Genomic DNA, 113,831 nt, shown 5'->3' on the forward strand with positions numbered 1-113,831 from the left:
AAACCGACCTTCCTGTGCGCTTGCATGGTTTCTCTGCCGTTGCTTGATCTTGATTGGATCATCGCCGTTCGCCACAATCCGCCGCACATCATGGGCCGCTTTCCGCGCTTCTGCGAGAGTCAGGAGGGGATAGGAGCCGAGCCCCATCTCGCGCTGGCGACCGAACAGCGAGAACCGGAATGTCCATTGTGCCTGCCGTCTTTCCTCTTAAACAACCATAAGCCCTGTCCGTCGCAATGTTTGCCAGGCGACAGGGACTTTAACTGTGCGACTGTAAAGAAATTCGATTTTGCCATAAGGGTACCTCCGAAATATCTACAAACGCAGATGGCACTGCCCGGAAACTTCCGGACCGCGCTGAGACGCTACCGCACTCTTATTAAAGCACGATTTAAATCTCAGAGCGTTCGTGAAAGCGCTTGATACGAAGGATATACCCCTCCGGCGGGAGTATTTAAAGAAAATGGAGCCGAGGCTTCAATGTTCCCCAAATACTCATGCTTTATCCCCTAGCGTGGCGGCGCTGCGCTGAACGTTGTTCGGTAAAGCAAGCGGCGCGCCCCATCGTAATCGTTCGTGGCGTAGTGCAGCGACATCCGGTTGTCCCACACCGCAACATCGCCGGCTTGCCATTTCAGGCGGCAGGAAAAGTCAGGGCGGGTGGCGTGTTTATACAACGCCTCAAGGATTGGTGCGCTTTCAGCCTCGTTCATGCCGCTTAGGCGGGTGGTGTAGATCGGATTCACAAATAACGCTTTGCGTCCGTCTGATCCGGTAATCACCGCTGGATGACTTATCTCGCGATCTGCCGCGGGATCGCCGCGCACCATTTTGATTGAGGCACCCGAGCGGGTTTCTTCCGGCGGAGCATGTTTTACCCCATAAGGTTTACCCACATGGATGGCATCCCGCCCGTGGATGAGCGCCTTTAAATCCGCAGGCAGGCTGTCATATGCCGCCACTTGGGAAGACCAGACCGTATCACCGCCGACGTCCGGAATTTCAACTGCATTCAGGACCGACCCTGCAGGCGGGTTTTTCAGAAAGGAGAAATCGGAATGCCACTCGCCACCGAACACGCCGCCGGTTTTTTCTGAGGCTTCTTTCAGAACTGCTATTACTTCCGGCTCACCTTCCATCGGGGTGACATAGGGCAGCTGCATCGCTGGGCCGAACACTCTATTCAGCCGTTTTTGATCTTCGATGGTCAGGAACTGGCCGCGCAGCACAATCATTTGATGGGCGGCAAGTGCGGCGCGCAAGCCCTCTGTTATGTCAGAAGAAATCGGCTGCTTCAGATCGAGTCCCGAAATTTCAGCGCCCATAAAGCCTGTCAGTTTGCGGATCTGCATTTGTTCTGTCCTCCGCTGTTACCCAAACCAGCTTTTGAACCAGGCCCGCACGCCGCCTCTGGCGCGGCCGACATCCTCGCCCGCTTCGGCTGCACGGGCTTCAACAGCATCCCAGCGTTCTTCGATCTGGGCGAGTGCGGGGTCAATCTTGCGCCGTTTGAAGCGCTGGATCAGCCTGTAAAAGCCAAGCATGAACAGGCCTATCACAGCATAAATCACAAAGTTTGACCACGGGATAATCCGCTCTTCGGGGCCGGACACATCCCAGATTGTCACCGCATTGGGATAAATCGACAGATACTCATTGCGCCATCCGTAGTGTTTTATTGCCACCCATTCCGGTGCCGCGCGGGTCGACACCCTGTCGTCCGCTTCGGCGTGCAGGTTCGAGCTGTCCAGTTTGAAATACCAAGGCCAGCCAAATCCGGTGTCCTCGTTGCGAAACACCATGACCTTGCCGTCGGGATAAACAGTGTTAATCAGCCGCAAATCACGGTTAACGCCTTCGTTATTACCGCTGTCGGTCTGGGCATAAAAGATCCGGTTCCATTTGGAAAAATCCTGCCGGATGATCTCGGTCCCTGTCACACGGACAATGTCGCGCTGCGGCAACGTGTAATGCAGGAATGCAAAGACCAGTGCGATCAAAACAACCCAGAAACCCCATTTGAACCAGCGCATACGGCCATCCTCACATAAAATTCGTCACATAAAGCATCACGATCACCAGAATGACCGGAATAACGTAAACGCCCCAGATCAGCTTGCGCCGGAGCGATCCTTCATAGGCTTTCAACCCGTCCTCTATGAACTGTTCACGGGGGCCGGGATGCTCTGCGCCTTCGTCAAACTGTTTTTCCAGTTTCTCACGCCGCACAGAACGAGAGTACCATGACAGACAGATGTAGACGATTGTCATCAAAAACAAGCCGATAATGCTTAATCTCACCCATCCGAACATTGAACTATCTCCGTTTTACTGCCCCCCAAGGGCCAACCCGTTGCACTATATCGCGGTCATCTTCGTCGAAATCGTCATCATCATCGTCGTCGTCATCCTCGCGGCGACGGCCCCAAGGCTGTTCCACGGGCTTGCGCTTTTGTGCGGCGCGGGCCGGTGCGGGTTCTTCCATTGCGGGTTCATGGCCGAATAGCTCTTCCCGCGCGCCTGCCTTATCCATCATATACTCCGATGCAAGATACTCTGCCACATAGTCTTTCTTGGCATCTGACCATCCGGCATAGGTGCGATAGAACGCTTCCTTATGGCAGATGAACAACTGGCGCACATCCAGCGGCGCGAGTTCCGCCAGAAGCATGTTCACCAGATCCTTATCGGCGTGATCACTGGCCCGCAGCGTGTAGAAATAGGCCGGATGTTCCGACGTAATCCGCGGCCAGTCCCCCTGCCCCCGCGCCCATTGCCACAAGAGATAGAGCCCTTCATATTCGCGCGGCAGATGTTTGAGATTGCGCCGCGCCAGCTGGCGTAGGGCACGCCGGTCGGGATTTTCAACACTCTCGCCCAGTTCAGCGGCGGTATCCACGACGATAAAATCAAGCTTTTGTTGCAGGATCGCCGCCACATCCCGCCCCCGTGCCGAGGTGATCGGTTCTACCAGATTATTCGCTGCAAGGAACGTGGCGATGTCATTGCGCTGGGTGAAATCCATCGCATATTCCACATCCCAATCCGACACATCCTCTATGTCTTGCGTTGAAATCACAGCCGCCTCATCAAGATCGCGGAACACATAAAGCCCGCCGAAGTGAGAGGTGTAGAAGTTGCGCTGTTCAAAGCTATTATGGGTGAACACCACCGGATTGCGGGTGATATCGCCGGTTTTTTTGCCGATCTCGATCATTTCCGCGATCAAAACATCGTCCCACCAAGCGTCATTCTCTTGCAGGAACCGATCAATCTTGCCTTGCAGGATTTTACCATCCTCAACCGTGGAAGCTGTGGTGTCTGCCTCAACCTCTATCCGGCGGATGGCCAGCAGGTCATTGGGGCGCTCCACCGAAAAAACAGAGTTCACCAGCTCTCCCGCAACAGCGTCCTTGGCCGTCAGGGCGAACAGTTGGGCCTCGTTTTCGTCCATCCAGCGGCGCAGGATACTGCGAGAGGTCGAGAACTTCGCATTCAGCAGCGGCGCGGTTTTCTGCTCGGTCGACAGCACGATAAACTGCCGGTTACAGCCGTTGGGGTTCAGGTAGTGATCATCGCCAAATTCATCCCCGATTTCAGGGGAATAGCCGGAAATATCCACATGAAAATCCGTCAGGGCTGTGCGACGCCCCGTCAGATGTTCCAGCGCACGATTGTAGCGCTCCACCAAAGTGGGGGAGCGCACCTCAAACAGGTTCCCGAACATCAACCCCCGACGAACAAGACGCATCATGTCAGAACACCCCGTAGGTCGGGCTTAAGCCCGACACCCTCCGTGACAGAAGACAGCACACAAATCTCAAGAAAAACCCTCACCCCTTCCCCTCCAGATACCGCCGCTTGGCTTCTTCGTTGCGGCCGAACTCCCGCACCATATTTTCGATCGCCACCTCATCGGATTTATCCGCATAGCGGAATTCGGAATCGGCGTAGCGGTTGATTTCCTGAATGACCATTTCAACGGTGACCGGTTGGGCCAGTTCGGCAATCATCGCTTTTTTGGTATCGTAATCTTTTGCCAAAAACAGCCCGGTGTCTTCCATCCATTCGTCCGGCAGTTCAAAGTCCATCGCGCGGACTTTGACGGCGTCCGTGATGTTCTTGATCGCGCGTCCGGTAAAGCGGGGGTCGGCTTCCTGAATGCCTTTCAGGTAGGTGCCGAGCTTGGCAATCGTGTCGAGCGCACCGATTTCGGAAGACACACGGTCAAACACATTCAGCAGCCCTGCCTCATGGGGTTTGGCATGGCTTTCGTAGCTGGCCGCGACTGCTTTTTCGATCTGTTGGGCCGCGAACAGGTCGTGCTCTCCTGTGGGGATCTCATGGTTCTTGCCCATCAACAGATGCAGGATGTCGATGTAATCGTCCCGCGTTTGTGGACCGTCCACCAAAAACCGCGCGCCGGCCCGTTGGCGCAGGGCGTCGTCCACGTTTTCGGGATAGTTCGAAAACATGCCAAAGGTACAATTCCCGCGCACCACAGTGTTTGCGCCTGCGAAACTTTCCATCAGGACTGCCGTAATTTCCAACTGCCCCGCCGAGGATTGCCTGTCCCCCCGCTTACCGGCAAGCTGGTCGATGTCATCAATCGTCCCAAAGCCGATGACCTTGGGATCAATCACATTGTTGATAAATGCCTTGGCGTTCTGGGCCGACTTCCCCTGATAACTGTCAATGGAATCAGTGCTGAGATTCTGATAGCGAAAAGCATAACCCGCATTGGTGCAGTAATCGTTAATCATCCCCGCCATCATCTGGATCAGCGTGGTTTTCCCCGTTCCGGGCGCACCGTCCCCCATGAAGGTAAAGATAAATCCGCCCAGTTCGGCGAAGGGATTAAGCCTGCGATCAAAGTCATAGGCCATCAGCATTTTGGCCAATTTCATTGCCTGATATTTGGCGATATGGTTGCCGACAACCTCGTTCGGTTTCTTGAACGTCATGGTCAGTTTGGTTGATTTCGCCTTATGGCTGGCAGCAAATCCGTTGATCTCAAAATCGTCAGCCTCCACGCGGTAGGACACGTTTTCAAACGCCTCCAACCGTGGCAGGGACCCCGCCCGCAGCGCGACCTTTTCCATCAGCTTTTCGCAGAATGCCTGCACCACATGGACCACGCCCGCTTCATCCTTGGCAAACAGGGCAAGGTCTTGATCCAGCTCCCACAAAGCGCCGTGCAGGGCGAGTTGCGGATTATCGGTCAGGACCTCTTCGACTTCGCCAATATCCACAGAAGTCTCCCCTTCCGCAGAGGCGATCGGGGCGACAAGATAGGCGGCCATATTGGCGAAAACATGTAAGGAAATCGCGGCAGAACCCGCCAGCAACTCGCCAAATTCAGCCTTCTTCGCAGGGGGCAACGCACCGGCCAGATTGTCTTTCAACAGGGCGGACAGACCTGTCTGATCTGCAAACTGGTCGCTGACAACATGGGCCACCGCCAGCGCGCGGCGCAGTGCCTGTAACACCGTTGCCTGCTTGGGAGAGGTCAGCGGATCGCTTTCATCCGCGCCTTCGATCCGTTCAATCAGATGCACACCTTCGGGGCGCGCGGTAGAGCGTGTCACCAGCCCCGGCGTGGTGGAGCGGAACCGCCGCCGTGTGCCGATGCCACTGGATCGCTCTTGCTGGGGCGCGGTTTCGCGCTTTTGGGCCAGCCGCGGTGTGTGGTCAAACCCGTCCAGCATCGCCACAGCTGCATCGTATTTGCCGAGGATCAATTCCTCTTTCAATTCCATTAAATTGCCGGTTTCATTCATTGTCTCAAAATCCTGTCGTCAATTGTAACTGGCCACGCGCCCGCCAGAGCCCACAACATATTTGCGCACATTGCGCATGCCTGCCGGATCGCGGTCTTTCAGCACCTGATAGGCCCGCTGCGGCAGGATGAGCGAGCGGTTCTGCTCGGTCGCGCCGGTCAGTTCGCCGCGATCTTCCAGATTGAAAATCTCCCGCTGGGCCACGGAAAACCACCCCGTCTTTTCCTGCGTCACCGTTTTTGACCAAAGGGTTTCCACTGTCCATGCCAGCGCCCAGTCCATGCCCTCCTGCCCTGCCGTTTCCGCCAGTACATCGCGCAGCGGTCCGGTTTGTTCGGTATAAGCGTGGGAATACATCGGCCCAATATGGATGCGGCGCAGCTTTTTGGGGTGCAGGTCGTCGAAATCCTGATCAAAGCCGGTGGCAATCGTCACCAGTTTCAGACCCGACACCGCCTGTGCCATCAGATGCGCCTGAACCTGCGGCCAGCGTCGATCATCGTGCACCAGTGCTGTGCGCCCCGAATCCTCTAGCTCCATCATATAGACTGCAGGCAAGTTGGTCTGGCTGTCATAGCTCGCCCAGTGCAAAAGATAGCGCCGCCGGTCATCGTCGATACTGCCCCGCCAGATCGCCTGCGGGTCATTGCCCGCAAAAAACAAATCCCGCCCCGCCAGTGCTTCGTAATAGAGCCGTTGTGACAGTGCGTATTGCAGCGCCGTCGGATGGGATTGTTCGTTCAGGATATGGCGCACCATCGCCTTTTTGATCTCGTCGGGCGACTGAGAGGCCTTGAGATGATGTTCCACGTTCAGCGCGTCATTGGCCATTTGCAACAGTTCCTGAAACACCGGAAAGCCGCTTTCCTGCCGGTCTACAGACATGCCGTTGGGCAAGGCGCCCGACACCCGCCACGTCATCAGATATTTGTAGGACAGCGCCGAGAACGTGTGACTTAATCGAGAGAGGTAATCCTTGATGATCTCCGCCTCGCCGTGGGCAACCAGCCCGTCGTTTCGCGACAAGTCGGTGACCCGCTCCAGATGGGCGATGATCTTCTCGAACTTCGCGAAATAGCGCCGCGTGCGGGCCGCGCCTTCCAGATATTCGTGATCAAGCGTCAGATCGGCATTCATGCAAACAGCCCCGCGACGATCCTGTTTTTACGCGCCATAAAGGTTCTTGTCGTGTTTCTCGACAATCTTTTCAAAACGCCGTGCAAACCGCTCGTCAGATTTAGCCTTCTCTTCCAGCACCTTACGGGCGAACACCATGTGGTCTTCGTGCTTTTCCATCATCTCGGCCATGCGCTGGTTCGTAGCCGAGCCAATCGCCGCCATCGCGGTTTGGGCTTCTTGATCGGTCTGCACGCCGATTTCGTTAATCTTATGGGCCACATCCTGCTGCTGCGCAGTTTTCAAGGATTTCGTCAGCGCATCATACAACACCACCCGCTGTTTCGTGTCCGTTTGCAGCTTGTTGATCAACACCATTTGGGTCGCAGCCTGATTTTGCAGACTGTCCACCCAGGATTTGCCCTTTTCGATATAGCGTTCCAGCGTCTGGGAATTCGCCAGTTTCACCTGCTCGGCCTGTGCCAGCTCGTTATACTTGGCATTAAGCGCAGCCAGTTCGCTTTCCAACTTGGTGCGCGCGGCGGCGTCCTGCTCCATCGAGATTTTGTTCTCGAGTTCGATAATGCTCGGGTCCATCGCCAGCAAATCCGCTTTAATCTGCTCCAGCTCGCCAACCACAGCTTCCCGTTCTGTCAGGGTCTCCTGCAAATTGCCTTCCACCCGCGTCTTGTGTTCGTTCAGAACCGCAAGCTGGCTTTGTAACAGGTTCACAATCACATCGGATTTGGAAATCAGGTCCTGCAATTTGTCGTCGATACTGGCCGTGCGCATCCGTTCCTGTCGCAGGCTTTCCGACCGCCCCTTGGAGAATATCCCCACAAAGGTTTCCCAGCCGGTTTTCGTCCGCATCGCGTCGAAATCCTGACTGAAAGCAGCCGTCACATCGTCCAGCCCCATGATCAGTTCGGCAATATTCGCATTCATCGCGTCAGAGTGCGCATGCACATCGTCCAGCGAGGCATTCTCTATATCAATAGAGATATCATCGCCGGTTTTCATCTTATCCTGCGCCTGTTCCAGCTTGGAGGACATTTCCGAGATTTTAGACTGCGCCGCCTCCACTTGTGCCTGAGATTCCCTGATCTGCGCGTCAAAATCTGCCATTGTAAACCCTTTCAAAAACGTCTTGTTTCACTCTACCTAAGGAGCATAGTCTTCAATTATAATAGTTTTGCGGCGATTTATCGGAATTGTCGAGCATTTCGCATCCTACAGGAGGAAATTGCCTCTGTTGCCCCGCTGAAACAGCGTGATATAATCAAGACCAGAGGACGACCTCTCCGGCATATCTCCCTGCCGGTCAGACCTTCCAAAGGGACGACCCTTTTCTAGAAAACAAAGGGATATCCCATGCGCACCACTTTTGATCGAATCCGGCAAGCGATCCTGTTCGAAGGCGTCGCTCTTGTCATTCTTGTGACTGTTGGAATGGTTTTTCTGGACCTTACGCTGGCCGGGATTGGCGTCATCGCAGTGGCAGGGTCGGTGATCGCTACCGTGCTAAATTACGTCTATAACCTTCTGTTCGATCTGGCACTGACACGCCAAACCGGCAGCGCCGAGAAATCGCTCCACGCCCGCGTCATCCACACGCTCGGATTTGAGATCTCTATGTTGTTGTTAATGCTGCCCTTTGTGATGTGGTGGCTGGACCTGACCTTCGTGCACGCCCTTTTGTTCGATATGTCGTTCACGCTGTTTTACCTGTTCTACACCTTCGCTTTCACTTGGGCTTATGACCGGATTTTCCCCGCGCCAGCCCCGATCAGCGGCTATTAACCGGACCGCAATCGCCTTTGGCAGTTCAAAGCCGCTTTGCGGCCTTGCCCTTAGGGCAGAAATCGTGTCACCTCGCCGCGAAAATGAACATGTTACCGGAGGAACCCCGCATGCTTGATAAAACCGATTTGAAGAACCTTTTGAACGATCCATCCCTCCTATGCTCTCAGGCGTATGTGGCGGGTGAATGGGTTGACGCAGACAGCGGCGCCACCTTTGAAGTTAAGAACCCTGCCCGCGGCGATGTACTGACCACGCTGCCGGACCTTGGCATCGACGAAGTGAAACGCGCGATTGATGCAGCGCAAGGCGCACAAAAAGACTGGGCCGCACGCACCGGCAAGGACCGCGCTGCGATCCTGCGCAAATGGTACGATCTGATGGTGGAAAACGCCGACGATCTGGGCCGCATCCTGACCGCAGAAATGGGCAAACCCTTTGCCGAAGGCCGTGGGGAAATCCTGTACGGTGCCTCCTTCATCGAATGGTTCGGCGAAGAAGCCAAACGCAATTACGGCGAAACCATTCCGGGCCACCAACCGGACAAACGGATCACCGTCATCAAACAACCGGTTGGCGTTGTGGCCTCTATCACGCCGTGGAACTTCCCCAACGCGATGATCGCCCGCAAGGTCGCGCCCGCACTGGCCGTTGGGTGTACATTCGTTGCGCGCCCCGCCAAAGAAACCCCGCTCTCCGCACTCGCCATGGCGCTGCTGGCAGAACGGGCTGGCGTGCCGTCTGGCGTGTTCTCGGTCGTGACAAATTCCCGCGCGCCCATCATCGGTAAAGAATTCTGCGACAACCCCATCGTGCGCAAGCTGACCTTCACAGGCTCCACCGAAGTGGGCCGCATTCTGATGGAACAGGCCGCAGGGCAGATCATGAAAACATCGATGGAATTGGGCGGCAACGCTCCGTTTATCGTATTTGACGATGCCGACCTCGACAAAGCGGTCGAGGGCGCGATGATCTCCAAGTACCGCAACAACGGTCAAACCTGCGTTTGCGCCAACCGGATCTACGTCCAAGCTGGCGTCTATGATGCCTTCGCCGAAAAACTCGCCGCGGCTGTGGCTGACATGAACGTAGGCGACGGTCTGGATGATGGAGTATCGGTTGGCCCGCTGATTTCTGAAGATGCAGTGGAAAAAGTGGAAGAGCACATCAAAGACGCCACCGACAAAGGCGCTAAAATCGTGGCTGGCGGCAAACGGCACGCTCTTGGCGGCACCTTTTTTGAGCCAACAATCCTGACCGGCGTCACATCCGACATGATGGTCACAAACGACGAGACCTTCGGCCCCGTTGCCCCCCTGTTCAAATTCGATACAGAAGAAGAAGTGGTTGCCGCCGCAAACGACACGATCTTCGGTCTGGCGTCCTATTTCTACTCCAACGACCTGTCCCGCGTACACCGCGTTCAGGAAGCGCTGGAATATGGTATGGTCGGCGTGAACACTGGCCTGATCTCAACCGAACTCGCCCCGTTTGGCGGCGTCAAACAATCGGGCATCGGGCGCGAAGGCTCCCGCCACGGCACCGAAGATTACCTCGAGATGAAATACATCTGCACCTCGATCTAATCGAACGGCAAATGCAAAACAAAAACCGCGTCTTCATCGGCGCGGTTTTTTTTGTCTGCTTGCTTATTACGTCCCTAAACCGGTTGAGGACATCACACTCTTATGCGTTCTTTGCTTTATACTCGTCGAGCAGCGCGGAGATTTCGGCAGGGCTTTCCCGAACATCATAGGTGATACCGCCGCCCAAAACGATCAGCGCACCAGTGCCGGTTGCGCCTGTAATCGCCGCTTGCAGGCTTGTGACCCCGACCATGATGGTCTTCCCGTTTTCCAACGTCAAATTTATCATTCTGTCTGTCCCGTTCGTTTTAGGTCATAGAGCGTAAAGCTGGTAGGAGGGTCAACCCCGCCAGCGGTTCAAGCATAGACCAAACGGATCATTTGCCAGTGGTATGCAGCCTGCCTGTCACACCTTTGCAGTTCTGACAGGCATGTACGCAGAAAATGTACTACAGGTTTATGGAAGCCCACACTGCTGCAAGTGCACGGTTTTTACACCCGATTTTCAGGAATGAAGAACGAAGGTGTGATTTGACCGTTGCCTCGGCGATCCCGAGATCGAGCGCAATCGCCTTGTTCGAGGCCCCGACAGCGATCAGTTTAAGTACCCGCTTTTCACGTTCAGACAAGGAGGCGACGATATTGCTGTCCTGATGGCCTTCCGCCAAACCCGTCTCTAGCAGTTCGGATGGCTTAACCTTGTGAATAGCATCGCGGCTGATTGAGGCCGAAATGGTGAATCCCTCGCTCACCATAGTAACAGCGCTTAGAAACGCTTCTGACGAGCTCCCTTCAGGAATAATCGCTGCAACGAAATTGTTGAAGTCGGCAAAATACCCTTCCAACTGCTCGCTCTTGGGCACCAGAATTATCTTAAGGTTCGCAGTTGCCTGACGCAGCATATCGATATCTGTTCTCGCCGCGATGACGGAAGCCGGATCATGTAAGATCACAATATCCCCGTCACGCGTAGAGCCGATTGCACTCGCGCTTTCACACACTGTTTTCACTTGTTGGCTGCGCGACTCCAGAATTGTGGCTATCATGTCGCGAAGCAAGTGATTTTTGGAAACAACAAAAATCGACATCCCACACACCGTTCAAAAAAATGAAATTCGTAAGAAATTATTGAATTTTTATTAAAGTTAGCTTGTACCGAATTTATTGAAAAATCAAGGTTCTAACGCCGAAATCGAGAGCCTAACGCTTCGATTTCACGATTGTGATTTTTGGGAGTGTGCCAGAAAAAATGCGGCTTATTAACCGTTTAGTAGCTTTTCTGTGTAGCGAATCGGAGCCCTTCTCACACAACTTTGACGATATTTTTTGGTTAGGCGTCAGAGCTGGCTTAATCCAAATGGATTAGTCCTCTCGGCCAGTTTCGCAACCATAGGTTTTATAAGTTTTAACCCGTCCCGAGCGAATCAAGCGAACCGACTAGGTCGTGTGCGCCGAGGATTCGAACAAGCGCTGTGGTATAGTCGATGAATAGTTAATGTAGATTTTGACATTTATATGACCAGAGGGAGGTTAAAATGAATGTTTATTGTAGCCCCACCCACGCGGGGGGGGTAATTAAACAGTCGGACAAGTTCAGTCGGACAATGTTAGAGTTCTCAGACGCAGCAATTGCTCATGTGCGTCACGGTGAAGATAAGATAGTTCTCTCCACGCATTTTTATGAATCTGATGATCAACCAGACGCCATCATGTCGGCGGGCGCAGTTCTGCGTCCGGGGCGGCAGATCAGATTTGCTTCGAAAGAAGCGGGTGGATCTGACAGCTCGGCCATGAAAGAGCATATCTCCAAATCGTTAACAGGATCTAAAGGCGCGCGCTGGCACGTTTACGAGTCCTGTTTCGCGGACGGTTCAATCGACTATATAGAAGTGCTCCAATCGCGGGGCAGATCGCCCGCGAATTCTGAAAAACACCTTCAGCACATCTGGCCCCTGCTTCGGGAAGACTGCCTGTCCGAAATCTTGACCGACACTGGGAAGTTCGTTGACGATGCGCTGTTGTGGATCATCAACGACAAGATCGCTTCTGCGGTGTTGGTTCTGGATCAGAGTTGCCGGTTGGTTCGCGCAAATACCGCCGGATACGAACTGCTGAAAGTGCAAAACATTCTGCGCTCTCGCGGGGACGGGATTTGTTGCAGCAATAGTACGGACACCGCCCACTTGCGCAAGCTGGTGAAAGAGTGCGCCGTTAGCTCCACATCCAACGGCATGGAAAAGATCCTGATGTTGGAAAATAAATCCGCGCAAAGCCTGTCTCTTTTGTCTCTGCGAAAATTCGAAAGCGGTCCGGGTGCCACGATGGTGATTGCGATGCTCCCCGCACCGCCTGACCCCAAAAGGATCGTGATGCTTGCGCGGGAAATGGGTCTTACCAAAGCCGAAGCGCGTATCGCGTCTTTGATGCAGCTTGGGATGTCCAACCGGGAGATGGCAATTAAAGCCAAATTGACCGAACAAACCTGCAGCACTTACTCAAAGCGAGTTTTGAGCAAGTTGAACGTCAATTGCCGTGCAGAAATGGCGCAGCTTTTGACATGGCAAGCAGGTTGAGGAGAGAGCGATGAACCATATTAACCAAAGAGCTACGAAGAACGCCACAGCAGTTGAACCTGAGATGAAGCCACGGCAAAACCCCGAGGTGAAACCAAGACAGAGCCTCGGCACCAAGCTCAACGGGTACTCCGAAACCGAAGCGAAAATCTTGCAAGGCTTTCTGGTCGCGGGCGAAAAGCCGATTGCCAAGCGCGAGGACGTGATCGAGCTTTACAACCGCATGGTCACATTACTACGCGCCCTGAATGAAAGCCTGACCGAGAAGCAAGACGGCCGTTCCAAACAAGAGCGTATCCATCTGGAGAGCCGCTTCGATCAAATCGACGGAGCCGTGAACAGCATGGAGGGAGCATTGCGCATCGAACTCGCGCCACTTCTGAGCCAGGTTGTAGAGGAGCAGTTTGAACGTCACGCCAAGGTTAAAGCAAAAAAACCAAGGGCAATTCTAAGCAAAATTTCCTTGATAGCAGTCGGTTTGGCAGCAGGAATTTTGTGGTCGGATGTCATCCTGTCCGAAGCTCAAAATGTGTCCGCATTTATCCAGGGATACTTTGTTAATAAATTTTAATTTTGCCCCGAAAAGGGGGCAGTTTGGCTTCGTAATTTCTGCTGAACTGAACTTACAACGCAGATTTTGAGCGTTCTAGTAGCTGGTTATTTTCAGCGCAATCAAACGGTTATTGTGAGACGTCAATTATTTCAATCTTACATTAACCTTATCAATTAGGAGGTTAAATTATGTCAACTGATCCAAGAGTATGGCCCGAATGCGAGCCGGAATGCATTATCAATCTGGACAAACCATTTAACAACCAAGTTACGGGAACAGGGTCCCACGGCGATGAGTTCGTAGACCTGAATCTCACCGGGTCTCCGGACAATTATGATCTGGGCTCCGGCGATGACAGCGCGGTTGGGAACGAAAACAACAACATTATCGACGGCGAAGACGGCTGCGACACAATTCTGGGTAATGGCGGTGACGATAAAATCCTCGGCGGCGGCCATAACGATGTGCTGGTCGGTGGCAATGGCGCCACGGTCTGGGGCGGCCCTTTCGCAGCTGTAGACGGTTCAATTGATAACGACTACATCGACGGCGAAACCGGAGATGACACGATTTACGGCGAAAACGGCGACGACCAGATCAAAGGCGGCGAAGGCGACGACGAGATCTACGGCGGCAATGGCGACGACGTGATGATCGGTGACGACGGCGACGACCTGTCCCTGGATGACGGCAACGATGAAATGTACGGCGGCGCTGGCGATGACTGTATGGCTGGCGAAGGCGGCGATGACTGCATGTTCGGCGGCACTGGCGAAGACGTCATGTACGGCAACGAAGGCGACGACGGCATGTCAGGTGGCGACGATGATGACCGTATGACCGGTGGTCTTGGCGACGACTTCATGACTGGGGACGATGGCAACGACGAAATGTACGGTGACATCCGCCAAGGCAATGCCACTGATCTGGACACCGGCTCTGACACATGGGGCGGCAAGAAAGTCGACTTCCGCGGTGGCAGTGACTGCATGTACGGTGGCAACGGCGAAGACATCATGGATGGCGGCGCTAAGGCTGACATTATGTTCGGCGGCGCTGACGAGGATCTGATGTTTGGTGGCCGTGGCGCTGATCAAATGTCTGGCGGGTCGGCTGACGACTCTATGCAGGGTGACGGCGGACGCGACTGGATGAAAGGCGGCTCGGGCGACGACTACATGCGCGGCGGTTCCAAAGGCGACACCATTTATGGTGACCACGCTGAAGGCAAAGACCCACTCTGTGAAGGCGACGACTGCATCGATACTCCGCGGGAAATTGACGAGGGAGAAGAAGGTTGCGATCTGATCCACGGTGGTGCTGGTCACGACAAAATCTACGGTGAAGGCAATCACGACAGCCTTTATGGTGGAACCGGTCGCGACAAGATGTACGGCGGCGAAGGTGACGACGTCATGCATGGCGATGACGACAATGACATGATGTGCGGTGACGACGGCGACGACGAGATGTACGGCGGTCACGGCGACGATGTCATGAAGGGCAACAAAGGCGACGACTGGATGTCCGGCGGCGACGGCAACGATAAGATGTCAGGCCATCAGGACAACGACACCATGCACGGCGACGACGGCAACGACGATATGTCGGGTGGCGAGGGCAACGACTGGATGTCAGGTGGCAACGACAACGACGCTATGTTCGGCGACGAAGGCGACGACACCATGTTCGGTGACGACGGCAACGACCGTATGTCTGGTGGTTCCGGTGAAGACAAGATGTCCGGTGGCGAAGGCGATGATGCCATGAGCGGCGGCGATGATAACGACGTTATGCATGGTGACAACGGCGACGACTGGATGGGTGGTGACGACGGAAATGACACCATTTACGGCGGCGACGGCAACGATGATCTAGAAGGCAACGAAGGCGACGACCACCTTTATGGTGGTGCAGACGACGACCTGCTTACCGGTGGCGTTGGCGACGATGTCCTCGACGGTGGCTTTGATGAAGACATCATCATCGGCGGTGAGGGCGACGATGTCCTGACCGGTGGTTCTGACAAGGATATCTTTGTTATCGACCTGACTTGGGACGGCGCCAGCTTTGTCTCTGCGGATGGCCATGACACAGTGACCGACTTCACAATGTCCGGCGACAACGATGTTCTGACGTACCGCATTAACGACCTGACCGGTTCTGCATCAGACAGCGATCTGTTCGACGCTCTGGAAGCGGCTACATCGGTCGTGGACAATGGAACCGACACCACTGTTGCAGTGGGTGGATCCACAGTCGATCTGCTGGGCGTATCAACAGGGGTCGTCACTCCGTTCACAGTGTTTGATCACTTGGGCAACGATGCGGATGGCTTTGTTGGGGTCGGCATCAACGGCTACTCGCAGGGGAACTACCTCTATGAAGCTGTCGATATTGTGATCGTCTAATCAACAAGAGATGGGGTGGCATGACAGCAGACGTCTTGCCATCCCCGATTTTGGCCCAAGATTTTCTAAGCGGGCCATCCCTCGGCGGACTTGGAATACTCTTGGGTCAAAATTGTAATTTAGTGTTGTATTTAAAGAAGGCAAAATCATGGGGTCAAAAAAGGTATTTTCAGGGCAGCGTGGCTTAATTACAGCTATCTTTCTGGCCAGCGTGTTTATCAATCTTCTGGTATTAACGGCACCGCTTTACATGCTTCAGCTGTTCTCCCGTGTTATGTCTTCGGGAAACGTCAACACAATGATCATGCTAACGATCGGAGCGGCAATCGCTCTGATCTTTTTTCTTGCGTTTGATACAATCCGCCAGCGGCTTGCGGCCCGTCTGGGCACACGGCTAGAGGGCAACCACGGCCCGAGCGTCCTGCACGGTCTGGTCACGGCGACCAACCCGAATGATACGCAAGGGGCCCGCCCCGTCCGCGACCTTCAGGAGATACGGGCATTTGTTAACAGTGCGGCGTTTATCGCCCTGTTAGATGCGCCTTGGTCCCTGCTGTTTGTCGGAGTAATTTTTCTGTTTCACCCCGTTCTGGGGATAATCGCGACCATTGGGCTTTTGTTTTTGTTCGGTCTCGGGATCATCAGCGAGCTGGTCAGCCGCGAACCGACCGAAGCTGCCAGTGATGCAGAACAAAAGGCGTCAGGCACCATTGAGGAGATGCTGCGCAACGCCGAGGTGGTCCGTTCTATGGGTAAAGCACCGGCGCTAATCCAGCGCTGGAAGAAAGAAACATTCGTCGCGATGGTATTTGGCGCTGTTGCCACGGATCGCATCGCTTTGCTTACTTCATTTGCCAAGATGACCCGCATGGCGCTTCAGATCGCTTTGCTGGGCGGTGGTGTCCTGCTGGTTATTCAGGGGCAATTGTCACCTGGTATGATGATCGCCAGTTCGATCCTTTTGGGGCGCGCTGCGGCACCGGTAGAACAATCCATCGCAGGATGGCGCCAGTTTTCGCAGGCACGCCTTGCGATGCGCCGCTTGAATGCGCTGTTCGCCTCTCAGAAAGAGGCCGCGCAAACGATGGACCTGCCAGAGCCGAACGCCCGCCTGTCCGTTGAAAACGCGACGGTGGTTGTGGCCAACAAACAGGCACCGCTGCTGCTGGATGTTTCTTTTGAACTTCGTCCGGGCGATGCGCTCGGAATCATCGGGCCAAGCGGGGCTGGCAAAACCTCTCTGGCGCGCGCACTGGTAGGGTTGCAACCCTTGTCGCGGGGCTACATTCGGGTTGATGACGCGGCCCTGACGGACTGGCCAGTGGATCAGATCGGGCAATACATAGGGTTCCTGCCCCAGCGTGTAGAACTCTTTCAGGGCACCGTGGCGGAAAACATCGCCATGATGGACGAAGAGGCTTCCCCGTCAGCGGTTGTTGAAGCCGCCAAACGGGCAAGCATACACGAGCTGATCCTGTCGCTTCCTGCCGGTTACAACACACAAGTGGGACTTCGCGGAGAGTTGTTATCCGCAGGTCAGCGGCAGCGTATCGGACTGGCCCGCGCTTTCTTTGGCGACCGGCGGATCATCGTCATGGACGAACCGAATGCCAACCTTGACCCCGACGGAGAGGAAGCCCTGTCCCAAGCGGTGCAAAATGCAACAGATCGCGGCTGCATCGTCATTCTGATCACCCACCGCATGAGCATCCTGCGCGGCGTTAGCCACGCCGGCATCATGCAGGACGGGCGAATGGTTCGCTTCGGCGCATCCAAGTCGGTGCTGGACAGCATGGTCTCACCCCTGTCGAACAAAACCACCGACGACCCGAAAGTCGCGGTTCTGAAACCCCGCAAAATCATTAAACGGACTGTGAAAACCGGAGGCGCCAAATGACCCGTTCTTCAATAATAGCAGCTAAAGAAAATCCGGTTGGGCTGGTTGATCGTATGCCATCCAACAAGGTGAATGTCGTGCCACCCACCCGCGTGCGAGGGCTGGTCCTGACGCTCGGTTTTCTTAGTCTGGGATTGTTTGGCGGCCTTGGATCATGGGCGGCGATTGCTCCGCTGCGCACTGCGATTGTTGCCTCTGGTGAATTCAAGGTACTCGGCGACCGCCAGATCGTGCAACATCTGGAAGGCGGCATCGTTTCAGGCATATTTGTGCAAGAAGGCGGCGTGGTCAAAGAAGGCGATCTGCTTGCCACTCTACAAGACACACGGGTGAAAGCCCAATTGGGGATTCTACGTGGACAACTTGCAAGTGCGCTCGCACAAGAGATCCGCAGCGCTGCTGAATTCTCACAGTTGGACGCACTGGAACTAACCGAAGAGTTTACCCACCTGATAGAAGAAGATCCCTCTATGATAGAGGTCTTCAACACGCAAAAGAACATTTTTGACTCCAACATGCGAAGCGACGCAGGACAAGAGGCGATCCTGCAGGACCGTATCAACCAGCTCGACGAGCAAATAGACGGCACGATGCGCCGCGTGAAATCTCTGGAACAACAGATGGAGCTGGTGGCCAGCGAGACCAAAGACCTGACCGAACTGTTTGAAAAAGGTCTCGTGACCAAAGGGCGTTATGTGAACCGGCTTCAAGCAGAGTCCCAGATCTTTGGCGACCTTGGAACGACAGAGGCGCAGGTGCAAAGCCTGCTTCAACAGAAATCGGAAATTCGCGAACGTGTAATCCATGTACGCCGCGAGCGTATGCGGATTGTAACTGCCGAGCGTCAGGCGATTCAGGATCGGGTTTATGATATCCGCCAACGTATCGCTGCCATGCTTGATGTGCGCGAACGTCTGTCAATCAGGGCACCGATTTCAGGTCGTATCGTGGGTTTGGATATAAACACCATCGGCGAAGTCATCGAAAGCGGGCAGAAGCTGCTCGATATCGTTCCGGCCGACAGCAGTTTTTTCATCGAAGCGCGGGTCCGCCCCAGTGACATCGACGAAGTTGTCACAGGCGGGGAGGCGCGGGTGCGCCTGACGGCCTACAGTTTTCGCACCACGCCAGTGGTCACTGGAACCGTAACGAATGTCTCGGCGGACAGCTTTGTGGATGAAACGGATGGTTCGTCTTATTACAACATCACGGTTCTTGTGCCTGATGAGAAGCTTAAAGATATGGCGAATGTGGATATTGTTCCAGGAATGCCTGCTCAGGTTCTGGTTTCAACCGGAGAGCAGACGCTTCTGACGTATATGCTTGATCCGGTGATCGGTGGTTTGGGGACGGCCTTTACGCCGTAACGGCCCGAACACTGCGGCGCGGGTGATGAGTATTTAAGGAACATTGAATCGGGAACGAGTGCGCCGTTGAACGTCACCGCGCCAGACCAGCGACGAAATCGGCGACTTCATGAGCGTGGACTTCGGCGGCGCGGACGAGGTTATCAAAATGCCCGACCATCGTAGTGATCGAATGGGTCGCGTTAAGCAGCAAGTAGATTTCACCAGCGTAAATCGCCACGCGCTGGTACCCAAAGATGGTATAGGCCATCGAAAATCGCGCGCTCCCGTCAAACAGATAAAGGCGGAAGCCGGGATAGAGTTCTCGTAACAATTGTTCCATATGGGCAAGTTGGTTCTGCCGTTGCACCCGTGACAGACCGGACCAGACGCCGTGACCTGCGGCAAAGCTTTGCAATGTTTGCAGGGGCATCGCCACTTCCATATCGGTTTCTGGCAGACGGGCATAGTCCCGACGGTAGCCATCCTGCAAGCGCTGGCTGTCATCCTCTACCGCTGCGGTGCGATGTTCGTATTGTGCAATCGGAGCATCGCGCAACAGGTCTGGCAGACCCGCTGGAACATAGCGAATTTTGGTGCCCAGTGCTTCTTCGTGCCACTGCACCAGCGGAGATCGGTCAAGACTGTCAGCACCTCCTGCGATCTCTAGCATGTCGCGTGTTGCCGTGGTGACCCCGCGGTCTTCCGACAGGCCGAGCAACCAGTCCACCGACACCTGATGGGTACGGGCCAACGCGACCAGCGTGTCCGCGCGTGGCAACCGTGCCCCCGCCCCGCCCAACAACTGGGACAATGCCGAACGGTCAATCCCGAGTTGGGCCGCAAAAGCGGACTGGCGCAAACCGCTTTGGCGGTGGAGATCGCCAAGGCGCGCGCGAAAGATATCTGATGTTTCCCTACGATCCATGATTACTTTCAACAGATTTGGTGACTAAAAACAACAGAACCTTTGTTTTGTTACAGTTCTCTCGTTGTTCGTGCGTCCGCCGCTGATTTAAATCCTTTAAAAACAGAAGGTTTTAGATGCAAACTACAGTTTCCCAAAGAACCGCCCGCATAGAATGGCCAACCTTGAGCCTTATTTTACTGACCTACGGCTCGTGGTTGTTTATCGGCGCGACAGTTTACCCGTACTTTCCCTCAATCGCGCTGTTCTTGCTGGCGATCCTGAACGCGCTTCATTCGTCACTGGTGCATGAAGCACTCCATGGCCACCCGACCCGAAATCGCATCCTGAACGAGATGCTGGTGACGGCGAACCCCGGTTTGATCTGGCCCTACCGCCGCTATCGCACCATGCACCTGCGTCATCACGCGGACGAACGGTTGACCGATCCTTTTGACGATCCTGAAAGTTATTACCGCGCCCAAAGGTATTATGCGGGATTGCCCCAATGGGTGCAGCGCGTGCTGGGCTGGTCGAACACGCTGCTTGGGCGGTTGATCCTTGGCCCGCCTCTGTCAATGTTTGCCCTGATTACCAGCGATCTTAAGGCCCTGCGAGAGGGGCAACCGGGCGTGGCCAAAGCGTGGTGTCTACACGGGCTTGGACTGGTGCCGGTCCTGTTTTGCCTTATCTATCTGTTTCATATTCCGGTATGGCTGTACCTTATGACAGCATGCTGGGGAGGGGCTGCGCTGATTTCCTTGCGCACGTTTGCAGAGCACCAATGGCACGAAACACCTGAAGGGCGCACCATAATCGTTGAGAAATCGCCGTTCAGTTTTTTGTTTCTCAACAACAACCTGCACCTCGTACATCATAAAATCCCGACAGCGCCGTGGTATCGGTTGCCCGCCCTCTATGCGCAGGACAAGGCCTATTGGAACGGGTTGAACCACGGGTATGTCTTTCCAAATTACTGGAAATTGCTCCGAACCTATGCTCTGATAGCCAAAGAACCCGTTGTTCATCCCGCCTGGCACCAAAGCAAGGACGCAGAGTGACCCGATACCGCGCAGCCCTACCCATGTATGACCTGCCTGAATATAAGGCGGAAACGGACGCGCTTTGGCAAAACATTCTGGCCGGATTGCACAAACGGGGCGCGGATTTGCTGGTGGATTTTTACCGGCCCGAAACCGATCACGATGCGGAAGAACTGCTGGCCCACCCCCGATTATTGCTGTCCCAGACTTGCTGGGGGCCGATTTCCTGCGGGGTAGCGCCGGATTTACATATCCTCGCCCAGCCGGATTATTCGGATTGTACAGGGGGTCAGGGACCGCTCTACCGCTCTGCTGTGATCACAACCGGTAAGGGCATCAATACCAACCCGCCACAGGATCGCAAAGCGGCGCTGCCGGTTGAGGCGTTACAGGGCAAACGGCTGGCCTTTAACGACCGTGCGTCCCTTTCGGGTTATCTGTCGATCACCGCAGACATGACAGCCGCCACCAAGCAGCGCAAGGCGTTCTACAGTCACGGGGAACATTCCAGCAGTCATCGCCATTCAGTGCAGATGGTGGCCGAGGGCAAAGCGGATGTGGCAGCTATTGACTGTCGCACATGGGCCATGCTGCAAAGCTGTGAGCCTGCGGCCAAGCAAGTGCATGTGATCGGCTGGACGCAAGCGCGCAAGGGGCTGCCCTATGTCTGCAGCCCGAAAATCGCGCCGGAGTTGCAGGCGATCCTGTCAGAAACCCTACAGGAACTTGGCGCGCACGCTGTTTGATTATCCCCCGACCCGCAAACATGTGGTGGAGCCTGTGGCGTAGAGCTTGCCGTTCTCCACACCGCGCAATTCTGCATCGGCCACACCGGTTGCACGTCCGACATGGCTCGCCACGCTAACGGCTTCCACCTCCATGCCTTCTGGCACAGGGCGGACGATATTCACTTTATATTCCAGCGTTGTATAAAGCTCGCCCTTGCCGGATTTCGACATGATCGCGCAGGCCATCGCACTGTCCAAAATTGCGCCGTACCAGCCCCCGTGGGTGGTTCCACCAGGGTTGAAAGCCGCGTATTTTGGGATGCCACGAAACACAGCACGCCCGAACTCGACAGCTTCCAGACGGAAATTCATCAACCCTGCGATGGGCGGGGCCGCGACCTCGCCGTCCAGTGTTTTTTGCAGGTATTCCAGTCCCGTCCATTCCTTTTGCTCCGGTCCGGGCAGATCGTCAGGGGTTTTGGCGTATTTCAAGTCGCGCATGGCAAAAGGCTCTCCGGTTGGTTGTGACCAAACCGTAGAGCCTTGATAACCATTGCTTCAAGCGTTCAACCGCTCAGGCAGAGGCTTGCAGTTCCAAATGACGTGGCGTTCTTCCGATGGCGCGGCAAACGTCCGCTGTCAGGGTCGGATCGTTCAGCGTGTAAAAGTGCAGACCGTCCACCCCTTCGCGCAGCAAGGTATCGCAGGCTTCGGTGCAAATGGCAGTCGCGAACAGGCGCTCGGTGTCTGCAGCCGCGGCATGGCGGAAGCCTTCTTCCATCCAGTAAGGGATCGGGATCGCGCAAGGGGCCGCGAATTTCTTGGTTTTGGCCCAGTTTTCGATGGGCAGCACGCCCGGAATAATCGGTTGCGTGATGCCAGCGGCAACGCAACGGTCACGGAAACGCAGGAAATCCTCAACCTCGAAGAAAAACTGCGAAATCGCGCGATCCGCGCCCGCATCGAACTTCGCCTTCAGGTGATCCACATCGGATGTGTCGCTGGTGGCGTCAGGGTGACGGTTGGGATAAGCGCCCACCGCGATGTCAAAGTTACCCAGATCAGCCAGCGCCTTCACCAATTCAACCGAACCGGCGAACCCGTCTTTCACAGGCTGGAAACCGGCTTCGGGATCAGAGGCATCGCCGCGCAGTGCAACAACACGGCGCACGCCCTTGGCGGCATACCCCCGTGCCACAGACAGGGTTTCTTCACGGGTGGCATCCACACAGGTCAGATGACCCGCCACTGGCATACCGTAGTTCTGGGCAATCACACCGGCTGCTGAACAGGTCAAATCCCGCGTCGATCCACCGGCACCATATGTAATAGAGACAAAATCCGGATCGAAGACTTGCAGCGTTTCGACCGCAGACCACAGCCGGAAACTGGCCGCCAGCGATTTGGGCGGGAAAAATTCGAAGGACAGTTCAAAATCTTTGGTCATCACGGGCGCTTTCTATTGTGTTGTCAGTAAAAGATAGAAGTTTGCAACTTGAAGCAAATTCATATTTCTAATAATAATAACGCGGATCATTCATATAGGCTGTCATGTACCTCGAATTTCGCCACCTCCGTTCCATCCGCGCCATTCACCAGCAAGGCGGGCTCGCCCGCGCGGCCGAAGTGCTGAACGTCACTCAATCCGCCCTGTCCCACCAGATCAAAGCGCTGGAAGAACAGGTCGGGATGGAGCTGTTTCTGCGGCGTTCCAAACCACTGAAACTGTCCAAGGCGGGGCACAAACTGCTGCAACTCGCCGATAAGGTCCTGCCCCAGATCGACGCGCTGGAACAGGATTTTGCAGAGCTGATTACCGGCAAATCGGGCCGGATGCACATCGCTATTGAATGTCATGCCTGTTTTGAATGGCTGTTCCCTGTGCTGGAAGATTTCCGCAAAAGCTGGCCCAATGTGGATGTGGACATCCGCCCCGGACTGGCGTTCGATGCCCTGCCCGCCCTGCAACGGGAAGAGGTCGATCTGGTCGTCTCTGCCGACCCTGAAACCATTGATGGCGTTGAATTTATTCCCCTGTTCGACTACGCGCCCACCTTCGTTTGCGCACGTTCCCATCCGCTCGCCGCCAAACCGTTTGTAGAGGCTGAGGATTTCCGCGACGAGGTTCTGATCACCTATCCGGTAGAAAAATCCCGCCTTGATGCCTTCACCCAATTGCTGACACCGGCGCGGGTTGAACCCCGCTCCATCCGGCAGGTGGAATTGACGGCGGTGATCATGCTGCTGGTCGCGTCGGGGCGCGGGGTAAGCGTGCTGCCCGATTGGGTGATTGCCGAGGAGAAATACGGCCACGATTTCGTCGCGCGTCCGATTACCGAACACGGACTGACCCGCAGGCTCTATGCTGCGATACGCACCAGCGAAGTGGACAACGCCTATATGCGGGATTTCGTGATGATCACGCGAGACCGGCAGGCCGATGCCGATAATCCGCAAGTGGCCTGAAAAACGTCCGAATCCCCTTGGCAATAGGCAGGTCAGCGCCTAAACAGCAAAATTCCACCACCAAGGATGCACCCCATGTCGCAAATGTCTGCCAATATGAACATTATGATCAAAGCCGCCCGTCGGGCTGGCCGGTCCCTGATGCGCGATTTCGGCGAGGTGGAGCACCTTCAGGTCAGCGCCAAAGGTCCAGGGGATTTCGTTTCCCGCGCAGATCTTAAGGCGGAAGAGATCCTCAAAGAGGAACTGATGGAAGCCCGCCCGAACTATGGTTGGCTGGCAGAGGAAAGCAAGGAAATCGCCGGCGAGGATCCGACCCGTCGCTGGATCGTAGATCCGCTGGATGGCACCACCAACTTCCTGCACGGTCTGCCCCATTGGGCGATCTCTATCGGATTGGAACATAAGGGCGAAATCGTCGCCGCTGTGATCTTCAACCCTGCGGGCGAAGAACTGTTCGCGGCGGAAAAAGGGGCCGGTGCATGGCTCAACGACCGTCGCCTGCGGGTGTCTGGGCGCCGTGAAATGATCGAGATGATCTTTGCGACCGGCTTGCCTTTCGGGGGCCGCGCGGACCTGCCGGAAACATTGCAAGACCTGGCCCGTATCCTTCCCGGATGTGCCGGTGTCCGCCGCTGGGGCGCTGCTGCGCTCGATCTGGCTTACGTGGCTGCGGGGCGTTACGATGGTTTCTGGGAACGCCGCCTGAACGCTTGGGATGTGGCCGCAGGTATCCTTCTGGTGAAAGAGGCCGGTGGATTCGTGCAAAGCATCACCCCCGAAGGCAACCCGATAGAGGATGGCACAATCATCGCCTCCAACGATCAGGTGTTCGACCGTTTCGCCAAACTGGTGCGCAACCCGAAATAATCGTGGAAGCGGGGTTTACCCCGCCTCCCGCAGGGTGACCGTTGCGTCACCCGCTTGCATGTCCCCCTTCACCCGATCAAACCGCAGATAGGCAATCCCCTGCCCCCCGCTTTGGGTGTAAAGGGTGCCGACCGCTTTGCCATCACAGCGCAACTCTGTCCCGACGGGGGCCGTTCCATCCACGTTGACCGTGGCCAGCCCCTTGCGCAACTCGGTTTTGTGCTTCATCCGCGCGGTCACTTCCTGCCCCACATAACATCCCTTGCGGAAATCCACGCCGTTCAGCCGCTCAAACCCGCACTCCAGAATAAAAGACCCGTCCGCGATCAACTCGATATCCGTCTGCGGCACACAATGGGCAACGCGCAGCGCGTCCCAGTCGGTTTCATCCCCGTCCTGCGCGTCCTGTGAATACATGCGCCAGCCAAGTGAAGGATGACGCGGATCGGCCAGCGCTCCTTCAAGCGCTTCGCCCACGCCGCGATGCACGAACAGTTCGGCGTCTGCAATCCCCACATCGGCCCGCAGCTTGTACATGGTCAGCCGTTGCACCAGCGCATCGGAACGGCCTGCGTCCACATCCAGCAAAATACTCTCGCCGTCGGCGGCAAGAAAGAAGTCGAACAGATACTTCCCCTGCGGCGTCAGAAGCGCAGCATAGACGAGCCCGCGCTCAAGTCCCTTCAAGTCATTTGTCACCAGATCATTCAAAAATCGCGCCCGGTCGGCTCCGGTAATACGCAATACGCGGCGTGTTTCCTCACTCATGGCATCACATCCTTCAAATTTGGTCGCCCTATGGCGGTTAACAGTTTATGTAGCTTGCAGACCCGACCGTGACCAGAACCATTCCGACACCCCATGACCGCACCAATCACCGTTATTATCCCGACCTTGAATTCCGCCCCTACCCTAGGCCCGACACTGGCGAGCCTTTACGACGGGATGACAGCAGGTCTTGTGCATCAGGTGATCTTCGCGGATGGAGGCTCTACGGACGGGATAGAAAAAATCGCCGAAGAAACCGGAGCAGAGCTGCATATCTCTGCAGCGGGGCGCGGCACGCAAATGGCAGAGACCGCCAGATTGGCCACAACCCCGTGGCTGCTGTTTCTCCATAGCGACACAGTCCTGAGCGATAACTGGACGGCAGTTGTGCGCAGGCATGTCGAAAATTCTGACACCGCAGGATATTTCCAACTGCGATTTGACGCAAACGGACTGGCCCCCGGTGTTGTCGCAGGATGGGCAAACCTGCGCGCGCGCCTGTTCGCCCTGCCCTACGGCGATCAAGGCCTGCTCCTCCCCACCAGTCTTTATAACAAAGCGGGCGGCTTTCCAGAAATCCCCTTGATGGAAGACGTAGCACTCGCCCGCAAATTACGCGGCCAGCTCACCGCGCTTCAAGCCACCGCGACCACAAGCGCGCAGAAATACCGCAAACAGGGCTGGCTGAAACGGGGCAGCAGTAACCTTGTTACCCTGTCGCTTTACTTTCTGGGACGCTCTCCGGAAAAGCTGGCCCAGCGCTACAGACAAGGCTGACCCTTCTTCTGGCCTGAAATATCCCGGGGTGAATGCGCGCCAGCGCAAAGGGGCAGCGCCCCGTTGCATCCTTAACAGTCCCTACAACGGATTATTCGTGTTACCCATCCCCACAAAACGGCTGACCATTTCCATCAATCCGCGTTTGCGTTTGCGGGACGCAAAGGAACGGGGTCGTTTGCGCTTGCCCCCTTCGGCCTTCATATCAAATTGCAAATTGAACAGGTCTGCATAAATCCCGCCCCGTTCCAGCAATTCTTCATGGGTGCCCTGATCCACAATTCGCCCCTGATCCATCACAACGATCTGATCCGCATCAAGAATAGTCGCCAAACGGTGCGCAATCACCAAAGTCGTGCGGCCTTGCGACAAGGCGTCCAACCCTTTGCGGATCGCTGCCTCGGATTCCGCATCCAGTGCGGATGTGGGCTCGTCCAGCAACAGGATCGGCGCATCCCGCAACATGGCGCGCGCGATAGACAAGCGCTGACGCTCGCCGCCGGAGAAGCTGGATTTCGACGGATCAATCCGCGTGTCATACCCCTGAGGCAGGGCGCTGATAAACTCATCCGCAGCGGCGGCTTTGGCGGCTTCAATACAGGCCTCGCGCGTGGCACCCTCCCGACCGAAACCGATGTTTTCCAGCACGGTGCCCGTCAACAGAACGCTATCTTGACTAACCACTGAAATCTGGTTGCGCAGCGCGGTTATCTGATGCTCTGTCAGGTCGTGACCGTCGATTAGAATATGGCCCTCGCTTGCATCAAACAATCGGGGCAATAGGTTGAAAATAGTGGATTTCCCCGCACCGGATCGCCCTACAAACGCATATGTCTTACCAGCCGCAATATTAAGATTGATGTCATGCAGTGCGGCGTACCCATCGGGGTAGGTGAAGCCCACATTACGAAACTCTATATGCCCTTCGGGTTTGCTGCCGTCGGGATAAGTGAACGTCCCGTCTGCGATATCGTTTTTGGTGTCAAACAGCGCATAGACCCGCTCCAGTGCGGCCATGCCTTGCAGGCCTACCGCGTAAGCCCCGCCGAGTTTGCGCGCAGGGTTGGTGGCCACGCCCAGTGCGGTGATCAAGCCGATGAACCCCGCCAGATCAATCGCACCGGATTGCATCCGCCAAGCCACCAGAAACAGCAGCACGGCGATGGCGATCCCTGCCAGCACTTCGATCATCGGCGTAATCAGCGCCTGCCATTTCACCAGCGAAATGCGCAAGCCGACCAGCTTGTCAAACACTGTGTTCGAGGTTTTCTTCAGCGATTCTTCCAACTGATAGGTCCGCACCATGCGAATGCCGGTCAGGCCTTCGTTTACGGATTCCGTCATATGGGCGATTTCACTTTGGGTGTTGGAGGATATCCGCCGGATGCGGGCCCCCGCGATGCCAATCGGTCCGAACGCCAGCGCAAAGACCAGCACCAGCCCGATGGCCATCGCCCAATCAATCGACAGCATCACGACGATTGCAGCGATCAGCGTCAGCACATCCCGCACTGAACCGAACACTGTGATCGAGGCCTGCCGCGCCAGTTCGATATCAGCCGAGAACCGCGCAGCCAGTGCCGCAGGGGCTTCGGCCAGCAGATAGGCCAAATCCATATAGACCAGCCTGTCATACATGAATTTCTGCATATCCGCCTGCACGCGGCTAAGCACACGGTTTTGCACCACCTGTTGCAGGTAATGGGCAATCCCTTTGCTTAGGGTCAGTGCGATGATCCCTGCCGGTCCCCACCAGATGACGCTGGCATCCTTGTGTTCCAGCGCGGAGATTACCCACTCCATGAACTTCGCATAGCCCGCAGTAGACAGCGCCACGACCAGCATAAAGACAGATGCCAAAAGCATTTTTGGCCAGTGAGGTGCCAGCCACTCCCGCCAGAGGCGGCCATAGGCGGCACGTGCATTCAACTGCGGTGTATCAGCTTCGCTCATAGAGACCTTTGTATTTTGCGGCCACTGGCCTGCGGGCCGACCTTGTACCATCTGCACCCCTGCTGTCCATGCCCTGCTTGCATCAGCCGTTTTTGCCCCTTCTACAGTCGGGCCCAGTTTGCTTTTGACCTTTCACAAAGGCAGGAGTACCCATTTGCCTGAATATCTCTTGAGAAAGCTTTCTACATGTCGCTCAATTTCGGTCGCACCCAGCTGTCTATCCCCGGACCATCTGTCATCCCCGACCGCGTGTTGAACGCAATGCATCGTCCCTCCCCCAATATTTACGAGGGGGAATTGATTGATATGACGGCGAGCCTTTACCCCGATCTCAAAACAGTTGCTCAAACAAGTCACAACGCAGCGATCTATATCGCAAACGGGCATGGGGCATGGGAGGCGGCTTTGGCGAACAGTTGTTCGCGGGGCGACAAGATCCTTGTGCTGGTGACCGGACGCTTTGGTCAGGGCTGGGCAGATACCGCCAAGGGCATGGGAATAGAGGTCGAAACGCTGGATTTCGGAATGCAGGACGATGCAGACCCGCAAAAGCTGTGCGAGCGGCTGAAGGCAGACCGCGCTCATGAGATCAAAGGCGTGTTTACGGTGCAGACCGATACGGCATCGTCGGTGCAGAACAACATTCCCGCGCTGCGCAAAGCCATTGACGAGGCGCGGCATCCTGCGCTGTTCTATGTGGATTGCATCGCTTCTCTGGGATGTGACCGGCACGAAATGGACGCTTGGGGCGTCGATATTATGGTGACGGGCTGTCAAAAGGGTCTGATGACGCCGGCAGGCATGTCCTTTGTGTTTTACAACGACAAGGCCGCAGCGGTGCAGTCCAAGGCGGATCTTGTGACGAACTACTGGGACTGGCACCCTCGCGCCAATCCGGAACGGTTTTACCAGCAGTTCGGCGGCACTGCCCCGACACACCACTTGTTCGGCCTGCGCGAAGCACTGGACATGCTGGTGAAAGAAGAGGGCATCAAACAAGCCTGGGCGCGGCATGAAACCTGCGCACGTGCGGTTTGGGCAGCGGTTGAAAGCTGGAATTGTCTGCGCCTGAATATCTCCGATCCGGCCAAACGATCCCATGCGGTAACCACAGTACGGTCGGACGGAGACGAATGTGGCCGCTTGCGCCACTGGTGTGAACATCAGGGTGGATTAACGCTGGGCATCGGGCTTGGTTTTGCCGAAAAAGGGGAACCCGGCTGGGACAGCGTGTTGCGCATTGCCCATATGGGGCACCTCAATCCGGTGATGCTGATGGGTGCGCTTGGCACGATGGATACGGGGCTGAAGGCCCTTGGTATTCCGCACGGCAGCGGCGCGCTTGACGCAGCAAGCGCAGTGCTGGCGCAACATCACGCTTAGGAAACGGCACGGCTCCCGCGCTAATCAAGCCGGGGGCCCTTAAAAAACCGCAACGTTTCTGCGCCTTTGCCCTAGACCTGACCGCGATAAGGGATACCCTTACAGTAACGACTTTTCTGCAAAGGCCAGTGCTCCATGAACACCCCGTTTTCCAAGTTTGGCATTTCCCAATCTGCCGCCCGCGTCGAAGATGTCCGTCTGCTGACCGGACATGGCCGCTATACGGACGATATCGCTCCGGAAGGGGCGTTGCATATGTATGTGCTACGCGCGCAGATGGCCCATGCCACCCTGACCGGCATCGATACCGAAGCGGCGAAATCCGCCCCCGGCGTGCGCGGGGTCTATCTGGCGGCAGATCTGGACGGCGTGATGGAAAATTCCATGACCGCCATTCCGGTGAAAAACCTTGATGGCAGCACCGCCGCAGTGCCCCACCGCCCTGCCCTTGCCATTAACCGCGTTCGCTTCGTCGGGGAGGCCATCGCGGTGATTGTGGCGGACACCCTGCAACAGGCCCGTGATGCGGCGGAAACGATCCTTGTGGACTATGATGATCTTCCCACGTCGATGGCCCTTGAATTTGGCGGGCCGGAAATACACCCCGATGCGCCGGAAAACCTCGCCTATGATTGGGGTCACGGGGATGCGGAGGCCACCGAAGCGGCGTTTCAATCAGCCGCCCATCAGGTAAAACTGCGGGTCCATTCCAACCGCGTGATCGCAAATTCGATGGAGCCGCGCGCCTGTTATGCCGAAATGGAAGGCGACCGTCTGCACGTCTGTTTTTCCGGTCAGGGTGTTTGGGGCGTGAAGCGGCATTTGGCAGGGTCTTTCAACCTCGCGCCTGAAGAGATCCGCGTGACCAACCCCGATGTGGGTGGTGGTTTTGGTATGAAGGTCCATGCCTATCCTGAATACCTGCTTGCAGCCTTTGCAACCAAAACGCTCGGCCAGCCGGTGCGCTGGACACCGGATCGCAGTGAATCCATGTTAACGGACAATGCCTGCCGTGATCTTTATTCCGACGCACAAGCAGCCTTTGACGAAAACTACAAACTGGTGGCCCTGCGCGTGAATGCGGTATCGAACCTTGGGGCTTACAGTTCCGGTTTCGGGCAGAATATCCAGTCCGAACTGGCGCTTAAGGTGTTCCCCGGTGTGTACGACGTGCAGACCGCATATTTCGGGGTGCGGGGGATTTACACCAACACAACGCCGGTAGACGCGTATAGGGGGGCCGGACGGCCCGAGGCAATTTACGTGCTGGAGCGTTTGTTCGACCATGCCGCACGCACCTTTCAGATGGACCCGTCAGAATTGCGTCGCCGCAGCTTTATCCGCGCGGATCAGATGCCCTATAAAACCGCCGCCGGAGAGCTTTATGACGTCGGCGATTTTGACCGCGTGCTGACGCGCGCAGAGACCGAAGCCGATGTCGCGGGCTTTCCCGCCCGTCAACAAGACAGTGTCGCAAAGGGGAAGCTGCGCGGTCTCGGCTTATGTTTTTATATCGAAAGCATCCTTGGCGCACCCAAGGAGACCACGCGGATCGAATTTGCCGAAGATGGGCAATTGAACCTTTATGTTGGCACGCAAAGCAACGGTCAGGGCCATGAAACCGCTTATACCCAGTTGCTGTGCGAAAAGACCGGATGGAATCCCGCCAAAGTGCGCATCATTCAGGGCGACAGTGATGCGATTCCGACTGGGGGCGGCACAGGCGGGTCACGCTCTGTCACCATGCAGGGCAATTCCATCTATAAAACCTCCGATCTGATGATCAAAAGGCTGAAACCGCTGGCCAGTGACGAGCTGGAGGTCAATCCACAGGATGTAGCCTTTGAAAAAGGTGCTTTCGCTATCGTGGGAACCGACCGCCGGATCACCCTGCCTGAAGTCGTAGAGAAAGCACGCAAAACCGGACAGCAGGACTTGCTGGATCATTCGGTTGAATACGATCTCCCCGCCCGCAGCTACCCTAACGGTGCCCATTTCTGCGAGGTGGAAGTCGATCCGCAAACCGGTCATACGCAGGTGGTGAAATATACGATCGTGGATGACTTCGGCCTGCTGATCAATCCGATGCTGGCCGAAGGGCAGGTTCACGGCGGTGTGGTTCAGGGCATCGGTCAGGCCATAACCGAGAACGCGGTTTACGACGACAGCGGCCAGCTTCTGACCGGCAGCTTCATGGATTACGGGATGCCCCGTGCCAGTGATATTCCCACGATGGCGTTCCACACCGAACTGGTGCCCTCCACAGCCAATGAAATCGGCATGAAAGGCTGCGGCGAGGCTGGAACCGTTGGGGCAATGGCCGCAGTGATGAACGCGGTTCAGGACGCGCTTTGGGATCGCGGGGTCCGGCAGGTTGATATGCCCGTCACCCCGCTGCGGATGTGGGAATGGCTGCAACAGGCAAAGTAAGCCTTAAGCAGTCAGAACAATAAGGGACGAAACCAATAGAAACAGCCGGAGGCAGGCAACGGATGACACGGGACAACGACACAGAGGGCCTTTGGGGCAAACTGGTCGCGCGGCTAAAGTCCACGCTGCGGTTTCCCCGCCGAACGGAATTGCCGCCCCCGCCCCTGCGCGAGCCTAAATCCCACATCGTCATTATTGACGGAACCCAAAGCCGCCTGCACGAAGGCGAAGAAACCAACGCAGGGCTGCTTTATAAGCTGTTGCAGGAAACCCATGATCCACGAAGATCAACGCTCTGGTATCATCCGGGCATTCAGGGCCACGGCTTTCGCAACTGGGTAACGATTGCCTCTGGTTGGGGGATCAACCAGCTTATCTTTGACGGCTACGCCCAGCTTGCCGCGCAATACCAGCCGGGTGACAGGATTTACCTGTTCGGCTATTCCCGAGGCGCCTATGCTGTGCGGTCTATTGCGGGGATGATCGGGCGCGTGGGGCTGGTTCGGCAAACCAATGTGACCAAAGCCAACTTGCGTTTTGCCTTCCGACTTTATGAATCCCAGTCCACCGCTCAGGCCCGCGCCGCGTTCAAATCAATCCATTGCCACGGCGACACCCCGATAGAGATGATCGGGGTCTGGGATACTGTGAAGGCACTTGGCATTCAATACCCGCTGCTGACCTATCTGGCCCCGATGGCGACAGAGTTTCACAACACCAGCATCGGCGGGTCCGTTAAAGCGGGGTATCACGCACTGGCGCTGGATGAAGACCGCCGCGCCTATGCCCCCGTGATGTGGGACACCGAAGACGGCTGGTCCGGCCATCTGGAGCAGGTCTGGTTTCGTGGCGCCCACGGCGATGTGGGCGGGCACGTGTTTCGCTATCCAAGCGCGCGACCACTTGCCAACATCCCGCTGGTCTGGATGTGCGACAAGGCCGAAGACCACGGGCTAACCCTGCCCGAAGGCTGGAAATCCCGCTTTCCCACCGACCGTAACGCCCCTGCAATGGGCGCAAAGGCCGGTATTGGAAAGTTCTTCCTGCTGCGCGCACCCCGCGTGCTTGGCCAGAAACCCGGAGAGGCCATGCACATCTCGACCGGATCGTCGCGCCCGCTCTCTACCTATAGTGAAGCAGCAACAGCCTCTGGCGTATAACCTGCTTTTCGCAAGGTCTGCGTTGCAGCCCCTTGACGATTGTGGCACTACACGATTCAACTAGACGCAATTCCAGCATGAAGGCTTTGCCATGACCGACTTCACTGCAGCCCGCACCACAATGGTGGACTGTCAGGTCCGCCCGTCCGATGTGACCAAATACCCGATCATTGACGCACTTCTGACGGTCGAGCGCGAGGAATTCGTGCCAACAGCAAAACGGGGCATCGCCTATATGGGCGAGCATATCGATCTGGCGCCTAACCGCGTTCTGCTGGAACCGCGCACTTTTGCCAAAATGCTCGACGTGGCGAACATCCAACCAAACGAACTGGTTCTGGATCTGGGGTGCGGCTTTGGCTACTCCAGCGCGGTGATCGCACGCATGGCAGAAGCTGTGGTTGCGATCGAACCGGATGAAAAAATGGCCAGCGAAGCGGCTGAACTGCTGTCAAGCAGCGGTGTAGACAATGTTATGGTCGAACAGGGCGAACTGATTGATGGCGCCCCGAAACACGGTCCCTATTGTGTCATCATGTTGGAAGGTGCCGCCGAGCAAATCCCTGCCGCCATCACCGACCAACTCAAACCCGGCGGCCGGATCATCGCGATCCGCCAGTCCGGCAACACCGGTCATTGCAAGATCGGGTATAAACACGACCACGGCATCGACTGGCGCAATGCGTTTGACGCAACCGCCCCGATCTTGCCGGGGTTCAACAAAGAGCAAGAATTCACCTTCGGCTAGGTGGAGGGGTGTCCGCGCGAGCGGCCGCCATATAAACAGGACATAGCATGTTTGGACGCCTTAAACGAACCGGTATCGCAGTAGCGATCACTCTCTCGGCCCTCCCTTCCCATGCGACGACACTCGCTGACGCGCTGGCGCAGGCCTATCAGACCAACCCCCAAATCCTCGCCCAGCAGGCGGCACTTCGGGCGACGGATGAAGGCGTGATTTCGGCGCGGGCGAACCTGCTACCGACCCTGACACAAACCCTGAGTATCAGCAAAACCAACAATCTCAACCTGCCCAGCCAGTCAATTCTCACGGGCGCCCCGACCCGCAAGGCCACCACCTTCTGGAACCACAACACCGAGCTGACCATCCAGCTGTTTGATGGTGGCGCTGACCGTCTGGGCGTTGAAGCCGCCCGCATGTCTGTTCTAGCCGGACGTCAGGCCCTGCGAGAGTTGGAACAGATCATTCTATTCAACACAGTACAGGCCTTTATGAATGTGCGCCGCGACCAGCAGTTTGTCCGGCTCGCGCAGAATAACGTGCGTGTGCTCGGAGAGCAGGTTCGCGCAGCTAAAGACCGGTTTGCCGTTGGCGAAGTGACCCGCACCGATGTTGCACAGGCCGAAGCCCGCCTTGCCGCCGCCCGCTCTCAGCTTGAAACAAATCGCGGGAATTTGCGGCTTTCCGAAAGCGCCTATACCGCTGTTGTGGGCACACCGCCCCGCGATCTGCGCAATCCACCGCCAGCGCCTGTCCTGCCTAGCTCTGCCGCCAAGGCTGAAGCGGTTGCCCTGCGCAAACACCCCCGCGTGATGCAAGCCCAGTTCAACGCAAAAGCCGCAGAACTGACCGCTGAGTCCACCACCAAAAACCGCCACCCGCAAGTTTTCGGTTCTGTCGATTACGACTTTGGCGCGCGGGCCGGCAGCGGTGAACTGTCTACCGACGAACTTACAGCCCGCATTGTCGGGCAATGGACCCTGTATCAGGGTGGCCGTCTGGACAGTAACCGCCGCCGCGATGTGGCTTTGTTGCAGCAAGCGCTGTCGAATGTGCAGCAGTCCGGCTATCTGACCCGTCAGGGCCTGCGCGATGCCTATACCACCTGGCAGGTTGCCAGCGCCTCCATTCAGTCGAACCGCCAGCAGGTCCGTGCGGCCCAAGTGGCCTTTGATGGCGTACGCGAAGAAGCTAAACTTGGCGCACGCACCACGCTTGATGCTTTGGACGCAGAGCAAGAATTACTCTCTGCGCGCTCCCAGCTTGTCACTGCAATCCGGGATCAATACGTGGCCCAGTATCAGGTCCTCGCAGAGATGGGTTTGCTTACAGCAGAACATCTGGGCCTTGGCGTTCCGATCTACAATCCGGACGTGAACGCCGCCGCATCCAACCGCCATCAACTTGGCATTCTGGGTGACAAACGCATCAAACTCTTTGACAAGCTGAAAAAAAGAAAGGGCAACTGACAGTTAGTCAGTAGTTGCCCGAATCCACGTTCGCCAGTAAACTCCGAGCCGAGGCAAAAGGAGTGGATAAATGTCCGAAACAGGCAGAAAGATGGACGTTGAAGACGTCCTATCGTCTATCCGCAGGCTCGTATCAGAAGAGGCGCGCAGCGCTCCGGACACGAAAACCCCTGCGGCATCCCAGAAACCAACCGTTGCAGAAACGCGACAGGACGATGCCCCGAAAGGGCCTGACAAGCTGGTGCTGACACCGTCTCTGCGGGTCAGTGAAGCACTTTCTCCGACACCAGTTGCAGCGGAAATCGAACAACGCATTGCGGATATTGAATCCCTTGTTATGGCCGAAGCTGTGGAATCCTCAAAAGAAGAGATCGCCCGCGCTGTAGAACTGCAGGATACGGACGAAGACGAGGATTATCACGACGATCCGGCCACCCAAATGGCAGAGCTGGTCGGCGCCCACACCCAGCGCCCCCAAACCTATGCGCAACCCGTTCCCCGAACCGAGCCCACACCCGAGCAGCACACTGCCGCCGAAAGTGCGCTGGAACGGCTGGACCTGCCCGAGCGGGAATCCCCCCGCAAAGAGCCGCCTCTGTCAGCCAATATCGCCGGAGCCCCCCGTCAGGAGCCGGTAGAAGAGACAGCGTCCCATGCGTTCACAGAAAAAACAAAAGACTCCGGCCCTAAACCGGAAGACGCCCCTGTCAGCGAAATGATGGAAGGGCTTGTCAGCTTTGACTTCGTCGAGGCCGAAGCCCCAGAAGAAGACGATCTGGATGGTTTTGACACCGACGCCCTTGCGGATGCGGATGATACGTCAGACGAAACCGAGAACTTCCCGACGCACTCTCCCTTTCCAGCGCAGGAAGATCAGGAAGAGCCAGCGACAGAGGAACCCCCGCAAGCCGAAGGTCTCACAGCAACAATCGTAGAGCGCCCGGAGCCAACACCCGAACCGACAGCACAGCCCGATCCAGCCCCAAACCGCCCCCATGCGGACAGCGCATTGTTCGACGAACCCGTTGATTATACCGAAGGGGAAGACGGTTTCCTTGATGAAGAAGCCCTGCGCGAAATGGTTTCTGACATGGTCCGCTCTGAATTGCAGGGGGAATTGGGCGACCGGATCACCCGCAATGTGCGCAAACTGGTGCGGCGTGAAATCCACCGCGCCCTCGCCTCGCGGGAGTTTGAATAAAACTTTAATTTTGCGGCACGGGGGCCGTTTTGCCTTTGTCCCCGTGCCGATTTACGGTTCAGTCCGGCTCTGCCACATCTGCCGCCAACATCCAGATCATCTCTACATCCAGATGGGCCTCAATGTGATCAGCCAGCGCGTCTAGCGTTTCATCCACCACATCTTCGTACACCAGATTGCCAGGCGTCACCCCCATCGTCGCAAGATAGCCGCGCCGGAATTCATCCGCGATGAACAATCCGTGCACATAGCACCCCCGCACCAACCCGTCCGCCGACGTCGCCCCCTCTTCGCGCCCGTCAATCTCAAGCCACGGGCGTCCGCAGTCTGGTCCCGAAGTCTCACCAATGTGGATTTCATAGCCCGAAACCCCAGACCCCGAGCCAATGTCGCTGCCAACCACAGAAGCAAGCCGCTTGTGCGGGGTCATTAGAGTTGTCACATTGAGCAACCCCAATCCCTGAACTTGACCCGCTGGTCCTTCGATGCCGTCAGGGTCCATAACTGTTTGCCCCAGCATCTGATAGCCGCCACAGATCCCAAGTACCTGTTTGCCCCGCTCTACGTGGCTCATCAGGTCGGCGTCCCAGCCTTGCTCGCGCAGGAAAGCCAGATCGCCGATGGTGGATTTGGTGCCCGGAATCAACACTAGATCCGCATCAGACGGCAATCTCTGCCCCGGCTCTACGATCACCACAGACACGCCCGGTTCCAGCTTCAGCGGGTCGAGATCGTCAAAATTCGCAATGCGCGACAGTTTCGGAACCGCAATCTTGAACGCCCCTTCGCCGCCGCTGTCAATGTCAGCAGCATCCTCGGCAGGCAGCTTTCCGGCGTCCTTAAACCACGGCAAAACCCCAAGTCCGTGCCATCCGGTGTGATCCACCGCGATTTGAAGCCCTTCGTCAAACAAGGTCGGATCGCCGCGAAATTTGTTAATCAGGAACCCTTTGATCAGCGCGTTATCATCTGCGTCCAGCAACACATGGGTGCCCACCAACTGCGCTAACACTCCGCCTCGATCGATGTCGCCAGTCAGAATCACCGGCACATCTGCAGCCCGCGCAAATCCCATGTTGGCAATGTCCCCCTTGCGCAGATTAACCTCCGCGGGGCTGCCAGCACCTTCTACAAGCACAAGATCCGCATGGGCGCAGAGCCGGTGAAAGCTTTCCAGCACCCGAGGCATCAGTTGCGCCTTCATCTTTCCGTAATCTCTGGCCTTTAGGGTGGTCACACGTTTGCCCTGAACCACCACTTGCGCGCCGGTTTCCGTTTCGGGCTTCAGAAGGACGGGATTCATATCTGTGTGGGGCTGCACCTTGCAGGCCCGCGCCTGTAATGCTTGGGCACGGCCGATCTCTCCACCGTCCATCGTGACAGCGGCGTTATTGCTCATGTTTTGGGGCTTGAAGGGCAGAACCTTCAATCCCCGCCGCACAAAAGCGCGGCACAAACCGGCCACGATCATGGACTTTCCGACGTTCGACCCAGCCCCCTGGATCATAATGGACTTCGCCATCCCTCACCCTATTGTCCCCGCCGCAGGCTGAAATCTGCGGCGTACCCGATGCAATTTTAGATCTGTCAGAACACAACAACCACCGCCTTCCCAAATCGGAACACAGCAGCCCTGCAAACAGCCCTCATGGGAATTTATAACAGATTATCCAAAGTATTGCCTGTAGTTTTGGCACAGGTTTGTTCACGGAACGTCAACAAAAAGGAAATGCGGCCTGCCCCGCATCCGGTTTCAGACACAATCGGAAAACAAACCCTCATTCCTGCCGCAATTGGCGATCCGAAACCCAAATCCTCCCCCTTGCCCCCAGCCAACGGCATAACGCCTCACCAGAAAGCGTCGTTCAAACCCGAGATCACAAAGCTGCGCCCCAATCACAAAACCGCACTAGACAACCCTCAGAAAAACCGCAATAAGGCCCCAGAACGAAGACAAAAGCGGGTGAGCACATCACACACCCGCCCCGTTCAATAGGCGAGTTGGCGGAGTGGTGACGCAGCGGATTGCAAATCCGTGTACACCGGTTCGATTCCGGTACTCGCCTCCAATAAAATCAATGACTTGCGTCATCCCAACTCTCCTTCACTGCCATTTTTGAAACAACCGTTGAAACTTTCACGTTTCGGTCTTGCTTCGTTCCATTTGGTTTCTTGCCTCTTGAGCGCGCTTCGCGAGCTCTCTTTGCCGGATCGGCCCACCGTACTTTTTCAGCATCTCAACGCCTGAGTGACCTGTGACAGCCTTGACCATCTCGTCATCACATCCTGCCAGATACAGCTCGATCGTCGCGTTTTTCCTTAGCCCGTGCGTTTTGTAGTAGCTCGCCTTCTCGTGCTTCATCTTCCTTTTGATGGTACGCATTTCCTCGGCAACGATACGGTAGCTCACTGGTCGACCCTTCGCGTTGATCACAACAGTGCCGTCTGTTCGCGCGATGCCTTCGAGATGGGTTTTCAGTCGGTTGGTAAGCGGGATCCACAACGGCTTGTCGGTTTTACCCTGCGTAAAATCGAAACCTTCATCGGAAAAGTGCTCCCACTTCATCTTCACGACATCGCCAATGCGTTGGCCTGTACCAACGCAAAGCTCGTAAACCAGCCGCGCCCTCTTTGAAGCCAGCGCTTCGAACTCGGCACGAACATCGTCTGGCCAAGGCTCCCAGCCGTCGCTCTGCTGCTTAAAGAGCGGGATGCCCTTCGCCGGGTTGCCATGCTCTTTCTTGATAAAGCCAATCAATCGCGCGTGGTTCATCAAGACGACCATGACCTGAACGAGATAGTTGGCTTGCCTCCAATGATCCGCATTGGCGCGGTGCAGTTCGTAAATGTGATGGGTTTCGATCCTGGCCGGGTCTTTCTCGGCCCAGATCTCACGAATGTGGCTGATGTACCGCCGATAGTCGGATCTCGTCCGGGGCTTCAGCTTCTTGTAGGCGTCACTCTCGTAATAGCTAAGAATCAGCGCTTCAAAATTGCGCCTCACCGGCGCAGGCGCTGGCTTTCCCTTCAGCAGTCGATTGTAGTGATCCCAAAATTCCGGCGTGCCCGCTTCCTCGTGCATCATGACGGAGATACCACGCGACCGCCGGATGAACCGAAGGTATCCTCTGTCATTGTAGACGTATTTTGGCAGGCTCTTGCGGGTCATTCGCCCATTCTCAAATCACTATTGAGGAAGTCGTCTACTGCCTCGGCCGCCACCATGTTGGCGTCAACGATGACGCTGCCATCGGGTTTGATCTCGAACTTCGCGCGTTGCCAACCTGCCTCCCGCGCCTCGCGGATAAAGGCCGAGGCCGCTTGTTTCGCTTTCGTCTGTGCACTTGCTTTGGTCATAGTACCAACACCTCTCTCACTGGGTTAACAACGCGCATTATCGACCTGATCCATAATGATATTTCCAATTTCTCCAGGTGTAGAGCGCCTGTCCTTTGCCGCGCGAATGGCGCGGATCACTTCAGAATTCTGGGAGTTGCCGTTGCGATCGGACTCCGCCTTGATCCACTCTTTGAGCTCTTGCGGAAGCCGAAGCTGCATTGGTTTACGACTGTTCATGAAACGCCTCCAGGTTGAAATCACAACCTGTTAGTGGCACTTAGCCATTATTGCGTCGATCGAATTTTATGGCACAGTGCCACCATGTCAGAACAAGGTGCTCAAAATCAGGACAAGTTCATCGTGCGGCTGCCGGACGGCCTGCGCGATCGTATACGCCTCGCAGCCGAGGCCAACCACCGCAGTATGAATGCTGAGGTCGTTGCCCTCCTCGAAGAAAACTATCCGGCTCCTGTGCCGGAAAAATTGGATGACCCCGCCGCGCGGTTGCTCTTCTGGCTTGCCAAACGCATCCGCCGGAGAAACCCTCAGCCTGGAACGCCTAGGGACAAACAAGCCGCCCTCTATGAGCGCATTGCGGGCGATATCGCGGAACGTATGAAAGACATCGGCGAATAGCCTTAGTAGGCCACCCACTCATATCCGTGGTTACCTTCGTGATCTTCCCATTCCACGCCAACACCTCGTCGCCAATTTGATGACGAACAGCGCCGTGACGGCAGAACCCATTGCGGGGAAGCCGCTGGTGTCGTGCGTTGCCAGCCAAATTCGCCCTGCGTGCCGTAGGTTCCGAGGCGCATGTTGTAACTCTCAGAACAATCATCGTCGCGCCCGCCTTTGCGATGGCTGTAGTACCGAACATCCCAGACTCGGATCGAGCGCACAAAATCGAATTCCAGACCACTGATGTCGATATCGGCACCGTCTTCGACCACCTGTGCCAGAATGATGTGGCCGAGCATTTGACCATTTTGGTTGCAGGCCTCCCAGACTTTAGGATCAATACTTTGCAACGGCGCGCGCTCAGAAACACCCATCGGGCAGCGCCAGATCTGCAACGGCGGCTCAATCGGCCAGAGCGTAATCCTGCGGATAAACACGGCGCGGGCATGGGCACCGTCTGCTGACGCGGGCCACCCACCAGCCAGGCAAAGCAGAATGGCGCAGTCAACCTGATAGGCTTTTGCCGCTTGTGGAGCCACGGTTGAAAGCAAAGCCAAAGCAACTCCGGCAGTCCAATTCCTGATAAGTTTGCACCGCATATCAATAAATACCTTTTGATTACATTACCTCAGTATTGATACACTGGCTCCAACCTCAACCTTCACACCATATGCGAGCATAGGGTTTATGATGTTCGCGCGCGTTTTGTGGAATATATTCCGTAGAGCGGTTCTTGTGATCTGGCCGAATACAGGCCATGAAATTACGGGAACAAGTAGGGTTAAATATCCGGAATCTAAGAAATTCCAGAGGGTTGAGCCAAGAACAATTAGCATTAGCTGCCGACCTGGATCGTAGCTACATCAGCGAGATCGAACTCGCGAAATTCTCAGCATCGATCGATGTTCTGGAGCGGATGGCCCATGCTCTCGACATCGCTCCCAAGGAACTGTTTAACGAGAGGGGCTAGTTTTGCCCGAACTTGAGAGTGTTCGCACGACGGCCGAAGCCATCGGTCGCATTACGTGTATCAAGACTGGCGAAGAAATCGGTCTGCTGTATCAGTGGGATAACGGCGACACGCAGGCCGCGTTGCACGAAGACGGCCTGCTTCGATCGACAATCTGCCCAGAGCGACATGAAGTACCGGACCTTGGTGCAAATCGGGGCTAAGGGCCGGAATGAGCCCATTCTGTGAGTTTGATTTTCTCGCTGCGCGTTCGCAGCACATATTTTGCCGCACGCATCATCTATAGTACGACAATGCAGCGAGAAGAGCTGCCATTCGCGCCAGGCGCAGCGAGACTTCTTCAGGCAAGAAATGAGCGGTGGGACAAAGGGTGAATTCGCTGCGTTTGCATCAAGGTCTGCAATCTCGAGTAACCGGCCACACGTATGCAGCCGGTCATTCGATTTTACCGATCCTTGAGGAAATTTTCAGCTCGGCTCCGCTTCACCGGGAGCTGGAATGTTCAGCCGGTCTCACCAAATCCTTTCGGTACTGGCAGATCAGGCAAGGTTGCCGCTCGTTTTTGCATGGCCCGCCCGATAACTACACGGCTGATTTCGGTTGTCCCGTCCACAATCCGCAGCATTTGTGCGAGGCGGGACAAACGGTCCAGACCATAAGGCTGCAGCAGCCCCATGCCACCCAACACTTGCGTACAGGTGTTCGCAGCCTTCACTGCGGCATCTGGCACAAACCGTTTGGCATGAGCGGCCATCAGAGGGCCTTCGGGCGTGCCAAGGGATTCTGCCGCCTTTCGATAAAGCAGCTTGGAGGCTTCAAGATCGGTTGCAACCTCACCCAGCATCCACTGGATCCCGTCCAGATCGAGGTTCTTGCCACCAAACATCTTGCGGTTCTTGGAATAGGACAGCGCCGTATCTAATGCAGCTTGCATCAATCCACAGCATCCTGACGCAATCGAAACGCGGGCAATATCGATCGCCATGAGTGAGCCTTGCAGGCCCTGGCCAATGGGCAGGATGATATTGTCTTCGCTCACCACGACTTTGTCCATGTACATCTCGGCCAGAGGCAGGAAGTTGTAGGACGGGGTGTCGTAGAGCGGACCAAAGCTGAGGCCCGGAGTGTCGGCCGGGATGGCAATCATCGCCATATCCTTGTGGCCGGGTTCATTGCTGGTCTTGACCACCGTGAAATAGATATCAGCCTCGGTCGCCAAGCTGACCCATGCCTTCACACCGCTGATCGTCCAAGTGCCGTCATCATTGATCACAGCCCGCGAATACATGTTTGTTGCGTCCGACCCCGATTGCGGTTCGGTCAGTGCAAAGTTCGCCAGCTTGCGGCCAGAGGTCAGATCCCGTGCCCATTTTTCCTTGAAGGCATCTGTGCCATAACCGCAGCCCGCGAAGGTGCAGATGTTATGCATCGACAGGGCAAAGGCATAGGCACCATCGCCCAGTCCCAGTTGTTCGTAGACCTGAATGCCCTCTGAAAGGGGCAAGCCTTGGCCGCCAAACTCTTCGGGGGCGTAGAGCCCCGTCAGGCCAGCGGCCCCGGCTTTGTCCGACGCATCACGGGGCCATGTCTTCGCGGCGTTCCAGGCGTCCACATTGGGCAGGATGACCTGCTCGGCGTGGTCGCGTGCGGCTTGGAGTATGGTGGCGAGTTTGTCTGACATTGGTCGGTCCTTTTGTGAGCGGCTCTTTTCACATGACGCCACACTTCAGCACCTGCTGAGCAGGCAGCGGGTCAAGCTTCTAGAGGAGAACCAGGTGAGAACGCCATCTATTGCGCAAGATCTAGCAGGAGAAAATTCTTCGCTCTATCTCGTGCGCTGACAGATCATTGTCCAAAAGTGACAAAACAGGCGCTTTACGTCTGCATCCTGCGATACGAACTGGGGGTGCTGCCGGTCCAGCGTTGAAAGGCCCGGTGAAAATTGGCAGCAGAGGAAAAGCCGACATCATGTGCGATGGCCTCGACGCTTTTGCGTCCCGCCTGCAGGTCGCGGATCGCGATGTCGCGCCGCAGGGCATCCTTGATCGCCTGAAACGAGTTCCCATCCGCTTGCAACCTGCGGATCAGGGTGCGCGGCGTCATGTGCATTGCGGATGCTGTCTGGGTCAGGGTCGCCGCGTCCCATCCCGTTTGGCCCAGATAAGTGCGCACCCGCAGCGATTGGGTGTGCTCGCGCGAAGAGGTGAAAATCCAGTCCCGGGGCGCGTTTTGCAAAAACCGGTCAAGATCAGATGTGCTACGCGCTTGCACAGGGCCCAGAGCGTTCGGGGAGAAGGAGATCGCAGTGGCGGGTTGGCCAAACTGAAAGGGTGCGGGAAAGATAATCGCGTAATCCTGATTAAAGTCCGGGCGATCAAACGCGAAATCAACGGCTTTAACCGGAACCTCATGCCCTGAAAGCCAAGACATGAGCCCGTGGGCAAGTTTGAGGATCAGCATGTGGCCAAACCGTTGTACAGGTGCATCTGTTTGCGGGTTCAGGCTCAGTGTGAGGGCGCTGTCAGTGTCATCCAGATCAAACTGATAGTCATCCAGCAGCAAATTCCAGAAGGTCGAAAACCGGTAGAGTGCCGAAGAAAGAGACGTGGCTTCTCTGACAGTCGTCAGAAGATGTTGTAAGGCACGCGGTCGCACGGGTCTGCTCCAAAGCCCCATCATCACATCGCCGGTCTCGACAGCGGCAAGTTGATAGAGACAGACAATCTGATCCAGCGTGACGCGACCATTCGGCGCGCGCGTATCCGCGTTCAGACCGGACCGGCTAAGCAGCGACGCCATCTGCGCCTCTGGGCACAGGGCACGCAGCGCCGCCAGCCAGTCATCGACAAACTGGCTGGAAACGGTGGAAAGGATCGTTGGCGTGACATTGGTCATAACGCCTCAGGAGGTACCACCAATTCCGGTTTACATGAAACACAGCACATGCAGATGGCGGCCTTCGCAGATGACAGAATGTCAATGTCTCAACCAGATAACGCTCTGCTTGAACTCATTTCAGTGTGGTCAGGCGACTTCGAACAGTGCTGCGGCGCCCATGCCTCCGCCGACACACATGGAGGTCACCACGTATTTCACGCCACGACGCCTCCCCTCAATCAGAGCATGCCCGACTTGTCTCGCACCTGTCATGCCGTAGGGGTGGCCAATCGATATCGCACCGCCGTTCACGTTGTAGATTTCGGGATCGATCCCAAGATGGTCACGGCAATACAGAACCTGGCAGGCAAAGGCTTCGTTAAGCTCCCAAAGGCCGATGTCTTCGATGCGAAGACCTGCATTCTTCAGCAGCTTTGGAATTGCAAAGATCGGGCCGACCCCCATCTCTTCCGGTGCGTTTCCTGCAACAGCCATGCCGCGATAAATACCCAGCGGTGTGAGACCCTGTTGCTCAGCCATTTTGCCTTCCATGAGCACACAAGCCGAGGCCCCGTCAGAAAGCTGGCTTGCGTTTCCGGCAGTGATCAGTCCTCCTTCGACAACCGGGTTCAATGCCCCGAGTGTTTCGGCCGTCGTACCCGGCCGGTTGCCCTCGTCTTTTGACAAGGTCACCTCTTCCACGGTTTCCTCTCCGGTTTCGCGGTTCTTGACCCGCTTAATCGCAGTGATCGGGACGATCTCATCTTCAAACGCACCAGCCGCCTGAGCCCGGGCGGTCCGACCTTGCGAAAGTGCGGCGTATTCATCCTGGACGTCGCGGCTGATCCCATAGGTCCGCGCCACATTTTCCGCCGTCATCAGCATCGGCATGTAGGCATGCTCAGATTGGGCGATAACGTTTGGATCTTTCTCATCGCCCGCCCATTTCAGATAAGCATTCTGCAGGGCGGAAATATTTTCCTGCCCGCCCGCCACGGCAACGTTCTGACCATCCACAATGACCTGCTTTGCAGCCGTCGCAATGGCCATCAACCCGGAGGAACATTGCCTGTCGATCGTCTGTCCTGCCACCGTATTGGGAAGGCCAGCCGCCAGCGCCGACAAACGGGCGACATTCATGCCTGCTGTCCCCGCTGTAAGGACCGATCCGATGACGACATCTTCGATCGTACCGGGGTCCACGCCTGCACGTTCAACCGCGTGCTGAATGGCGTGCCCCATCATGGTAGGGGATTTGATGTTGTTCAGCGCACCTTTGAAGGCAACCCCAATAGGAGTTCGTGCGGTTGAGACGATAACGGCTTCTCTCATGATGTTTCCTTTTTGGCATCAAAATACGCGGTAAGTGTCACGCCCGAGGTTGCGAGTTCTTCCAACAATGGCGCAGGCGTGAACCACATCTCGCCATAGGCACCAAGCGACTGCCGATAGTGGGTCATGCGTTCCAGAATCTGGCTCAATCCAATCTCATCGGCATAGTGCATCGGGCCGCCGCGCCAGTTTGGGAAGCCATAGCCATTGACCCAGATCAGGTCGCAATCACCCGGGCGCGTTGCAATTCCCTCTTCAAGGATCAAGAAGCCCTCGTTGATCAGGGGGAACAGACAACGCTCAAGGATTTCCTGATCGTCGATGTCCCTGCGCTTCACGCCATGCAGGTCCGCCAGCTCGGAACTGATTTGAACCATCTCTGGGTCTTCGACCCGTGTCCGCCCCTCGTAGACATAGCTTCCTCGCCCGGTTTTCTGACCCAGTCGGCCTAGTTCAAACAACCTGTCCTGCACAGCTTGGTATGTCGGGTCATGCGCGATTTCACTACGCCGTTCCTGACGCACGCGGGCGCCCACATCGACACCGGCCAGATCCGCCATTGCGTGAATACCCATGGCCATGCCGAAGTTCTCAAGGACGTCATCCACCTGTTTCGGCGTCGCCCCCTCAAGAAGCAGACGAGACCCTTCGCGAAAGTATGGCTCCAGCATCCGGTTTCCAACAAAGCCGTAGCACACGCCAACCGTGACAGGGAGCTTTCGGATCTTCTTTGCGACCGTGATTGCCGTTGCAATGACATCGGGAGCGGTCTTGGCGCCCCGCACCACCTCTAGCAAGCGCATGACGTTCGCCGGGCTAAAGAAATGGAGACCAATCACATCCTCCGGGCGTGACGTGACTGCGGCGATTTCATCAAGATCCAACGTCGATGTGTTTGAGGCCAGTATCGCGCCAGGTTTGGCGTGTAGGTCTAACGCTTCGAAAATCTGGCGTTTGACATTCATGCTTTCAAACGCCGCTTCAATGATCAGGTCGACCTTCGCAAGGTCTGCATAGCTGAGCGTCCCAGTGGCGTTGGCGGCGATTGCCTCTGCCCGATCGGCACTGAGCCGCCCTTTTTGAGCCGCACGCTGGAAATGCTCCCGGACCTTTTCCAGCCCCTGTTCGGGCGCGCCTTGCGTAGTTTCAAGAAGCGTGACCGGATATCCCGCCTGCAGAAAGGCGATGGCAATGCCGCGCCCCATTGTTCCCGCGCCGATCACGGCGACCGAAGCAATGTCACGTGGTCGGTCCGCACGGGTAACACCGGGAACCTTGTTGCATTCACGCTCCGCAAAGAACAGGTGTCGGCCCGCGCGCGATTGAGGTGTACCGAGCAGTTCGGCGAAACCTGCCTTCTCTTGTGCCAGCCCCTCGGCCAGCGGCATTTCGCACGCGGCCTCGATGGACACCAAACATCGTTCAGGGGCGACAAGGTTTTTGGACGTGTGCGCTATCTGGTCTCGGAAACCCGTCAGATATCCCTTCGGATCAGGGTGTGTGACGGTCATATCCGCGCAACTGCGTTTCGGATCGCCCTTTTGGCTGACACGGGTGGCGAAACCCAAAACATGCGCGCGAAAATCCTGGTCGTTCTCAAATAGTGCGTCGACCAGCCCACAAGACAGGGCATATTCGCCTTTCACGGGATCACCTGAGAGGATCATTTGCGTTGCCGCTTCCAGACCGGCAATCCGGGGTAGTCGTTGGGTGCCACCGGCACCAGGCAGCAGCCCCAGTTTGATCTCAGGTAGGCCCATCACGGCATCCGGCGTGGCGACACGGTAATCACAGGCAAGCGCGATCTCCAGCGCACCACCCATAGCGGGACCTGCTATCGCGGCGATAATGGGTTTATTGCTGGTTTCAATCGTTACACACAGGTCTGGCAGGTCCGGCTTGTCCCAAACTGCCCCGGTACGGAACTCGACGATGTCAGCGCCGCTGCAAAAGAGCGGCAGAGCCGAGCATAGAACGATAGCTTTGACCTGTTCATCGGCGTCCAACTCGTGGATGGCCGAGGAAAGCGCCTGCCGCATCTTCAGGCCAAGAGCGTTAACTGGCGGGGCATTCAGCTCAATGAAAGCGACACCCTCGGTGTGTTTAATGGAAATCATGTTCGGAAACCTTAATTCGAAAGTTTGGCAAGATCCTGTTCGACTTCTGTCCAGTCGTCGAAATGGATCACGTTGCACGGTGAATTCACGTTCTCGAGCCAGACAAAGACCGAGATGAAAGGCTGGTTATAGACCCGGGTGGCGTGGGGCTCGCCCGCAGCGTTCCAGATAAGTGATCCAGCCGGATAATCCTGCCAGTCACGGGTGCCAAACCGCCAACCAGATTTCTCGGACAGGTTCAGGTACAGCTCTGGCGCGTCGTGGTTGTGGTCCCGATACAACGTCCGTGGACTCAGCATGAAAATGCCAAGGCTGAAATCGGGATGGTGGCGCCCACATGCGTCCGGCCCGATCAGCAGAGTATGTAGGTTACACTTTGTGTATCCCTCGCCTAATTCGGCTCCGGGGGGATAGAATTGGGCGTTGTCTTCGCGCCAGATCAGATCATCTTTGGCGGCTTTCAGACAACGTGCGATTTCCTGCAATTCGGGGGCTGCAATCCCGGCGATGGCGTTCTTCAGAACCTCATCGTGCCGGGTTCCTTGGGGAGGTAAATCAATGAGCCGCTCGTCGGACAGGTCCATGGCTGCCAGCTTGTCCAACGTCAGATCAACGCCGCGTGTGGCAGCTCTGCGCGCTTGCAGATAGGTGACAATGGAATGAATAAGCGCCTGAATACGGCGTTGCTTGTCTGTCATGATTTTAAGTCCGCGCGCGTTGAAATATCTTTCCGCACGAGTTTCTTGTCGAGCTTACCGACGCTGGTCTTAGGTAGGCGGTCGACAAAGATTATCTCGTCTGGAACTGCCCATTTTGAGATCTCGCCTGCGTCAACCCGCGACTGGATTTCTTCCATGACTCTCAAGCGCACAATATCCGGATCGGCATCCTTTGCGGCTTGAGCGACCAACACTGGCCGCTCGCCCCACTTCACGTGCGGCAGCCCGATCGCGGCGACGTCCTCAACGCCGCTACAAGACGATGCTATGTTTTCCAGTGCCAGCGAGGAAATCCATTCGCCGCCGGTCTTGATCACATCCTTGAGGCGGTCAGTAATCTGCAACGACCCATTCTCGCGGATATACCCAACATCCCCGGTATGCAGATACCCACCGTCCCAAAGTTCATCCGAGGCTTGCGCATTATCCAGATAGCCTTGTGTCAACCAGGGAGCCCGAGCAACAACTTCACCGGTTGTTTCACCGTCATGCGGAACGTCTTTCATATCCGGTGTCACAACACGAAGGTCGACAAGCGGGCCGGGAAAGCCGGTTTGCGCCTGCACCTCTGGATCATCGCTGGACAAGTTTGCCACTGTCAGAAATGGACAGGTTTCGGACATCCCATAGGCCGCATGCAAGGATATGCCTGCCGCCGCCGCCCGGTCCTGCAAATTGCGCGGCAAAGCGGCCCCGCCAATGATCACTTTCCATCTGTCCTGGTCAATTTGTGGGCAGCCCGGATGGTCGAGCACCATTGACAGAACCGTGGGCACGCAGTGGGAAAAGGTGACGTTTTCGTCGGCAATCAATCGCAAGATTGTGTCAGGGTCATATCGACCGGGATAGACCTGACGCAGTCCCAGCATCGTTGCGGCATATGGAAATCCCCAGCCGTGGACGTGAAACAAGGGCGTAAGCGGCATGTAGACGTCGCCGCGATGAAATCCGGCATTCCCGGGCCACGCGCCGAAACCAGCGATCAGGCCCAACGTGTGAAGGACCAACTGCCGATGTGAATAGCTCACCCCTTTGGGATTGCCTGTGGTCCCGGTCGTATAAAACAACGTTGCGGTTTGGTTTTCATCGAAGTCCGGGAAGTCAAAGCTGCCTGAGGCCTCGCCTATCCACTCTTCATATCCTTCACCGTCGCCAATCGGCACAATGATGATGTCCCGATCAAAGCCCGGCTTGATATCATCAATGAGTGGCATGAAATCGCGGTGCACGATGATCAGATCCGATTTGCCGTGGTTGATCGTATAAAGAACCTGGGCAGGAGATAGACGGACGTTGATCGTAAAAAGGGACGCGCCCATCATCGGGATCGCGAAAAAACACTCAAGATAACGGTGCGTATCCCAATCCATGACACCGACGCGCATGCCCTCATGTATCCCGCTGGCCTTTAGAGAATTGGCAAGTTGGCGCACGCGTTTGCCCAAGTCCGCGTAGCTCAGTCGCATTTCGGTGCCGCTGACGATCTCTTGGCTGGCTGACGCGAGCTGGGATCCGGCCAGCAAGTGTTTAATCAGCAAAGGATAGCCATATGCATTTGGCGAAGGTGAAAGTGGTGGCATTAAGGTGGAATCCCATAGCATCTTTATCTGCTAATCTGGCATTTCTCACCCAGTCGAAGAATTGAAAGAAATTTCCTTTCATCAAGAAATTCTAACCGATCACATCGCGCCGCGAATTGCGTGCTACCCCCGGACAGGTTATGAAAAAGAGTATCAATACCCTGCTATATTCGCGCCCGTCGTCGGATAATTCTTCTTGAGGGTAAGCAGAGTTGGTTTCATCAAGGAGATGCAGCAATGACCACTCACATGCCCACGCTGGTTTCACTGCGCGCTTTTGAGGCAGTGGCGCGTCACAAGAGCTTCCGAAAGGCCGCTGACGAGATTTGTGTGACGCACGCGGCAGTCAGCCACCAGGTCAAAGCATTGGAAACATCAATCGGCGTTAAACTACTGGAACGCACAAGCCGTTCGGTCGAACTGACACCGGCCGGGGAGCAATATTACCCGCCGGTCCGCGAGCACATTCAGGGCATTATCAAAGCCACACGGCGCATCCAGACACCTGAGGAACCGGACGTGTTGCTCGTTCAGTCCTACGCAAGTTTCAATACAATGTGGCTTCAGCCCAGATTGGCAGACTTTCTTCAGGATAATCCGGACACACGCGTGCGCATCGTCTCTACCTTTGAAGACGGTGATTATGACATGCACCGGTTCGATGTGGGCGTGTTCAATGCACCACCATTTGACAAACGGTTTGACTATAGCCCGTTGTTCGAAACCGATATCTACCCGGTATGTGCTCCGGAGGCCTTGAAAACCGCAAGCGGTGGAATGCCGCTGGAAGAGCTCAGAAATTTCCTGCTGTTGAGTGTCCCAAGCACATGGAATGAGCCGGATGACTGGGACTGTTGGTTGGATGCGGCAGGCTTAGATCGCGAAACCATGAAATTTGGCTCAATCTTCGATAACTACCCTCTTGTCCGCGAAGCCGTTTTGAACAACCACGGAATGAGCATCTCAAGGGCACCGTTTTGCACGCGTGATCTTGAAAGGGGGCGTTTGGTCAGACCGTTCGACATTTCGGTGCCAGAGCCAGGTCGCTGGTATCTGGCGACGCAAAAAGAACGTGTACCCAACCCAAAGCTCGATACGTTTGTGGACTGGCTGTTCGAACAGATCGAGGCCGACCCAACCATGCGGTTCTTCCGGGCTTAATCTGTTGAATTCCAGCTCGGCCATCAGCGCGCGTCAGGACTGACGCGCACCGGCCTTGGATGCGACGCGAGGGACAAGAGCGCGAACCAGTTCGGTCATATCCAGTGTGCCGACCGTCTGCTCCCCATCTTTGACGATATAAGCGTGTGACGTATCCCCGCCGGACCGAGCGATCATGCTTTCGAGCGTGTCGTTCACGTCCACTTCGCCATGGGCATCTGCGGGCACTTTGTCACCCCCAAGTGGGGTCATAACCGAGCGCACCCGCAGAACCCGTGCGCGGTTGATGTCGCTCACGAAGTCTTCGATGTAGGGATCACTCGGGTTCAGCAGGATGTGCTGCGGCTCGCCCTGTTGCACGACAAAGCCGTCCTTCAGGATCACAAGGTGATCGGCCAGCTTCAGCGCCTCATCAAGATCGTGAGTGATGAAAATGATGGTCTTGTGCAGCTCTTTTTGCAACTCGAGCAGCAGGTCCTGCATGTCGGTCCGGATCAGCGGGTCAAGGGCCGAGAACGCCTCGTCCATCAGCATGATCGGTGTGTTTGCACTCAGCGCCCGGGCAATGCCCACCCGCTGCTGCATCCCACCAGACAACTGCGCTGGATAATGGTTCTCAAACCCGCTCAGACCGACGCGGTCCAGCCATTTCGCGGCTTCGCGGTCGCAGGTGGCCTCGTCTTCGCCACGCACCGACAAGGGCATGCCTGCATTCTTCAGCACGGTCTTGTGCGGCAATAACGCGAACTTCTGGAACACCATCGACATCTTTTCCTGTCGAGCATGGCGCAACCCGTCCTCGGACAGTTGCATCACGTCCTCACCCTGCACGATGATCTCGCCCGCAGTGGGTTCGATCAACCGGTTCAGGTGGCGGATCAGAGTAGATTTCCCAGAGCCGGACAGGCCCATGACCACTGTGATTTCCCCCGCCTGCATATCGACGTTGATATTGTTGAGCCCCAACACGTGCCCGTGCTGCGCCAGCAATTCTTCCTTGCCCATGCCTCCTTTGACATGCTGCAACACGTCCTTGTCGCGGGCGCCAAATATTTTATAGAGCCCGGACAGGCGGACCATTGGTTGTGTCATTGAACCGGCTCCTTAATGTTTGACTTGGGTCTTATCGACCCGTGTGAGAGCTGCCTTGGACACGCGGTCAAGGATCACGGCCAGCAGAACAATGCCGATGCCAGCGACGATGCCCACACCCAGTTCAAGGTTTCGGATACCGCGCAACACGTTCACGCCAAGGCCAGGGGCCGAAACAAGAGAGGCGATCACGACCATGGCAAGGCTCATCATGATGGTCTGGTTGATCCCGGCCATGATGTTCGGCAGCGCCAGCGGCAATTGTACTCGCATCAGTTTCTGGCGGTCATTCATGCCAAAGGCATTGGCCGCTTCGATCACGTCCTGATCTACAAGGCGGATGCCCAGATCGGTCAGGCGGATCACCGGGACAATCGCGTAAAGGATGATCGCGATCCCATAAAGTTTCGATTCCGTGACCGAGAACAAGAAGATTAGAGGGATCAGGTACACGAAGGTCGGCAGGGTCTGCAGCAGGTCGAGTAACGGAATCACGCTTTTTTGCAATCGGTCGGATTTCGACATGGCAATACCAATGGGCACACCGAACAGCACCGATATCGTCGTACATACAAAGATGATCGACAGAGTCTGCATCGCCACATCGTAGTGGTCTACGACAGCCAGCAGCATAATCGAGACGGCGACAAAGATCGTCACAGGGCGCGAACGCGAGGCGTACCAGGAAATCGCCACCAGAAGCGGGACCATGATGAACCACGGCATCGCTTCAAACAGCCAAAGTGCGCCATCCAACATCCAGCTCAGTGGTTGTGTGATCGGGTCCAGAACAGTTTTCAGGACCGGTTTGGCTGCCAGAAACCCTTCTTCGATCCCGTTGGTTACATCGCGCGACTGCCATATGCGGTTGCAGCTTTCATGCAGATTATCAAACGAGGGAATTGGCATGAGCGGTCCAGAGGCCTCTTCTCCTCCTGCTTGCGCCGCAAGGTCCGCCAGCGAAAGAGGCGCTTTATCGTCTGACGTGCCACACCATTCGCTCAAACCCAATGCGCTGAATAACTTGTCATAGAAGGCCATTTATCCCACTTTCCGATCTACTTCAGTGCGTTAGGGGCATCGCTGAGGATGCCCCTGTCCGTGCAGTTTACTGCAGCAATGCGGAAAGTTTGTCGCGCGCAGCATCGTTAAGCCACGCCCCCCAAACATCCTTGTAGGTCGTCAGAAAGTGCACAGCACCTTCATCGTAGGAGGCATTGTTATCCTCGACCCATGCCAGCGTTTCGCCCATCTGTGCGTTGGTGAAGGACAGATTTGTCATCAGCTCAGAGATTTCTGCGTTTTCAGCCATGAATTCCTTGGAAAGAACTGTAACCACTTCACTGCGAGGGAAGGCGCTCATTGCTGGCGTGTCGCATTCCGCTGTGATGTTGCAGGCGTGCTTTTCAGGGTCATGGGGGCCCATATCGACCAGGGTCATCGGGTATTTGCCCAGTACCGATGTCGGTGCCCAATAAAAGCCGAACCACGGCTCTTTGTTTTCGTAGGCGGCAGCGATCGAAGCCGCAAGGGTTTCGCCTGATCCATGCACGAAGTTTTCAATGCCTGCATCAATCAACCCGCCTGCCTTCATCAGGTTGGTGCTGACATTCAGACAAGTCCATCCCTCGGGGCAATTGTGAAAGCGATTTCCGACGAGTTCGGGATTGGCTGCGATGCCTTCAATTGTTGCCAGTTCCGGATGCTCCTCCACAAGGTAGTTCGGAACAAAGAACCCTGCGACACCGCCATCTGATAGAACTTCGGTCACAGGAATGATTGCACCTGAGTCAACCAGCCCTTGGTAAGCCGGCGCGCCGTTTGTCCAGATTTCAGTCAGAATATCAGGCTCTCCAGTCTCGGATACGGATGCCAGCGCGGGGTTGCTCGAGAGCGGAACCGTCGTCACTTCGCAACCATAGCCTTGCTCCATCAGGAACTTCGAGACTGCGGTCACAATTTGCGCTGACCCCCAATCGGCCTGCATCAGTGATACTTCACCGCAGTCGTCTGCCTGGGCCGCCGAGGCGGTGATTGCCGCAGCAAATAAGCACCCGAGTCCCGTTGAAATCTTGAACATTTCTTTCCTCCTTGTTATCGGCGAAACAGGGACGGAGAAACGCTCCAAGCCAAAATTCGCCTTGTTTGTAGCGATAATTTGTACCGACAGGCCTATGAGCAAAAAACTGAAAAGAATTTTGAATCATGTACAATTGTTTACAGGTGGAGGGATGACTCCCAACTCAAAACAGCCAGAGCCGCCCTAGCGCTGAGGTCATTCGGTGACTGGGTCGTCATCGCGGCGCGGGAAGGCGACCATTTCGACGTCGGGGAACATGCTGTGTTTGACGTTGATTGAGGTGATGTTGCCGTTGTCGTCGGTGTTGACGAAGAGGACGCCGCAGCGATCCCAGAAGTTCTTGCCGTCTTTTTCGCCGGATTTGACGTTCAGTTTCAGAGTTTGTGTAGCCATCTTTTTGATCCTCACTTTAAGTGTTTCGATGAACATGGCCAAAGTGGGCACCAAGGGACTGTCAGCGAGAAACTTGCCTCGCGAGGAATGCGCTGGCGCAGGGGAATTTTCTTGTTGAAGCGGGGTTTGTCCCGCGTCTGACACGGCTGCCCGCTTATGTGCAGCAATCAGAAACACGGCGTTGAGGATCTGAGTTTGGCCATCAATCTCTTGGCTTTTCCGCCAAAACTGGCCTGGAACGCTGAAATTCCTGTATTGGGCCAGCAGATTGCTCTCAGTTAATATGACCTACCGACCATAAAGCGGAAATATGATCTGCGGATCATACGGCATGAAAGGCAATCGCCCGACGTCGTATGCCAGCAGCAATGGCTTCCGCCAATGGCTGTGGAAACCCATCCGGCAGGTCTGCTAGTGTCTTGTCCAAGGCGGGTTCAAGCTCTGTAGCGACGCCCGACAAGATCTCTTCCGCTAGCGCCACACCAAAACCTGCCGCCTTCGCAGCCTGCAGGAAATGACGCGGCACCACCTCGTTGATCCGGTAGTGTCCGTCGACGGCCATCGCGAGGCGCATCCGGTTCTGGCGAATTTGACCGTCATCCACGGCTTTTTGGGCACTCAGCACATCGTAGAGCGGGGTCATACGGAAACCGCCGGGGCGCAATGCGATGCTGAAATTCTTAGCGTGCCCGTCTGTCGCGCCTAAGAGCCAAAACAGCACCTGCGCACGGAAGAACGCGCGCTGATCTGTTTCAGGGTCATCACTACCATTCAGCAATCCGATCCCTTCGGTGATCCCCGGCCCGCCATCCATTTGGTATTTTTGGCTGGGTGGGACTGTCAGCGCTTGGCATAAGTCTTCTTGCGGGAGGCGGATCAAGCGGCCATCCTTGGTCCAACGCCGATCAAACCGCGTCACGACAAGGCTCCGCACGTCTTCAAAATCGGCAATCTCGACCTCCGCCACATCCATGCCCATGGCGCGGCAGAAGCTCATACAGAAGAACTCGTTCTCGACGCTATCGGACAAATCGATCCCTGCGGGCAGAACACCAAGCTGGGTCTTGAGGATATGGGTTGTTGGGGTGAGCCCTGATGGACGGATCCACGCGCCCTCGTGGCGCAACAGCGCGGTTTTCTCCTGCGCCCCTGCGATGGAAATGCGGAAGTCGTCTTCCTCGTCCAAGCCTAGCGGAGCGCTTGTGAGGTTGCGTAACATATCCGCAATCTGTGCCTCAGATACGGGCTCTCCCTCGAGCGCGGCAAACTCTGGAATCTCACCTAAGACGAATTGCAGGGCCCCCACGCAATCGCGCCCGATTTTCTCCAGCATGTGCCACGCGTCCGTGCCGCCCGCACGCACCCGTGCGGCAACGCGCTCTCGTATCGCCTGATTGTCCGGCAGCAGGTTTTCCAAGTAGGCGATCACAGGGCCGCCCTGGTGTGCCTCTTCACGCAAAGGCAGCGAAAGCGAGATGGGCATGGCATGTTCCCATGCCAACCATTCCGGGTCATAGGTAAAGCTGATCGCGCCTGAACCAGCGAGACGCAAAGCCCCGACCGACCGCCCGTTCAGAAGCACTTGCATCGTGCCGCTACGTCCGTGTTTGGCCATCAGAAGATATCCTCAATCTCAAGCGAGCCACCGCGCTCCACCAATCGGAACTCAAGCCCAAGTGCCGCCATGACAGCGAGCACTGTGGCGAGCTTCGCTCCCGCGTCGCCATTCTCGAGCGACGAAATTGTCGCGACGCGCAAATTCGTACGCGCGCTGATATCGCTTTGGGTCCAGCCGCGCGCTTTGCGCGTCCGGCGGAGTGCCTCTCCGATTTGCTCGGCCGTTCGTGCTGTGAGGTCCATGATGTGGCTCCTTTTACGGCACAGCGTAAATTAAAAAGAATTACGCCGCAACGTAAATATCTACTTTTTACGCCATAGCGTAACAATCGAGCTGCACTCACGCTTGCAGTCCCGCCGCGCGCACCTGCTCAGGCGTCACCAGCTTCGATGCAATTAAGTCCTCGATCTGCCGGTTGGTGATGTGACGACACAAGGGATGGCGCTCGTGGATCCACTCGGTGAGGCTGGCACGACCTTTGGCTTCGGCCTCTCGCGCTTTCTCGCGATCAGCCCGTATCTGGGCGAGCCCTTTTTCCCAACGTCGCATCTTGAACCAGTTGTCGGAGAAACAGACCTTGCTGCGCGTGTAGCCCTCGCTTTCCTTGGCATAGGCATTGATCGCTTGCTTCAGGTCATCCGGCTCTACCCCTGCCTTCAAGGCCGCTGCGATCAGGCGCAGACTGGTTCGCCGGTCTCGGATCCTGTCCTCGGGATAGGCCGCCAAGATCTTCTCAGCTTCAGAGTCTTCAACCTCCTCCGCCGCCTCGCGCCTGCACGTAGGTGGTTTATGGATGGTTTTAGGATGGTTTGGGGTCCACCGTGAACCCCGTACCCCGTTCACCGTGGACCCCGTACCGGGTTCAGGCTGGACGGGGTTCACAGTGACCCCCGTCTGAATGTCGGGCTCAGCCGTGGGTTCGAGCGCGGCCACGCGTTCCAAAACGATCCGGTAAATGACGGTGTAGCCGTTCTTGCACTGCCGCCGCCCTGTCTCGATCAGAATGCCTTCGCGCAGGAAGTCGATGATGGTGCGCTTGACGGTGCTCTCGCTGAGCTCTGTGTGGCGCTGGATGGTCCCCTTGGAGCACCAGATGCCCGAGCCGTCATCGCTCGCTTTATCGGCTAGGAACATGATGATCTGCTTGCGCGCGGCGCTGCCAAAGCGACGCTCTGCGCATTCGTTTGCGATACGCCAGCTCATTGGACCACCTCACCGGTCAGAAGTCGCGAAAAAGCCGACTGAGCGTTTGCGGAGCGGCAGTGGCCCGTGCTAATGTCTTTCGAAAGCTGACAGGCTTTTTCTATTTGGCCCCGGTTCACAGTTGCCGCTGTGACGGGGCCTTTTCCGTTTTGAACCGGCGAACTTGGCTTTGAAACTTTCGCTTTTTGTTCACCTTTTGTCAGGGGGCATTTTGCACCCCTAAGCCGTTGTTTTTGCTTTATCTCTTTCTGGATTGCAAATCCGTGTACACCGGTTCGATTCCGGTACTCGCCTCCATTTGTTTTCAGTGGCTTAGCGGATTTCTTGCGAGCACGAAACTCAAGGTCTAAACATTCTGTATTTGTTCTGTTCGCTTTTGCTGCGCTTGAATCGCTCTGATCTTTTGGCGAACCTTATTGGTGTAGTGCTGCACCATTGCCGGACTTTGGCCTGTAACAGAATAGCCCCTAGTATTGTAGGCGCTTTCTTCCCTAATTTTGAGGCAAGGAGGCCGTTATGGGGAAGCCAAAATTCAGTGGAGATTTCAAGCGCGATGCAGTTCATCAGATTGCAGTTCGGTGGTGCGCAGTTCGTGAGGTTTCAGAGCGGTCAGGCGTCAGCATTTACTCGCTCTACAAATGGATGAAGTTGTATACGAAAGCCGCGTCGCAGGCATCATCTGTCGACCATGAAGCTGAGATCGGCGGGCTCAAGCATGAACTGGCGCGGATGACGGAGGAGCGCGATATTTAAAAAAAAGGCAGCCGCGCACTGACCGACAGGGAAATATGTAGCAATCCCCGAGAGATTACTTCGCCAAGAATGTAAACCTCTCACGCTTGTAAACATGCAGTGCCGGACAACGAATGAAGTACGCGTTCGTTGCCGAGCATCGCTCCATCTTTTTGGTGCGCCGGATGTGTTGTTGCCTCAACATTCACCCCAGCGGGTTCTAGGCATGGTTTAAGAATAAGTTAAGTCACAGTGCGCGTGAGGATGCCCGTCAGACAAAGCTCCCCAAGGATGCATGGAAAGACAACGACAAGGTCTATGGGTAGACATTGGCCGGTAGGTGATTGTATGCAATCACTGCTAGGCGCAAGCTGCATAATGATCTGATGGAATTGGGCGTGACCAGTTGCCCAAACTGGGTCGCAAGGCTGGCCCGTTTGGCAGGGATCCGCGCTGGGATCGGCAATACGTTGGATCGGCAGTTTGATATCGCTGAGCCGGATACGGTTTGGATCTCAGATATTACCTACATTAAAACCTACGAGGGCTTCGTGTACTTAGCTGTGGTTATCGATCTCTATTCGCGCAAGTTGATCGGTTAGGCGACACAATCACGCCAACTAACCGACCTTGTACTCCAGGCCTTGCTCACGGCCGTTTGGTGGCGAAAGCCAAAGCGCAAACATGCGAGAAACGACTTGCTGTCGCCCATCGGCTTCGAGAGCAGACAGCAAAACATAAACTAAGAAGGTGTCTAGTAAACTAGGGACACCTCAAACATGCAGGCTTTGCCCTGCCCTGCAGAAGTTCTGCCTTTTGTAGGGCAGCGCCTGCCGAACGATTAGGCGACCGGCAGGGAAATTTGCTGGATTTAGCCTTCGCGTACCGCGTCGATCATACGTTTCACATTGTCAGGGTCCGCATCCGGCGTAATCCCGTGGCCGAGGTTGAAGATATGAGGACCACCAGAAAAGGCTTTGACGATGCGTTTGGTTTCGGACACCAGACGTGGACCGCCTTCAACCAGCAAGGTCTGGTCCAGATTGCCCTGAACGCAAACAAATGGTTGCAGGTTTTCAACCGCCCAAGCCGCGTCCATCTCGCCGCCGATGGCCAAACCGTCCACTTCGGTGTGTTTGGCATAGGCGGCATAACCGTCCGGCGCTGCCCCGCGCGGGAAGCCGATGATGGCCAGATCAGGCCAGCGTTCGCGCAGGCGGGACACAATTTTGGCGGTGGGGCGGATGCAGTATTTCGCATAGGACAACCCGTCGAGCGATCCGGCCCAGCTGTCAAACAGCTTAACCACCTCGGCACCGGCCTCCACCTGTTTGGACAGGTATTGGATCGTGGCTTCGGTGATCAGATCAATCAGCTTTTCAAACAGCGCCGTGTTCTCTTTCATCAGCGCATGGGCTGGCCCCTGATCAGGCGTGCCCTGCCCCGCAATCATGTAGGTCGCCACGGTCCAGGGCGAACCGGCAAAACCGATCAGCGGCACATCTGCTGGCAGGCTTTCGCGAAGGTTGCGGATGGTTTGATAGATCGGGGACAGGGTCTCGTGAATGTCCTTTGCCGATCCCAGCTTGGCGAAATCCGCCGGTGTAGTAACGGTAGACAACCGTGGTCCCTCGCCCGTGACAAACCACAAATCTGCCCCCAGCGCCTGTGGCACCAGCAGGATATCAGCAAACAGGATCGCCGCATCAAAACCGAAACGGCGGATCGGTTGTAGGGTCACTTCGGTGGCAAGATCAGGGTTGTAGCACAGCGATAGAAAGTCCCCTGCCTGCGCGCGCGTGGCCTTATATTCGGGCAGATACCGCCCTGCCTGACGCATCATCCAGATCGGGGGCACCGGCAGGGTTTCCCCGCGCAGTGCACGCAGCAACAACTTGTCTTCTGTTTTCATCGCGCAGCCTTTCGTGCAAACTTGCCCCGCTATATCCCGCCCCTGCCCGTTGGGGAACCCGTCCGCGACATTTTCCCGTTTGCTTATGGGGGATCGCGGCCTTAAACCGCAACCTATGACCTATTCTTCTGATACCCCGATGAACATTGGCACCCGAGGCTCTCCTCTGGCGCTGGCACAGGCCTATGAAACCCGCGACCGTCTTATGGCCGCGCTGAACCTGCCTGAAACCGCCTTTAAGGTCCACACGATCAAGACCACTGGCGACCGCGTTCAGGACCGCCCCTTAAGCGAGATCGGCGGCAAGGGCCTGTTTACCAAAGAAATCGAAGAAGCGATGTTAAGCGGCGCCATCGACATCGCCGTGCATTCCATGAAGGACATGCCTGTCGATCTGCCAGACGGTCTGGTGATTGATTGCATCCTGCCCCGCGAAGACGTGCGCGACGGTTTTTTGTCGCCCAGCGTGACCGGCATCGCAGAATTGCCCCAAGGGGCTGTCGTGGGAACCTCTTCCCTGCGGCGGCGCGCGCAGTTGCAACACCGCCGCCCTGACCTGCAAGTGGTTGAATTCCGTGGGAATGTGCAGACCCGACTGCGCAAACTGTCCGAAGGTGTGGCACAGGCGACCTTTCTGGCGATGGCTGGATTGAAACGTCTTGATATGCCCGCCGATACAGCCACTCCGATTTCGCCCGACGATATGCTGCCCGCAATCGCACAAGGCGCCATTGGGATCGAACGGCGCAAGGGCGACGAGGCTGCGGCCGCTGCTCTGGCCCTGATCAATGACACTGACACGCAAACCCGACTGTTCGCCGAACGCGCCCTGTTGCGTGGGCTCGACGGGTCCTGTCAAACACCGATTGCGGGTCTTGCCCTGCTCGACGGCGACCGGATTAAACTGCGAGGCGAAGTGCTGCGCCCCGATGGCAGCGAAAGCCTAACAGACACCCAATCCGGTGCACGCTCTGACGCCGCGGAGATAGGGGCCGAGATGGCCGCCCGCCTGCGTCCTCGCATGGGAAGCAACTTTTTCTGAAAACCGCGCATGGAGACGCTTTACAATCGCGGCCCAAACCGCAATTGTGCGCCTCCAGTCAGCCGGTTGCGGGCGTGATGGAATGGTAGACATAACAGACTTAAAATCTGTGGGCCTTTGTGCCGTGGGGGTTCGAGTCCCCCCGCCCGCACCACTATTATCCTTTTAAAGTTAACCACTTGGCCAGGCATCGCTGCGATTTAGTTCAAATTGTGGGCGCTTTAGCTTGGTGCGGACGGCATCGGTAAACCTTTGTTAGCACTCTGTCGCTTACTCTGGTTGCAATCAACGTGGGCCAATGCACCCGCATACACATTGATATGGGCGAACAGGGCGATGCTTCTTGATCGCGACCAAACAGCAGAGCTGCCTTCACCTGTTGGCCCGTCTGTTCGACCTAACCACAATACCATTCGTGAGCCGGCGCCGCCAAATGGAACAGGCCGTCCCAGCGGACAGACGGTCCTGCAACTGCCTGCGGGAATGATCCTCGCCTCGGGGGAGCAGGAGCTGTTCAATCACGTAAATCCGAACGATTTCATGTGGACGGGTCATGGCGCGCGGTCGGTTTCCAGAATGATCGTGTTCCAGCGCCCCTTTCGCGACAAGCCCGATGTCACCTACGGTCTTAGTAGTTTTGACTGCTCTAAGGCCCAAAATCTGCGCTATCGGGTAGATGTGGGCAGGACCGGACAGCAAGGGTTTCGCATCACACTTCACATATGGGGGGACACAAAAATTGCCCGCTGCACAATCCGCTGGCAGGCGATAGGCGTCGGTTAATATTGCGGTGGAATTGCACTGTCTAAATCCAACCGATGCACACAGGGCGGCACCAACGATGCCGCCCCGCTGTTCTGGTACCGGTTCGATAAACGACCCTTAGCCTCAGGTGATCTTTTTATCGTCCACAATGTCCATAGTGGCCAAACCGCTCTGCCCCAGTTCGACAGAGGCAAACGGACCGCCCAAGCGGGAATGCCCCGGATCGGTCGGGTCCATTGGCTGTGCATCTTTCAGGATTTCTTCTGCAAACACCTCTGCATTGTCCTTCGGCTTATACCCCAAATGCCGCGCTTTGGTGTTGTCCACTGGCGCACGGTCATTGTTGGAAACGCCGTAAATCACGCTCCACTCCACAACGGGCGTCTCAATAGCACGGGTCACAAGCTGGATCAGATCATCATAAGACAGCCAAGTGCCCAAGGCCCGCGCACCAGTTACCTGCGCCGCCGAAAGAATGCGCAGATGGACAGACTCCATCTGGCGTTTTTCCCAATACATCCGGCCCAGATCCTCGGTAAAACACTTTGCCAGACCATAGAACGTATCAGGGCGATGGGGCGCATCAACGCCAATATTATCACGGGAAGGATGCATCCCAACCGCATGGATCGAACTTGCATAAACGATGCGGCGCACCCCATGCCGATAGCCAGCCTCCCACACATTGTAGGAGCCAACAAAATTCGGACCCCAAATGTCCTCGAACGGGACTTCATCCACGATTGCGCCGAAATGGATCACCATATCGGCCCCTTCCATCAGCGACTCGACCTCGTCAAATTTGGAGATATCCGCCTGCACAAACCGTTCGTTCGCGTATAAATTACCAACGCCTTCGGCAATATCCGTAGACACCAGCTCTTCGCACATCTTTGACAGCGGCTCCCGCAGATATGACCCAAGCCGACCCGCGGCACCTGTTAAAACCAGTTTTTTCAGCATGTTATCCTCTTTATTCTCATTCACAATTTCGGTTCAGCCGCCACAACAATCACAATGTGTCGTGGCATCAGCGGATTAGATCACCGCTTTTTCGTCAAAACTCTCGTTATTTTCAATACGGTCAAATCCGAAAGACGCAAGATCAAGCGAACGGTATTCGCTATACGTAATCAATTCGGCCACGCCCCGCCCGAGCGCTGGGGATTGTTGCAGCCCGTGGCCCGAAAATCCATTGGCAAATATGAAATTCCCGACGCGGGGATGCCGCCCGATCACCGCATTCTGGTCAAACGTATTATAGGCGTAATGGCCGACCCAACTGTTTACCAGTTTGATCGCCTCAAATTGGGGAACACGGTTGGCAATGGCGGGCCAGACCTTGTTTTCCCACAAAGAATGATCCGCGATAAAATCGTCCGGCAACACGGCAACGTCGTCTTCCGGCTCTGGTGGGCTGCCCGCCATATAGTATTGCCCATCGCTGCGAAAATGCACGCCACTCGGGTCGATTGTCAGGGGCAGATCGCAGTCAAGGGGGTGTTCTGCCGCGAAAATATAGGTGTATCGTTTGCGCGGTTCGACCGGAATATCAATGCCCGCCATCGCCGCCGTTTGCGCTGCACGCGGGCCAGAGGCATTCACAACCACACCACAGGTCAGCACCTCTCCCGACTTTAGGGTCACGGTTTCCACGCGGTCCCCTGCGGCAGAACAGCCCAGCGCGACCACCTCGTTTTCGATGTATTCAACGCCCCTCTCGCGGCCAGATTTCTTCCACCAGTCAAACAATGTGCCGCCGTCGAAATAGCCTTCATTCAGTGTATTGTGGTTTGCCGCCAGAATATCATCGAGCTGGTAAAACGGATATTGTGCCGCCAGCTCTGCCGCAGACATGTGCCGTGTTCCCGCACCTTCAGACACCTGAAGCCGTTGAACGGTTTCTAGAGTCTGCGCAAATTCGGGCGTATCAGCGAGGTAGAGGTACCCGAAATTTTGCAACACCAGATCGGGCACCCGCTCATCATTCCCCATGAAATCTTTGAAGTTATTGACAAATTCAGCCCCGAACTGGGAAATATGAATGTTGATTGGGCGGCTGAACTGCTGACGGATGCAACTGTTGGTGTGAACCGTCGAACAAAGCGCGTAACTTGCGTCCCGTTCCACAACCAGAATACGCCCGTCAAATCCTGACATCTCTGTCAGCCACCAAGAAATAGAAGCGCCGTAGATCGCGCCCCCCACGATGACCACGTCGTAAGAGTCATATTTTGGTGTATTCGGATAGATGCCCGCAGCCATAACAGTTCCCTTCCCTGTTCTGATAGCAAAGGCGTAGCTTGGGGCAGGCAACGACACAAGCCCAGACTATAGCTGTTCAAACCCGAAATAGTTTTCTAACGTCCCCTCATGAACAAGACCTGGCTGTCATTTGTCCTTTTTCTGGCGCCCGCCGCCGCCTTTGCCCATGCAGGCCAGCAAGGTCTGGTGCTGCTGTTGCCCACTGAAATATATATTGTTTCCGGTGGCTTGGTTGTCGCCGCGACAGTGGCACTGGCGGCTCTGATGGATCATGACAGCCTTCATCGCCTGTTTTGTCCCCGGACCCTGCTTGCCCTGCCCGCCCCTTGGACTGTCGGCCCTAGCCTTATCTCTACGCTGGTCTTTTTCGGGCTGGTTTGGCTGGGATTGTTTGGCCCCTATGACCCGTTGGGCAATCTGATGACGCTGGGACTCTGGACCGTGCTTTGGATCGGGGTGGTGATCCTATGCGGCCTGTTTGGCAATATTTGGGCGTGGCTTAATCCGTGGAGCGGGCTGTTCCGTCTGCTTTCCGGCCCCGATCCATCGCCGCCGTTAACCTTGCCGGATCGGGTCGGGTGCTGGCCTGCGGTCGTCTTGCTTTTGATGTTCAACGGCTTTGGAATTGCCAGTGCGAACGCCACCGACCCGCGCGTTCTGGCGATTCTTGCCAGCCTTTACTGGATGTTCACCTTTGTAATGATGATGCTGTTTGGCGCGCAAAACTGGTTGCGACGGGGGGAGTTTCTGAGCGTCTTTATCGGGCTTGTTGCCAGAATATCACCGTTCAAACGGGGCGTTTCTCTCCGGCTCGGCCTCCCTGCCTGGCGCATTGCAGAGGCAACACCACCGAGCCTGTCGCGTGCGATTTTCGCGCTGGTTCTGCTTGGCACCGGTACCTTTGACGGGCTGAACGAAACCTTTTTCTGGCTGGTCCAGCTTGGCATCAATCCGCTGGAATTTCCGGGCCGTTCCGCGATTGTGCCCCAAACCCTCGCCGGTCTTTTCCTGACCAATATCGGACTGTGCCTGCTGTTTTTTCTCTGCGTGTGGAGCACGGCGCCAGCGCAGAGAACCGGCATTCTGTTTCGAAGACAGGCGTTAACCATACTGCCCATCGCGCTGGCGTATCACTTTGCCCACTTCCTGCCAGCCATTCTGGTGAACGGTCAAAACTCACTTGTCGCGTTGTCCAATCCACTGGGGAATGGCGCGGATTATCTGAACCTCGGCCCGTTTTTTGTAACCACCGGTTTTTTTAATACCACGGCCACTGTGCGGGCGATTTTCCTTTCCCAAGCAGGGGCGATCGTGGTCGGCCATGTGCTGGCTATTCTGCTGTCCCATCGAATCGCAAGCGACTATTTCAAAAGCCGTAGCGCCATTTTGATAAGCCAGCTTCCCCTATCCGCCTTCATGATCGGCTACACGATTCTGGGGCTGTGGCTGCTTGCAACCGCTAAGGGGGCGTAAAAAAAATGTAGACAAATTGTTAGTGTACATACAGACTTGATAAAAAAACCAACCCACCAACAGACGACTCGGAGGTTCCAATGAGTAAATTGATTAAGCCTACCCCTACGTTGACGCGCCGCACCCTGCTTGGAACAGCAGCCGCAGCCGCCGCGACCCCGCTGCTGGGCCGCTATGCCCAAGCACAAAGTTCAGAGCCTATTCGCATCGGTTTTCAGGTTCACCGCACCGGCATCGGTGCCTCCTATGGGCGCTGGTATGACCGCACCACCACCGCAGCGGTTAAGCGGATTAATGATATGGGCGGAATCAATGGCCGCCCTGTAGAGATTGTTGCCGAGGACGATGGCACCGATCCGAAACGCGGTGCCGAAGTGGTCGAAAAATTCGCAACCCAGCACAATTGCGATATCGGATTTGGTACGCTGTTTTCCCACGTTGTTTACGGTTCTGCCCCCCGTGCTGGCGAATTAAAACTGCCATATTTTGTGGTGTCCGAAGGGCATCACGTTGCATCGGGTGCATTGAACCGCTGGACCATGCAGCCTGGTATCACGGATGTGAAATCGCAGGTGCAGGCAATGGCGCCTTTTGTTGCAAACAATCTGGGTAAAAAGGTTACGATGATCTATCCCGACTTTGCGTTCGGGCATGACCACCGTGATTATTTCTCCGAAGCGATTGAAAAACAGGGTGGCGAGGTTGTCGCCAAGATCGCCATTCCGCCGAGCGAGACCTCATTCACCAAATATTTCCCTAAGATTCCGCGGGACACCGAAGTGATCTACCACGTCATGATCGGCCCTGCCGTTCTGACTTTTGTTAAGGAAATGGGCGAATTCTTTGGCCCGTCCAAGCCGGAAATCTTCGGCTTCCTCGACAGTCTGGAGGCGGTGGACATCAACTCCCCCGGTCTGGAATTCTTGGAAGGTACCTATTTCTGGGAGGGCAACCCCCGTTATGCGCAGGCGGACCAGTCGAGCCACGACAAGATGTACCGCGAGGCTGTGGGCGTGGATGAAAACGGGGCTTCCGTCTCCGACGCTAAAGATGTGTCCACATATTCCCATATGTTTGGGTGTTGGGAGACACTGAACATCATCAAGCGCGGCATGGAGGCTGCTGATTACAAAGGCACCGACGACCGCTCCAATTTAATAGAGGCGATCGAGGAAATGTCGGATATGCCGCTTTCGGATGATCATCCCCAAGGTGCGAAACGTTTCAACGGCAAGACCCACCAGACCTTCGGGCATCAGTATATTTCCAAGGTAGACAGTGGCAAACTGGTGCTGGCGCATACCTCATCAATTGAGGACACGCTGTACGAAGATGAAGTGGATTACACCACACAAAGCTTCTGATCCATCAGAACAGTTGCAACTGGAGAGCCACCCCGCACATACACACCGGGTGGCCCCCCAAGGCGGAACCGCCACATAACCGCTCAGTGGCGCGCCTTTACACTTGCAAACAGGACGGGGCATCTGCTGTGCCGTCCTTATCCAAAGACGATCACCGCTTGTGCTGAAAGCCTCTAATGCCCCCAGATCCATACACTATTGATACAATCCGCCGGTTCCAGAATCTGTGCGATAGCGCACTGTTTCGCCAAACTGTTGCCGCCGCCGCAATTTCACGCGCAGGGATATAGCCGATGGAATTTGGACCCCACCTTCTTCTCGCCTCGCTTGAGGGCGCAACCACTGCCGCCGTGCTGGCGCTTACAGCCATGGGGCTGAGCATCGTCTTTGGGGTGATGCGCGTGGTGAACGTCGCGCACGGCGAATTTTACATGCTTGGTGCGGTGCTGGCGTGGTTCATCGCTACCAGTGTTGGCACACACCCCGCACTCGGCTTTGTTGCGGCGTTGCTGATTGCGCCGCTGCTGGTGGGGTTCCTTGCGGCCGGGGTGGACAGGCTGATCCTGCGCCACATTAACTATGATCCCGAGCGCACTATCGTTGCTACAATCGGTACGCTTTACATACTGCAACAAACCACACTGATGACCTTCGGGCCGGATGCCCGCCCTGTGGAGCCGCCGTTCAATTCTCGCATCGCACTGCCGTGGTTTGAATGGGGTGAGAACGGCTTTGAATTCTATTTCCCTTGGGGGTTGTCCACCACATCCTACAAACTGTTCGTGATTGCGGCTGCCGTGGTGATCCTGATCACCCTCTGGTTGGCCATTACCCGCACCAAGGCGGGGCTGATCATGCGGGCGACGCAACAGGACAGCGATATGGCCCAAGCCTTTGGTATCCCCGTAAAAACCGTCTACTCGGTGGTGTTCGGGCTGGGCGCAGGGCTGGCCGCCATCGGGGCGGTTCTGGTGGTGCCGATCCAACAGGCCTATTACCTGATGGGACACGATCCGCTGCTGTTGTCCTTTATTGTCGTAATCATCGGCGGGCTCGGGTCCCTGCCCGGCACGATCATTGCGGCCATCCTGATTGGCATTTCGGACGGTATCATTTCAGTGTTCTTCACGCCGACGCTGGCGAAGATTTTTGCCACTCTGGTGGTGGCAATGGTACTGGTGTTCCGGCCGACCGGATTGCTTGGAAAGTCAACATCATGAACGAGACAAGCAAATCTCACAGCCTGCATCTGGGGCTGATTGCCGTGCTGGCGCTGAGCTATTTTGTGCTGCCCGCCTATCATTCCGGCAATCTGGCCAGTGTTATGGTCATTGCGATTTATGCGATGGGCTATAACCTGCTGTTTGGCTACACGGGGCTATTGTCCCTTGGCCATGCGCTGTTCTTTTCCGCCGGACTTTATGGTTTGGGGCTGGTGATGCATCTGGCGAACTGGACGCCGCTGCCAGCCTTTGCCGCCGGACTGATTGCCGCCCTTGTGGTCTCTGCCGTGATCGGGTTTCTGATCCTGCGCACCACTGGCGTTGCTTTTATGATCGTGACGCTGATGTTCGCGCAGGCGGGCTATCTGACGATCCTCTACTTTGGCAAATACACCCGCGGCGATGAGGGTTTTGCCCTGAAACAAGCCAGCCGCCAGATCGCAGGCTATGATCTGACCGATCCGGGCGTGCGCTACTTCTGCGCGTTACTGCTGTTTTCTGTCACCCTGCTGGGGCTTGCCTATATCATTCGCGCCCCTTTCGGGCGCACCCTGATCGCCATCCGCGAAAACGAGGAACGGGCGCGGATGCTCGGTTATAACGTCACCGCGATAAAGCTGAAGGCGGTGATCCTGTCCGGCGTGGTGTCAGGTGCATCGGGCGCTACGTATGCGTTGCTGTTTGGCTATGCGGGGGCGACCTTTGCCACCGTGCAGTATTCCATTTTCCCATTGCTTTGGGTGCTGGTCGGGGGCGCGGGCACCACGGTCGGCCCCTTCATCGGCGCGTTGTTCATGTTCTATCTGATCGACTACGCCTCTGGCAAAACCGAAGCCTACCTGCTGGTGGTCGGTGTTACGCTGGTTCTGGTCACGCTGTTCCTGCCCCATGGCATTGTGGGCACCATACGAACCCGATTTTTAAGGTGGCTGCCATGATCCTGACAACACGCGGACTGACCAAAGCTTATGCGGGCGTGAAGGCTAATACCGATGTGGACTTCGATCTGCCAGCGGGCCAGACCCGCGCCATTATCGGGCCGAACGGTGCAGGAAAATCTACATTTGTCGGCATGATCTGCGGGCGCATTCCGGCCACCCGTGGCACGGTCAGCTTTGACGGGCAGGATGTCACCGCCCTGCCTGCCCACAAGCGGATCGAACGGGGCATGGCCTATACGTTTCAGATCACCTCGGTGTTTCCGGGGCTTCCGGTACGCGAGAACATTGCTCTGGCGGCGCGGCGGGGGCTTGGGCGGAACAAGGCTGCGGTACGTGCCAAAACGGACGAGGTTCTAACCCGTCTCAGCATCAGCGATCGCGCCGACCAGATGGCCGGGGATCTGTCCTATGGCCACCAACGCATTCTTGAAATCGGCATGGGTCTGGCGCAGGAACCGCGTCTGTTCATTCTCGATGAGCCCACCCAAGGGCTGGCGGAATCCGAGGTGGAGGATTTCAACGCACTGATCAAATCGTTGGATGCAGAGACCACGATCCTGTTAATCGAACACAATATGAATGTGGTGATGGAAGTGGCGGAATATATCACCGTTCTGGATCAGGGGATGGTGCTGGCCAATGGCACGCCGCAGGAAATCCGCGCCAATGCCGCCGTGCAAGAAGCCTATCTGGGGAGCGGTCATGCTTGAACTTTCACATATCCAGTCCGGCTATGGCCGCGTGCAGGTGCTGTTTGATGTATCGCTAAGCGCCAAAGCGGGGGAAATCACCTGCATCATGGGGCGCAACGGGGCCGGCAAAACCACGACGTTGAAAGCGATTATGGGGATGCTGCCGCTGTCGGGCGGATCGGTCACGCTGGACGGCGTAAATCTGGCTGCGCTGCCCCCCCATGACGTGCCAAAATCCGGCATCGCCTATGTTCCGCAAGGACGGCGGCTGTTCTCCGAACTGACCGTAGCGCAAAATCTGGAGGTGGGATTGCTCCACACCAAGGACAAAGCCGCCACGCGCGAGGAAGTGCTGGACCTGTTCCCACGCCTGCGCGAGCGGTTGAAACAACAGGCGGATACCCTTTCAGGGGGCGAACAGCAGATGCTGGCGATGGGGCGCGCACTGTGCTTGCGCCCCAAGGTCCTGCTGCTGGATGAACCCACCGAGGGGCTGCAACCCTCTATGATCGACCTGATCCGCGATGTCGTATTGCAGATGAAATCCCGCAATCTGGCGGTTGTGCTGGTGGAACAGCGCATCGATGCCGTTCTGAACATCGCCGATCAGGTGGTGTTTGTGGAAAACGGCCGTTCGCTGGAAACCACAGACACCGGCGCGCTGCGTGAAAACCCCGAAAAATTGCACCATTACCTAGGCGTATAGAGGAGAGACCCTATGGAAAAGACAGTGATCAAGAACATCGGATTATTGCTCTCCGGTCGGATCGAAGAGCCGATTCTGGACGCGGATTGCATCATTGCAATTGACGGCAAGATTAGCGAAATTGGGCGCGGCGCCGAGATGGACATAGATCAGGCGGACACGATGGTGGATGCCAATGGCGTCACACTCGCCCCCGGATTGATTGACAGCCACATCCACCCCGTTGTCGGGGATTACACCCCGCGCCAGCAGCAGTTGCACTGGATTGACAGCACGCTGCACGGCGGTGTGACCACGCTGATTTCGGCGGGCGAAGTGCATATGCCGGGCCGTCCCAAGGATATTGTCGGATTGAAAGCAATGGCGATTGCCGCCCAGCGCTGGTACGAAAATTTCCGCCCCTCCGGTATGAAAGTCCACGCCGGTGCGCCGGTGATCGAACATGGGATGGTGGAGGAAGATTTCAAAGAACTCGCCAATGCGGGTGTCAAACTGCTCGGCGAAGTGGGACTTGGCACCGTGAAGGATGGCAAGACCGCGCAGCAGATGGTCAGCTGGGCGCGCAAATACGGGATACAATCGACGATCCACACCGGCGGGCCGTCTATTCCGGGGTCTGGTCTGATTGACGCAGATATGGTGCTGGAGACCGGTACGGATGTTGTCGGTCACATCAATGGCGGGCATTCGGCCCTGCCCGATGACCAGATCATCTGCCTGTGTGAAAACTGTACGGCGGCGCTGGAAATAGTACATAACGGGAATGAACGGGCGGCCCTGCTGACGCTGAACACCGCGCGGGAGTTGGGCAAACTGGATCAGGTGATCCTTGGCACGGACGGACCCGCAGGATCGGGTGTGCAACCCCTTGGTATCATGCGGATGGTGGCGATGTTGTCCTCCCTTGGGAATGTTAAGGCCGAAACCGCGTTTTGTTTTGCCAATGGCAATACGGGGCGGCGGCGGGAGCTGGACACGGGACTGATTGAGGTGGGCAAAGCGGCTGATTTCGTGTTGATGGATCAGGCCCAACATGCGCCGGGCAAAAACATTCTGGAAAGCATCGAACTGGGTAATCTGCCCGGTGTCGGGATGACGATCATTGACGGGAAGGTGACGTCGGGGCGATCCCGCAACACGCCGCCCGCGAACCGTTTGCCCGAGGTTGTGGGGTAGAGGTTGGCATCGGGCCGGGGTCTCCTGGGATTACTCCGGCTTGATCACCCTGCCATTATGAAGCGTCTTACATGAAGCTTCATTTATGAAGCGTGATATATGACGCGTCTTGTATGACGCTTCATATTTGCAGGGTCTAAATTAACCCTCTGTTAGGAAATCTGGCCAATTAGCGTGTTGCCCCTCAGCCGACCAGTCAGGCCGGACGCGACGCGGCCAGCTTCAAAACATCCCAATAATTCCGCCCGATCCGCATCTTATCGCCATAGCCCTTCTCCAACATCAACCGGTGCAGCCGTGGCAGGTGGCGACAGGGGACATGCATGATCAAATGATGCTCCAGATGGTAGTTCACCCAATAAGGCGCCAGAAATAGCCGCATCACCGGCCCCGCCTTGGTGGTGCGCACATTGCGCAGGGGATCATCGGAAAACTCCACCACGCCATGTTCGGCAATATTGCGCACCCGCAGCACCAGTTGGAACCACGTCAGCAGCGGTAGCGCCCAAAACGCGAACCACCACCACCATGCCCCAACAGCCCACATCACGGCAAAAATCACTCCGTTGGCGATCAGCGCGCGTCCCAGAACCGGACCGGAAAACGCCTGCGCCAGATCCTGACTGGACATATCATCCGCTTCTCCGGCCAGCTTGAACGCCATCATGATCTGCTGGCTGCGCTGGCGAAATCCGGTCTGGCCGGTAATATCGCGCAGCAATTTGCGCCGCAGACTGGCCTTGGTGGTGGGAAAGGCGCGGGACAGGTTCAGGTCGGGATCTTCGGCAGTCTGGGTGTGCTGGTGGTGCTTCAGATGATAGCGGCGGTATTCAAACATATCCGCAAGTATCGGCCGCCCGCACAGCCACTCCCCCGCAAATTCATTATATTTCCGTGTCTTGAACAACGCTACATGGGCCGCTTCATGCATCAGAATTGCCAGCCCCAACTGGCGCGAGCCTATCAACATCACCGCCAACAAAAACGTCAGCACATTCGGCCAGAGCGCAAAAAACGCCAGTGCCAACGCGATAATGCCCCAGCAGTGCAGCACCAGCCACGCGCCCCAAAGATCGGAGCGGCCGTTAAAGCTGCGGATTTCCTCTGTATTCAGATAAGCACGACCCGGTGTCATAGCGTCCTCCCGACAATCAAGCACAGCAATCGATTGGATCGCTGCCCCTCCCTGTCCAGATCACGTCAGACGCTTCAACATGTCCAGAAAAACCTTGCGTTCCGTTTCGCTCAGGGGCGATAGCGTCTCTTCTGTCACCTTCTCCCCAAAGGCGTGAAGCTGGTCGATCACGCCTTGGCCCTGCACGCTCAGCGACACAACGGTACGCCGTTTATCGCCCGGATCGGGGCTTAATTGGATGAACCCTTTGGCCTTCAACCGTGTCACAACCCCCTTGATCGTGGCCACATCCATCGCCGTGCGCCGCCCTAAAAGGTTCTGCGAACAGGCGCCCATTTCCCCGATCCGCACAAGGGCGGCGAACTGGGTCGGGGTCAGACCCAGTTCGGAATGCTTGTTAAAAATCAGCCCGTGTCGCTGGTTGGCCAGCCGCAGGATATAGCCGATCTGTTCGTCGAGCCGGTACACCATTCAGCGCAGCCCGTCCTTGCCTTCGGCCTCGGCGTGGGTCAACCCGCCAACGCGGGGCAAGGGGCGACCGCTGTCCGTGACTGCCACAGCCACAAGGATTTCATTGGCACGGGGCGCATCATTCATCCGCACCTCTACGCCGTCGAAATGGCTGCGCACATAGGCGGCATCTTTATGGCCCAACGGCACGTCCAGATCCTGCCCCGGACCGCCCATTTTCTTCGACGAAGGCACCAGTGCGGCGCCTTTTTCCACAGCTTTGCGCAGGGGCGCGCCCAATTTAGGATGCAGGATCGCAGCGGCATGTTCCAACTCGCCGTTCTCCCCCACCATCGCCGCTTTACCGTAGCTTTCGGCCTGATCCGGAGTGATGCCGAGCGCCTGAACACAACGATCGCCGAGCAGCCCGCCCAATTCCGCGCCGATGTCCATCAACACGGTTAGGTCATCCTCATAGCTGCCCGCAAACGGGTTTTCGATCACTGCAACAGCAACAGCCTTGCGCGTGGGCGGTGAAATCTCGCGGCCCATTTCCAGATGGGTTTCTTCCACCCAAACAGCGGTTTTTCTTATTTTCGCGCTCATCTCAAACCGTCCTTTCCGGTGATCTCATCCGCGGCGAGACCGCCGACACGGGCGTGAATGCGCGCACCGGTGCTCATCACCAGAATAAACGCCAGTTCATCGGCGCGGGGGGCATCGTTCATGCCAATCTCCATCGCGTCAAAATGGCTGCGCACATAAGACGCATTGATATGGGTTATCGGCACATCCAGCCGCGTCCCCGCTGCACCAACTTTTTTGGTGGATGGCACAATCGCCGCCGCATCCCCAAGCAGTTCGCGCATGGCATAGCCCCCCGGCGCATGCCAAAGCGCGCCGTGCTCCAGCTCTCCGGCAGTCCCCACGATGGAGCCTTTGCCATAACCCTCAACCACCGAAGCGTCCCCACCGATCAAAGCCAACGCCTTATGCGCCATCTCCAGACCCAGAGGCTTTAGATCCTCCATAAACCCTGCAATGTCAGCAACATATTCGCCCGCGAACGGGTTTTTGATTACCGCAACAGCCGCCACACGGCGCAAGGGCACCTTGGGCGCGGGGCCAAATTCGTGATGGATTTCTTCCATCGTCGTCATAATCTTGCGCACCACTACATCAGGCATCTGCCAGTTCCTCCGTTCCAATCATCCGGCTCTGTCCCTGCAACAGCAGGTAGGCCGCTTTTATCCGTCCTTGCGTCTGCATCGCCCGCGCAAGTTTCGCACCATTTTCCAACGCACCGGTGACATCCGCTGCGCTTATATCGCCGCATCCTGTAACGACCAACCGCGCGCCAAGATCGCTGTCAGGATCCAGCGCTTCGGCCTTTTCCCGCGTGATAGCCGGATGGTCGGGTAAATCAACCCTGTTGGCAATCAGCGTCGCGGCGGCGTCCGCAGTCGCCGCGCAATCGGCCAGAACCGTCACACTTTGCGCGATACCTAAGGACAGGCTGCGCCCGCCCTGCCCGCTGGTGGCAATGCCCCCGATCCCGTCGCCGCTCTGCAGCGTCACCTTGCCCAGCGCGCTTGCGTCCAATCCGGCGATGCCAACCTCAAACCGCTGCCCCTTGCCCAGATGCAGCGCAATATCACCGCCGTTATTCACATAAGCCCGTGTGATGCGGGCCTGCCCTAACATCGCGGAGAGAACCTCATCCGCCACGGCCCCAGCGACGGCGGCCATCGGGGTTACGAAATCCGCATGTCCTGTCGCCGCCCGCGCCATACGCCGTGCAATCCGGCCCTGTGGGGCAACGGGCATCGGGCTGCGCAGCAAGGGCAATTCAGAGACCAGTTCGTCAAGAACAGTGCTAAATCGCGTTTTTGCGGCTTCAAAGGCAGCTTCGCGGTCGCCTTCTGCCCCGATAATCAGATCAATCGGCCCGTGTTGCAGGTGCAACCGGTCCCCTGTGATCCAAGCCGCAATCATTCCGCAGCCTTCGCGCCACCTACACGGCGTTCTTTCCCGTCGAGCACTTCATCCACGTCGCGGATTTCAGCGCTATAACCGCCAAGCGCAATGTAATCGCTGCGCCGCATCGAAAATTCTATCGGCGCGACCAGTGCTGGTGTCGGCACATAGCCAAAGGCGTTCGACGGCATCTGCGTCACGTCGGCCATCACGGTTATTCCGCCGCCGGGCCAAAGATACGCCTCTGCCCCGCCGATGGTCACTTGGGTCAGCGTATCGCGCACGGATCGGGTCAGCTTTACCGGATTTTCCGTCACTCCGGCGCGCAACGATCCCCCTGCACCGCCCATAAACAGCACTGAACAGACCGATGGTTCGCAGTTTTCGGCCACCCGTTCCGCGCTGGCACGCAAGGCTGCGGGGGCTTCGGCCGGTTGTGGCACGAGATCATCGTCCAGCTCGAAATAGGCCCATTGCTCCCCTGTGGTAGAGATCATGAACAGCCGCAAACCGGGCCATGCGACCTTGGGATTCACGTTCTTGATCACTTTCAACGGGTCGGAAATATCCGTCCCGCCCCAACCCGTGCCCGGTTCTGCCACCTGAAAATAGCGCCCCGGCGTGGAGCGGCGGCCAACCACACGAATGCCGCTTGGCGGGATGTCCAACAGCACACCGGCCTGATGTTCCGACAACACGCCAGTGATGTGATCATCCACCACAATCACCTCATCTGCATGGCCCTTCCATTGGGCGGCAAACATTCCAATAGCAGCCGAGCCGCAGCCCACCCGCATCAGTCTTTCTTGATCTCCGTTAATGATGGGGGCCTTGCCCGCCTGCACAATCACAACAGAACCGTCGTCTATTGACAGCTCAACCGGCTCACAATTGCACAAAGCCAACAAAGCATCGCAAGTGACGCGGCCTTCCTTTTTTGAACCGCCTGTCAGGTGATCGACCCCGCCAAGGGACAGCATCTTGCTGCCGTATTCGCTGGTCATCACATGGCCAATGGCCTCCCCATCGACACGCACGATGGCCCGTTCCTCGCCGATATGACGATCCGTGTCGATCTTAACCTTCACCCCGCAATAGCTGAAAATACCCTCGGTCACGACCGTCACCATATCCACGCCCTTGGTCTGCGCAGAGACAATAAACGGCGCGGGTTTGTAATCGGGATAGGTGGTTCCAGCCCCGATGGCCGTCACAAACGGACGCGCGCCTTGCACGATATCACCGTCCCATTCAGCCCCTTGCAAGAACGGCACGGCAGGGCCGCCGTTTTCAATCACAGTCAGCGGATCAAGGCGTACCAATTCACCGTCATGGTTCGCATAGCGATCACAAGCACCCGAGCGACCCTCGGCAATGAAACACAACACCGGACAGGCATCGCAGCGGATTTTTTCGACAGCAGCCCGCTCAGTCATGACGCGCCTCCTTCATTGCAGCTTTCAAACGGGAGGGCGTAACCGGAACCTGCCTCAATTGCACCCCGACCGCGCGATTAATTGCATTGATCAAAGCAGGCGCTGTGGGGATCAGCACGTGTTCCCCCAGCCCCTTGGCCCCATAGGGACCGTGGGCGTCGGGTTCCTCGATAATCAGGGTTTCAATCGGTGGAATATCCCCGATTGTCGGGATCAAATAGTCGTGCAGGTTTTCTGTGCGCCCCGGAATAAATTCTTCCATCAACGCCATGCCCAACCCCTGCGCGATCCCGCCGTGGACCTGCCCTTCCACCAGCATCGGGTTCACAGCGTGGCCCACATCATGGGCGGCCACAAAACGCACCGGATGCACAGTGCCATAGCGCGTGTCCACATCCACCACGGCCAGATGGGCGGCATAGCCGAACTGCGCGTAAGGCACGCCCTGCCCGTCCTTATCGAGCGGCCTTGTCGGCGGGTCATAAGATTCTTCAGCCCGCAACACATAACCGTCTTTGTCAGCTGGCAGGCCCTCAAGCGAAACCTCGTGCCGCGCGGCCCCGTCCCGCACAATCAGCGCACCGCCCATCGGTTCGATCACCGCAGCGGCACTGTCCACATTGCAGCGACGCAGGATCTCTGCACGCAGCGCCAGACCGGACAGCCGCGCCGCATTGCCAGAGACGAACGTCTGGCGCGATGCACTGGTTTTCCCTGCATCCGGCGTCACATCTGTATCCGCACCGATTAGGCGCAAGTATTTCACATCACAGCCAAGCGCCTGTGCAAATATCTGGGAAATAACGGTATTTGCGCCCTGACCAATATCCATCGCCCCCTGATGCAACATAATCGTTCCGTCTTCACGCACACCGGATTTAATTGTCGAAGGGTTCGGCAAAGAGGTATTACCGCAACCATACCACCCCGCTGCAATGCCCACACCACGGCGCATATGTCCGCCTTTTGCGTTGAACGTCGCGACCTCTGCCAGCGCATCAGCCCAAGGACCACGAAGCGCCTTGAAGCACGCTTTGATCCCGACACCCTGTTCAAACACCTGCCCGCAAACGGTTGGCACACCGTTTTCAAGCGCATTGATCTCTCGAAATTCCAGCGGATCCAAATCCAGTTTGGCAGCGAGTTCGTCAAACAAAACTTCCTGCGCAATGGCGGCTTGGGGCACACCAAATCCGCGAAATGCGCCAGCGGGCGGGCAATGGGTGTGAATGCCCTTCGCCTCGGCGCGGTAGTCTGGGATTTGATACGGGCCGGAGGCATGCACCGGCACGCGGTTGGCGACAGTCGGCCCCCAACTCGCATAAGCGCCTGTGTTGAACAATCCATCAAAGCGGAAACCCTGCAACCGCCCCGACGGATCTGCACCAATGGTCAGCCTGATCTCCGCAGGATGGCGCTTGGTGGTGGATTGCATGGATTCCGCGCGAGAATAGGCCATCCGCACTGGTCCGTTCACCTTCAGGGCCGCCAGCGCAAGGTAGGGCTGCATGGAAATATCCAGCTTGGAGCCAAAGCCGCCGCCAACAGCCGTAGGGACTATCCTGATCCGGCTGCGATCCATGCCAAGGATTTCTTCCATTGAATCCAAGTCCATAACCGGCGCTTGGGTGCAGCCGTGGATTTCGACCCGTCCGTCTGTCACCGTGGCAAACCCTGCTTCCGGTTCGATATAGGCGTGCTCTACGAAACCGGTGCTAAAGCTGCCGGTCACGCGATGGGCCGCTGCGTCCAATGCGCGGTCCGCATCGCCGCATTGCACGAAACCGCCGGTCATCACATTGCCACTGCGGCCTGAATGAAGCTGCGGTGCGTCCGGTTCCATTGCGGTGTCACAGTCCATCACGGAGGGCAATTCCTGCCAGATGACGGGAAATTCTGCCGGATCGAACCGCGCCATAAACTCGGGCGTGCCAACCACTGCGGCCACAGCTTCGCCGCGAAAACGGGTCTCGGCTACGGCAAAAACCGGCTGGTCGGCAAAGGGCGGGATCACGCCAAAGCAGTTACGCCCCTTGATGTCTGCCGCGCTTAGCACAGCCAGCACCCCGTTGGTGTGGGTACGAAATCCTTCGAGATCGCCAAATTCAAAGCTTGCCCGCGGGAACGGCGCGCGGATCACATGCACCACCGGCGTATCTGGCGGGGCCACATCATCCCCGAAAGCTTCGCGTCCTTCCACCTTTGGCACACCATCAAGCCGTCGGATTGATTGCCCCATGCCACCGAATTTGGCCAACGGCTCTGCCCCGCCCGCTGCGGCCTCTGCCACAGCGTCGAGTATTTTGCGATAGCCGGTGCAACGGCATAAAACACCGCCAAGCGCATCTTCCATGCTGCTGTTCTTATCGCGCAAATAGGCCGTCGCCGAGACCATCATACCCGGCGTACATATCCCGCATTGGGCTGCCCCGTGGTTTTGAAATGCCTCTGCCAGCGCTTGCGTATTCTTGTCGGTCTGCACGAGACCGGACAGGGTCTCCACATGCCGCCCCTCGGCTTGCGCCGTTGACATCAGGCAGGCGCATACCGGCGCACCGTCAACCAGAACGGTGCAGGCGCCACAGTCCCCGGCGTTGCAACCGATTTTAACATCCCGCGCCCCGAGGCTTTCGCGCAGGGTAGCAGACAGCCGCTCGCCAGCCGTTGGACTGGCCTGCACTGGCTTGTTGTTCAGGGTGAAGGCGATCCCTTCAGGGGCAGCATCTTTCATGCGCGTTCCAGACATCTTTCGACTGCTTCCTCGATCATTGGCGCGACGACCTCCAGCCGGTATTGTGCGGAGCCGCGCACATCATCAATCGGGGACAAGGCGGCAAGATGGGCTGGCGTAACCAGTCCGGCGACATCACCGCGCCCCGTCAGCGCCGCCTCCAGTTCTGGCAGGCGTTGCGCCACCGGCGAACAGGCCCCGACTGCGACACGCGCTTTAGAAATCACACCATCGTGCACGTCGATCAGCACAGCCACCATTGCGATGGAAATCACAAGATACTTCCGGCTGCCCAATTTGGTAAATGCGCCCCACCCTCCTGCGGTCTCTGGTATGTGGACTGCGGTCAGGATTTCACCTGAACGCAGGGCCGTCTTTCGCACGCCGAGGATAAATTCTTCCAGCGGTAACAAACGCTTACCAGAGGCCGAGTACAATTCCACCATCGCCCCAAGTGTTAAAAGCGGCGGCACACTATCCGCCGCCGGAGAGGCATTACACAGGTTTCCCGCAATTGTGCCTGCATTCTGGATCTGGATCGAGCCGACTTCTCTCCCGGCGGCTTTCAAGCCGTCAAATGCCGCTGGCAGGTCGGCCCGCAGAACATCGCTCCAGCTGGTTGCCCCGCCAATGCGCCAACCGTCAGGCGTTTGGGTCACGCCGGACATCCCGTCAATCCGCGTCACGTCCAGTATCGGCCCCTCAGGCAGACGATCCCCATTCGTGGGGTAAAAATCCGTGCCACCCGCCAGAATACGCAAGCCCTCGGCCTGGGCATCCTGCACAGCCTGATCCAGTGTTGTCGGTTGGAAGTACACGGGGCAGCACCTCTTGGCGGTTAATCGTTTGTACACTAATAAACAACCCAACCCCTGAGTCTGTCAACCGGTAAACCGAAACGAAAAAGGGCCACCTGATGGCAGCCCCTTCACACGTATCTAAGGCAGCTTCAGAGCCCCCATTTTTCCCGTGTCGATTCAAAAAAGCCCTCGCCCTTTTTCAACTCAATCCAGTTATTCACATAGTTGATCCAGATCTGATCCCCCTGCGGCATGATCATTGCAATGGGCGTGCTAGACGGGGCGGTTACATTCTTAACCCGTGTGACGGGGAATTTGGCTTCCAGCGTAGAGCCTTCGATGTTGGACGTAATAAACACATCCGCCCGACCTGCGATAACCTCTTGGAATCCCCGCGCCGGAGCCTCAACAACTTTGATGTCCGCATCCGGATACCAGTCCCGCACCATTTTCTCAAATGACGTGCCAAGCGTAGTCGCGACCTTAACATCGGCCTTATTAATGCTGTCGTTTCCGTCGAACCGCTCTGCTTTGTCCTTTGTGGTGAAGGGTACAATTTCAACCGCGATATAGCTGTCTGAAAATCCTGCAACCTTCATACGGGCCGCAGAAATAGACGCCGATCCGGTCAGGTGGTACTTGCCAGCCACCACACCATTCACCAGCGTTTTCCAATCTGTCGGCACGAATTCGACCTCCACCCCCAAATCCTTGGCCAATTCGGTCATAATATCAATATCATACCCTTTATAGCTGTTCGTGGCCGGATCTTTCAGCGTCATCGGGTTCCAGTCACCCGTGGTCCCCACCTTCAGGGTGCCGCTGTCCAGAATTTCGTTCAACGCGGATTGTGCCGATGCGCCAAAGGCCGCCCCGAGGCTGACGATTGCGGCGGTAATCCCGATTTTCCATAATTTCATTATGATTTTCCCTATGTCATCCCCGCACCATTTTGTGTCGGGCTGCGTTTCATCGTTGAATAAAGGGATAATCCCCCGTTAAACTCAAGCAAATTCGTCCCCTCGGGGAAGTAACCCCCAATCCGGGATGACGAGAGACAATGGCTGAAAACAAGATCGAAATGATCGGCGTGAACAAATGGTTCGGCGATTTCCATGTGCTCAAAGACATCAATTTGACGGTAAAATCCGGCGATCGGGTGGTGATCTGCGGGCCATCGGGCTCTGGCAAATCCACCGTGGTGCGCTGTATCAACCGGCTGGAGGAACACCAAAGCGGCGTGATCCGTGTGGATGGCGTCGAATTAACCAATGATAAAGCCGCCATTGCAACGATCCGCTCCGAAGTCGGAATGGTCTTTCAGCAATTCAATCTGTTTCCGCACCTAAGCGTGCTCGACAACCTGATCCTTGGCCCGATGAAGGCCCGCGGCCTGTCCCGCGCGCAAGCCACGGATCGGGCAATGCACTATCTGGAACGGGTCCGCATTCCCGAACAGGCCGACAAACGCCCCGCGCAACTTTCCGGCGGCCAGCAACAGCGGGTTGCTATCGCGCGCAGTCTGACGATGGAACCCAAGGTAATGCTGTTCGACGAACCCACCTCGGCACTTGATCCCGAGATGATTTCCGAAGTGCTCGACGTGATGGTTTCGTTGGCGCAGGATGGGATGACGATGATTGTTGTGACCCATGAAATGGGATTTGCACGAAAAGTAGCCGATCAGATGATCTTTATGGATGGCGGCGAAATTGTAGAGTCCGGTCCGCCAGAACCGTTTTTCACCGCGCCAAAATCGGGGCGCTGTCAAAAGTTTCTCTCTCAAATTCTGCAACATTAGGGGATGCCTGTGAAAAATCTGCCAGCCCTGCTCGCCTTTCTGCTGCTCTCTGGCTGTGCTTCTTCAGATATTTGGGGATGGTACGTCATTGATCCCACAACAAAATCCGGCTGGATCAACATCAAGTTCCTGATCAACGGAATGGGCAATACCATTCTGATATCCCTGATTGCTGCCGCATTTTCCATCGCCATTGGACTGTTAGTCGCACTTCCCGCACTGTCCCACCGGCGTTGGTTACGAATTATTAACCGGATCTACGTAGAATTTGTACGCTCCATCCCGCTGCTGCCCATGTTGTTCTGGGTATTCTACGGGTTGCCGATTATTTTCAAATCTATGGGGCTCAACATACCGATTGACCCGTTCTGGGGCGCGGTCATCACGCTGGCACTGTCGGACAGCGCGTTCACAGCCGAAATATACCGCTCCGGCATCCAATCCATCGCGCGCGGACAGACCGAGGCCGCCCAAACCGTCGGGCTGAGCTATACGCAAACCATGCGATACGTGATCCTGCCCCAAGCGATCCGGCGCATCCTGCCCCCACTGGCAAACCAGTTCATTTATATCGTAAAAATGTCCGCCTTCGCCAGCGTTATCGGCATGCAGGAACTAACCCGACGCGCCAACGAACTGGTGGTCAGCGAATACCGCCCGCTAGAACTCTACACATTTCTCATTCTGGAATATCTGGTTTTAGTGCTCATCATCAGCGCGGGTGTACGATGGTTGGAACGGCGAATGGGCGCGGACGAACGCAACTAAGGAGAAAATGATGGATTGGGACGATTTCATGAAGGGCGCGCAGGCCGACATCGGGGCACTTTCGAAAGAAATTCCCGAAACTGTCGCCGGCTTTAATAAGATGGGTGCGGCTGCAAAAAAATCCGGCGCTCTGTCTGAGAAAACCAAAGAAATAATGGCTCTGGGGATCGCGATCGCAACGCGCTGTGACAGTTGCATCGGCTTTCACGTGAAGTCCCTTGTCCGGCTTGGCCTGACACGAGAAGAACTCTGCGAAGCTTTGGCGATGGCGACGTATATGGGCGGCGGCCCATCATATGCCTATTCGGCCAAGGCGCTGAAAGCCTTCGACACATTTGCAGATTAAACAAGCAGGTGATCACCCTACCACTAGGAAGCTTCATTTATGAAGCGTCTATTATGACGCTTCATATTTGCAGGGTGATGCGTGAAATCCATTACAAATTCATATTCTTAACCATCATAGGACCGAAAACCTGATGTGGATTAGGAGATTATGTTGCAGAAGAACTGGATTAATTTGCACCACAAATCACAGATTTCTTTTGCAAACCGCTCGGCCTTCGATACTCCTGAACATGAAGAAATTTGCGAGACATTATGGCTAAAATAATAGTTGCCGGAGCAGGCATCGTCGGCATATCGACGGCAATTTGGTTGCAGCGGGCGGGGCATACCATCACCGTTGTGGATCGCGAGGGTCCGGCAGCAGGAACATCTTATGGCAATGCAGGTGTGCTTGCGTCGGGGGCCATCGTCCCGGTTACAACTCCGGGTCTGTGGCGCAAAGCGCCTGGCATGGTGTTGGATAAAAACAGCCCACTTTTTGTGAAATGGTCCTATTTGCCGAAAATGATACCGTTTCTTTGGAAGTTTCTGCGCCACTCAACAGACGCGCATGTGACCAGCTTTGCCGCAGCGATGGCGGGTCTGTTGCATGACAGCGTGGATCAACACCGCGCCCTTGCCGCGGGAACCGGAGCCGAAGACTTTATTACAGAGGAAGATTTTTGTTTCGGCTACCCCTCAAAGCAAAGCTTTGAAGCCGACGCCTATGGTTGGAAAATCCGGAAGGACAACGGAGTGGTCTTCAAGGTGCAAACCGGTGCTGAATTTGCCGCATACGACCCCCTCTACGCCGAGCATTTCGGTATCGTGGTGCGCTGCAAAAATCACGGCCGGATTAGCGACCCGGGCGCATATGTTCGGGCGCTTGCCCATCACTTCGTAAAAGAAGGTGGTGAACTCGTGATAGCGGAAGTTACTGATGTTATCCGCGATGCGACCGGCCTTCGCGGTGTTATGACCGACGTGGGCGAACAGCGCGGGGATCATACGGTACTGGCACTTGGAGCTTGGTCCAAACCCATTGGCCGGAAAATGGGCCTTGATATTTCGCTTGAAAGTGAACGGGGGTATCATATTGAATTGGTTAACCCCTCACATATGCCCAAAGCACCGATGATGGTTGCTGCCGGAAAATTTGTCATCACCCCAATGGCTGGTCGCATCCGCTGTGCGGGCGTTGTCGAGTTTGGTGGATTAAGCAAGGGCCCTTCGGCCGCGCCGCTCGAACTGCTGAAAAAACACGTTGCTGAAATTTTCCCTGATCTCAGCTACGAAAGGATGGATGAATGGATGGGGCACCGCCCCTCCACTCCGGATAGCCTTCCCCTGATCGGCGCCACGGACGAAAGCAAAACTGCATACGCAGCGTTAGGCCACCAACATGTCGGGTTGACAGCCGGACCTAAAACGGGCCGGATCATTGCGGATTTGATTGGTGGGAAACAAACGAACATGGACCTTTCCCCTTTCTTGCCGACGAAGTACCGCTGACTTGACGGGGCAAATCCCTTCCTTGTCCTAAGTTCAAACATCCATCTCAGTGTGTAATTATAGGCTCTTCGCTCACGGGCACACCGATGTGACCGATTGTTTCGAGCAAACGCTGTTTCGTAAGTGGCTTGGCTAAAAATCCGTCCATGCCCGCAGCTGCGCATCTTCGCCGGTCTTCCCCTGAGGTATTCGCCGTTACAGCCACAATCGGACAGCGCCGCAGTCCTTTATCGGTTTCAATGGCGCGAATATCCCGCGTGGCATCCAAACCGTTTTTGTTGGGCATGCTAATGTCCATTAATATGCAGTCATAACGGTTTCGGGTATATTGTTCGACCGCCTGTACGCCGTCATCTGCGAATTCCAACTCGTGCCCAGCGTTTTTCAACATGGTTTTTATCAAGAGCCGATTTGTGTTGTTATCTTCTGCAACCAACAACCTTTTATGGCCGAGTATCGCTTTGCCCGGCGTAGCATCCGATCTGGGAATTGCGTCAATTCCGCCTTTGACCGGCTCCAATGGAAGGGAGAGTAGGACTGTGCAGCCCGCGCCTGGCTTGGATTCGATCTTAATCTTCGCCCCCAGCAATCGCGCGAGATCACGGGCGCTAGAAAGCCCCAGCCCCGCCCCGTCAAAGGAACGGGTCATCGCGCTGTCTTGTTGTTCAAAAGTATCGAATATTCGAAGTAGATTGTCTGGATCGATCCCGACGCCAGTGTCTCTGATCGTCACCTCTAAACGCACTGCCTTAACCTTTTCAACTTTTATTGTGATGCCGCCCGCATTTGTAAACTTAACGCCGTTGCTAATCAGGCGACAAAAAATACGCTGTAGAATGTCAGGGTCGGCAATCAAAGGCTTCTGCGCCGAGGGTTCTATTACAACCCGGAGACTTAGACCTTTGTCATCACTTTCCTGTCGATAGGCATCTGTAACCTGTTCAAGAATATCACTTATCATGAAAGGTCGGGGGTTTGGTCTCAGCTTGCCAGCTTCCATATCCGCGACGATATTGATATTATCTACGAGACCTGAGAGCCTCTTGGTGGAACTATCGAGAATGTTCAGGGCCTCAGTCTGGTCCAAGCTCAGCCTCGTGTCTTTAAGAAGCTCAACCCCGCCGCACAACCCGTTTGCCGGGGTGCGCAATTCGTGGCTCATGCGGGATAAGAACTCGGTCTTGGCCGCACCCGCTTTCTTAGCGCGGACAAGCGCATCACGCAGTTCTTTCTCTTGTCGGACCGTCTCGGTTACATCGCGCTCCACTGCGATATAGCCAGCGACGGAGCCGTTTTCGCAATAAAACGGAGTTTGGTGTGTTTCCATCCAAAATGCCCTACCCGCCTTCGTCCGGTTTCGAATTCGTGCCGTTGCGGGCGTGCCGCCCGATACCTTTTGCTCCATGTTTTCGACAACGCGCAAGTCTGTGAATTGGTGGTTGAGCAGATCACCGATTTTTCGGCCGATCACCTCCCCCGCAGTATAACCGGTTAGGGCAGTAAAGCGGGAATTTACCCACGTCACTTTCCGATCCGTGTCCATCAACACGATGCTATCCGATGCGTGCTCTGCTACCAGCGCAAGACGGCCAGCTTCTTCTGATTTCATGATAAGCGCGCGTTCAGCTTCGCGGCTGCGGTTCCCCCTGTGCGCCAGATGCGAGAAGAGATAAGCGACGATCAAGATCATAGAGGCAACGGCCGCCAGTTCGGATGCAATCACCTCAACTTTGGCAGAACGGTTAAGAACGGAATGAACCAGAATGATGGCCCCCGCCAATCCCAATACAAAAAGCCTGACTTTGTGGGACGGGGGATGGAAACGCGCCATTAAAAGGGAATTCATGATGGCCCCGAACAGATAGGCCCAACTGAACATTCGCAAACTTTCGGAATATGTGCCTGCCATTACCACACCTGCGCCGAGACCCGAAACTTGCAAAAGGCTGACGAGGGTAACGCGGTAACTGACCCCAATGCCGACGAAATTCTCCCGCTGCCGGACCCGCGCAAGTATCAAATATTCCAGCATTTCTAACGGAAAAACGACAATTGCCACAAGCAGCGCATAATAAGGTGAGATTAACGCCGAAATGAGCGCACAACCGACGATCGCCAATATCAGGCGCACCGGCAGCGCCGCCGTACGGCCCCGAATGTAGCGGCGCATAAGACCAGCCTCCGAGGAGGCTTCCTCAAACCGCTGTAGGTCGCTTAGCGTTCGAGGGTGTTCTTGTGAGATCGTATCGTGTTTCAAGCTGTCGTCCGCCCATCCCTGACTGGAATAGGTAGACGCTAGCGCTGATTCCTTAACAATTCCTCTATCGCCCCACGATCATCCGCCGTCCGTTACACCTGCCTGCGCAAAGGTGGCCATGCCGGAATGACAGTCAAGTGCCGCTTTGAGAACGCCGATAGCCAAGGCTGCGCCAGACCCTTCACCAAGCCGCAACCCCATAGAAAGTAGAGGTTCTTTTCCAATTTCCTGCAACGCCTGCACATGGCCTGCTTCACGGGACTGGTGGCCGGCCACGGTATGATCAAGCGCACCTTCACAGGTCTTTTCCAGACAAGCAGCAGCGGCCGTGCAAATAAATCCATCAATTATTACGGGTATTTTATGAAAGCGCGCCGACGCGATCGCCCCCGCCATCGCCGCCAGTTCGCGGCCGCCTAAACAGCGCAACGTCTCTAGTCCATTGCCTTTTGCCTGCGGATTTGCCGCCAAACCCTCGGTGACGACCCGCGCTTTCAAAGCCAATCCTGCATCGTCAACTCCGGTGCCACGCCCGACCCAATCCTCTGCGCTGCCGCTAAACAGAGCTGCACAGATCGCCGCGCCGGAGGTGGTGTTTCCGATCCCCATCTCTCCGGCTACGAACAAATCCGCCGCTGGATCAACAGCGTTCCAGCCGGTGGATAGCGCAGTAACCACTTCGTCTTCGCTCATCGCGGGACCGGCAGTGAAATCGGCTGTGGGCGTATCGAGATCCAGTGCGATCACGTCCAGATTGGCCCCGAAAGTGGCGCAGAGCTGGTTAATCGCCGCCCCGCCGTGTTGAAAGTTCATCACCATCTGGGCTGTTACCTCTGCCGGAAAGGCGGAAACACCCCGCGCGGCAACACCGTGATTTCCAGCGAAAACAACAACTTGGGGGTTTTCAATCCTTGGCGTAGCATCCCCGCGCCATCCGGCATACCAAACGGCCAAATCTTCGAGCCGGCCCAACGCGCCTGGTGGTTTGGTTAACTGGTTATTGCGCTCTTGCGCTGCCTCAATTGCGGACCCGTCCGGACCGCTTGCCTGCTCCAAAACGGCCTTAAAGTCTGCAAGGCTCGAAAAAGGTTGTGTCATAGGTCAGTTATCCCCGTTTACGCCCGTCCGTGGCGGAAGTTTTGTTGTCTGGCGCTGTGTTTACCCATAAATTCCACGCTGTAACACCGGATTCGCGAAGGCCTACCCCCCATGAACGACATGCGCAGTACAGGGTTTGCCAAACCCGATCTCGATCCGGTAGACATTGCCGCCGCTTTCACCCTTCTGACGCGCATTCCTTTGCCCGTTAACCATGCGCGGGCCGGTGAACGGGCAGCGCAGGCTGCTTGGGCCTATCCTCTGGTCGGGGCGGTTCTGGGGCTGGTGGCCGGTCTGATTGCGATATCGCTCCATTGGATCGGCGTTTCGACAGGCATCGCTTCGGCGAGCGGGTTGGGTGTACTGATGCTGATGACAGGCGCTTTGCACGAAGACGGCATCGCGGATTGTGCCGATGGATTTGGCGGGGGAACCACACCAGCCCGCCGTTTGGAAATCATGAAAGACAGCCGCATCGGCGCATTTGGCGCGGCCACCTTAATCGTGGTCCTTCTGGCACGGTGGTCCGGTTATGGCACTGTTATCGAAGGGAATTGGCTGGCCGCCTTCGTTGCCGTGGGCGCGATCAGCCGTCTGCCAATGGTGCTGGTTATGTATGCAATGCCGCTGGCGCGGCCGGATGGATTTGCGGCAACCGTCGGTATGGTTACCGCGCCTACAGTCCTTGTCGCCGCCGCGCTTGCGCTGGTGCTCTCTCTACTGTGCCTTGGCCTGCTGGCGATCCCGCTGATGCTGGTGACGCTTTTGGTTTGCCTGCCGCTTTGCTGGCTGGCTTGGCGGCGGATCGGGGGCTATAGCGGCGATGTCTTGGGCGGATGCCAGCAAATCGCCGAGATCGCCGCGCTCGCTGTTTTAAGCGCAGTACTATAGTTAATCGCCGCTGGCCGCTTCCAGCGCGAGCGGGAATTGCAATTCGAACAAGGACAAATCCGAAGGCGTCCCGACCGACAGGCGGATACAGCGATTCTGCGGCGCAACAAAGGGCATCCGGACGAAAATGTCCCGCGCTACCAGTTGATCCAAAACCGCCTTAGCAAAGGCCGCATCCTGCCCGCAATCAATGGCGACAAAATTGGTAGCGGAGGGCACCACAGACAACCCCTGCTCTGCCGCGATTTCTTCAATCCGCTTGCGCCCCTGCGCCACTCTTTGCACGGTTTGTTGCAAATAGCGCTGGTCCTGTACCGCCGCGAGCGCCCCTGCCTGACTGATCCGGCTCAACCCGAAATGGTTGCGGATTTTATTAAAACTGGTGATCAGATCCGCCTGCCCGATCCCGTAACCGATTCGTGCGCCTGCCATGCCGTAAGCCTTTGAAAACGTGCGCATCCGGATCACCCTGCGGTCCTCGGTATCAAGCGCAGGTGCATGGCCGTCGGGGGCAAATTCGATATAGGCTTCGTCTAGGATAAACAGGCAGTTCTCCGGCACCGCATCAATCGCAGCTTGAATGACATCGGCGCTATGAACCGTGCCCATCGGGTTGTCGGGGTTGGACAGATAGACCAACCGCGCGCCGACTTCTGCCGCTTTTTCCATCAGCGCAACGGGGTCTTCGTAATCGCCCTTAAACGGCACCGTCACCAGTTCGCCGCCAAACCCTGCCACATGGTAGTTGAACGTAGGATAAGCCCCTTGAGACGTCACAACCTTCACACCCGGTTCAACAAACATCCGCGCGATATAGCCGAGCAGACCGTCGATTCCTTCGCCAACAATGATGTTTTCCGGCTCAATGGAATGCAACCGGCTCAGCGCCTGTTTCAGATCATAGCTTTCTGCATCGCCGTACTGCCAGACCTCTCCGGCGGCTTTGGTCATTGCAGCAATGGCGTGGGGGCTTGGACCAAAGACGTTCTCATTGGCACCAAGACGTGCTGCAAAGCTGCGACCCCGCGCCCGTTCCTGTGTTTCCGGCCCGACAAAAGGCACTGCTGACGGCAGGGTTTCCACCAGTTTTGTGTACATCGGGCCGGTCATGGCTGTCTCCTCATCCGCAGCATAAAGTCTTTACACTCTTCAACACGATCACGGCTGGGCCTACAAGGCTAAGAGCCGACAGAGATATTGGAAACTGATAGCAGATCATGCTGCGAAGGGTACCAAGCTTGCAGAATAGCGATTTTTGCAACCGTTTCCCAAAGCGCCCACCGGATGCCCTACATAGCCCCCACGGCTACCCCGTGTTGACGATCCGCCGTCCCGACCTACCTTATATTGTGTAGAAACTGCCAGATAGGGTGGCTGCCAATGAAACCGATACGTTTGAAAGATTTCACGAACCGCGTAAATCGTGCGAAACGGGCGCTCCCCGTTCTCGACTTGCGAAAGCTCAATCTGGTTCATGCCGCGCCGATGGAGGATGACAAAGCCTTCCTGACTTTGCGCCATGATCCGGCCACGGGAACCCTGTTTCCAAGCCTTGGCGCCCCACACTGATTGTTTCGGGTAACTGCTCTTACCCCTCGGGCTCTGGTTGCTTGGTTCTGCCTCACAGACGCAACCCGCGCGATTATACCGCGCAGCCCAGACTAACCCCGGCCTTTGAGCCGGGGTCTTTTTTTGCGGTTTTTTTGATTAGCCGAGCGCGGCAACCCGATCAAACGCCGCTTGCAGGGTGTCCTGTTCAACACCTGCGGCTTCCAGACGGTCGCGGTTCTCGGCCACGACGGCTTCGGGCGCGTTGGCGACGAATTTTTCGTTAGCCAGCTTGCCTTTCAACCCGCCGATTTCCTTGCCAAGCTTGTCGATCGCCTTTTGCAAACGCGCCTTTTCTTCTTCAACATCAATGACATCAGCCAAAGGCAAACAGAAGGAGCCGCCCTCTACCGGCAATGTCACCGCGCCCTTTGGCGCCTCTTGCGCAGAGGTCAGTTCGGAAATCCGCGCCAGACGCATGATCATCGGCAGGTTGCGATCCAGCGCCGCCTTACCGGCATCATCCAATGCCAGCTGCACCATCGGAATTTTTGCACCGGCATTCACCCGCATTTCAGAGCGTACCGAGCGGACCTGTTCGATCAGGCTGATCACCCAGTTCATCTCGCGGTCTGCATCCGCATCTACCAGTTCCGCGCCATAGGTCGGCCAATCCGCATGAATCAACATCTTCTGGCGTTCAGCAATATCACCCCAAAGTTGTTCGGTAATAAATGGCATAATCGGGTGCAACAGGATCAGGCATTGATCCAGCGTCCAGGACAGGGTCGCCTTGGTCTCCGCCTTGGCGGCTTCGTCATCGCCTTGCAACAATGGTTTGGACAGCTCCACATACCAGTCGCAAACCTTGCCCCAGACAAAGGCATAAAGCCCGTTGGCCGCGTCGTTAAAGCGGTATTGCTCCAACGCGGTGTCAACCGTTTCACGCACCTTCGCGGTTTCACCCACGATCCATTTGTTGAGCGTTTGCTCAACCTTGGAAGGATCAAAATCAGGCTGGGGCGTAGCTTCGTTGAACTCTGCAAACCTTGCTGCGTTCCACAGTTTGGTGCCAAAGTTCCGGTTTCCCTTCACCCGATCCACTGACAGTTTCAGCGTCCCGCCAAGAGCCGCCATAGAGGTCATGGTAAATCGCAACGCATCCGCACCAAATTCGTCGATAAGGTCCAGCGGGTCCACCACATTGCCGAGCGTTTTGGACATTTTCACGCCCTTCTCGTCCCGCACAAGTGCGTGCAAGTAGATCGTATCAAAGGGGATTTCCTTCACCACCTCCAGCTGCATCATCATCATCCGTGCGACCCAGAAAAACAGGATGTCAAAGCCGGTGATCAACGTGGAAGTCGGGAAATACCGTTTCAGTTCCTCGGTGTCATTGGGCCAGCCGAGCGTCCCGATGGGCCAGAGACCGGAGGAAAACCACGTATCGAGCACGTCCGGATCACGCCAGACAGGCACTGCTCCGGCCAGCCCGAGTGGCCCACCAAGGGTGACGTTTTCGGGCTCTTCATCCACCAGCAGCACCGTGCCGCCGTAGTAATCCAGTGTCTGTTTGGTCAGATCGGATTCATTGGCCGCACAGAATTCCTTCCACGGGGCCTGCGGAATAATCTGGCCGTTTTCCATTCGCGGACCGTACCAAACGGGGATCTGATGACCCCACCAAAGCTGGCGGGAAATGCACCACGGCTCGATGTTTTCCATCCAGTGGTAGTAAACCTTCTTGTCCCGCTCCGGCAGGATGCGAACGGTCCCATCCTTCACCTTTTCCAGCGCAGGCACCGCCAGTTTGGCCGCGTCCACGTACCACTGGTCGGTCAGCATCGGCTCCATCACCACTTTGGATCGGTCACAGAAAGGTTGCTGGATTTTCTTGTCCTCCACCTCGATCATCAGACCTTCGGCGTCAATATCTGCGATCACTGCCTTGCGGGCCTCAAACCGGTCCATACCGCGATAGGCATCGGGCACCAGATTGATCTGCTCCACGTCCGACTCGGTAAAGTCGCCCCCTTTGGCCAGTTCACCGGCCCGTTCGGCCGCATCGGCATAGGCCATACCGTCATCGCGCATCCGCGCCTTCGTATCCATCAAACGATACAGCGGAATATTGTTACGCTTGGCCACGCCATAGTCGTTCGCATCATGCGCACCAGTAATCTTCACAGCGCCGGACCCGAATTCGGGATCGGGGTAATCGTCGGTGATGATCGGGATCAGGCGGCGGTGTTCTTTTGGACCAACCGGAATTTCGCAAAGTTTGCCCACAATCGGCGCATAGCGTTCGTCTTTGGTGTGCACCGCAACCGCACCGTCCCCCAGCATGGTTTCAGGCCGCGTTGTCGCGATGGAAATATAGTCCCGCGTTTCGCGCAGGGTGACATTGCCGTCCTCGTCTTTTTCTACGTATTCATAGGTTTCGCCACCCGCCAGCGGATACTTGAAGTGCCACATATGGCCGTCGATCTCGATATTTTCGACTTCCAGATCGGAAATGGCGGTTTCAAAATGGGGGTCCCAGTTTACCAGCCGTTTACCGCGATAGATCAGGCCCTTGTTGTAAAGATCGACGAAAACTTTCAGCACCGCATCATGGAAATTCTTGTCCATGGTAAAGGCGTTTCGCTCCCAATCCGCGGACGCGCCAAGGCGTTTCAGCTGGGAAATAATGGTGCCGCCTTTTTCGTCTTTCCATGCGTGAACCCGCTGCAAAAACGCATCGCGGCCCATTTCGGCGCGGGTCGGTCCGCCTTCCGCAGCAAGCTGTTTTTCCACCTGCAACTGGGTCGCAATACCCGCGTGATCCTGTCCGGGCTGCCAGAGTGTATCAAAGCCGCGCATCCGGTGCCAGCGGATCATAATGTCCTGCAAAGTGTTGTTGAACGCATGGCCCACGTGCAGCGCGCCCGTCACGTTGGGCGGCGGGATCATGATGGTGAAAGCTTCATCGCGGGATTTGTTGGCTCCCGCGCGGAAGGCCCCTGCCGTTTCCCATTTCTCGAAAATTGCCGCCTCGGATTTGGCCGCATCAAAATTCTTTTCCATCGCCATCGGTTCAGTCCCGCCTAAAAGTCATCGACACCTTCTAACCAGCCCTTTGCCAAAGGAAAACCCCAAGAAATAGCCCCATCCGTCCGGATTAACATGGTTCAGAGCGCAAACAACCGCCCCGGCCCCGGCACCTTGCGCCCCGCCAGATGGGCCAGATGCCATGCCAGCGCGGAATTGCTGGAAATTACCGGCTTGTTGATCCGCGCCTCGGCCTGTTCAATTATGTTGAACGCGCGCAGGTTGGTGCAGGAGGCAAAGACCAGATCGCAATCTCCCTGCCCCAGTTCCTCAACCGCTGTCAGCACTGACTTTTCTGCAATTCGAGCGACAACTTTTTCGCGCCCTTCTTCAAAGCTGGCGAAACCCGTGATGGCAAAACCATTATCTTCCAACAAGTTACGCATCGCCGCCGAGACATCTGCCACATAAGGCGTTAGAAATCCGATCTTTTCCGCCCCAAGCGCACGGCAGGCGGCCATGACGGCGGACATCGGGTTTGTCACAGGAACACCCTCATGAGAGGTGTGGACACAGGCCGCAACGCGGTCTTCGCCAATAATGGTCGCGCCGGACGTGCAGCCGTAGCCGATCGCCCCGAAAGACACACCCTGTGGCAGAAGCGCCGCGCTCGCAGGGAGGTCCGCTTCCATTTGCGCCAGCGTTTCTGGCGTCACATCTGCCTGACTGGGCAAGCGGCTGTGATAGACTGGAACCCTTGCGGGGCCGAAGACGCCGGACAGCTCAGGTTCCATGGTCTCATCTGTGGACAGAACAATCAGGCCCAGCGCCGCATGATCCCCGTAGCCCTGATCGGTTTCAAATTGCTGTGCCATATGCGCCCCTGCCTTGTTGTGTCAGATCACCGGCAGCTCACGCGGTGCACGCTGCGTCAGCAGCACCGGAGCATCTTTGGTGATCAGGATGTTTTCTTCGACCACCATCATACGGGTTTCATCCAACATTAGCGAGGGCTCCAGCGTCAGAACCATCCCCGCCTGCAATTCGGTGTGGTCATGGGCGGCGATGGACGGCCATTCCGTCAACTGCATCCCGAGCCCGTGACCATAGCGCCCCACATCGGACCCGCCTTTCAACACGCTTTGCATCGCCACAAAAAGCTGCGCCGTCGTTGTCCCCGCGCGGGCGGCCTCCAACCCCGCTTCGGTTGCATCCCAAAGCCGAGCGTGGGCCGCGCGGGCTGCGTCACTGGCGGTGCCGATAGCAAAGTTTCGATCAAAATCGCAGAAATATCCTTTCAGGCTGGCACCTGTGTCCAGCATCAGCACATCACCCTGCGCCAGTGGCGATGCGTCCGGCGGCGAGATCACATCCGTATAGCCGCCCTGCCCTGCGCCGCCCACGACATAGGGCGTTTCTTCGGCGCCTTCTTCCAGCAAAGCGATGCGGAAGCGTCGGAACACCTCGGACAATGGTGTGCCTGCAGTTGCGAAATCTGGAACGCGGGAGAACGCGCGGGAACCGATCTGGCAGATTTCTTTCAGAATCTCGATTTCCGCTTCGGATTTGACCGTTCGCAGGGATTTTATCAGCGGGGTACAATCTGCAAACTTTGCTTTCAGAGAGGATTGCAGCGTTTGGAAATCGGTTAATGGCATCCGCAGGCTGGATTCCTCGCCCATGGGCAGGCCGATTCTGCGGTAGGGCGACAATGCTTCGACCAACAGGCTGATGCCTTCGTCAAACCCGCGCGGGCTGGGCCAGCTGCGTATGTCATTGATCCAGGTTCGCCCCATCAAATCCGCGCCGATGGCCGGAATGATAGCCACGGGTGCTCCGGATTGGGGCAGGATGACAAACCACGAGCGGGTTGGGCTCTGCCAGAACAGGCTGCGGAAACCGGTAAAATACCTGACTTCTGCCTCTGTAGTAAGCAAAAGCGCGTCGAAATCGGCCGCCGCCATAAGGGTTTGCGCCCGTTTGAAACGGGCTGCAAATTCGGCGGCCGGAAAATCAGTCATCCGCCGGACCTTCTGACAGAATCACCAATACCCGCGCCTTTGCGCCAAGTTGCGCCGCATCGGACACGGCGCCGGCAAAGCCTGCGCCACCTGACGGAGAGGTTTGCAAGCCAAAGGGTTCAAGTTGCTCTATCTTTTCCGCTACATCACCGTCTTGGAGCGTCAAAAAGCCGTCTGCATCCTGTGCCAGCGCTTTGAGCGCAAGATGCGAAGGTTCCTTACAATCCAGCCGCCCCATATTGGACGCAGGCCCCTCAGTCGCCACAGGTTTTCCTGCACGGATGCTTTCCAATAACGCAGGTGCGGCGGTGGGTTCCACGACTGTGATCTGCACGTCATCCCCCCAATGCTGGCGCAAAGACGCAGCCACGGCTGCCGCCAGTCCGCCAACGCCAGCTTGCAAATAAACGTGCGTGGGTGGCGCATCGTTTTTTGCCTCATATTGCGCGAACATCTCCGCGCTCAGCGCCAGATACCCCTCCATCACATCCTGGCCAGAGGTATCATCTTCCCACGTGCTGTCCGATAGCAAGCGCCAGCCGTTATCGCCTGCTGCTTTGGCGGCGGCATCCATGCTCGCCTCGTAATCCGCGCCTTCCACGACCACATCGGCCCCTATATCACGCAAACGTTGCGCGAAACCGGATGGCACCGTTTGCGCCAGATAGATCACCGCGCGCGCGCCGAAAACTCTGGCCCCTGCTGCCACAGAGAGCCCGTGGTTTCCAGCACTGGCCGTCACAAACACCTGACCCTTCAACGCTGTTTTCGCCACCTGCGGATCGGCGATGGCGTCGCCCGCTTTCAGATAGGCCGTCTTCGCGATAGAGAACGCAGCCCCGAGCGCTTTGAAACTGCCCAGCCCCATGCGCGTGCGTTCATCCTTAATGTATAGGCTTTCAATGCCGAGCGTGCCAGCCAGTTCCTGCGCGCAGACCAACGGTGTCGCAGCGTGGGCCGGACAGTGGCTGAGAAGCTTAAGAACAAGGTGATCGTCCGTTGTGATTTGACCATCGGCCAAACCGGATTGCGGGGGCAGGCCCTTGGACCGCCAGGGATTCGAGAGATATGTCATAAGGCAAATCTGCGCTGAAACTGGCCGGACTGATAGTCTTAAAACGGCATTCCGCCTTTTTTTCACCCTTTCACATTACTGTTTTGGAGGCCTGCCCGCAGGGTCACGCCACATATTCGCGGTTGCGGATCAGGGGTGTGTTCTCTGAAAGTTTGCGGCGTAGAATTTGCAACATCTGCTGTCCACTAATGTGCCCTTGCGCCCCGGTTTCCATCTGCCGGAAGAACCGCCGCGCGTGTTGTGTAAGCTCTGCATCGCGTGCGGTTTGGCCAACACTATCCACAAATTGCGCACAATAGCGCAATTGCTGGCGGTCGCCGTCCGGGAGCGCCGTTTCAAGGATTTTGCTTATGCGGTCCAGATCATCAAACAGCGCCTGCCGGTCGAGATCCATCGTGTCCCCTACGTCAAATGTCACCGGCGTGGCAGTATGGGCTTGCCCCGCACGATGGACGGCCAGCACCGAAACAATGCGATCCTGAAAAATTGAAAGACTGCGGATAGGTTTGGTCAGAAAACCTTGCGCCCCTGCCTTCAACACCCTTGCCTCCACCCCGTCACTGTTATCCCCGCTCAGGGCGATGATGGTCTGCTCGGGCCTGTTTTGTCCGGCAAGATCGCGAATCAGATCAAGCCCTGATCCATCCGGCAGCCCCAGATCAACGATCACCAAATCCGGTTTATATAGTTTCAGGTGGCTATAAGCGGACCTTATGCAATCCGCGCGACGCAACCGCGCCCCGCTGCGCAAAGCCATCAAACGAACAGCTTCCGAACAAAACCTGCTGTCTTCAGCCAGAAGGATCGTCACCCCCAACAATGGTCTGCTGCGGGCGAAACTGGCAGTAAAGGGATCTATATCATGTGGCATGTCTGCCCCCCGATTAGTTGCAAGGAACTCGCCTCATTGAACCCCAAATGTGCTAACAGTTTCCTAATAAGCGTAAGGTTTTCTTAAAATAAGCGAGTCCACCAAGCGGATGCGCCCTTTGTCGCGTTGCCAAGACCGGAGCTGCGCGCCATATCTGACTGACCGGACTAGAGGAGATTAAGATGATTGGACGTTTGAATCACGTGGCGATTGCCGTGCCGGATCTGGAAGCAGCCTGTGCGCAGTACCGCGATACGCTTGGGGCGAATGTGGGCGCACCGCAGGACGAACCGGATCACGGGGTTACGGTTGTGTTTATCGAACTGCCCAACACCAAGGTCGAATTGCTCTACCCGCTGGGCGAGAATTCTCCCATTCAGGGGTTTCTTGACAAGAACCCTGCCGGCGGCATCCATCATATCTGCTACGAAGTGGACGATATTCTTGCGGCGCGGGATCGGCTGCAAGCCAGCGGAGCACGGGTTCTGGGCAGCGGCGAGCCGAAGATCGGCGCCCACGGCAAACCTGTTCTTTTCCTCCACCCCAAAGACTTCACCGGAACCCTTGTTGAACTGGAACAAATCTAGATGACAATCGGCGCAGCTCTCGTTCTTTATGCAGTGGTCTGGTTTATGACCCTGTTTATCGTCCTTCCGATCCGGCTCAAGAGTCAGACCGAAGATGGTGATGTGGTCAAAGGCACCCCGCCCTCAGCCCCTGCGAACCCTCAACTTGGCAAGCGGGCACTAATTGTGACCGGTATTTCTGCGGTGATCTGGCTGGGTCTGTTCGGGGTCATCGTATCGGGCGTTATTCCGCTGGAAACATTTGATTTCTATAACGGAATTAAATCCGGACACTACTGACGGCTCTTACACCCGTCCTTTATACCGCGCCATCAGACTGCAACAGTTTCAAGGCGGCGGCATGAAGCGTGGGATCACCAGCCGCAATGACCTGCCCGCCATTGTGGGCAGGACCGCCCTGCCAGTTGGTCACAATACCTCCGGCAGCTTGGATCACAGCCAGAGGGCCCTGAATGTCATAGGCATTCAACTGTGCCTCAACCACTAGATCGATCTGCCCCGCAGCGAGCAACCCGTAAGAGTAGCAATCCATCCCGTAGCGGGCCAGTTTCACCCGATCACGCACCCGATTAAACGCGGCTTGCTCCTGCTTGGTGCCAATCTCTGGAAAGGTCGTGAACAGGATAGCGTCTTGTAAATCCACTAACTTTCTCACCTCCAAGGGGCGATCGCCGCTGGGATGCTGCAACTGTGCGAATTGCGGCGTTCCGACAAACCGTTCGCTTGTGAAGGGCTGGTCAATCATACCGATCAACGGGCCGTCTTCGGGCCCGACTGCGATCAATACGCCCCATGTGGGTGTGCCCGAAATAAAGCCCCGTGTGCCGTCAATCGGATCAAGTACCCACGTCAGCCCGCTGCTGCCTTCATAGGCGGCAAATTCTTCGCCAAGGATGCTGTCCTGCGGTCGATGCTCTGCCAAAAGTTCCCGCATCTTTTGCTCGATCAGGCGATCTGCCACAGTGACCGGATCGAAATCTCCGGCCAGTTTGTTTTCGATATCCTGCCCGGCCCCGCGAAAATACTGCAAGGCAATGGGGCGCGCTGCATCTGCAAGCAGATGGGCAACGCCAACCAGTTCGTCATGTAAATCGGGTGATAACGGGGCAGTCTTAGGCATAGGCGCGCTCAATTATTACTTCGTTGTCTGAAACAACTGCGCGTCTAGCCTGAAACGGGGCGATAATCCAGCCGGATGGTTCAGCTTGCGCTAAGGACTCTGGCCAGATCAAAAAGCTTGCGGCGCTGATTCTCGGGAATTGCATAGTAGGAACGCACCAGTTCAAGCGCCTCTTTATCCGAAAGAAGATCGCCTTGCTGCGCTTCGCCAGCAGCCTGCATTTCCGCCTCGAGGATCTCGTCCGATTTATCGAACCCTTCAAAGAAGAAGCTGACAGGAACTTCCAGAGCTTCGGCAATGTCCCAAAGCCGCGATGCACTGATCCGGTTCATACCGGTTTCGTACTTCTGGATTTGTTGGAACTTGATACCGACTTTGGTGCCAAGCTGTTGTTGTGTCACGCCAAGCATCCAACGACGGTGCCGCACGCGCTTACCAACATGAATATCAACTGGATGTTTCATAAAAAGAGTCTCCACTGTCCTGTCTAATGACAAATTAATTCCGCCCATCCCAAATACGGGCGGTAGGCGGATCTGCTTTTCAAAATTTGATTTATTAATTTAACCGTAGGGCGACTCATCCCACATTCGCCCCCATGAACTTTCTCTTAACGTGCTAACGCAAATTGCATGCAATCTAAAGGTGATCGTTTAACATGTTCGCGGGTCTGAGAGCGAAAATGCAGATTTTTTTGCATTATGCAAAAACTTTTTTGCCTTTTCTTTCACTAAAAGTCTCATTTGTGCGTTTATTCGGCAGAATCCCCCGTTTCACCTCTGCATAAACTTCGTTTAGACCTTAGCAAAATTATGAGGAGGAAAACACGAATGCGTGCAATGCAAGTCATCCGCCACGAAACCCCGCTGGAATTGCGTGAGGTTCAGAAACCGGAACCGACCAGCGGACAGGTGCTGATCCGCGTTGCCGCCTGTGCGCTGAATTTCGCAGATACGCTGATGGTGAAAGGCACCTATCAGGAAAAACCGCAGATGCCATTCACCATCGGGATGGAAATATCCGGAATCATCGAAGCCGTCGGCACAGATGTTGACCGCCTTACCGTGGGCCAGAGGGTTATGTCTTACATCGGCAGTGGTGGCATTGCCGAATATGCCGCGGTGGATGCGGACATTTGCCTGCCTATTCCAGACACCATGCCGATGGTCGATGCGGCAGCCTTCCCTGTTGGCTATGGCACCGCCCATCTTGCGCTGGACCACAGGGCGCGGATGCAGTCGGGCGAACGCCTGCTGGTGCTTGGCGCGTCTGGCGGCGTCGGCCTGACCGGAGTCGAACTGGGTAAACTGATGGGGGCTGAAGTTATCGCCGTGGCGCGCGGCGCTGAAAAGCTGAAGATCGCGCAAGAAGCTGGCGCGGATCACCTGATTGATTCCGACAGCGGCGATTTGCGCGAACAGGTTAAGGCGCTTGGCGGCGCAGATGTTGTCTATGATCCCATCGGCGGCGACCTGTTCAAAGAGGCTTTGCGTGCCACGAACCCCGAAGGCCGCCTGATCCCGCTAGGTTTTGCCTCGGGCGAGGTGCCCCTAATTCCAGCCAACATCCTGCTGGTGAAAAACCTGACAGTGATCGGCTATTACTGGGGCGGATATTCCAAAACCAACCCCGCAGTGCTGAACGACAGTCTGGCCAAACTGCTGGAGTGGTATGCAGACGGCAAGATCAAACCCCATGTCAGCCATACCCTGCCGATGGAACAAGCCAACGAGGGTCTGGAACTGCTACGCACCCGCAAGGCGACCGGTAAAGTCGTGATTACCACCGCGTAAGTTGCCAACAGGGGCGTCAAACCCGCCCCTAACATTCCCCAATCGACGGCAACTTTGCTGCGATTGCCAAAATCTGGTATACTTTGTTCGGGGGGAGGGCAAAGGAGATCAAAGGTGGATTATTCGGCATTTAGAGATGGCGAGCGCGACGGTTGGTCTTCGCGTGCCAACATTTACGGCGATGCTACTGCACGGGCCACACTTCAAACTATTCCCAAGCTGCTGGACCACGCTCGTATTTTCCCCCGCGCGAAGATTCTGGATGCGGGCTGCGGACCGGGTTATGTAGCAGCAACTGCGAAGTTGCTTGGCGCAGACGTTGAGGGCATCGACTTCTCTGAAGGAATGGTCGAGCAGGCCAAAACCCAATTTCCGGACATCAAGTTTTCCATCGCTGACATTGAAAATTTGCCGATGCGAGATGGTACTTTTGATGCAGTGCTGTGCAACTTTGTTTTATTTCACGTGACTGACCCTGAACGTGCAATAGCAGAGGCTAGGCGTGTTCTAAAGCCAGCCGGCAGATTTGCTTTTAGTCAATGGCTCGGGCCGGATCGGTCTGAATGTTATCAACTGCTGCTTGATGTTATTAAAAGCCATGCGGACATGGCTCGGGCAGACCCAGCGCCGGATGCATACGCTTTGTCTAACGAAACTCATGTTTCAGAAATGATGCAAAAGGCCGGTTTCACCGACATCAAGGCAGAGATTGTCGAAAATATTCTTTATGCACCGGGCCCCAGTTTCTTTGAGTTCTTCATGACGTTCGGTGTCCGCGTTCCGCTGATACTACACAGGCAAGAGGTCAGCGTGCAGGCATCCATTCGAGAAGAAATAGATGAAGCGGCATCGCGATACTTGTCAGAGGGGTGCTATAAGATTCCAATGCCAAGCATCGTGTTTTCAGGGCTGGCGTGAAACCAGCCCTCCGTTCCTAGCGCCCGAATGCAGCGCGGTTAGACTGCAAGTCGCATCCGTTGCGATGGCTCCACACTACAACAGTACTCTTCGCGCACCATTTCAGCCAGAAGCGGTGCCATTTCATTGCGGCTGGCGGGAGTGACCATCATATTAATCTGGAACTCCGGCAAGTCCGGCAAAGCGCCCTGCGGGATTGCCTCCAGATATGGGGGCGCCGTCCCTTTCAGGCGCGCTTGCACCGCGAGGTCCGCGCTTAAAGACGCCTCTACCGTCATAGAAGACATGGATTCCACTGCCATCTCCCAAGGTATCTGCGCTTCGTCCAGCGCTTTGAGGGCAATCGGGCGGAAAATACACTGGGTTTCAAACGCAACGCGCAACGGGCGCTCCCTCCAAGTGGTCCCTTGCTGTGCCCCGTACCATGTGAGGTCAAGACTGGTGAGGCGGACCGAATCTTCTGCTCCACCGGTTTCTGTCGTCAGGATCACATCGCAGTCACCCGCCTCGAACTGGCGCTTCAGCTCTGATGTGTAGCAAGACACCATCTTTACTTTGACCTTGGGATAGGCCGTAGAGAACCGTTTTAACACCTTCGGGATATGGGGATAGACGATGTCATGGGGCACGCCAAAGACGATCTCGCCCTCAAACTTCTGGTCGGTCATACGGTTCCAGACCTCATCATTCAGCGCCAACAGGCGCCGCCCGTAGCTAAGCATCACCTCCCCTTGCGCGGTCGGGGTCACGCTGCGATTGGCGCGGTCGAGCAGGCTCTGCCCCAATGATTCCTCCAGCCGTTTCAACTGCATAGAGACCGCCGATTGAGTCAGGTTCAATTGCGCCGCCGCCCGCGTGACACCGCCGGTATCGGCCACAGCCACAAAGCTGCGCAGCGCAGTAATGTCTAGATTTCGCACCATATCAAATTCCTTGATGTTAAGCCGAACAAATATTCGTTTCTCAAATGAATAACCCTATGCCAGTTATATATCAAGAAGTTTGATGAAAAACGGATTTCATATCCGAAAAGCGAAAAGGGAAACTCAATGACCTCCACTGTAACCCACCTACCCCGTACAGCTTGCGGCAAACGCAGCCTGTTGTGCCGTATCCGTGACGCATTGCAACTGCGCCGCCAGCGCCTGCAACTGACGCGGTTGTCGGATGCCCAACTCAGGGATATTGGCCTGACCCGCGCCGAAGCCGGCGCCGAGGCCCGCCGCAGAGCTTGGGACGCTCCGAACCATTGGCAATGGTGATCTCTGCGCAACCGGCATGAAAATTGTGCTATCCTAGGTCTAACAGCACAATTTTCAACGGGTTTCTCTTGAATTATCGGTCCATCCCACCGATATTCTCTGTAACCCTTCCGGAATTCTCGGTGGGACGTTCAACAGATTTTCGAGGAGAAAACCAAATGGCACAATACGAGACAGTCCGCCGCGCAGGTGTGGGTGTCGAAGCATCCCAGATCGACGCAGGCTTGCGCGCGCACATGAACAAGGTCTACGGCCTGATGGGCGTTGCGATGTTCATTACCGGCATCGTCGCCTATTTCGTCGGCACGGATTTCGCCCGCGCTGTAAATGGCGAAGCGACACTGATCTTCCCTGTCGCCATGCTTCAAGCGATGTTCAGCAGCCCGATCAAATACGTTATCATGTTTGCTCCGCTGGCGGTGGTCTTCGGCTTCGGCGCGATGATTAACAAAATGTCACTGGGCACAGCACAGCTGGTGTTCTGGGGCTTCGCCGCCCTGATGGGCCTGTCGATTTCGTGGATCTTCGCGGTTTACACCGGCTTTTCCATCGCACAGATCTTCTTCGTGACTGCGATTGCCTTCGCGTCTTTGTCCCTGTGGGGCTATACCACGAAGAAAGACATCTCCGGCTGGGGCAGTTTCCTGTTCATGGGTCTGGTCGGCATTATCGTTGCGATGATCCTGAACATCTTCCTGCAATCCCCTGCCATCATGTTCGCAATCAACGCGATCGGCGTGCTGATCTTTGCGGGTCTGACAGCGTATGACACGCAGAACATCAAAAACACTTACCTTGCACACGCGCACCACGGCGACAACGAATGGCTTGGTAAATCCGCGATCATGGGCGCGCTGGGTCTTTATCTGAACTTCCTCAACATGTTCATGATGCTGCTGGCCCTGTTCGGCAACCGCGAGTAATTGCAACCCACAGGATTGCAAACCGGATAACAGCCGGGGCCACTGGCCCCGGTTTTTTTATGGACCATTCCCGATTACGCGAAGGAACTGTAGATGAAGATCGTCATTCTGACAGGCGCAGGCATATCCGCCGAAAGTGGCCTTGGCACGTTCCGCGATGCCGGCGGCCTATGGGAGAAATACCCCATCGAACAGGTCGCCACCCCCGAAGGCTTTGCCGCCGATCCCGCACTGGTCCACGGGTTTTACAACGCCCGCCGCGCCAACAGCCAAAGCGCGGCACCCAATGCTGCCCATGACGCGCTCGCAAAGCTGGAGGGTAAAATTGGGGAGAACCTGCTGATTGTGACACAGAATGTAGACGACCTGCATGAACGGGCCGGAAGCAAATCTGTCTGGCACATGCACGGCGCCCTGAACCGAGCCAAATGTGCCGCTTGCGAACAGACGTGGAACGCGCCATCGGAGATGCACCCCGACGATCCCTGCCCCCACTGCCGCACGCCCGCGACCCGTCCGGACATCGTCTGGTTCGGGGAGATGCCCTACTATATGGAAGAAATCTACGACCGCCTGCATCAAGCCGATTTGTTCGTTTCCATCGGCACATCCGGTAACGTCTACCCCGCCGCCGGTTTCGTACAGGAAGCCGCCAACGCAGGCGCGCGCACGCTGGAACTGAACCTCGAACCCTCGCTCGGCGCATCGAGCTTTGACGAGAGCCGTAACGGCCCGGCCAGCCAAATCGTACCCGAATGGGTGGACAGCCTGTTAAAGGGCTAAACCGTCACCCTGTTAGGCACGTCCTCACCCGCGAAAAAGGCCCGCAGGTTTTCGACCGCCATCAACCCCATCTGTGTGCGCACATCCAGTGCAGCGGTGCCCAGATGGGGCAGCAGCGACACGTTCTTTAATGCACGCAGAGCCTCTGGCACCTCTGGCTCGTTCTCGTAAACATCCAAACCTGCGCCACCTATGCTGCCCGATTGCAACGCAGCGATCAAAGCGGCCTCATCCACCACATCCCCCCGCGCTGTGTTCACTAGAATGCCGTGGGGTTTCATCGCGTCCAGTTCAGCTGCACCGATCATATGCTGGTTCGCAGCACCACCGGGCACGGATAAGGACACCACATCCGCCGCCGCCATCACTTCCGCCACAGAGCCAAGCTGACGCGCAGGCACACCACAATCCGCAACGGTGGAGCGGTTGTAGAACACTACATCCATCCCAAACCCAAAGTGGCACCGTTTCGCAATCGCCTTACCGATCCGCCCCATGCCAATCACACCAAGGGTTTTACCGCTAACATGCAGCCCGAGATACTGAGTCGGGTGCCACCCTTCCCAACTGCCATCCCGCACCGCCGCTTCCGCCTCACTGGCGCGCCGCGCGGTCATCAGCATCAGCAGCACAGCAATATCCGCAGTCGCGTCCGTCACCGCCCCCGGCGTGTTGGACACAACCATGCCAGCCGCCTCTGCCGCCGCCACGTCGATATGGTTATACCCCACACCAAAATTCGCCAGCACACGCGCTTTATCAGCACCCGGCAGAACATCCGCCCCCAGCGGATCACCCAGTGTCGGCAAAACCCCGTCGTACTCTGCCAGAACCGAACCCATCTCACTCTTGCTCAGGGGTTGGGTCTCGGCCCGTACCGTCAGATCAAAATGCCGCGCAGCCTCTTCCAGCACCTTATCCGGCAAGGGCCGCGTCACGAATACTCTAGGCAAATCAGCCATCTTCAATGTTCCTCAAATACTCAGATTCCCAAGTCGCCACACATGCGGCGCTTAATGCAGCCGCCCGCCCGCTGGCACGGTTTGATCGGGACGCACCAATACGATTTCACCGTTTGCATCCGGCACACCCAGCACCAGCACCTCGGACATCACAGGACCGATCTGGCGGGGTGGAAAGTTCACCACCGCCATAACCTGCGTCCCGACCAGCGTTTCTGGAGTGTAATTTGCGGTGATCTGCGCCGAGGATTTTTTCTCCCCCAACTTTCCGCCAAAATCCACCCAAAGCTTGATCGCCGGCTTGCGTGCTTCCGGAAAAGGTTCGGCGCGGGTGATCACCCCGGTGCGCACATCGACTTTCATGAATTCGTCAAAGCTGATGATATCATCTTTAAGATTGCTCATTTCGCCAACTCCCGACTGCGGTCTGCGGCGGCTTTTACGCCCCGTTTTAATAGCGCCGGAAATCCGTCCCGATCATCCATCAGAACCTCCAGTGCAGCCGCTGTTGTGCCGCCGGGCGAAGTGACGTTTTTACGCAATTGCCCCGGATCATCCTCGGACTGCTCCGCCAAGGCCCCTGCCCCCGCGACGGTGGCGCGGGCCAGTTGCAGGGACAGCTCCGCGCTCAGCCCTTCGGCCTGCCCCGCAGCGGCGAGCGTTTCGATCAGGTGGAACACATAGGCCGGACCGGATCCCGAAACCGCAGTCACCGCATCCATCTGCCCTTCATTTTCCAGCCGGACAGTCTGGCCGACGGCTTGCAGCAGGTTCTCGGCCATTTGCAGATCATCTTCTGAGGTTTGTTCGTTCCCGATCAGCGCGGTAATGCCCTTGGACACCGCCGCTGGCGTGTTCGGCATGGCGCGGATAATCGGGGTCTGCGCCCCTAAAACCGCTTCAAATGCGGCGATCGGGGTTCCGGCGGCCACCGAGATAAAGACGGTCGACCCGTTGCCCATTGCCTGCAATCGGGGCAAGGCATCGCCCATCATCTGCGGTTTGACTGCGACGATACAGACCGCCGGCGCTTCTGGCAGCTCCGTGTTCACGCCCACACCATCAGATTGCAGCGCTTGCACCCAGTCAGACGGGGCCGGATCAAGTATGGAAACAGACGTGGGTTTTACCCCTTGGGCCAGCCAGCCCTGCAACATAGCAGAGCCCATTTTCCCACAGCCAAGCAGCACAAGACCGCCTTTATTCACACGTTGCAAAGTCACGTCATCACCTTCTTAAAATCCTGCCGAGTCACGGCGGACCTTGGGCGATGACCATAGGGAAATCAAGCCCGACTGCGAGGCTTCATTACAGCATCTGTCTTCAGGCGCGCCCGTAAGCTTCTGACATGGCGATATCCATCGCACGTTCAACGGTTTCGTCACCCCAGCAGATCAACTGGAAGGCCGGATAGAACCGCTCGCAAGCCATAACAGCCGCTGAAAGCATCTGGTCCACCTGCTCGGGCGCTGCAGAAACGCCGCCCCCAAGCATCAGGCCGTAACGGTAGACCATCAACTGCTGTTCATCCCAAAGGGAAAACGACCCCGCCCAGCATTTGTCGTTCGCCAGATTCATCGCCTGAAACAGCGCCGGAAGCTTTTCTTCCGGTGGTGCCATTTCGAACGAACAGATCATTCGCAGGGTTTCATCATAGGCCGACCACGCCAATGTAATGGAATAGGTGCGCCATGCCCCTTCGATCGCCATAGCGATCTGGTCTTCGGCGACACGATCAAATGCCCAATCGTAATGTTCGGCCAAAGTTTCGACCACATCAATTGGATGCATTTCACCGCTATCAAGATATTGCTCTGTGCTTGTCATGCCTGCTGCCTTCTTGTTTGCCCACCCGATACGCGCCGCAACAATTTATAGGTCTTAGCGCTAGGTTTACGGATTTTTCCCGCTTGCCTTACAATATATGGTGTAAGCAATCGTGAGGCATGTAAAGAAAAAACTGGGGAGCCCAACCGATCCATCCCCAGCTATTTCGCTTTTATCCACAAGAAAACGGCAAAACCCCCCGCTTTTTGGCGGAGGGTTGCGATGGATCGACCGATAAGGTCAGCTTAACAGGGAAGCGCGCGAATCCTATCCGGCACTTGGCAGCTCGTAGACGCCGCCGTTTGCTTTGGACCATTCCAGCGGTGCGTTCAGGAAGGCCTCCACCTGATCGAGCGTCTTGTCGTCGAAATTACCTTGGGCGCGGGCCACTTTGAGCACGTCCCACCATGTCACCAGATAGTGCAGCTTCAGGCCGTTTTCGGCCAGCATTTCATGGGTATTTTTGAAAATGTCGTAATAGAAAACCACCAGTGTGTGGTCGCAGGTGGCACCCGCCTTGCGGATCGCCTCGGCAAAGCGCAGCTTGGAGCCGCCGTCGGTGGTCAGATCCTCTACCAGCAGAACGCGTTGGCCTTCGGAAATATCACCTTCAATTTGCGCATCCCGCCCGTACCCTTTGGGCTTTTTGCGCACATATTGCATCGGCAGTGCCATGCGTTCCGCGATCCATGCCGCAAACGGAATACCGGCGGTTTCACCACCAGCCGCTGCATCAAATTGTTCAAACCCCACATCGCGGTAGAGCGTCGCCACGGCGAAATCCATCAGCGCGCTGCGGATATGGGGGTAGGAAATAAGCTTGCGGCAGTCGATATACACCGGAGAGGCCAGCCCGCTGGCAAAGGTATAAGGTTCGTCCGCGCGGAAATTGACTGCCTTGATTTCCAGCAGCATTTTAGCTGCCAGTTCGGCCATCGCGTCTTTATCGATAAAACTGTTGGAAAACATGTGCAGCACTCCTTGGATCGCAAGTGACCTGCTCTTAGAACAAGACCGCCCGCAATAAAAGCACAAGCCGCGGTCTGCATGCAAAAAATGCACGGTTCTGCGCGATCGCCTGCGAATGTACCACACACGCCCCGTTGCAACAGGATTGAGCCGCCCCCCAAACCCCGCTACACCGCCTGTATGAACAGGCTCATCTGGCACCCGAAAGCAGCGCTAACAGATTTTGACGGTGTCACCCTGACAGCGGCACAGGCCGCTGGCGTCCCCGCCGCGCGTCAATGCGATCCCGCCCAACCCGCCCGCGCCATGGCGGCTTTCTTCAATGCGCTTGATGCAGGTCTGTCGCCCGTGGTTGGTCCACAGGTCGATGCCCCTGATCTGGCGGGTCACTTTTTCACCCTGACGGGGGGCAGCAGCGGCCCGCCCAAGGTCATCCGGCGCAGCGCTGCCAGTTGGGGGCATTCGATCAAGGTGCTGGGGGAACGGCTCGGCCTTGGTCCTGATGCGCGGGTGGGCGTGCTTGGTGATCTTACCTATTCCCTGTCACTTTATGCAGCGGTCGAAGCCTTGTGCTGCGGGGCCCATCTGCATTTCCTGCCCCGCGCCGGATTGAACGCTCGCGGCATCACCCACCTTTACGCCACCCCGACGCAACTGCGTCTGATCCGCCAGACCGCACCGGATGTGACCCATGTCATCAGCGGGGGTGGTCCGTTTGATCCAGCAACAGCGGCGCATGTGGCAACTGTGTTGCCCAACGCGCGGGTCTGGCGGTTTTACGGCGCGGCAGAGACCAGTTTCGTCACGCTGGCCGACAGTTATACCCCCGCAAACGCGGTCGGTGCTCCCTTCCCCGGTGTCGAGATTGAAATCCGCGATCCGCAGGGGCAGCCTTGTCAAACCGGCGCAGAGGGTCTGGTCTGGCTCCGCAGCCCAATGGTGTTTACGGAATACGCCAGCGGGCAAAGCGACAGTACAAGGGTTGAGAACGGATGGATCACTGTCGGGGAAATCGGCAGATTAGGGCGTAACGGCTTTCTTTTTCTGACAGGGCGGCAGGATCGTATCCTCACGATTGCCGATACTTCGGTGTCGCTGGATCAACTGGAAACCGGCCTGATCACCGCTGGCGCAACTGCCGCCGCGGTTTTGCCGGTGCCTGATCCGCTGCGCGGCTATATCCTGCACGGATTTGTTGAAGGTTCAGTACCCTGCCCGCCTGCGCTGAAAACCCTGACCAGCCTGCCCGAACTGCCCCGTCTTGCGTCTGGGAAACCGGACTACCGCGCTTTGGAACGGTTGTTGCCATGAGGCAAGCCTACATCATTGCCGGATACCGCAGCGCAGTCGCCCCCGAAAACGGTGCCTTTGCGCGATTGGCACTCCACGAACTGGCAGCGCCGATTTTACAGACATGTTTAACGAGTTGCCCCTGCGATGTGGATGAGGTGGTCCTGTCAAACGCGCTCTACGGTGGCGGAAATCCGGCACGAATGGCAGCACTTGCTGCGGGATTACCCGAAACGGTGGCGGGCCTGTCCATCGACCGCCAATGCGCCGGTGGCCTTGATGCGGTACTGCTGGCAGCGCGTCTTGTGCAATCCGGCGCGGCGCGGGCGGTTCTGGCGGGCGGCGCTGAAAGCCATTCGCGCCGCCCAGTTCGCATGCGTACCGATCCCGACGGCGGGCCGCCTGTCGCCTATGACCGCCCGCCGTTCAGCCCCTTTGCAGGGCGTGATCCTGACCTGCATGAAAGTGCCGCGCAACTGGCGGATGATCTTGGCATAACCCGCGCCGAACAGGACCAGTTCGCCGTGAGCAGCCACGCCAAAGCCCGCGCCGCAATTGGACAGATGGGACAGGAGATCGTGCCGCTGAATGGTTTGGACAGGGACGCCTTCACCCGCAATCTGTCGACACGTACCGCAGAACGTGCGCCGAAGATTACTGGCAGCCTAAGCGCGGCCAACACTGCTGTGAAAGCCGATGCCGCTGCATTTCTTCTCGTGGTGGATGAAAGCCTCGCCACAGAGGTTGCACATCTCAGACCCGCCCGCATTGTTGCTGGCGCCACACTCGGCGCTGCGCCGGAAACACCAGCGACCGCGCCGGTTTCGGCCATCGCTGCCGCATTCGCGCAGACGGGGACATCTGCGAACCAACTGTCCTGTAGTGAGGTAATGGAAGCCTATGCGGTGCAAGCCATCGCCTGCCAACGGGCGGCGGGGCTTGATCCTGAAACGATGAATCGCGGCGGCGGCGCTTTGGCGCGGGGGCATCCTATCGGGGCGTCAGGCGCGATTAATGCTGTGCGGCTGTTTCACGAATTACAGCAGGCGGGTGGCACAGGTCTGGCCGCAATTGCTGCAGCGGGCGGATTAGGGACCGCCCTGCTGCTAGAGGTGTAAGCCTCAGGCGCGGGACATAACCGCCCGCGGACGTGCCTTGTAGATGGTGCCGGTAATTGCCCCTGCAACCACCGCTTTGACCAGATCACCCGGAACAAACGGGATCATCGCAGTCGCAATGGCATCGGGCAGCGCGGCGCCGGTCATTGCCATGTAATACGGCACAGCAATCAGGTAGAGCACACCGATCCCGCCAAAGACCGATGCCACACCTGCGGCCACACCCACACGGGCACCGCGCATCCAGCGCATCGACAGACCTGTGGCAAATGCCGCAACCGGAAAGCCAAAAAGGAAACCCGCCCATGGGGTTGTGAACACGCCCAAACCGCCACGTCCGCCAGCAAGCAGCGGCAGGCCAAGAGCAACGAGCCCCAAGAACAACAGCACGGCCAGCGCGCCTTTTCGTGCGCCCAGCATGGCCCCGCACAACATGATCCCCATAGATTGCGCCGTGATGGGAATGCCGCTTAGCAGGGTCACTTTTGGCAGCAGGCCAAGGGCCGCAATCAGGGCCGCAAAAACTGCGATGTATACGATGTTTCTTTCCATGGTCTCTCTCGCTTTTATTCCCGCAGACCGCCACGCGCGCGCAACGCTTCGGCGACTTGATCCGCATCATCCAGTGCCGACACCGCAAGGGGGGCAATAATTCGTGGGCCGGCCCGACGTGCAGATCGCGCCCGCCAAGCCTCTGCCAGACGCGCACCGCGCTGGCCTAACACAGGGGTAAAGCGGATCACCAATGCAAAAGCAAGTGCTATCCTTTCGGGGGGAATTCCAACCCTGCGTAAGGGCGATAGCAGCCGGATCACCAGATCCATCATATCGCTTAAGCGGCTGGTCATAGTCACAAAATTCGCAAACCCGAACAGAAGCAGCATTTTAAGAACAATCACCGCCCCTTGATGCAAACGCCCGACAAAGATGTGGTACACAAGGATGATCACCACAAACCAAAGCACCGGACGCAGCGCCCGCAGACTGGCCTGAAATCCCGCGCGTCCAAGGCTGGTCCAGCCCAGCAGCACCAGTGCCAGCCCTGCAACTATGGGGGCGATGCTGTCTAGTGGGAAGGTCACAAAAGTCAGCGCGAACAGAGTGGCGAGTTTCCAGCCAACCGGAATGCGATGTGCCCAGCTTTGACGTTCCAGCGTCAGGCTCAACATGCGCCGCGCCGTTCCATTTCAGCTTTGAACGGGGGCAGAATTTCGGACGGGACACCATCCGCCTTGACCAGCCCATCGTCGATCCAGATCACACGGTCATAATCGGCCAGCAGGGCTGGATCATGGGTGATCATCACAAGCGATTGCGCCAGACTGTCCAACTGTCGGTGCAATCTTGCCGAGGTGGGAATATCCAGCCCCGCATAGGGTTCATCCAGCAGGATCACATCGGGCTCCATCGCGAGAACGGCCATCAGACACAGATAATGCCGCTGCCCGCCTGACAGGGTGTAGCACTGCCGATCCGCCCAATCCGCGCGATCCTGTACTTGCAACACTGCCAAAGCGCGGTCATGCGCCGCGGCCTTGCTGGCACCGAGTTGTGTCAGACCGAAAGCGATTTCTTCAACCACTGTTGGGAAAAGGATCTGGTGATCGGGGTTTTGAAAGATTACCCCGATACCCGCCAGTGCTGCTTTGCGATCCTTGAAAACATCGCTGTTGCCCAGCAGAACACGCCCGCTGTCCGGCTGTATCAATCCCGCCATCAGACGCAGAAAGCTGGACTTCCCCGCGCCGTTCTGCCCGATAACACCAACACGCCGATCATCAAGCACAAGAGAGGCAGGTCCGAAAACCTGCCGCCCTTCCAGTGTCAGGGATACGTCGTCAAAGGTGATGCGGGCCACAGGTCAGGCCGCCAGCCGATCCGCGAGAACGCCCACTTCCGGCGCATCCGCAACCGGACCATAGAGCGCCAGCGACGGCACGCCCGACGCACACAGCCGCGCCGCGTATTCTGCAACGCCAGCCCGATCCACGCCGTCGATTTTGGCCACCACTTCGTCCAGACCGGGCACACGACCCCAGATCATCACCATCCGCGCCAGACGCTCACAGCGCGACGACGGGCTTTCCAGCCCCATCAACATGCCAGCTTTCATCTGAACACGAGCACGGTTCACCTCGG

General features: G+C 56.6%; 111 protein-coding genes, 2 tRNA genes and 1 pseudogene (1 of these 114 running past the window's edge). 49 read left to right on the forward strand and 65 right to left on the reverse strand.

Annotated features, from left to right (window positions below; translation table 11 throughout):
- The 8 genes from IEX10_RS20185 to IEX10_RS05200 all read right to left on the reverse strand — a co-directional run.
- The coding region (locus IEX10_RS20185; protein WP_188674530.1) for an Arm DNA-binding domain-containing protein at positions 1-147 on the reverse strand (147 nt) is incomplete at its 3' end.
- 362 nt (positions 148-509) lie between these two features.
- Positions 510-1,352, reverse strand: coding sequence for a TauD/TfdA dioxygenase family protein (locus IEX10_RS05170; protein WP_188671650.1), 843 nt, complete (start codon positions 1,350-1,352; stop codon positions 510-512).
- Between the two features lie 18 nt (positions 1,353-1,370).
- Complete coding sequence (locus IEX10_RS05175; RefSeq protein WP_188671652.1) at positions 1,371-2,033, reverse strand: DUF1523 family protein; 663 nt, start codon at positions 2,031-2,033, stop codon at positions 1,371-1,373.
- Positions 2,034-2,043: 10 nt separating this feature from the next.
- Positions 2,044-2,313, reverse strand: a complete 270-nt coding sequence (locus tag IEX10_RS05180) for a hypothetical protein (protein WP_188671654.1) — start codon at positions 2,311-2,313, stop codon at positions 2,044-2,046.
- A gap of 4 nt (positions 2,314-2,317) precedes the next feature.
- The gene (locus IEX10_RS05185) at positions 2,318-3,754 is read right to left on the reverse strand and encodes a DUF6638 family protein (protein ID WP_188671656.1); all 1,437 of its coding nucleotides are present in this window, start codon (positions 3,752-3,754) and stop codon (positions 2,318-2,320) included.
- A gap of 79 nt (positions 3,755-3,833) precedes the next feature.
- Positions 3,834-5,780: an AAA family ATPase gene (locus tag IEX10_RS05190; protein WP_188671658.1), complete on the reverse strand. Its 1,947-nt coding sequence runs from the start codon at positions 5,778-5,780 to the stop codon at positions 3,834-3,836.
- 18 nt (positions 5,781-5,798) lie between these two features.
- Positions 5,799-6,917 carry a hypothetical protein gene (locus IEX10_RS05195; protein ID WP_188671660.1) on the reverse strand — a complete coding sequence of 373 codons (1,119 nt, stop codon included), beginning with the start codon at positions 6,915-6,917 and terminating at the stop codon, positions 5,799-5,801.
- Positions 6,918-6,944: 27 nt separating this feature from the next.
- Positions 6,945-8,021 (reverse strand): coiled-coil domain-containing protein, encoded by a 1,077-nt coding sequence (locus IEX10_RS05200; RefSeq protein WP_188671662.1) that lies wholly within the window; start codon positions 8,019-8,021, stop codon positions 6,945-6,947.
- A gap of 246 nt (positions 8,022-8,267) precedes the next feature.
- Here IEX10_RS05200 and IEX10_RS05205 point away from each other — a divergent pair, with 246 nt between their 5' ends.
- Together IEX10_RS05205 and IEX10_RS05210 are read left to right on the forward strand one after the other, a co-directional pair.
- Positions 8,268-8,696: a PACE efflux transporter gene (locus IEX10_RS05205; RefSeq protein ID WP_188671663.1), complete on the forward strand. Its 429-nt coding sequence runs from the start codon at positions 8,268-8,270 to the stop codon at positions 8,694-8,696.
- Positions 8,697-8,806: 110 nt separating this feature from the next.
- On the forward strand, positions 8,807-10,282 hold the full coding sequence (locus tag IEX10_RS05210; RefSeq protein WP_188671665.1) for an NAD-dependent succinate-semialdehyde dehydrogenase: 1,476 nt from the start codon (positions 8,807-8,809) through the stop codon (positions 10,280-10,282).
- Positions 10,283-10,382: 100 nt separating this feature from the next.
- On the opposite strand, the gene IEX10_RS05215 is transcribed toward IEX10_RS05210, so the two are convergent.
- Both IEX10_RS05215 and IEX10_RS05220 read right to left on the reverse strand, forming a co-directional pair.
- Positions 10,383-10,571 carry a hypothetical protein gene (locus IEX10_RS05215; RefSeq protein ID WP_188671667.1) on the reverse strand — a complete coding sequence of 63 codons (189 nt, stop codon included), beginning with the start codon at positions 10,569-10,571 and terminating at the stop codon, positions 10,383-10,385.
- 160 nt (positions 10,572-10,731) lie between these two features.
- Positions 10,732-11,370 carry a helix-turn-helix transcriptional regulator gene (locus IEX10_RS05220; RefSeq protein WP_188671669.1) on the reverse strand — a complete coding sequence of 213 codons (639 nt, stop codon included), beginning with the start codon at positions 11,368-11,370 and terminating at the stop codon, positions 10,732-10,734.
- A 621-nt stretch (positions 11,371-11,991) separates the two neighbouring features.
- Between IEX10_RS05220 and IEX10_RS05225 the strand changes: the two genes are divergently transcribed.
- From IEX10_RS05225 to IEX10_RS05245, 5 genes are all read left to right on the forward strand, one after another.
- The gene (locus tag IEX10_RS05225; protein ID WP_188671671.1) at positions 11,992-12,855 is read left to right on the forward strand and encodes a helix-turn-helix transcriptional regulator; all 864 of its coding nucleotides are present in this window, start codon (positions 11,992-11,994) and stop codon (positions 12,853-12,855) included.
- Between the two features lie 10 nt (positions 12,856-12,865).
- Positions 12,866-13,426 (forward strand): hypothetical protein, encoded by a 561-nt coding sequence (locus tag IEX10_RS05230; RefSeq protein WP_188671673.1) that lies wholly within the window; start codon positions 12,866-12,868, stop codon positions 13,424-13,426.
- A 170-nt stretch (positions 13,427-13,596) separates the two neighbouring features.
- A complete protein-coding gene (locus tag IEX10_RS05235) occupies positions 13,597-15,819 on the forward strand; it encodes a calcium-binding protein (protein WP_188671675.1) in 2,223 nt (740 codons plus the stop codon).
- A 148-nt stretch (positions 15,820-15,967) separates the two neighbouring features.
- Positions 15,968-17,716, forward strand: coding sequence for a type I secretion system permease/ATPase (locus IEX10_RS05240; RefSeq protein WP_188671677.1), 1,749 nt, complete (start codon positions 15,968-15,970; stop codon positions 17,714-17,716).
- Positions 17,713-19,083, forward strand: coding sequence for an HlyD family type I secretion periplasmic adaptor subunit (locus tag IEX10_RS05245; RefSeq protein WP_188671679.1), 1,371 nt, complete (start codon positions 17,713-17,715; stop codon positions 19,081-19,083). Before IEX10_RS05240 ends, IEX10_RS05245 begins: the two co-directional genes overlap by 4 nt.
- A gap of 73 nt (positions 19,084-19,156) precedes the next feature.
- Here the strand turns inward: IEX10_RS05245 and IEX10_RS05250 are convergent, their stop codons facing one another.
- A complete protein-coding gene (locus IEX10_RS05250; RefSeq protein ID WP_188671681.1) occupies positions 19,157-19,990 on the reverse strand; it encodes a helix-turn-helix domain-containing protein in 834 nt (277 codons plus the stop codon).
- Between the two features lie 164 nt (positions 19,991-20,154).
- Between IEX10_RS05250 and IEX10_RS05255 the strand changes: the two genes are divergently transcribed.
- Positions 20,155-21,030 carry a fatty acid desaturase gene (locus IEX10_RS05255; RefSeq protein WP_188671683.1) on the forward strand — a complete coding sequence of 292 codons (876 nt, stop codon included), beginning with the start codon at positions 20,155-20,157 and terminating at the stop codon, positions 21,028-21,030.
- Positions 21,027-21,758, forward strand: coding sequence for a phosphate/phosphite/phosphonate ABC transporter substrate-binding protein (locus IEX10_RS05260; RefSeq protein WP_188671685.1), 732 nt, complete (start codon positions 21,027-21,029; stop codon positions 21,756-21,758). Before IEX10_RS05255 ends, IEX10_RS05260 begins: the two co-directional genes overlap by 4 nt.
- Here IEX10_RS05260 and IEX10_RS05265 read toward each other — a convergent pair whose 3' ends face one another.
- Entirely contained in the window at positions 21,759-22,241 is a 483-nt protein-coding gene (locus tag IEX10_RS05265) for a PaaI family thioesterase (RefSeq protein ID WP_188671686.1), read from the reverse strand. It abuts the gene before it with no gap.
- A 73-nt stretch (positions 22,242-22,314) separates the two neighbouring features.
- The gene (gene metF / locus IEX10_RS05270) at positions 22,315-23,187 is read right to left on the reverse strand and encodes a methylenetetrahydrofolate reductase [NAD(P)H] (RefSeq protein ID WP_188671688.1); all 873 of its coding nucleotides are present in this window, start codon (positions 23,185-23,187) and stop codon (positions 22,315-22,317) included.
- Between the two features lie 104 nt (positions 23,188-23,291).
- Between metF and IEX10_RS05275 the strand changes: the two genes are divergently transcribed.
- Together IEX10_RS05275 and IEX10_RS05280 are read left to right on the forward strand one after the other, a co-directional pair.
- A complete protein-coding gene (locus tag IEX10_RS05275; RefSeq protein WP_188671690.1) occupies positions 23,292-24,206 on the forward strand; it encodes a LysR family transcriptional regulator in 915 nt (304 codons plus the stop codon).
- 75 nt (positions 24,207-24,281) lie between these two features.
- Positions 24,282-25,076: an inositol monophosphatase family protein gene (locus IEX10_RS05280; RefSeq protein WP_229678440.1), complete on the forward strand. Its 795-nt coding sequence runs from the start codon at positions 24,282-24,284 to the stop codon at positions 25,074-25,076.
- A gap of 15 nt (positions 25,077-25,091) precedes the next feature.
- On the opposite strand, the gene ygfZ is transcribed toward IEX10_RS05280, so the two are convergent.
- Positions 25,092-25,844 carry a CAF17-like 4Fe-4S cluster assembly/insertion protein YgfZ gene (ygfZ, locus tag IEX10_RS05285; RefSeq protein WP_188671692.1) on the reverse strand — a complete coding sequence of 251 codons (753 nt, stop codon included), beginning with the start codon at positions 25,842-25,844 and terminating at the stop codon, positions 25,092-25,094.
- Between the two features lie 93 nt (positions 25,845-25,937).
- Here ygfZ and IEX10_RS05290 point away from each other — a divergent pair, with 93 nt between their 5' ends.
- Entirely contained in the window at positions 25,938-26,621 is a 684-nt protein-coding gene (locus tag IEX10_RS05290; RefSeq protein ID WP_188671694.1) for a TIGR04283 family arsenosugar biosynthesis glycosyltransferase, read from the forward strand.
- An 81-nt stretch (positions 26,622-26,702) separates the two neighbouring features.
- On the opposite strand, the gene IEX10_RS05295 is transcribed toward IEX10_RS05290, so the two are convergent.
- The gene (locus IEX10_RS05295; protein WP_188671696.1) at positions 26,703-28,574 is read right to left on the reverse strand and encodes an ABC transporter ATP-binding protein; all 1,872 of its coding nucleotides are present in this window, start codon (positions 28,572-28,574) and stop codon (positions 26,703-26,705) included.
- A gap of 186 nt (positions 28,575-28,760) precedes the next feature.
- Between IEX10_RS05295 and IEX10_RS05300 the strand changes: the two genes are divergently transcribed.
- From IEX10_RS05300 to IEX10_RS05325, 6 genes are all read left to right on the forward strand, one after another.
- The gene (locus IEX10_RS05300) at positions 28,761-29,957 is read left to right on the forward strand and encodes a pyridoxal-phosphate-dependent aminotransferase family protein (protein ID WP_188671698.1); all 1,197 of its coding nucleotides are present in this window, start codon (positions 28,761-28,763) and stop codon (positions 29,955-29,957) included.
- Between the two features lie 135 nt (positions 29,958-30,092).
- Positions 30,093-32,387: a xanthine dehydrogenase family protein molybdopterin-binding subunit gene (locus IEX10_RS05305; protein WP_188671700.1), complete on the forward strand. Its 2,295-nt coding sequence runs from the start codon at positions 30,093-30,095 to the stop codon at positions 32,385-32,387.
- A 62-nt stretch (positions 32,388-32,449) separates the two neighbouring features.
- Positions 32,450-33,547: a T6SS phospholipase effector Tle1-like catalytic domain-containing protein gene (locus IEX10_RS05310; protein ID WP_188671702.1), complete on the forward strand. Its 1,098-nt coding sequence runs from the start codon at positions 32,450-32,452 to the stop codon at positions 33,545-33,547.
- Between the two features lie 91 nt (positions 33,548-33,638).
- The gene (locus IEX10_RS05315) at positions 33,639-34,295 is read left to right on the forward strand and encodes a protein-L-isoaspartate O-methyltransferase family protein (RefSeq protein ID WP_188671703.1); all 657 of its coding nucleotides are present in this window, start codon (positions 33,639-33,641) and stop codon (positions 34,293-34,295) included.
- 47 nt (positions 34,296-34,342) lie between these two features.
- A complete protein-coding gene (locus IEX10_RS05320; protein ID WP_188671705.1) occupies positions 34,343-35,758 on the forward strand; it encodes a TolC family outer membrane protein in 1,416 nt (471 codons plus the stop codon).
- A gap of 70 nt (positions 35,759-35,828) precedes the next feature.
- Entirely contained in the window at positions 35,829-36,959 is a 1,131-nt protein-coding gene (locus IEX10_RS05325; RefSeq protein WP_188671707.1) for a hypothetical protein, read from the forward strand.
- A 58-nt stretch (positions 36,960-37,017) separates the two neighbouring features.
- Here the strand turns inward: IEX10_RS05325 and IEX10_RS05330 are convergent, their stop codons facing one another.
- Positions 37,018-38,481 (reverse strand): cobyric acid synthase, encoded by a 1,464-nt coding sequence (locus IEX10_RS05330; RefSeq protein ID WP_188671710.1) that lies wholly within the window; start codon positions 38,479-38,481, stop codon positions 37,018-37,020.
- A 473-nt stretch (positions 38,482-38,954) separates the two neighbouring features.
- On the opposite strand from IEX10_RS05330, the gene IEX10_RS05335 reads away from it, so the two are divergent.
- Positions 38,955-39,028, forward strand: a tRNA-Cys gene (locus IEX10_RS05335).
- Between the two features lie 68 nt (positions 39,029-39,096).
- Here the strand turns inward: IEX10_RS05335 and IEX10_RS05340 are convergent.
- The 3 genes from IEX10_RS05340 to IEX10_RS05350 are packed head-to-tail and all read right to left on the reverse strand — an operon-like array spanning position 39,097 to position 40,535.
- Positions 39,097-40,128 (reverse strand): site-specific integrase, encoded by a 1,032-nt coding sequence (locus IEX10_RS05340; protein ID WP_188671711.1) that lies wholly within the window; start codon positions 40,126-40,128, stop codon positions 39,097-39,099.
- On the reverse strand, positions 40,125-40,316 hold the full coding sequence (locus tag IEX10_RS05345; RefSeq protein WP_014880562.1) for a hypothetical protein: 192 nt from the start codon (positions 40,314-40,316) through the stop codon (positions 40,125-40,127). Before IEX10_RS05345 ends, IEX10_RS05340 begins: the two co-directional genes overlap by 4 nt.
- Before the next feature lie 24 nt (positions 40,317-40,340).
- Positions 40,341-40,535: an Arc family DNA-binding protein gene (locus tag IEX10_RS05350; protein ID WP_188671713.1), complete on the reverse strand. Its 195-nt coding sequence runs from the start codon at positions 40,533-40,535 to the stop codon at positions 40,341-40,343.
- A gap of 84 nt (positions 40,536-40,619) precedes the next feature.
- On the opposite strand from IEX10_RS05350, the gene IEX10_RS05355 reads away from it, so the two are divergent.
- On the forward strand, positions 40,620-40,934 hold the full coding sequence (locus tag IEX10_RS05355; RefSeq protein ID WP_188671715.1) for an Arc family DNA-binding protein: 315 nt from the start codon (positions 40,620-40,622) through the stop codon (positions 40,932-40,934).
- 2 nt (positions 40,935-40,936) lie between these two features.
- Here IEX10_RS05355 and IEX10_RS05360 read toward each other — a convergent pair whose 3' ends face one another.
- Complete coding sequence (locus IEX10_RS05360) at positions 40,937-41,578, reverse strand: hypothetical protein (protein WP_188671717.1); 642 nt, start codon at positions 41,576-41,578, stop codon at positions 40,937-40,939.
- A 158-nt stretch (positions 41,579-41,736) separates the two neighbouring features.
- Here IEX10_RS05360 and IEX10_RS05365 point away from each other — a divergent pair, with 158 nt between their 5' ends.
- Together IEX10_RS05365 and IEX10_RS05370 are read left to right on the forward strand one after the other, a co-directional pair.
- Positions 41,737-41,949 (forward strand): helix-turn-helix domain-containing protein, encoded by a 213-nt coding sequence (locus tag IEX10_RS05365; protein WP_188671719.1) that lies wholly within the window; start codon positions 41,737-41,739, stop codon positions 41,947-41,949.
- A gap of 2 nt (positions 41,950-41,951) precedes the next feature.
- Entirely contained in the window at positions 41,952-42,152 is a 201-nt protein-coding gene (locus IEX10_RS05370; protein ID WP_188671721.1) for a hypothetical protein, read from the forward strand.
- 299 nt (positions 42,153-42,451) lie between these two features.
- Here the strand turns inward: IEX10_RS05370 and IEX10_RS05375 are convergent, their stop codons facing one another.
- The 6 genes from IEX10_RS05375 to IEX10_RS05400 form a co-directional block, all read right to left on the reverse strand.
- The gene (locus tag IEX10_RS05375; protein ID WP_188671723.1) at positions 42,452-43,630 is read right to left on the reverse strand and encodes an acyl-CoA dehydrogenase family protein; all 1,179 of its coding nucleotides are present in this window, start codon (positions 43,628-43,630) and stop codon (positions 42,452-42,454) included.
- 194 nt (positions 43,631-43,824) lie between these two features.
- On the reverse strand, positions 43,825-44,844 hold the full coding sequence (locus IEX10_RS05380) for an AraC family transcriptional regulator (protein ID WP_188671725.1): 1,020 nt from the start codon (positions 44,842-44,844) through the stop codon (positions 43,825-43,827).
- A 129-nt stretch (positions 44,845-44,973) separates the two neighbouring features.
- On the reverse strand, positions 44,974-46,158 hold the full coding sequence (locus IEX10_RS05385; protein ID WP_188671727.1) for an acetyl-CoA C-acyltransferase: 1,185 nt from the start codon (positions 46,156-46,158) through the stop codon (positions 44,974-44,976).
- On the reverse strand, positions 46,155-48,275 hold the full coding sequence (locus IEX10_RS05390) for a 3-hydroxyacyl-CoA dehydrogenase NAD-binding domain-containing protein (RefSeq protein ID WP_188671729.1): 2,121 nt from the start codon (positions 48,273-48,275) through the stop codon (positions 46,155-46,157). The genes IEX10_RS05385 and IEX10_RS05390 overlap by 4 nt, the downstream gene beginning before the upstream one ends.
- A gap of 11 nt (positions 48,276-48,286) precedes the next feature.
- Positions 48,287-48,973 (reverse strand): dimethylsulfonioproprionate lyase family protein, encoded by a 687-nt coding sequence (locus tag IEX10_RS05395; RefSeq protein ID WP_188671731.1) that lies wholly within the window; start codon positions 48,971-48,973, stop codon positions 48,287-48,289.
- Positions 48,970-50,574 carry a fatty acid--CoA ligase gene (locus IEX10_RS05400; protein WP_188671733.1) on the reverse strand — a complete coding sequence of 535 codons (1,605 nt, stop codon included), beginning with the start codon at positions 50,572-50,574 and terminating at the stop codon, positions 48,970-48,972. The genes IEX10_RS05395 and IEX10_RS05400 overlap by 4 nt, the downstream gene beginning before the upstream one ends.
- A gap of 237 nt (positions 50,575-50,811) precedes the next feature.
- Between IEX10_RS05400 and IEX10_RS05405 the strand changes: the two genes are divergently transcribed.
- Positions 50,812-51,735 (forward strand): LysR substrate-binding domain-containing protein, encoded by a 924-nt coding sequence (locus IEX10_RS05405; RefSeq protein WP_188671735.1) that lies wholly within the window; start codon positions 50,812-50,814, stop codon positions 51,733-51,735.
- Between the two features lie 33 nt (positions 51,736-51,768).
- Here IEX10_RS05405 and IEX10_RS05410 read toward each other — a convergent pair whose 3' ends face one another.
- The 7 genes from IEX10_RS05410 to IEX10_RS05440 form a co-directional block, all read right to left on the reverse strand.
- On the reverse strand, positions 51,769-52,827 hold the full coding sequence (locus IEX10_RS05410) for a quaternary amine ABC transporter ATP-binding protein (RefSeq protein WP_188671737.1): 1,059 nt from the start codon (positions 52,825-52,827) through the stop codon (positions 51,769-51,771).
- 12 nt (positions 52,828-52,839) lie between these two features.
- Entirely contained in the window at positions 52,840-53,868 is a 1,029-nt protein-coding gene (locus IEX10_RS05415) for an ABC transporter permease (protein ID WP_188671739.1), read from the reverse strand.
- Between the two features lie 67 nt (positions 53,869-53,935).
- On the reverse strand, positions 53,936-54,907 hold the full coding sequence (locus tag IEX10_RS05420) for an ABC transporter substrate-binding protein (RefSeq protein WP_188671741.1): 972 nt from the start codon (positions 54,905-54,907) through the stop codon (positions 53,936-53,938).
- A 195-nt stretch (positions 54,908-55,102) separates the two neighbouring features.
- The gene (locus IEX10_RS05425; protein WP_188671743.1) at positions 55,103-55,300 is read right to left on the reverse strand and encodes a hypothetical protein; all 198 of its coding nucleotides are present in this window, start codon (positions 55,298-55,300) and stop codon (positions 55,103-55,105) included.
- Positions 55,301-55,622: 322 nt separating this feature from the next.
- A complete protein-coding gene (locus IEX10_RS05430; RefSeq protein ID WP_188671745.1) occupies positions 55,623-56,915 on the reverse strand; it encodes a type II toxin-antitoxin system HipA family toxin in 1,293 nt (430 codons plus the stop codon).
- The gene (locus IEX10_RS05435) at positions 56,915-57,160 is read right to left on the reverse strand and encodes a helix-turn-helix domain-containing protein (protein ID WP_025059995.1); all 246 of its coding nucleotides are present in this window, start codon (positions 57,158-57,160) and stop codon (positions 56,915-56,917) included. Before IEX10_RS05435 ends, IEX10_RS05430 begins: the two co-directional genes overlap by 1 nt.
- Positions 57,161-57,257: 97 nt before the next feature.
- The gene (locus IEX10_RS05440; protein WP_188671746.1) at positions 57,258-58,121 is read right to left on the reverse strand and encodes a hypothetical protein; all 864 of its coding nucleotides are present in this window, start codon (positions 58,119-58,121) and stop codon (positions 57,258-57,260) included.
- A gap of 516 nt (positions 58,122-58,637) precedes the next feature.
- On the opposite strand from IEX10_RS05440, the pseudogene IEX10_RS05445 reads away from it, so the two are divergent.
- Positions 58,638-59,536 (forward strand): annotated as a pseudogene (locus IEX10_RS05445) (DDE-type integrase/transposase/recombinase); the annotation flags it as partial.
- 188 nt (positions 59,537-59,724) lie between these two features.
- Here IEX10_RS05445 and hemE read toward each other — a convergent pair.
- A complete protein-coding gene (gene hemE, locus IEX10_RS05450; protein WP_188671748.1) occupies positions 59,725-60,765 on the reverse strand; it encodes a uroporphyrinogen decarboxylase in 1,041 nt (346 codons plus the stop codon).
- Between the two features lie 115 nt (positions 60,766-60,880).
- On the opposite strand from hemE, the gene hemC reads away from it, so the two are divergent.
- The 3 genes from hemC to IEX10_RS05465 all read left to right on the forward strand — a co-directional run bounded on the left by hemC (position 60,881) and on the right by IEX10_RS05465 (position 62,590).
- Positions 60,881-61,807: a hydroxymethylbilane synthase gene (hemC, locus tag IEX10_RS05455; protein ID WP_188671750.1), complete on the forward strand. Its 927-nt coding sequence runs from the start codon at positions 60,881-60,883 to the stop codon at positions 61,805-61,807.
- 68 nt (positions 61,808-61,875) lie between these two features.
- Positions 61,876-61,961, forward strand: a tRNA-Leu gene (locus IEX10_RS05460).
- A gap of 182 nt (positions 61,962-62,143) precedes the next feature.
- Positions 62,144-62,590 carry an H-type lectin domain-containing protein gene (locus IEX10_RS05465; RefSeq protein WP_188671752.1) on the forward strand — a complete coding sequence of 149 codons (447 nt, stop codon included), beginning with the start codon at positions 62,144-62,146 and terminating at the stop codon, positions 62,588-62,590.
- Positions 62,591-62,695: 105 nt separating this feature from the next.
- Here the strand turns inward: IEX10_RS05465 and IEX10_RS05470 are convergent, their stop codons facing one another.
- Together IEX10_RS05470 and IEX10_RS05475 are read right to left on the reverse strand one after the other, a co-directional pair.
- The gene (locus tag IEX10_RS05470) at positions 62,696-63,535 is read right to left on the reverse strand and encodes an NAD-dependent epimerase/dehydratase family protein (protein WP_188671754.1); all 840 of its coding nucleotides are present in this window, start codon (positions 63,533-63,535) and stop codon (positions 62,696-62,698) included.
- A gap of 75 nt (positions 63,536-63,610) precedes the next feature.
- Complete coding sequence (locus IEX10_RS05475) at positions 63,611-64,837, reverse strand: NAD(P)/FAD-dependent oxidoreductase (RefSeq protein ID WP_188671756.1); 1,227 nt, start codon at positions 64,835-64,837, stop codon at positions 63,611-63,613.
- A gap of 108 nt (positions 64,838-64,945) precedes the next feature.
- Between IEX10_RS05475 and IEX10_RS05480 the strand changes: the two genes are divergently transcribed.
- From IEX10_RS05480 to IEX10_RS05510, 7 genes are all read left to right on the forward strand, one after another.
- Complete coding sequence (locus IEX10_RS05480; RefSeq protein ID WP_188671758.1) at positions 64,946-66,310, forward strand: hypothetical protein; 1,365 nt, start codon at positions 64,946-64,948, stop codon at positions 66,308-66,310.
- An 80-nt stretch (positions 66,311-66,390) separates the two neighbouring features.
- Positions 66,391-67,674 (forward strand): ABC transporter substrate-binding protein, encoded by a 1,284-nt coding sequence (locus tag IEX10_RS05485; RefSeq protein WP_188671760.1) that lies wholly within the window; start codon positions 66,391-66,393, stop codon positions 67,672-67,674.
- Positions 67,675-67,967: 293 nt separating this feature from the next.
- Entirely contained in the window at positions 67,968-68,894 is a 927-nt protein-coding gene (locus IEX10_RS05490) for a branched-chain amino acid ABC transporter permease (RefSeq protein WP_188671762.1), read from the forward strand.
- Complete coding sequence (locus tag IEX10_RS05495; RefSeq protein WP_188671764.1) at positions 68,891-69,835, forward strand: branched-chain amino acid ABC transporter permease; 945 nt, start codon at positions 68,891-68,893, stop codon at positions 69,833-69,835. The genes IEX10_RS05490 and IEX10_RS05495 overlap by 4 nt, the downstream gene beginning before the upstream one ends.
- On the forward strand, positions 69,832-70,548 hold the full coding sequence (locus IEX10_RS05500; RefSeq protein ID WP_188671766.1) for an ABC transporter ATP-binding protein: 717 nt from the start codon (positions 69,832-69,834) through the stop codon (positions 70,546-70,548). Before IEX10_RS05495 ends, IEX10_RS05500 begins: the two co-directional genes overlap by 4 nt.
- The gene (locus tag IEX10_RS05505; protein ID WP_188671768.1) at positions 70,541-71,236 is read left to right on the forward strand and encodes an ABC transporter ATP-binding protein; all 696 of its coding nucleotides are present in this window, start codon (positions 70,541-70,543) and stop codon (positions 71,234-71,236) included. Before IEX10_RS05500 ends, IEX10_RS05505 begins: the two co-directional genes overlap by 8 nt.
- Positions 71,237-71,248: 12 nt before the next feature.
- Positions 71,249-72,412, forward strand: coding sequence for an amidohydrolase family protein (locus tag IEX10_RS05510; RefSeq protein WP_188671778.1), 1,164 nt, complete (start codon positions 71,249-71,251; stop codon positions 72,410-72,412).
- Between the two features lie 196 nt (positions 72,413-72,608).
- On the opposite strand, the gene IEX10_RS05515 is transcribed toward IEX10_RS05510, so the two are convergent.
- The 9 genes from IEX10_RS05515 to IEX10_RS05555 all read right to left on the reverse strand — a co-directional run bounded on the left by IEX10_RS05515 (position 72,609) and on the right by IEX10_RS05555 (position 81,861).
- Positions 72,609-73,547 (reverse strand): fatty acid desaturase family protein, encoded by a 939-nt coding sequence (locus IEX10_RS05515; protein WP_188671781.1) that lies wholly within the window; start codon positions 73,545-73,547, stop codon positions 72,609-72,611.
- A gap of 60 nt (positions 73,548-73,607) precedes the next feature.
- The gene (locus IEX10_RS05520) at positions 73,608-74,018 is read right to left on the reverse strand and encodes a MarR family winged helix-turn-helix transcriptional regulator (protein ID WP_188671784.1); all 411 of its coding nucleotides are present in this window, start codon (positions 74,016-74,018) and stop codon (positions 73,608-73,610) included.
- Positions 74,019-74,603, reverse strand: coding sequence for an amino acid synthesis family protein (locus tag IEX10_RS05525; protein ID WP_188671787.1), 585 nt, complete (start codon positions 74,601-74,603; stop codon positions 74,019-74,021).
- Positions 74,600-75,184: an amino acid synthesis family protein gene (locus IEX10_RS05530; protein ID WP_188671791.1), complete on the reverse strand. Its 585-nt coding sequence runs from the start codon at positions 75,182-75,184 to the stop codon at positions 74,600-74,602. Before IEX10_RS05530 ends, IEX10_RS05525 begins: the two co-directional genes overlap by 4 nt.
- Positions 75,177-75,992, reverse strand: a complete 816-nt coding sequence (locus IEX10_RS05535; protein ID WP_188671794.1) for a UPF0280 family protein — start codon at positions 75,990-75,992, stop codon at positions 75,177-75,179. The genes IEX10_RS05530 and IEX10_RS05535 overlap by 8 nt, the downstream gene beginning before the upstream one ends.
- A complete protein-coding gene (locus IEX10_RS05540; protein WP_188671797.1) occupies positions 75,989-77,410 on the reverse strand; it encodes a 6-hydroxynicotinate reductase in 1,422 nt (473 codons plus the stop codon). Before IEX10_RS05540 ends, IEX10_RS05535 begins: the two co-directional genes overlap by 4 nt.
- Positions 77,403-80,156: a molybdopterin-dependent oxidoreductase gene (locus IEX10_RS05545; protein WP_229678442.1), complete on the reverse strand. Its 2,754-nt coding sequence runs from the start codon at positions 80,154-80,156 to the stop codon at positions 77,403-77,405. Before IEX10_RS05545 ends, IEX10_RS05540 begins: the two co-directional genes overlap by 8 nt.
- Complete coding sequence (locus tag IEX10_RS05550) at positions 80,138-80,959, reverse strand: FAD binding domain-containing protein (protein ID WP_188671800.1); 822 nt, start codon at positions 80,957-80,959, stop codon at positions 80,138-80,140. Before IEX10_RS05550 ends, IEX10_RS05545 begins: the two co-directional genes overlap by 19 nt.
- A gap of 131 nt (positions 80,960-81,090) precedes the next feature.
- Positions 81,091-81,861, reverse strand: coding sequence for a transporter substrate-binding domain-containing protein (locus IEX10_RS05555; protein WP_188671803.1), 771 nt, complete (start codon positions 81,859-81,861; stop codon positions 81,091-81,093).
- Positions 81,862-82,001: 140 nt separating this feature from the next.
- Between IEX10_RS05555 and IEX10_RS05560 the strand changes: the two genes are divergently transcribed.
- From IEX10_RS05560 to IEX10_RS05575, 4 genes are all read left to right on the forward strand, one after another.
- On the forward strand, positions 82,002-82,742 hold the full coding sequence (locus IEX10_RS05560) for an amino acid ABC transporter ATP-binding protein (RefSeq protein ID WP_188671806.1): 741 nt from the start codon (positions 82,002-82,004) through the stop codon (positions 82,740-82,742).
- Between the two features lie 9 nt (positions 82,743-82,751).
- Positions 82,752-83,510 (forward strand): amino acid ABC transporter permease, encoded by a 759-nt coding sequence (locus IEX10_RS05565; RefSeq protein WP_229678443.1) that lies wholly within the window; start codon positions 82,752-82,754, stop codon positions 83,508-83,510.
- A gap of 10 nt (positions 83,511-83,520) precedes the next feature.
- Positions 83,521-83,856 (forward strand): carboxymuconolactone decarboxylase family protein, encoded by a 336-nt coding sequence (locus IEX10_RS05570; RefSeq protein ID WP_188671813.1) that lies wholly within the window; start codon positions 83,521-83,523, stop codon positions 83,854-83,856.
- Between the two features lie 254 nt (positions 83,857-84,110).
- Complete coding sequence (locus tag IEX10_RS05575; protein ID WP_188671815.1) at positions 84,111-85,349, forward strand: NAD(P)/FAD-dependent oxidoreductase; 1,239 nt, start codon at positions 84,111-84,113, stop codon at positions 85,347-85,349.
- A gap of 46 nt (positions 85,350-85,395) precedes the next feature.
- Here IEX10_RS05575 and IEX10_RS05580 read toward each other — a convergent pair whose 3' ends face one another.
- A complete protein-coding gene (locus IEX10_RS05580) occupies positions 85,396-87,039 on the reverse strand; it encodes a PAS domain-containing hybrid sensor histidine kinase/response regulator (protein WP_188671819.1) in 1,644 nt (547 codons plus the stop codon).
- Between the two features lie 645 nt (positions 87,040-87,684).
- Positions 87,685-88,704 (reverse strand): nicotinate-nucleotide--dimethylbenzimidazole phosphoribosyltransferase, encoded by a 1,020-nt coding sequence (cobT, locus tag IEX10_RS05585; RefSeq protein ID WP_188671821.1) that lies wholly within the window; start codon positions 88,702-88,704, stop codon positions 87,685-87,687.
- Positions 88,705-88,815: 111 nt separating this feature from the next.
- Here cobT and IEX10_RS05590 point away from each other — a divergent pair, with 111 nt between their 5' ends.
- Positions 88,816-89,595, forward strand: a complete 780-nt coding sequence (locus IEX10_RS05590) for an adenosylcobinamide-GDP ribazoletransferase (protein WP_229678444.1) — start codon at positions 88,816-88,818, stop codon at positions 89,593-89,595.
- On the opposite strand, the gene IEX10_RS05595 is transcribed toward IEX10_RS05590, so the two are convergent.
- Complete coding sequence (locus tag IEX10_RS05595) at positions 89,596-90,705, reverse strand: pyridoxal phosphate-dependent aminotransferase (RefSeq protein ID WP_188671824.1); 1,110 nt, start codon at positions 90,703-90,705, stop codon at positions 89,596-89,598.
- A 270-nt stretch (positions 90,706-90,975) separates the two neighbouring features.
- Here IEX10_RS05595 and IEX10_RS05600 point away from each other — a divergent pair, with 270 nt between their 5' ends.
- Positions 90,976-91,164, forward strand: a complete 189-nt coding sequence (locus IEX10_RS05600; RefSeq protein WP_188671827.1) for a hypothetical protein — start codon at positions 90,976-90,978, stop codon at positions 91,162-91,164.
- A 138-nt stretch (positions 91,165-91,302) separates the two neighbouring features.
- Here the strand turns inward: IEX10_RS05600 and IEX10_RS05605 are convergent, their stop codons facing one another.
- From IEX10_RS05605 to IEX10_RS05625, 5 genes are all read right to left on the reverse strand, one after another.
- A complete protein-coding gene (locus IEX10_RS05605; protein ID WP_188671841.1) occupies positions 91,303-94,215 on the reverse strand; it encodes a valine--tRNA ligase in 2,913 nt (970 codons plus the stop codon).
- A gap of 98 nt (positions 94,216-94,313) precedes the next feature.
- Positions 94,314-95,048: a maleate cis-trans isomerase family protein gene (locus IEX10_RS05610; RefSeq protein WP_188671844.1), complete on the reverse strand. Its 735-nt coding sequence runs from the start codon at positions 95,046-95,048 to the stop codon at positions 94,314-94,316.
- 21 nt (positions 95,049-95,069) lie between these two features.
- A complete protein-coding gene (locus IEX10_RS05615; RefSeq protein ID WP_188671847.1) occupies positions 95,070-96,194 on the reverse strand; it encodes a M24 family metallopeptidase in 1,125 nt (374 codons plus the stop codon).
- Positions 96,187-97,269 (reverse strand): pyridoxal-phosphate dependent enzyme, encoded by a 1,083-nt coding sequence (locus tag IEX10_RS05620; RefSeq protein WP_188671850.1) that lies wholly within the window; start codon positions 97,267-97,269, stop codon positions 96,187-96,189. The genes IEX10_RS05615 and IEX10_RS05620 overlap by 8 nt, the downstream gene beginning before the upstream one ends.
- A 103-nt stretch (positions 97,270-97,372) precedes the next feature.
- Positions 97,373-98,140 carry a response regulator gene (locus tag IEX10_RS05625; protein ID WP_188671853.1) on the reverse strand — a complete coding sequence of 256 codons (768 nt, stop codon included), beginning with the start codon at positions 98,138-98,140 and terminating at the stop codon, positions 97,373-97,375.
- A gap of 182 nt (positions 98,141-98,322) precedes the next feature.
- On the opposite strand from IEX10_RS05625, the gene mce reads away from it, so the two are divergent.
- On the forward strand, positions 98,323-98,727 hold the full coding sequence (gene mce, locus IEX10_RS05630; protein WP_069300226.1) for a methylmalonyl-CoA epimerase: 405 nt from the start codon (positions 98,323-98,325) through the stop codon (positions 98,725-98,727).
- Positions 98,728-99,006: a DUF1467 family protein gene (locus IEX10_RS05635; RefSeq protein ID WP_188671856.1), complete on the forward strand. Its 279-nt coding sequence runs from the start codon at positions 98,728-98,730 to the stop codon at positions 99,004-99,006.
- Between the two features lie 19 nt (positions 99,007-99,025).
- Here IEX10_RS05635 and IEX10_RS05640 read toward each other — a convergent pair whose 3' ends face one another.
- On the reverse strand, positions 99,026-99,847 hold the full coding sequence (locus tag IEX10_RS05640; RefSeq protein WP_188671859.1) for an inositol monophosphatase family protein: 822 nt from the start codon (positions 99,845-99,847) through the stop codon (positions 99,026-99,028).
- 80 nt (positions 99,848-99,927) lie between these two features.
- Complete coding sequence (locus tag IEX10_RS05645) at positions 99,928-100,311, reverse strand: helix-turn-helix domain-containing protein (RefSeq protein ID WP_188671862.1); 384 nt, start codon at positions 100,309-100,311, stop codon at positions 99,928-99,930.
- Positions 100,312-100,677: 366 nt separating this feature from the next.
- Between IEX10_RS05645 and IEX10_RS05650 the strand changes: the two genes are divergently transcribed.
- A complete protein-coding gene (locus tag IEX10_RS05650) occupies positions 100,678-101,640 on the forward strand; it encodes an NADPH:quinone oxidoreductase family protein (protein ID WP_188671864.1) in 963 nt (320 codons plus the stop codon).
- 114 nt (positions 101,641-101,754) lie between these two features.
- Entirely contained in the window at positions 101,755-102,558 is an 804-nt protein-coding gene (locus tag IEX10_RS05655) for a class I SAM-dependent methyltransferase (protein ID WP_188671867.1), read from the forward strand.
- 38 nt (positions 102,559-102,596) lie between these two features.
- Here IEX10_RS05655 and IEX10_RS05660 read toward each other — a convergent pair whose 3' ends face one another.
- Complete coding sequence (locus tag IEX10_RS05660; RefSeq protein WP_188671870.1) at positions 102,597-103,481, reverse strand: LysR family transcriptional regulator; 885 nt, start codon at positions 103,479-103,481, stop codon at positions 102,597-102,599.
- Positions 103,482-103,607: 126 nt separating this feature from the next.
- Here IEX10_RS05660 and IEX10_RS05665 point away from each other — a divergent pair, with 126 nt between their 5' ends.
- The 3 genes from IEX10_RS05665 (at position 103,608) to IEX10_RS05675 (ending at position 105,526) form a co-directional block, all read left to right on the forward strand.
- Positions 103,608-103,820 carry a YjiS-like domain-containing protein gene (locus IEX10_RS05665; protein WP_188671873.1) on the forward strand — a complete coding sequence of 71 codons (213 nt, stop codon included), beginning with the start codon at positions 103,608-103,610 and terminating at the stop codon, positions 103,818-103,820.
- 158 nt (positions 103,821-103,978) lie between these two features.
- Positions 103,979-104,743, forward strand: a complete 765-nt coding sequence (locus tag IEX10_RS05670) for a Bax inhibitor-1/YccA family protein (protein ID WP_188671876.1) — start codon at positions 103,979-103,981, stop codon at positions 104,741-104,743.
- A 93-nt stretch (positions 104,744-104,836) separates the two neighbouring features.
- Positions 104,837-105,526, forward strand: coding sequence for an NAD-dependent deacylase (locus IEX10_RS05675; protein WP_188671880.1), 690 nt, complete (start codon positions 104,837-104,839; stop codon positions 105,524-105,526).
- Here the strand turns inward: IEX10_RS05675 and IEX10_RS05680 are convergent.
- From IEX10_RS05680 to IEX10_RS05700, 5 genes are all read right to left on the reverse strand, one after another.
- Entirely contained in the window at positions 105,523-106,488 is a 966-nt protein-coding gene (locus tag IEX10_RS05680; RefSeq protein WP_188671882.1) for a 2-hydroxyacid dehydrogenase, read from the reverse strand. The genes IEX10_RS05675 and IEX10_RS05680 overlap by 4 nt on opposite strands.
- A 51-nt stretch (positions 106,489-106,539) precedes the next feature.
- Entirely contained in the window at positions 106,540-106,893 is a 354-nt protein-coding gene (locus IEX10_RS05685; RefSeq protein ID WP_188671885.1) for a tRNA-binding protein, read from the reverse strand.
- Positions 106,890-107,711, reverse strand: a complete 822-nt coding sequence (proC, locus tag IEX10_RS05690; protein ID WP_188671887.1) for a pyrroline-5-carboxylate reductase — start codon at positions 107,709-107,711, stop codon at positions 106,890-106,892. The genes IEX10_RS05685 and proC overlap by 4 nt, the downstream gene beginning before the upstream one ends.
- Positions 107,712-107,811: 100 nt before the next feature.
- Positions 107,812-108,315 carry a type III secretion system chaperone family protein gene (locus tag IEX10_RS05695; RefSeq protein ID WP_188671890.1) on the reverse strand — a complete coding sequence of 168 codons (504 nt, stop codon included), beginning with the start codon at positions 108,313-108,315 and terminating at the stop codon, positions 107,812-107,814.
- A 267-nt stretch (positions 108,316-108,582) separates the two neighbouring features.
- Positions 108,583-109,284 (reverse strand): orotate phosphoribosyltransferase, encoded by a 702-nt coding sequence (locus IEX10_RS05700; RefSeq protein WP_069300238.1) that lies wholly within the window; start codon positions 109,282-109,284, stop codon positions 108,583-108,585.
- Positions 109,285-109,464: 180 nt separating this feature from the next.
- On the opposite strand from IEX10_RS05700, the gene IEX10_RS05705 reads away from it, so the two are divergent.
- A complete protein-coding gene (locus tag IEX10_RS05705) occupies positions 109,465-110,595 on the forward strand; it encodes an AMP-binding protein (protein ID WP_188671892.1) in 1,131 nt (376 codons plus the stop codon).
- Complete coding sequence (locus IEX10_RS05710; protein WP_188671895.1) at positions 110,592-111,692, forward strand: thiolase family protein; 1,101 nt, start codon at positions 110,592-110,594, stop codon at positions 111,690-111,692. Before IEX10_RS05705 ends, IEX10_RS05710 begins: the two co-directional genes overlap by 4 nt.
- Before the next feature lie 3 nt (positions 111,693-111,695).
- Here IEX10_RS05710 and IEX10_RS05715 read toward each other — a convergent pair whose 3' ends face one another.
- The 4 genes in view from IEX10_RS05715 to IEX10_RS05730 are tightly spaced (at most 14 nt apart) and all read right to left on the reverse strand, a layout consistent with a single transcriptional unit that may run on beyond the window.
- A complete protein-coding gene (locus IEX10_RS05715; protein WP_188671898.1) occupies positions 111,696-112,244 on the reverse strand; it encodes a biotin transporter BioY in 549 nt (182 codons plus the stop codon).
- Between the two features lie 14 nt (positions 112,245-112,258).
- Positions 112,259-112,861, reverse strand: coding sequence for an energy-coupling factor transporter transmembrane component T family protein (locus tag IEX10_RS05720; RefSeq protein WP_188671901.1), 603 nt, complete (start codon positions 112,859-112,861; stop codon positions 112,259-112,261).
- Positions 112,855-113,550, reverse strand: coding sequence for an energy-coupling factor ABC transporter ATP-binding protein (locus tag IEX10_RS05725; RefSeq protein WP_188671904.1), 696 nt, complete (start codon positions 113,548-113,550; stop codon positions 112,855-112,857). Before IEX10_RS05725 ends, IEX10_RS05720 begins: the two co-directional genes overlap by 7 nt.
- Positions 113,551-113,553: 3 nt before the next feature.
- Positions 113,554-113,831: the final stretch of a M16 family metallopeptidase gene (locus tag IEX10_RS05730; protein WP_188671907.1), read on the reverse strand. Its footprint extends 988 nt past the window's final position; the window shows 278 of its 1,266 coding nt (coding positions 989-1,266); its start codon lies off the right edge, out of view; the stop codon is at positions 113,554-113,556.

Origin of the sequence: Neptunicoccus cionae (assembly GCF_014643735.1) — a bacterium.
Classification (GTDB): domain Bacteria; phylum Pseudomonadota; class Alphaproteobacteria; order Rhodobacterales; family Rhodobacteraceae; genus Amylibacter; species Amylibacter cionae.

Bases quoted from the DNA above. Each gene is read 5' to 3' on its own strand.
- IEX10_RS05170 (WP_188671650.1), bottom strand. From the start codon at position 1,352: ATGCAGATCCGCAAACTGACAGGCTTTATGGGCGCTGAAATTTCGGGA.
- IEX10_RS05175 (WP_188671652.1), bottom strand. From the start codon at position 2,033: ATGCGCTGGTTCAAATGGGGTTTCTGGGTTGTTTTGATCGCACTGGTC.
- IEX10_RS05180 (WP_188671654.1), bottom strand. From the start codon at position 2,313: ATGTTCGGATGGGTGAGATTAAGCATTATCGGCTTGTTTTTGATGACA.
- IEX10_RS05185 (WP_188671656.1), bottom strand. From the start codon at position 3,754: ATGATGCGTCTTGTTCGTCGGGGGTTGATGTTCGGGAACCTGTTTGAG.
- IEX10_RS05190 (WP_188671658.1), bottom strand. From the start codon at position 5,780: ATGAATGAAACCGGCAATTTAATGGAATTGAAAGAGGAATTGATCCTC.
- IEX10_RS05195 (WP_188671660.1), bottom strand. From the start codon at position 6,917: ATGAATGCCGATCTGACGCTTGATCACGAATATCTGGAAGGCGCGGCC.
- IEX10_RS05200 (WP_188671662.1), bottom strand. From the start codon at position 8,021: ATGGCAGATTTTGACGCGCAGATCAGGGAATCTCAGGCACAAGTGGAG.
- IEX10_RS05205 (WP_188671663.1), top strand. From the start codon at position 8,268: ATGCGCACCACTTTTGATCGAATCCGGCAAGCGATCCTGTTCGAAGGC.
- IEX10_RS05210 (WP_188671665.1), top strand. From the start codon at position 8,807: ATGCTTGATAAAACCGATTTGAAGAACCTTTTGAACGATCCATCCCTC.
- IEX10_RS05215 (WP_188671667.1), bottom strand. From the start codon at position 10,571: ATGATAAATTTGACGTTGGAAAACGGGAAGACCATCATGGTCGGGGTC.
- IEX10_RS05220 (WP_188671669.1), bottom strand. From the start codon at position 11,370: ATGTCGATTTTTGTTGTTTCCAAAAATCACTTGCTTCGCGACATGATA.
- IEX10_RS05225 (WP_188671671.1), top strand. From the start codon at position 11,992: ATGTCGGCGGGCGCAGTTCTGCGTCCGGGGCGGCAGATCAGATTTGCT.
- IEX10_RS05230 (WP_188671673.1), top strand. From the start codon at position 12,866: ATGAACCATATTAACCAAAGAGCTACGAAGAACGCCACAGCAGTTGAA.
- IEX10_RS05235 (WP_188671675.1), top strand. From the start codon at position 13,597: ATGTCAACTGATCCAAGAGTATGGCCCGAATGCGAGCCGGAATGCATT.
- IEX10_RS05240 (WP_188671677.1), top strand. From the start codon at position 15,968: ATGGGGTCAAAAAAGGTATTTTCAGGGCAGCGTGGCTTAATTACAGCT.
- IEX10_RS05245 (WP_188671679.1), top strand. From the start codon at position 17,713: ATGACCCGTTCTTCAATAATAGCAGCTAAAGAAAATCCGGTTGGGCTG.
- IEX10_RS05250 (WP_188671681.1), bottom strand. From the start codon at position 19,990: ATGGATCGTAGGGAAACATCAGATATCTTTCGCGCGCGCCTTGGCGAT.
- IEX10_RS05265 (WP_188671686.1), bottom strand. From the start codon at position 22,241: ATGCGCGACTTGAAATACGCCAAAACCCCTGACGATCTGCCCGGACCG.
- metF (WP_188671688.1), bottom strand. From the start codon at position 23,187: ATGACCAAAGATTTTGAACTGTCCTTCGAATTTTTCCCGCCCAAATCG.
- IEX10_RS05275 (WP_188671690.1), top strand. From the start codon at position 23,292: ATGTACCTCGAATTTCGCCACCTCCGTTCCATCCGCGCCATTCACCAG.
- IEX10_RS05280 (WP_229678440.1), top strand. From the start codon at position 24,282: ATGTCGCAAATGTCTGCCAATATGAACATTATGATCAAAGCCGCCCGT.
- ygfZ (WP_188671692.1), bottom strand. From the start codon at position 25,844: ATGAGTGAGGAAACACGCCGCGTATTGCGTATTACCGGAGCCGACCGG.
- IEX10_RS05290 (WP_188671694.1), top strand. From the start codon at position 25,938: ATGACCGCACCAATCACCGTTATTATCCCGACCTTGAATTCCGCCCCT.
- IEX10_RS05295 (WP_188671696.1), bottom strand. From the start codon at position 28,574: ATGAGCGAAGCTGATACACCGCAGTTGAATGCACGTGCCGCCTATGGC.
- IEX10_RS05300 (WP_188671698.1), top strand. From the start codon at position 28,761: ATGTCGCTCAATTTCGGTCGCACCCAGCTGTCTATCCCCGGACCATCT.
- IEX10_RS05305 (WP_188671700.1), top strand. From the start codon at position 30,093: ATGAACACCCCGTTTTCCAAGTTTGGCATTTCCCAATCTGCCGCCCGC.
- IEX10_RS05310 (WP_188671702.1), top strand. From the start codon at position 32,450: ATGACACGGGACAACGACACAGAGGGCCTTTGGGGCAAACTGGTCGCG.
- IEX10_RS05315 (WP_188671703.1), top strand. From the start codon at position 33,639: ATGACCGACTTCACTGCAGCCCGCACCACAATGGTGGACTGTCAGGTC.
- IEX10_RS05320 (WP_188671705.1), top strand. From the start codon at position 34,343: ATGTTTGGACGCCTTAAACGAACCGGTATCGCAGTAGCGATCACTCTC.
- IEX10_RS05325 (WP_188671707.1), top strand. From the start codon at position 35,829: ATGTCCGAAACAGGCAGAAAGATGGACGTTGAAGACGTCCTATCGTCT.
- IEX10_RS05330 (WP_188671710.1), bottom strand. From the start codon at position 38,481: ATGGCGAAGTCCATTATGATCCAGGGGGCTGGGTCGAACGTCGGAAAG.
- IEX10_RS05340 (WP_188671711.1), bottom strand. From the start codon at position 40,128: ATGACCCGCAAGAGCCTGCCAAAATACGTCTACAATGACAGAGGATAC.
- IEX10_RS05345 (WP_014880562.1), bottom strand. From the start codon at position 40,316: ATGACCAAAGCAAGTGCACAGACGAAAGCGAAACAAGCGGCCTCGGCC.
- IEX10_RS05350 (WP_188671713.1), bottom strand. From the start codon at position 40,535: ATGAACAGTCGTAAACCAATGCAGCTTCGGCTTCCGCAAGAGCTCAAA.
- IEX10_RS05355 (WP_188671715.1), top strand. From the start codon at position 40,620: ATGTCAGAACAAGGTGCTCAAAATCAGGACAAGTTCATCGTGCGGCTG.
- IEX10_RS05360 (WP_188671717.1), bottom strand. From the start codon at position 41,578: ATGCGGTGCAAACTTATCAGGAATTGGACTGCCGGAGTTGCTTTGGCT.
- IEX10_RS05365 (WP_188671719.1), top strand. From the start codon at position 41,737: ATGAAATTACGGGAACAAGTAGGGTTAAATATCCGGAATCTAAGAAAT.
- IEX10_RS05375 (WP_188671723.1), bottom strand. From the start codon at position 43,630: ATGTCAGACAAACTCGCCACCATACTCCAAGCCGCACGCGACCACGCC.
- IEX10_RS05380 (WP_188671725.1), bottom strand. From the start codon at position 44,844: ATGACCAATGTCACGCCAACGATCCTTTCCACCGTTTCCAGCCAGTTT.
- IEX10_RS05385 (WP_188671727.1), bottom strand. From the start codon at position 46,158: ATGAGAGAAGCCGTTATCGTCTCAACCGCACGAACTCCTATTGGGGTT.
- IEX10_RS05390 (WP_188671729.1), bottom strand. From the start codon at position 48,275: ATGATTTCCATTAAACACACCGAGGGTGTCGCTTTCATTGAGCTGAAT.
- IEX10_RS05395 (WP_188671731.1), bottom strand. From the start codon at position 48,973: ATGACAGACAAGCAACGCCGTATTCAGGCGCTTATTCATTCCATTGTC.
- IEX10_RS05400 (WP_188671733.1), bottom strand. From the start codon at position 50,574: ATGCCACCACTTTCACCTTCGCCAAATGCATATGGCTATCCTTTGCTG.
- IEX10_RS05405 (WP_188671735.1), top strand. From the start codon at position 50,812: ATGACCACTCACATGCCCACGCTGGTTTCACTGCGCGCTTTTGAGGCA.
- IEX10_RS05410 (WP_188671737.1), bottom strand. From the start codon at position 52,827: ATGACACAACCAATGGTCCGCCTGTCCGGGCTCTATAAAATATTTGGC.
- IEX10_RS05415 (WP_188671739.1), bottom strand. From the start codon at position 53,868: ATGGCCTTCTATGACAAGTTATTCAGCGCATTGGGTTTGAGCGAATGG.
- IEX10_RS05420 (WP_188671741.1), bottom strand. From the start codon at position 54,907: ATGTTCAAGATTTCAACGGGACTCGGGTGCTTATTTGCTGCGGCAATC.
- IEX10_RS05425 (WP_188671743.1), bottom strand. From the start codon at position 55,300: ATGGCTACACAAACTCTGAAACTGAACGTCAAATCCGGCGAAAAAGAC.
- IEX10_RS05430 (WP_188671745.1), bottom strand. From the start codon at position 56,915: ATGGCCAAACACGGACGTAGCGGCACGATGCAAGTGCTTCTGAACGGG.
- IEX10_RS05435 (WP_025059995.1), bottom strand. From the start codon at position 57,160: ATGGACCTCACAGCACGAACGGCCGAGCAAATCGGAGAGGCACTCCGC.
- IEX10_RS05440 (WP_188671746.1), bottom strand. From the start codon at position 58,121: ATGAGCTGGCGTATCGCAAACGAATGCGCAGAGCGTCGCTTTGGCAGC.
- hemE (WP_188671748.1), bottom strand. From the start codon at position 60,765: ATGAAAACAGAAGACAAGTTGTTGCTGCGTGCACTGCGCGGGGAAACC.
- hemC (WP_188671750.1), top strand. From the start codon at position 60,881: ATGACCTATTCTTCTGATACCCCGATGAACATTGGCACCCGAGGCTCT.
- IEX10_RS05465 (WP_188671752.1), top strand. From the start codon at position 62,144: ATGCTTCTTGATCGCGACCAAACAGCAGAGCTGCCTTCACCTGTTGGC.
- IEX10_RS05470 (WP_188671754.1), bottom strand. From the start codon at position 63,535: ATGCTGAAAAAACTGGTTTTAACAGGTGCCGCGGGTCGGCTTGGGTCA.
- IEX10_RS05475 (WP_188671756.1), bottom strand. From the start codon at position 64,837: ATGGCTGCGGGCATCTATCCGAATACACCAAAATATGACTCTTACGAC.
- IEX10_RS05480 (WP_188671758.1), top strand. From the start codon at position 64,946: ATGAACAAGACCTGGCTGTCATTTGTCCTTTTTCTGGCGCCCGCCGCC.
- IEX10_RS05485 (WP_188671760.1), top strand. From the start codon at position 66,391: ATGAGTAAATTGATTAAGCCTACCCCTACGTTGACGCGCCGCACCCTG.
- IEX10_RS05490 (WP_188671762.1), top strand. From the start codon at position 67,968: ATGGAATTTGGACCCCACCTTCTTCTCGCCTCGCTTGAGGGCGCAACC.
- IEX10_RS05495 (WP_188671764.1), top strand. From the start codon at position 68,891: ATGAACGAGACAAGCAAATCTCACAGCCTGCATCTGGGGCTGATTGCC.
- IEX10_RS05500 (WP_188671766.1), top strand. From the start codon at position 69,832: ATGATCCTGACAACACGCGGACTGACCAAAGCTTATGCGGGCGTGAAG.
- IEX10_RS05505 (WP_188671768.1), top strand. From the start codon at position 70,541: ATGCTTGAACTTTCACATATCCAGTCCGGCTATGGCCGCGTGCAGGTG.
- IEX10_RS05510 (WP_188671778.1), top strand. From the start codon at position 71,249: ATGGAAAAGACAGTGATCAAGAACATCGGATTATTGCTCTCCGGTCGG.
- IEX10_RS05515 (WP_188671781.1), bottom strand. From the start codon at position 73,547: ATGACACCGGGTCGTGCTTATCTGAATACAGAGGAAATCCGCAGCTTT.
- IEX10_RS05520 (WP_188671784.1), bottom strand. From the start codon at position 74,018: ATGGTGTACCGGCTCGACGAACAGATCGGCTATATCCTGCGGCTGGCC.
- IEX10_RS05525 (WP_188671787.1), bottom strand. From the start codon at position 74,603: ATGAGCGCGAAAATAAGAAAAACCGCTGTTTGGGTGGAAGAAACCCAT.
- IEX10_RS05530 (WP_188671791.1), bottom strand. From the start codon at position 75,184: ATGCCTGATGTAGTGGTGCGCAAGATTATGACGACGATGGAAGAAATC.
- IEX10_RS05535 (WP_188671794.1), bottom strand. From the start codon at position 75,992: ATGATTGCGGCTTGGATCACAGGGGACCGGTTGCACCTGCAACACGGG.
- IEX10_RS05540 (WP_188671797.1), bottom strand. From the start codon at position 77,410: ATGACTGAGCGGGCTGCTGTCGAAAAAATCCGCTGCGATGCCTGTCCG.
- IEX10_RS05545 (WP_229678442.1), bottom strand. From the start codon at position 80,156: ATGTCTGGAACGCGCATGAAAGATGCTGCCCCTGAAGGGATCGCCTTC.
- IEX10_RS05555 (WP_188671803.1), bottom strand. From the start codon at position 81,861: ATGAAATTATGGAAAATCGGGATTACCGCCGCAATCGTCAGCCTCGGG.
- IEX10_RS05560 (WP_188671806.1), top strand. From the start codon at position 82,002: ATGGCTGAAAACAAGATCGAAATGATCGGCGTGAACAAATGGTTCGGC.
- IEX10_RS05570 (WP_188671813.1), top strand. From the start codon at position 83,521: ATGGATTGGGACGATTTCATGAAGGGCGCGCAGGCCGACATCGGGGCA.
- IEX10_RS05575 (WP_188671815.1), top strand. From the start codon at position 84,111: ATGGCTAAAATAATAGTTGCCGGAGCAGGCATCGTCGGCATATCGACG.
- IEX10_RS05580 (WP_188671819.1), bottom strand. From the start codon at position 87,039: ATGATCTTGATCGTCGCTTATCTCTTCTCGCATCTGGCGCACAGGGGG.
- cobT (WP_188671821.1), bottom strand. From the start codon at position 88,704: ATGACACAACCTTTTTCGAGCCTTGCAGACTTTAAGGCCGTTTTGGAG.
- IEX10_RS05590 (WP_229678444.1), top strand. From the start codon at position 88,816: ATGAACGACATGCGCAGTACAGGGTTTGCCAAACCCGATCTCGATCCG.
- IEX10_RS05595 (WP_188671824.1), bottom strand. From the start codon at position 90,705: ATGACCGGCCCGATGTACACAAAACTGGTGGAAACCCTGCCGTCAGCA.
- IEX10_RS05600 (WP_188671827.1), top strand. From the start codon at position 90,976: ATGAAACCGATACGTTTGAAAGATTTCACGAACCGCGTAAATCGTGCG.
- IEX10_RS05605 (WP_188671841.1), bottom strand. From the start codon at position 94,215: ATGGCGATGGAAAAGAATTTTGATGCGGCCAAATCCGAGGCGGCAATT.
- IEX10_RS05610 (WP_188671844.1), bottom strand. From the start codon at position 95,048: ATGGCACAGCAATTTGAAACCGATCAGGGCTACGGGGATCATGCGGCG.
- IEX10_RS05615 (WP_188671847.1), bottom strand. From the start codon at position 96,194: ATGACTGATTTTCCGGCCGCCGAATTTGCAGCCCGTTTCAAACGGGCG.
- IEX10_RS05620 (WP_188671850.1), bottom strand. From the start codon at position 97,269: ATGACATATCTCTCGAATCCCTGGCGGTCCAAGGGCCTGCCCCCGCAA.
- IEX10_RS05625 (WP_188671853.1), bottom strand. From the start codon at position 98,140: ATGCCACATGATATAGATCCCTTTACTGCCAGTTTCGCCCGCAGCAGA.
- mce (WP_069300226.1), top strand. From the start codon at position 98,323: ATGATTGGACGTTTGAATCACGTGGCGATTGCCGTGCCGGATCTGGAA.
- IEX10_RS05635 (WP_188671856.1), top strand. From the start codon at position 98,728: ATGACAATCGGCGCAGCTCTCGTTCTTTATGCAGTGGTCTGGTTTATG.
- IEX10_RS05640 (WP_188671859.1), bottom strand. From the start codon at position 99,847: ATGCCTAAGACTGCCCCGTTATCACCCGATTTACATGACGAACTGGTT.
- IEX10_RS05645 (WP_188671862.1), bottom strand. From the start codon at position 100,311: ATGAAACATCCAGTTGATATTCATGTTGGTAAGCGCGTGCGGCACCGT.
- IEX10_RS05650 (WP_188671864.1), top strand. From the start codon at position 100,678: ATGCGTGCAATGCAAGTCATCCGCCACGAAACCCCGCTGGAATTGCGT.
- IEX10_RS05660 (WP_188671870.1), bottom strand. From the start codon at position 103,481: ATGGTGCGAAATCTAGACATTACTGCGCTGCGCAGCTTTGTGGCTGTG.
- IEX10_RS05665 (WP_188671873.1), top strand. From the start codon at position 103,608: ATGACCTCCACTGTAACCCACCTACCCCGTACAGCTTGCGGCAAACGC.
- IEX10_RS05670 (WP_188671876.1), top strand. From the start codon at position 103,979: ATGGCACAATACGAGACAGTCCGCCGCGCAGGTGTGGGTGTCGAAGCA.
- IEX10_RS05675 (WP_188671880.1), top strand. From the start codon at position 104,837: ATGAAGATCGTCATTCTGACAGGCGCAGGCATATCCGCCGAAAGTGGC.
- IEX10_RS05680 (WP_188671882.1), bottom strand. From the start codon at position 106,488: ATGGCTGATTTGCCTAGAGTATTCGTGACGCGGCCCTTGCCGGATAAG.
- IEX10_RS05685 (WP_188671885.1), bottom strand. From the start codon at position 106,893: ATGAGCAATCTTAAAGATGATATCATCAGCTTTGACGAATTCATGAAA.
- IEX10_RS05695 (WP_188671890.1), bottom strand. From the start codon at position 108,315: ATGACAAGCACAGAGCAATATCTTGATAGCGGTGAAATGCATCCAATT.
- IEX10_RS05700 (WP_069300238.1), bottom strand. From the start codon at position 109,284: ATGTTTTCCAACAGTTTTATCGATAAAGACGCGATGGCCGAACTGGCA.
- IEX10_RS05705 (WP_188671892.1), top strand. From the start codon at position 109,465: ATGAACAGGCTCATCTGGCACCCGAAAGCAGCGCTAACAGATTTTGAC.
- IEX10_RS05710 (WP_188671895.1), top strand. From the start codon at position 110,592: ATGAGGCAAGCCTACATCATTGCCGGATACCGCAGCGCAGTCGCCCCC.
- IEX10_RS05715 (WP_188671898.1), bottom strand. From the start codon at position 112,244: ATGGAAAGAAACATCGTATACATCGCAGTTTTTGCGGCCCTGATTGCG.
- IEX10_RS05720 (WP_188671901.1), bottom strand. From the start codon at position 112,861: ATGTTGAGCCTGACGCTGGAACGTCAAAGCTGGGCACATCGCATTCCG.